Origin of the sequence: Tengunoibacter tsumagoiensis (assembly GCF_003967535.1) — a bacterium.
Taxonomy (GTDB): Bacteria; Chloroflexota; Ktedonobacteria; order Ktedonobacterales; family Ktedonobacteraceae; genus Tengunoibacter; species Tengunoibacter tsumagoiensis.
In genome coordinates, this window is sequence record NZ_BIFR01000002.1 from 1,384,115 (window position 1) to 1,499,457 (window position 115,343).

Below are 115,343 nucleotides of genomic sequence, written 5' to 3' on the forward strand. Positions count from 1 at the left end.
GGCAAAGTACGCTCTCATCAAGTCTCCTATGCTGGCGGGTCCCGCTTCTCTCAGTAGCGCTCGGTAAAGGTGCTGCTGGTGTGCCACATGATGAAACACACGGATGCTGCGGGTACGATAGAGACACGTTTCTTCTTCGTCAGGCTCAACCTCTTGCCGCAACTCGTCAATGAGCGCTTTGATACTGGCTTTCAACAACTCCTCTTTGTCTCGGTAGTGCAGGTAAAACGTGGTCCGTCCGAGATTCGCTTGCTCCGTAATGTCCTGGATCGTGATAGCCTCGTACCCACGTTCAATGATCAGGGCAAATAAGGCGTCACGCAGCAAACGACGCGTGCGCTGGATACGACGATCTAGCGATGGATCTCTGTGTATCTCTCTTCCTTTGTCCAATTCTCAACACTTTCTGCAGTTCTGTTCGAGATCTTGCGCAAAGCCGGTTTTTTCTTGACCGCTTTGTTCTGCTCGTCCTACAATACAGTTCTCACCAGAGTGAACGTGATGTTCAGTAGTGAGGGCTTTGTCGATGAGTATAGCACTTCCACCACTTGTGTGGAAGGAGAGAAGGAGTATTTTGCGAACAATGGGCAACACACTAATTCTTCCCGGTATTTCCCACCAGTCGATCAAAACAGACCGACTCAGGACGGCGTACCTCCAAGCAGGCGAAGGGGAGATTCCTCTCATCCTGCTACATGGCAATTGCGCCTCATCCTTCTTTTTCCAGGATTTCATGCTGGCGCTCGCCAGAACAGGACGCTACCGGATCTATGCTCCCGACTTGCGAGGCTTCGGCTACAGTGAGCGGCTGCCAATCGACGCGACGCGTGGGGCATGTGAGTTCTCCGATGACCTGGCGGCACTGATTCGTTACCTGGAGATTCCCCCTTTCCACCTGTTCGGATGGTCCCTTGGGGGCAATGTGGCGATCCAATATGCTCTCGATTACCCAGGGATGGTGCGTTCCTTGATTCTCCAGGCGACCGGTTCGCCCTTTGGTTTGGGTGGAACACGAGATGAAGATGGAACCCCGATCTGGCCAGATTTCGCCGGGAGTGGCGGCGGCGCGGCAGCCAGTCCTGAGTTTGTGCAGCGGTTAGCCTCAGGAGATCGGGGCCAGGACCGTTTTTCGCCTCGGACCATCCTCAAGATGCTCTACTTCAGCCCTGTATTTGCTCTTGCTGCGGAGCAGGAAGAACGGCTGCTCTCGGCGTTGCTGATGACAGCGGTAGGGCCAGAGTATTTTCCAGGGGCCATCATTCCGTCGAGCTACTGGCCACTGGTCGCACCAGGGGAGTGGGGGATGAATAACGCTTTCTCTCCAAAGTATCTCGACCAACGTGCCTTCATCACATTGCGAGAAAAGCCTCCCGTTTTGTGGGTGCATGGAACGCATGACCAGATCGTCTCTGATACCTCGCTGATTGATTTTGGGGTTCTGGGACAACAGGGGCTGGTGCCAGGCTGGCCTGGGCTGGTGGTCTATCCACCGCAGCCGATGAAAAAGCAGATCCACAGGTTCTTACGTACTTATCAGGAGCATGGTGGGCGCTACCAAGAGGTGGTCTTGCAGGAGTGTGGGCATACCCCACATCTGGAGAAACCAGAGGAGATGCTTCAGGTATTGCTGGCTTTTCTTGAGGAACAGGAAGGTTGAAAACAGTCAGAGAAAAATATGCTTGTTCTATTTCTGAATCTACCAGAGGAGATTTCGCAATAGCCGTGTCGCTCAGAGCTATTGCGAAATCGCAAGCGAGAGTTTTATCAGTCCATTCAAGCCAGATGGCAAAAGTTCTGCCCCGTGACTCTGATTGGATCACAACAGCATGGTTCATCGACGCTGAACTGTCTTGAGAGACGAGAGCTCTCAGCGGTTATGAAGCTCTTTGCTCTGCTCTCCTCTAGACAATGTCACATAGCTGTTTTTGGAAGAAGGCCAGCACCTCACGAACATCTATCCTCCAGTCGTTGTGGAGAGTGTGACCACCGTCAACAGGGACAAATGTCACATTGGCGCCAACTGCTTTGAGCGCCTCATATAACAACACGGCTTGCTGGAAGGGGACAATATCATCTTGCGTGCCATGAATGATCAGAAAAGGTGGGACAGCGCTGGTGATGTAGGAAATAGGATTGGCACAGCGAGCCAGTTCCATCCGCTCCTGTACAGGTCCACCCAGGAGACGCGCTTCTGGCGAATCTGGAGCATCGTGCCACCCTCCCATACGCAACAGGTCAGTAGGACCAGAAAGAGTAGCGACGGCCTGCACCTGGACCGAATACCTTTCAACAACGGGGGTGTCTTCTGGAGTCTGTCGGTCCCCGGAGGTTCCCAACAGGGCAGCAAGATGCCCACCAGCAGAGTGACCACAGGCACCTATGCGTTGTGTGTCGAGGTGGTACTCCTCGGCATGTTCATGCAACCAGCGCACGGCCATCTTGATATCCTCAATCTGAGCGGGAAAGATGGCCTCGCCACTCAAACGATACTCAATACTGATGGTAAAAAAGCCTTGCTCTGCGAAGAAGCGGTTATGTTCAGCTTCCCTACCCCCTTGATACCACCCACCTCCATGAATTTGGACGACCACTGGCATGCGGTTCTCTGGCAGTGGCTCTGGTCGCATGATATCGAGCAATAAAGGCTTTCCATCGTTAGTTATGCCATAACAGATATCGGGAATGATGATGGGGGTAAACGAAGTAGGACTCATGGTCAAGCTCTCCTTACATAAACCTTTCTCGAAAAGGTCAAAAGTTCGATAGTAAATGATGATACTGGAAGAAGGTGAGCAGCCAGAAACATGAACGAAAAAACGCATGTGCCGCTGAGCGTGAGGCAGCTTCAGAAACGAGGTCGAGAAAGGGAGATCAGTGTATCTGAGAGATGCTGACCAGGAGCCAGAAGCTGCTAACCCGTTAACATGCAGAACGAGACAAAACAATATATCGGTTGCATTGCGGCAACAGTATTGCTTTTCAATCACATGCACTGGCAAATGTTAGCGATGGTCAGGCATATGATAGCTCCTCGGAATTTTTTACTTCTTTACGAGAATACATGAGTCCGAACAGAAAATCAAGACGCGAAACTGCGCCAACGTCTCCTCTCCAGACACACTCATCGGTGCTTAGGCACGAGAATATGATTTTAATGGTGCTCACAGAGCTTTCGTTTGTTGATGTAGGGTAGGTATTGAGGGAGTGATGATTTGAATACTTGAGGACTCTGGCAACCTTTCGTACCGAGAGGCCTACTTTCAGTAGCTCTTCGATCCGTTCTTGATCTGCGTCCAACTTGCTTTTCTCCTGACGCTCTGCTACAATCCATCAAAGCAATTTGATGCAAAATATTTTGATGGAAAAGAGAGTAACATGATAGGTACGGTCTCCCCTCCTCCTATTCTCAAGCTGGTTGCTCATGAGATACGGTGGGCTATTATCCGCGAACTGGCGCACTCAGATTATCGCGTCCAGGAATTAGTAGAGCGCCTGGCGTTCCCACAAAATCTGGTATCCTATCACTTGCGAAAACTGCGCGAAGGCCATCTGGTGAGCGAGCGACGCAGCAGCGCAGACGAACGTGAGGTGTATTATCAGCTTGATCTCAATCACGTACAGGAGCGTTACCTGGCCGCAGGTTTCCTCATCCACCCCGCAATCGCCCCCTCAGCAGATCACGAGGGGCGACAAAAGTCTTTCTCATCCGCATCTGGCGCACGAGTTCTGTTTCTGTGTACGGAGAACAGCGCGCGATCCCAGATGGCGGAAGCCCTTCTCCGTCATCTGAGCCAGGGAACCATCGAGGCCGTCAGTGCAGGAAGTCAGCCAGCAGATCGGATTCATCCGCTGGCCCGACAGGTTATGGAACAACAGGGTATTGATATGCGACAAGCCGTTCCCAAACATCTAGACCTCTTTGAGGATCAGCACTTCGATGCCATCATTACCGTCTGTGATCGCGTCGTAGAGTCCTGCCCCGACATGGTGTGTGGACACGAGCCGATCCACTGGAGTCTGGCTGATCCAGCCGCTGTCCAGGGCACCGATGCAGATCGGCTGACGGCGTTCGAGCAGACCGCAGAGCACTTGAGCACGCGTCTTCACTTCTTTCTTCCCGTCCTGGATCTGGCGCAAAGGAGTCGCAATGCACAGTAATGATTCACCCACCGTCGCTCCTGGTCCAGTTCACCTTCGTGCGTATGTGGCAGAAGGACTGGGCACCTTTGGTCTGGTCTTTGCTGGCTGCGGAGCCATTATGATTGATACCCTCTCTCATGGGGCTGTAACTCATGTTGGCGTGGGCCTGGTCTTTGGGCTGATTGTCACTGCTATGATCTATGCCTTCGGGCATATCAGTGGCGCCCACTTCAACCCGGCAGTCACGCTTGCGTTTGTGCTCGCGCGCCATTTCCCTGTCCGGCGGCTCGTTGGCTATTGGCTGGCTCAACTGCTGGGTGCGGTGCTGGCCTCGCTCTGCTTACGGCTGCTCCTGGGCAACGTCGCCATGCTTGGGACGACGCTTCCCGCAGGCACAGGGGGAGCCTGGCAATCGTTTGGACTGGAATTCCTCCTCACCTTTTTTCTGATGATCGTTATTATGGCGATGGCAACAGACACTCGCGCTGTTGGACAGGCTGCAGCCCTGGCGATAGGCGCGACCGTCAGCCTGGAAGCGCTCTTTGCTGGCCCAATCTGTGGAGCGTCCATGAATCCCGCTCGGTCGCTGGGTCCGGCACTGATCAGTTGGACCTGGGATGCCCAGTGGGTCTATGTCCTGGCCCCTCTCGTCGGGGCCGTTGCTGGAGCCCTTGTCTATCAATGGGTCCGGCAGGGGCATCCACGTTCCACCACTGATGACGCTCTCAAACCGGTTGAGATACCATCTACCCAGGAGGAGACCACCTATGTCTGAAGACCACAGTGCTTCATCCTATCCATTGCGAGTGCTCTTTCTCTGTACTCACAACTCATCGCGTTCCCAGATGGCCGAAGGACTGTTGCGTGCTCGTGGGGGAGCCAGTTTTGAGGTCATGAGTGCGGGAACCGAACCGGGTATCGTCCATCCCCTGGCGATCAAAGCGATGCAGGAGAGTGGCATTGATCTTAGTGAGCATCGTTCCAAAAGTCTGGAGGAGTTTCGTGCGCAACCCCCAGTTGATCTGGTGATTACCGTGTGCGATGAGGCTGCCGAAGCGTGTCCCTATTTCCCCAACGCGAAACGGCAAGTCCATTGGGGCTTTGCTGATCCCAGTCGCGTCCAGGGAAGCGACGAGGAGCGCCTCGCCGCCTTTCGCAGGACGCGCGATCTCATCACCACTCGTCTGAACTTCTTCCTGACACATGCACCGTTCTCCTCCCTCGATGAGGCATACGCCGCAGCGATCGCGACGATGGAGCCAGGAGTATGAGCCTGATCGCCAGGGCACAACCAGAAGATGTTCAAGCGGTGCTCACACTCCTCACGCGTTGTGGTCTTCCTCAAGCGGGCCTCTCAAATGCTCTGGAGAGCCTGCTCATTGCCCGCGAAGGCCATCAGATCGTGGGATGCGCAGCGCTGGAACTGTATGGATCGGTGGCGTTGCTGCGATCGGTCGCCGTTGATCCTCTCTCCCGCTCATCGGGGCTCGGACACCAGATGGTCGAAGCGCAACTGGCCTATGCACGCACTCATGGTATTGGGCAGATCTACCTGCTCACCGAAACAGCTATAGAGTACTTTCCCCGCTTTGGTTTTCAATTGATCGAGCGGTCAGCCGTCGCGCCAGCGATTCGCACATCGGTGGAATGGGAAGTCGCCTGTCCACAGAGCGCACATGTCATGGTGGTGCAACTGGGAACCGGGCACGTGTAGAGGATGCGTCCTTTTGGCGCGTGCTCCGTCTCTGGTGATAAGAACACAACCAACGAGAGGAACACCGCAATGGACACACTGACTGAGCAGGCGTGGGAAGCCTTTCACACGCCGCTCCATTCTTTTATTCGCCGCCGCGTGGCTGATGACGCAGTAGCCGAGGATCTCTTGCAAGACGTCTTTCTCAAAATTCATCAGCATGGGAGCCACCTGAGAGATGCGCGACGGCTAGAAAGCTGGATCTACCAGACTACCCGCAACCTGATTGTGGATCATTATCGCAGCCGTCAAAGAGCGCTGACGTCCCTGGATGCAGCATTGGACCTGGAATTGCCAGAGGACCTCCCTGATGATGATGTCGTGAGCGAACTGCTCCCGTGCGTGCGTGCGATGGTCCTGGCTTTGCCGGAACAAGATCGTCAGGCATTAATCCTTACGGAGTACCGGGGCCTCACCCAGAAGGAACTGGGCGAGCGCCTGGGGATTTCTTTGTCTGGGGCAAAGTCACGGGTTCAACGGGCGCGTGAGAAACTCAAGCAAGAACTGCTGGCGTGTTGCCACTTTGAGCTGGATCGTCGCGGCCACATCCTCGACTATCAGCCTCGCTGCGACTGCTGCGAGCAATCGGCCTGTTGCAGCGACACCAACGCAGATGGGGACCCTGTGGTGCGTCCTTTTTTGCCATCCTCCGTCTCTTCAAGTACAAATAAAAGCGAAGGGCGTGGTGCTCTTCTGCCCGTGAGAAATGGAAAGGAAACGAGCAAATGAACACAGTTCCCCAGAGTGATGAACAATTACGACAAGAGGTAAGTGCCAGGTATGCGCGAACCGCCTTACAGGTGCTTGGTACCACAGAAACCAACACTGCTTCTTGTTGCGGTCCAAGCTGTTGTGGGCCATCAGAAAAGGCAGAGACACCACCGCCAACAGAGGCATCCTCTTGTTGTGCATCAACCTGCTGCTCTTCTGATGTGAGCCAGGGCAACCCGATTACCTCTCACTTGTACACCCAGATGGAGTTGGGCGAGATCCCGGTTGCGGCTGCCCTGGCCTCGCTGGGATGTGGCAATCCGACGGCGCTGGCCGAACTGATCCCCGGCGAAAAGGTCCTGGATCTGGGCAGTGGTGGCGGCATCGACGTGCTGCTCTCAGCAAAACGCGTGGGACTAACAGGCTTCGCCTACGGTCTTGATATGACCGATGCCATGCTCGCGTTGGCGGAGCGCAACCGAAAAGAGGCAGGGATTGAGAACGTCCAGTTTCTCAAGGGCATCATTGAAGCCATCCCACTCCCGGCAAACAGCGTGGATGTTGTCATCTCGAACTGTGTGATTAACCTCTCAGCTGACAAAGGGCAGGTCCTGCGCGAAGCCTATCGAGTCCTGACTCCGGGCGGTCGTTTTGCGGTCTCTGATATCGTCGTGCAGGGGGAACTGCCACCCATCCTGCGCCGCGATATGGAGTCCTGGGCCGGGTGCGTGGCTGGCGCATTAGAAGAAGAAACCTATCGCGCGCTTTTACAGAAAGCCGGGTTTGTCGAGATCGAGATCGAGATTACACGGCGCTATTCGTTGGATGATATCGCTTCCAGTGGCGCGAGCGCTTCTGTGACAGCCCTCTCGCCAGAGGAACGCACCTCCGTCGATGGCCGGTTTATCAGTGCCTTCGTCCGTGCACGCAAACCCGAAACTCTGAGATAGTTACGTGTTTCCAGAGATTCACAAAAGGGCACCTTCTCTTTTGTGAATCTCTTTTTTCTCAAGATGATGGGATATAATGCACAGAGATGATCCTTTGGCTTGCGGGTTGTCCGCGAGCCTTCATACGTTGTGTGTTTCGAGGACCAGAGGAGATCTCGCATGCGTGATGGACCGACGGGAACGATTACGTTGCTCTTCGCCGATATCGAGGGACCGACGCTCCTGCGGCAAGACGTGGGTGAGCAGTATGCCTGTGTGCTGGCCGAGTGCCGACAGCTGCTGCGCACAGCTTGCCAGCAGGCTCACGGCTACGAAGCCGATGCCCAGAGAGATGCCTTGTTCTTCGCTTTTGCGCGTGCCGCCGACGCCGTCTCGGCTGCCGTGGTCGCCCAACGCGCTCTAGATTCCCATGTCTGGTCCAATCACATGATGGTGCGCATGCGTATGGGGCTACATACAGGGGAGCCACAGCGGATTGATGAAAGGTACGTAGGCCGGGATGTGCATCTGGTGGAGCGCATTCTGCAGGCCGGGCATGGCGGTCAGGTGCTACTCTCGCAGGCCACTCGGCACCTGATGGAGCACAACCTGCCTGAAGGGGTGAGCTTGCGAGACCTGGGAAAGCACCGTCTCAAGGACTTCCAGCAGCAGAATCGGCTTTTCCAGCTCGTCATTGCTGACCTGCCCGCCGATTTTCAGCCTCTCTTGACCCTTGATCCCCATCCTCATCCTCTGCCTATACAGCCTACCCCATTCATTGGGCGCAAGCGGGAAGTCGCCGCTGTGCAGCGACTCCTGCTGCGCGAAGAAGTGCGGTTGCTGACCCTGACCGGACCCGGTGGCAGTGGCAAAACGCGGCTGGCGTTGCAGGTGGCCCCCGAACTCCGCAACTCCTTCCCCGATGGCATCTCGTTTGTGAATCTGGCTTCCATCCGTGATGCCGAACTGGTTGCGCCAACTATCGCCCAGGCGTTGGGTGTGAAAGAGAGCCCCACCCAGGTTCTGGGGGAACAGTTGCACGCTTTCCTACAGGAGAAGCAGTGTCTGTTGCTCCTCGACAACTTTGAGCAGGTGATGAGTGCTGCCAGCATCCTCTCGGATCTGTTGGCGCGCTGTCCACAACTCAAGCTGTTGGTCACCAGCCGTGCGGTGCTCCACCTTTTAGCGGAGTACGAGTTTGCCGTCCCGCCGCTCTCGCTGCCCGATCCCACCCACCTGCCCGAACTCGCGACGTTGTCACAGTATGAGGCGGTGGCGCTCTTCAGCGCACGCGCCCAGGCACTCCAGCCCGAGTTCCAGGTAAATAATACGAATGCCTCGGCGATCGCCGAAATCTGTGCCCGCCTGGATGGCTTGCCTTTGGCGATTGAACTGGCCGCGGCTCGCATGAAACTGCTACCGCCACCCGCACTGCTCGCGCGCCTGGAAAGCCGCCTGACAGTGTTGGCGGGTGGCGCGCGAGACGCACCGGAGCGGCACCAGACGTTGCGCAAAACCATCGAGTGGAGCTACCGCCTCTTAGACGCTGATGAGCAGCGACTCTTCCGGCAACTCTCCGTCTTTGCTGGTGGCTGCACCCTGGAAGCTATTGAGGCGGTTTGCGCGGCTGTTGATCCCCAGACCCCTGCCATCTGGCAGTTGGATGCGATAGCCTCCCTTATTGACAAGAGTTTGCTGCAGCAGACTGAGCACGAGACCGCAGATCCGCGGCTGGTGATGCTGGAGACTATCCAGGAATACGGGCAGGAAACGCTCGCTGCCGCTGGAGAAGCGGAGGTGACGCGAACCGCTCATGCTCACTATTATCTGGCCCTGGCAGAAACAGCGAAACAGGCGTGGAACAGTCCGCAGCAGGCGGCATGGTTTGCGCGGCTGGAGCAGGAGCAGGGCAATCTGCGTGCGGCCACGAATTGGCTGCTTGAGCAAGGAGAAACAGACGGGGTTTTCCGCCTCTTAATCGCTCTCTGGTGGTTCTGGTATGCCCACGAATACCGACGGGAGGGGTGGAACTGGCTTTCGCGGGCGCTGGAGCAATCCGCAGGGGGAGAGGTGTCGCTACGGGCCAGGGTGCTGTGGGCTGCTGGGAGCCTGGCCGGTTCCCTGGGTCACTTTGAGCAGGGAGAAGCGCTGTGTCAAGAGAGTCTGGCATTGTTCCGCAGGCTTGCAGATATGCAGGGGATGGGCGAGGCCTCCTTCCATCTGGCCCATCTCACGTTCGCGCGGTGGGACCTGGCAACTGCGCGAAGGCAGTTCGAGGAGAGCCTGGTATTCTTTGGAGAAGGAGGCGACAAGACCCTCATGGCCTGGGCGCTGGGTGCGCTGGCGCTGGTCGTCCTCTACCAGGGGGAGTACGCCAGGGTCCAACCACTGGCAGTACAAGCAGGTGAGATGTGCCAGGTAGTGGGCGACATGACTGGGATAGCTATGTCGCTCATCACTCAGGCACGTGCGGCGTTGTGGCAAGGGGAACTCGTGCAAGCGCAGACCCTGGTAGAGAAGAGCCTCGCAAGCGTAAGGGAAACGAGCATCATGAGTGCGCAAGCGCTTGCTCTCGCTCTCCAGGGGGAGATTGTTCTCGCTCAAGGGGAGACGGCAACCGCGCGCCTGCTGATGGAACAAAGCCACGCACTTTGGCAGGAACTCGGCAATCAGGGAATGCTCGCCTCGATAGGCTCTCTTCGCGGAAAGATCTTCGCTGCGGAGGCGGACTACACCGCCGCAGGCACCGCGTATGAAGAGAGCCTGCGGAGAGGTCTGGCTGTTGTGGATCTGGTCCCTACAATTGAAGGTCTGGCTGCCGTCGCTGCGATACAGGGTAAGACAAGGTGGGCAGTGCGACTGTGGGCTGCTGCGGCAACCCTGCGCGATTCCTATGGAACACCTCTACCACCCCTCTTCCGGACTGACTACGAGCGCTCCCTGGCTGCTGTCCGTACCCAACTAGGAGAGCAAGCCTTTGCGCTGGCCTGGGCCGAGGGACGTGGCCTGACCTGGGAGCAGGCTCTGGCAGCCCGAGAAATCGTGGCGATTTCGCACGAGACTACACCCCTGGCGAAATGGCCATCTCGCTTTCCTGACGGGCTGACAGCACGTGAAGTGGAGGTGCTGCGCCTGCTGGCTCAGGGACTCACCGATGCGCAGATTGCCACGCAACTCATCATCAGTTCACACACAGTCAACACTCATCTGAAGGCGATCTATGGGAAAATCAAGGTCTCCTCGCGGAGTGCTGCTACCCGCTATGCTCTCGAACAGCACCTGGCCTAACTTGTCTCTCCCCACTTATCGCTTGCCTGCTTCAAGGGAGCCTCCCTTGCCCGCACACGCCTGGAGGAAGCTTGAAGATACCTGAAACCTCGCCATATAATACCTTGTTCAAGGGATGTGTTCTGGTCAGCTCTCACGTATACTCTCACTCAAACGGGAGATGCGTGACCCGCGGGGTCGGTCGGCAGATCATGATGGAAATCGCGCACCAGCACCGTGGAAATACCATCGTATCAAGGAATTGTATCAACAAAGGAAGAAGAATCGCATGAGAAACATCATTGTTTCCGAATTTGTGACGCTGGATGGCGTCATGGAAGCCCCAAACCAGTGGTCTTTCCAATTTGGCAGGAGTGAAGAACAGTTGCAGTTTAAATTCGAAGAGCTGAAAGCCTGCGGCGCGCTTCTGCTGGGACGAGAGACCTATCAAGGGTTTGCCGCTGCCTGGCCCACCATGCAAGGAACCGGGGAGTATGGGGAGCGCATGAATAGCTTACCCAAGTTTGTGACCTCCACCACGCTCTCGGAAGTAGAGTGGAATGCCAGCCTGCTTAAGGGCGATCTCGCCGAGGAAGTCTCCCAGATCAAGCAGCAACCGGGTCAGGATGTGGTGATTTTCGGCAGTGGAGAGTTGGTCCATACCCTGATGCAACAGGACTTGATCGATGAATATCGGTTGATGGTCTTTCCTGTCGTGGTGGGCAGCGGCAAGCGTCTCTTCCGAGAGGGAAGTGAGAGGAAGGTGCTGAAACTGGTCGAGACCAGGACCTTCAGTTCTGGCGTCATCTTGCTCATCTATCAACCGGATAGGTCATAGCCGAAGCTCACGTTGTACATCCTCTCCTGGCACCTGCGTTCCAGAATGACAACACTCTAGAGCTCAGGTGACCTGGATATCCTCTGGGCAAAAACTACTGAAATGGGCAGCATTGAGGAAGATGAGTATGTTGATGGCAAGAATCTCTGCCAGCGGATCTGAGAAAGGATGAAACTGTGGATCATTCCATGCTTGAGCGGCTCCTGCGGGAAGCAGGAGTTCCCGAATTACTTGATGTGCTTGTCGAGCGACTTGGTCCGACAGACCTCCAGTCCCTGCTTCTGGAGGTCTATCGACGGCGTGCGAGCACGATCACCCCCAGTCAACTTCTTGAGCGCTATGAGCGAGATCGCTTTGTGCGTCCATCCCGTGCAACTCTAGAAGCGCTGACTGATTTTGACCGCCTTATCTGGTCGCAGCTTTCGGACGCTTACACTGCCATCGAACTCTCACCGGTTTGTCCACTCGGCACGAATGCTGCTATAGCGACCGTCGACCAGAACAAGGTCCTCACCACGCTTCGCAATACCGAAGTCGTGGCCGACGCAACCAACGTCCTGGCCCTCGAATGTGCTTCACGCCGCCGTCTCCTGCATACGGATCGGCAGAACCGAGAACGGGTCCGGCTCTGCACCTCACATCGCGTGGTACGTGGGCAAGCCTACAAAGTGGAAGGAGCGCTTCCTCACTTTCGTCTCCTCGCCCTCTGTGTTGCTGGCCGCGACGAGGGATCGTTTCGGTTCGAGACCAGCACCCTTCTCGAACAGATTGGCTTTTACTTGCGCGTGTTGCGTGAAGCCTCCCAGTTTGGCTACCCTGCTCATCACTTCCGGGTCGCCATCACTGATCTCGAACAAGGGCGACGGGAACAGGTCCTCACTGAGCAGGTGCTCTCTCCCCTCGCGGCCAACCATTCGGATATTCTCTGCGAGCTTGATCCCAACAGGGAGACAGGACGTGGCTATTATGTTGGTGCCTGCTTCCATATCTATGCAACAAACCTGTTGGGAACCGAGATGGAACTGATCGACGGCGGCTTCACGACGTGGACCCAGCAACTCCTCAGTAATGCCAAAGAACGACTGCTGATTAGTGGTCTCGGCACCGAACGTTTCCTCAATCATTTTGGCACCTCGAAGCCTGGCTTATGATGGAGATCAAGGAGCTTTGTGGATCTGTCCCACTTTTGGTGATGCTGAATACGTATGGATCAAGGTGTGGACAGACGTGAGACGCATTTCCTACAGCTTTCACTGTTTTAGCTGTCGTGGTGGGCCTCGCCTTGTTTGAAGGCACTTTTCATCACCAAAAGTGGGACTGAACCGCTTTGTGGGAGGAAATATGCGAATTCAGTGGGCGGTAAAATAGGTAGTAGCTCTATATTCATTTATCAATCATCTGCTCTCAAGACAATAGGATCGCGCTTCTTCTCGAAACACGCGAAGCCATTCATTGATAGCAACTGGCAATGGAGCAACGGCATGATGCTGGATGAGCAGGCTTTCTCGGTGAAAACTGGGCATGTGTTGCACAGAAAGCTCTACCAATGTTCCTGTTTTCAACTCATGTTCGACCATGGTTCGTGTTAAAAATGCGACTCCCTTCCCTCTCATCAGTAAATCATATGCCGTCTGAGGCGGAACCTCAATGGTAGATGACGGAGAAGTGGCAAGAAGATGGGATTGCCACTGTTTCACCTCAACATTCCAATCAATCAGAAAAAAAGGAGAACCCTGGTTTACAATATCTTGGAGGGTTACCTGTTCTACCTGGGTAAGTGGATGTTGGGGATAGGTTACCAGTGCCAACGGTTCTTTTAAATGGAGAAGAGGGGAAAACTCCGGATGAAAAAATGGTCCAACCACGAAGCCAAGATCAACATAATGTTCATGGAGCATTTCACAGATTTCTCGGGTATGACCGGTATGAATGACCACATCAATGTGAGGATACTGGCGATAAAAATGTGTCAGAGCTGTGGCAAAAAAACCTGTTGCCAGCGAGGGTAAGGTCGCGATTCTGACCTGTCCTCTCTCTCCTTCCCTGGTCCGCCTCGCGGCATCTACTCCTGTCGTCATTGCGCGAAGGGCTGTTTGCGCATAAGGAAGAAAAGTCTGTCCAAGTTCTGTCAAAAAAACACGATTGCCTCTACGCTCAAAGAGAGGTCCTCCAACCTCTTGTTCAAGGGCACGAATCCGTAAACTGATCGTTGGTTGGGACACCTCCAATTTGCGTGCAGCTTTGCTGAAATGGTTGTACAAAACGATGTGATCAAAGGCTTGCAATTGGTGCAGATCCATAGGTGGAACCCCCCCCTTCTCATAAAAAAATCTTATCGAGAGTATAGCAGATATTGGCTTGTTTTATCGCCGGGTCATTGCTATGCTAAGCAGAGTTGATGAGAAAGGAAGACACAATGATCTCGGTAAAACACGTTTTTGATACGGTTCTGAACAAACACTATCCGCGTCCGAAAGGTGTGATAGGGTGGGTCGCTGGAGAAGTAATGGTGCGCCAGCATAGAGCAGAGACGGAGTGGACGGTGCACCTTCTGGACATTCAGCCCACAGATACAATCCTGGAGGTTGGTTGTGGAGCTGGCCAGGCAATCAAGCTCACAGCAGAGCAAGCAAGCAGAGGACGCGTTGTGGGAATCGATCTTTCAGAACAGATGGTGCGATCCGCAACCAGACGAAATGGAGCGGCGGTAAAGGCTGGACAGGTCATGCTCTCGCAGGGTACCATAGCCGCTTTGCCCTGTAAGGATGAGCAATTTGAGAAGATCATGACGATCCACACCCTCTATTTCTGGCTGGAACCACACGTATCTTCGCCTGCTCTGCGCGAACTCTATCGTGTCCTCAAGCCAGGAGGCCGAATAGTGCTGACGCTTTCTACCGGCAAAGTCAATGCGCAAGGAGAGGTCGAGGTGTGGGAATCACTTCAATCGGCACTGGAGGAGCAGATCATACCCGGCATGCAGCGAGAAGGCTTAAAGAATGTACGTATAGAACAAGGTCCCACCTCGCGGGGATATACGAGCATCGCAGTCATTGGCGAAAAGGAATACCGTTAGTAAAATCTTTGATGCGCTCCTGAAAAGTCTTACCTATCTGGCTCTTCCATCATTCGTGATTGATTGAACTGCTTGCTGATTGCTCTCTTCTGTCTTCATTCAAAACTCATGAAAAGCGGGCGTAAACTGTCCGCTTTCCATGGTACTCTACGAGAAAGAAGAGACAAAAAGGAGGCCATACGATGACTGAGGACAACTTTACCCTCATAACGTACTATGCTATCTGGAAAGAATATCAGAAGCACATCAGAGAAGCAATCGCACCACTTACCTCCGAACAGCTTGCATTGCGTGCCGCTCCTCATCTGCGCTCCGTTAGTGAGAATGCGTTACACATCATCGGTGCTCGTACGGGCTGGTTTATGCTGACCCTGGGAGAAGAGGTTGGCGAGGAGCTGAGTGCATACCTGAAGCGTCACAAAGGTTCACTCCAAGAAGGAGCACCCATCCCAACCGCAGCCGAATTGGCTCTGGGCCTCGATCTCACCTGGCAATTCATAGCTGGTTGCCTGGCTCGCTGGAGTCCAGCCGACATGCAACAGACCTTTCCAGATGAAATGGACGGCAAACAGGTGTATCTGTCGCGCGCCTGGATTGTTGGGCATGTACTGGAGCATGATCTGCATCACGGCGGAGAACTCTCACTCATCCTTGGTATGCATGGGGTTACAGCGGATTTCCCTGGCTAGCATCTCTGTCTCTTTAAGGACATACATGGTATTGTGCTTATCTCCTGAAAGAAGAGGAGAGGGAAGGACACACTCTGGTTCAATAGCTTCAATGAGCTGAAAGGAATGCAGAATGGACACTATGCTCAGCAAACCCCAACTCCTTACGGAATTGCACAATGAAAATGCCTCCTGGCAAGCCTTGCTCGACGAGATTGGCGAGGCCAATATGACACAGCCAGAAGTTGCTGGTGGCTGGTCTATCAAGGATATCGTAGCCCACTTAACCGAGTGGCGACGTTGGTCAGTCAGAGGCTTTCAAGTCGAACTGAATTATGAACCAGAATTTACACCGCCCTGGCCGCCAGCTTTGCAGAGCGATGATGACATCAATGCCTGGATGTATGAATCGCAACGAGATCGTCCATTAGCCGATGTGCTCAGCGATTCACGTGAAGTCTTGCAACAATTGGTAGAGGCCCTTGCTGCCTTTTCTGAAGAGGAACTCCAGGACCCTCAACGTTTTTCATGGCTGGCAGGAGAGCCATTAAACGGCAGATTGTTCTTTTCTCACTTTCACGATGACCATGAGCCCGATATGCGGGCCTGGCTCGATAAAGTCAAGAGAGACAGGTAACAGAGAGAGACCTGCCCGGGATATGTGAAAAACTTGAATGGTTTTCAGACGTATCCCGTTTTTCATGCGGTTTCAAAAAACATACATATCTGGTGCATTACCCATTATGAATGTGTTTCCAGAAGCTTGTTTCGCCAGATGGCGGCCTCTTCAAGCGTTCTGAGATCGTTCTGGATATCCCCAGGTTTTCTTCCTTGCCCGATCAGATATCCCATCAGTGGCACGTTTACAAAATCAAAGATATATTGGAATTGCTGAACTAAAGGTAAGGCTTTCCTTTGTGGCTGGTCATCCCCAACAATCACCACAAACGCCCGTTTTTTTGTGATCTCCCCTTTAAAGTTCAGCGATGGATCGCGGAAACTCTGAGACCAACGGTCAATGAAATTCTTCATCAATCCTGACATCCCATACCAGTACACAGGGGTGGTAAAGATAAGAAAATCATGGGAGAGAACTTGTTGGAGAACGAGACTATAGTCATCATCTACCGTATCAAAACCATTGGGGTCATGTCGTTGATCCACAATTGGCTGAATACGATAATCGCTCAAATGAATGGAAGAGGATGAAGTCCCTCGAAGGAGTTCTTTGGTGAGTTGTTCGCTATTTCCATTTTTTCTCGATCCACCATAGATTGCTACAATTTTCATTTGTTCATTGCTCTTTTCATTTCTTACTTGCGTGAGGAAATATTCACAGATTCACTCAGTACCCTTTTACTGTTTGGTCGGTTTACCTAATTACTGTACCTCTTTTTTAACTCTTCTACAAGTCTGATGGAGAGTGGTCGATATTTCTATAGACGACGAACCGGGAGTGGGCCATAATAGCTGCTATAAAACAGTTTTCAAAGGAGAGAAATGATGCGAACCTGGGTTGATCCTTTCATTGGCATCTATAGCGGACAATGTTTATGTGGTCCATATCTGCCTTACAGTCTGGTACGTCTGGGCCCCGATACGATCGTGGGACGACAATCAACCAACGGATATGGGTATGGTGTTGATGGGCGTATTGCTCGCTTTAGCCATACCCATGTCAGCGGCACAGGCGGGCCGAGCCGCTATGGCAATGTAGGCTTTACGCCGTTTATCGGCCCCGTTGATGCCTGGCGTTCCTCGCCGCTTGCCTATCATCCTCAGGATGAGTATGCGGAGCCCGGTTATTATGCCGTGAGCTTACAACCGGAGGCGATTCGGGCCGAGCTAACCGTGACCCCGCATGTCGGCGTCCACCGCTACACGTTCCCTGCTGGAACCGGTGGTGCCCATCTGCTCATTGATGCGGGCGCGGTGATCCAGTGGGAAGAGATGGCTCCCATCCCCGTGCTACCCGGTGACAAACCAGGTGAGTGGACGCAGGAGTATACCGGGGCCTCGGTTGGTGGCTCCATTGAGTGGCTCTCTCCGACCGACCTTGTTGGGCGAGCCGACTGCCAGGGCGGCTGGGGACATAATTATCCCTATTCGGTCTTCTTTGCTCTCCATTTCGATCAACCGGCGCGTGCACAACAGTGCGCGGTAGGGATGGATCGTGTGAGCGGCCCCATCGCTGTCGGCCCTCAGAGCAAAGCCATCGCCACCTTCCGCCTGCCGGACGATCCAGCGGAGCAACCGCTTTGCGTCCAGGCCTGGGTCGGTATTTCCTATGCGAGTCTCGCCCATGCCTGCGCCAGCCTCGCCCGCGAAGTTGGCTCAGACCATGCTCAGGCGACCACCTCACCTCGGCAATCATCCCGACATGAATCTACTGCATCCGCTCAAGCAGAAAGCTTCTCTCCCACACTCTCATTCCTCCCTTTTGATCATGTGCGCACCGCCGCCGCTGCGACCTGGGATCAGGCCCTGACAGCAATCACGGTGAAGGGCGGGAGTGTCGAACAGCGCACACTCTTCGCGACGCTTTTTACACGTCTGGTCTGTATGCCCACCGACCTTGGTATCGACGACGAGCATAGTCTCTGGCATTCGGGAACGCGCCAATTTACCGATTTCTACTGCTTTTGGGATAGCGTGCGCAATGCCAACCAGCTCATCTCTCTGTTTGATCCTGAGCGAGAGGCCGCCTTTCTGCTGGCCGCCCTCGACATCGCGGAGCATCGTGGCTGGTTGCCCGACGCCTGGATTGCCGGTCACTATGGTGTCAGCCAGGGCGGAAGCACGATTGATATTCTCTTCTGTGAGGCGGCGCTCAAGGGGTTGCCGGGTCTCACACGCCAGGACTATCAGCGAGCCCTTGCCTTTATGCGCAAAAATGCGCTGGTGCCGTCGCCCGACCCGGTACACTTTGGGCGCGACCTGCGCGATCAAGACCGGGAGCCTCCCCTTGCGTACATCTCGACGGATGTCCCGCGTTTCAGCGCCTCCAAACATCTTGAATACTGCTATCAGGACTGGTGCGCTGGTACGCTGGCGGCCTGGTTGGGAGAGAGCGAGGTGGCCGAGGCCGCGTACGCTCGTGCGTCCAACGTCTGGAAGCTCTGGCGCGACGACCTGCGCTGTTTCGCACCGCGCCAACCCGATGGGTCATGGCTCACTCCATTTGATCCGGACCAGGTCAAACAGCAGCCCCGATTGGTCCCATACTTCTATGAGGCGACAGGCAGACAATGGTCGTTCCAGGTGTTTCATGATTTTGCGGGGCTGGTGCGCCGCCATGGGGGACCAGAAGCTTTTGTGGAGGTCCTCGATGCCTTTTTCGCTCAGGGGCACTATATCCAGAAGGAGACGCTGCTCCATATCCCCTATCTCTATCACTACGCTGGACGGCCCGATAAGAGCGCCGAGCGTGTCCGTGCCCTGCTCGCCCGTGCCTACCACGCGACCCGCAATGGGCTGAGCGACGACGAAGATATGGGATGCCAGAGCGGTTGGTATCTCTGGTCAACAATGGGGCTCTATCCCGTGATGGGTCAGGATCTCTATCTGATCACAGCCCCCACGTTCACCGAGATCCAGATCAAGCTGGGCAACAGTGGGAAGCACCTGCTCATCCAGGCCCCCGAGGCCGGACCAGCGTATGGCTATGTCGCCGAAGTCCGGCTCAACGGGGTGCCACTTCAACGCTCCTGGCTCCATCATGCCGAGATCGCGCAGGGTGCAACACTGACATTTACCCTCAGTCCATCCCCCACGTCATGGGGATATGGCATGACACCACCGATACTCCCCCTTTCTTGATATGTTAGATTCTCAGCCATCATGTGTATAACACTGACGCAATAATGGAGGGTTGGCAGAGTGCCAGAAGCGTGCTTATAAACAGGAATGGATCTGAGCCCGCTTCACCTGCTTTGAGTGGTGTGCCCACGCGCTAGAGAATGGCAAAAAGCCTCAACTTCGTACTTGAGAGTTTTACATGAAGCCTGGCACTATTTTATACACCATTGTCCCTTCCCGGGATTGCTGGCATGAGACGCTCACGAGCAACGTGCAGAAAGTTGTGTAAAATGGGCGAAGCGTTGTCTGGGAGCCAGGCCAGGGCAAGATCATATGCAATGAGTTCATAGAATCTCTCTCATCACTTAAAGCTGTTATCTCGACTCTAGGTGAGATAAGCCCAAAGTATCCAATTATCTCACCTGGAAGGTTCTCGTGAGAGAATTGTGCATCCCGGGCTTATCTCACTTTGATCAAAGTATATCCTTGTGTTCTCAAGCGTCGTGGAGAATTGACTTGATCATTTTGCCACACTGACACTCAATCGGACTTCACTGCACTTTTTCGTCAACTCCTGTTAAACGTTTTGGAGGTTTGAAGCAAACTGTGTATCGGTTGTGGATGGAGAGAGTTGTACGCCATCTGAGACAACTGGTAGAACAGTTCCATTGGCAATTTTGAATCTTCCTGTTGGGCCACCTGAGATGCGAAATTTTCCCGGTTTGTACTCCTTCAGGAAAAGAATGACTTGCTCACCTTTTTGAAACAGAGGATCATCATCGACTTGATACGTAACATTCTTGTACTTTCCACCAGTCTGGACTAGTGAGATTTTTGCCGGGATATCCTCATTTTGAGGTTTTGATATGATTTGAGTGATTGAAACAGTCACAGGTGTATAAACTGGCCCATCAGTAGGTTTGTATGTCGTCCCAATCTCAGCAATGGTTCCTCTAACCACAACATCTGAGTGCTGCTTCAGCTCTTTTAATGATGTATAATACTCTGCCCAACTAGTATGCATCGTCACTGTTTGCGATGATGTTTGTGAAGACGATGCTTCTGAACAAGCACTCATCAAAATCAGGAGACTAAGCATGAGCGCAAGGCTACCAATGATCTTACCGCTTCCCTGTATCTTCCATACGATATGTTGCCAGATCAGCATGATTTTTCCTTTCTCCATTCATAAAGAGGCGCAATACGCTTCTTATTAGAAAGATGATATTGAACGGTACTTTGTTCCCTATTCCTATGAACGTTGATGCTCTGTTTTTACTACCCATGTAACATTATGCAGTCAGCTTGTTAATACAGGGAATTGATTCCATTTACATCATCATTTTGAGGGGTGTTGACTCTACAGCCGTTGCGTGAGGGAGTACCTATCCCAACCGCTACCGAATTGGCTCTGGGCCTCGATCTCAGCTGGCAATTCGTGGCTGATTGCCTGGCTCGCTGGAGTCCAGCTGACATGCAACAGACCTTTCCCGATGAGCTGGACGGCAAACAGGTCTATCTGTCGCGCGCCTGGATTGTTGGGCATGTACTGGAGCATGATCTCCATCACGGCGGCGAACTCTCACTCATCCTTGGTATGCATGGGGTTCCAGCGGATTTCCCTGGCTAGCGTCTCTGTCGAGATAAGGACATACATGGTAGTGTGCTCATCGCCTGAAAGAAAAGGAGAGGGAAGGACACACTCTGGTTCAATAGCTTCAATGAGATGAAAGGAACGCAGAATGGACACTATTCTCAGTAAAACCCAACTCCTTACGGAATTGCACAATGAAAATGCTTATTGGCAAGCCTTGCTCGACGAGATTGGCGAGGTCAATATGACACAGCCAGAAGTCGCTGGTGGCTGGTCTATCAAGGATATCGTAGCCCACTTAACCGGGTGGCGGCGTTGGTCAGTCAAACGCTTTCAATTCGAACTCAATCATGAACCAGACTTTACACCGCCCTGGCCGCCAGCATTGCAGAGTGATGATGACATTAATGCCTGGATTTATGCATCGCAGCGAGATCGTCCATTAGCAGATGTTCTCAGCGATTCACATGAAGTCTGGCAACAATTGGTAGAGGTCCTTGATCACTGTGATGCAACAGCCCCAGAGGGGGGCGACGGCGAGCAAGAGCCTGATCAAGCGCTCGTTCTACGAGTTTCTCATCGCAATGGCCTGACATTGACCATCCTACGACCATGCGTGAATGAAGATCTAAAACAACCGCCAAGTACAACCATCCTTGTATAGTTGGAATGGACGTGATGTCAGTGACCCACTTCTTATTTGGCTCTTCTGCCGTAAATTCCCTATTCAAAAGATTGGACGCAACCGGATGAGAAGGATCTCGCCGTGTGGTGAGCGCTCGCCTCCGTGGCCGTTTCGCATACAATCCGGCCTCGCGCATCAGCCTGGCGACGCGTTTGCGAGCAACACGTCGCCCACGGTCACGTAACTCTGCGTGTAGCCGCGGGCTGCCATATCTGCCCTCATGAGTACGAAAGTCCTCTCGAATCTCTTCTGTGAGCTGGGCATCTTCTCGTTGACGTTGACACAGCGGACGCTTTCGCCAGGCATAAAAGCCGCTTTCCGAAACAGCGAGGACGTGACACATAACAGCAATCGGAAATTCCTGCTTATTCTGTTCAATAAACTGGTATTTTATCTGGATTCCCGCGAAAAGATGCCCACAGCTTTTTTTAAAATATCACGCTCCTGTTGAACCCGTTCGAGTTCGCGCTTGAGACGGCGATTCTCTTCTTCAAGATCACTTTGATGTCCTTTGCCTGGGAAGGCATCTGTGCCGTACTCTGCCAGCTCCTTGCGCCACGCGTGGATCGCCGAATCCGAAATCCCCAGCTCACGGGCAATCTGGGTGACTGGCTTTCCACTGGTTTGAGCCAGCCGCACAGCTTCCTCTTTAAACTCTTTTGTGTAGGTTTTTTGAACCTTTGCCATGATGATCCCTTTCCTGATTTGATCAAGTATATCTCAGCTTCCTGGACTCTATCAAATCGGGGCAGGATCAAGGCCCGCCCGGGATACGTCAAAAACGTGAGTAGTTTTCAGACGTATTCCGGGCCTACTCAGCGTGTCCATTTTGGAAATCCGTGCCTCTGTGGCACTCAAAGGTGCCTTTCAGAAGGATCGAACGGTGTTCTACCATTTCGCACTCAGGCTTCCCAGATCTCCAGGAGATGTCCATCAGGATCGTGGAAGAAGGCTCGCGTCTGGTTGTTGGAATGAGCAGGTGGAGTGATAAATTCGGCTCCGCGAGAGCAAAGGCTTGTATAGGCAGCCAGACAGTCAGGAACCCGTATGCTCAGTTCGCTCATGATCATCTTGTCGTTGAGAAGGAAGTTGGTCTTGTCTTGCATCGAACCACCAGATGCTGACAGAAGAATCTGGCTGCCTGCGAAACTCAGAAAACAGAGGATACCAGGTAGCTCATGCACTACCGTCGCACCCAGAACATCGCAATAGAATGCGAGTGATTGAGCGTAATTGTGGGTTACAAGTACATATCTGAGCTCTACCCCGTCTGTTGGGAAGTCATTAGGGAGTGCGGTTCTTTTTTCCATAGCGTTGTCCTTTCCCGATGCTCTTCAGACCCGTGTGAGTTTTTCCGGATTAGCAATGATGCGGATCACCTGAATCTGCTCATGCTCTATATCCATATCTATGACGTTCCAGGCGAAACCGTTGACGCGGCCAACCAGCGCAACCTGACCGTTGACCTCTCTAATCTCGAAATGAATATTTTCCGGCCAGAAGTGCTTTGATCCCAGGCTGAGACGAGCCACTTTTTCACGTCCATAAATCGGAAGCAAGGTGGCAGTTCTGGCTTTCCCGCCCCCATCTGACCACAGAATGACATTGTCGGAAAGCAGATTAGTCAGGGTGATCATTTCTCCGCTCTGCACTGCCTCCAGAAAGCTGCTAAGCAATTGTCGATGCGTTTCGGGGGCGGGTTTGAAGGGTGTCCGCTGCGCGACCAGGTGTTGCTTCGCCCGGCTGAAGGTGCGGCGACAGGCTGTTTCTGTTTTCTCAAGGATGCCAGCAATCTCACCAAACTCATACTCGAAGACTTCGCGTAGGAGGAAAACAGCTCGCTCGAATGGTTGGAGTTTCTCCAGAAGTATCAGAAAGGCCAGTGAGACCGACTCTTCTGTTTCGACACGCGTTTCGGGATTGGCTGCTTCGGGCCTTTCTTCTGTGAGAATCGGCTCCGGTAACCAGGGGCCGACGTACAGTTCTCGCTTCCTGCGTGCGAGCTGGAGTTGGTCCATGCACAAGCGCACCAGAATCGTGGTCAGATAGGCCTTGAGCGAGTGAATGGTCTGCGGGCGTGCGGTCTGATAACGTATATACGTCTCCTGCACCATATCCTCTGCATCCATCGCACTCCCAAGCATGCGATAGGCGATGGAAAAAAGATAGGGTCGGTACGTTTCGAAAGATTCCACTCTGTTTCCTCCTGGAATTGACTTCTGAGAACAGGTACTGTCTGTCTTTGCCGTATGCTGGATACTTTCTTTCCTGCGGGAGAGAGCAAACATCCAATAATCATTCTGCTTAGCTAATTGTAAGCCGTGGGAAGGACGCAGCGCGCCTAAGCAGGTATGGAATCATCTGCCGATGGATCATGCCGACAGCTGCCCAAAGCGGGCGAGCCAGGCGCTGCGTGTAGAACACGTTGGTGGTCAAAACTACCGTCGAGCTTGCAACTCGCAGGATCAGTTGGGCAGTCATGAACGTCGAGTGCAGTTCGAGGCGGATCGCGTCGGGTTCCCTTGAGGCAATCCGCCAGCCAAAAACGTGATCGGACGATGGCCTTGGCCCGAGCCGGAGGCCCAGCACCCACCGCCATCCCAGCAGCAGGAACCAACGCACCAGGCGTGGGGCATGCTCGAAGAGGGCGCGCGACCACTGCTCCGCTGTACGTGTATCCATACTCGAGGTCTGCACCTCGAACGCATCGCTATAGTCTGACGGGTTATCGGTGGTTCGGATCTCCTGATCTGCTGCAATGCGATGCACGCGTATCAATCTGCTGCTGCTCATAGAGTTCCCCCTGTGTTTGCCATCTCATCACATCTATTCAATGGGCGTCCTTTGAGCTCTTCTTCCGCGTAGGCATACTGCCCTGAGTTCCTTCATTTAGAGAAGGGGCCCGCGCTGATTGAATGGTGCCATTTCTTCGCCTCCTCTCTTTGTGTGTGTTATGAGGCTCTCACCATCTCATTTTTCTCGACAAGCAGGCCCTGTTCCCTAACTGTTGGGATAATCCTCTTAGCCAAACGACCTCATAGGGTGCTTTGGATGAACTGGTGGATAACGCGAGCGAGTTCGACTGGTTGGTCAAGAGGAATGAGCGTAGAGCTATCAGCGATCTCAACCAATTGCCCGTGGGGGAGCATTTCGGCCAGCCTGCGCCCGTACTCCAGAGGCATCACGCGGTCGTCGGTGGCCCAAACCACCAGTGACGGACGGTCAAAGCTACGCAGGAGTTCAGCTCCCGCAAGCATGTCCCCTTTCTTGCTTGCACGCAGATATTTGGTCAGATCACGTCGGATTTCTCGTTGGGTCAGGATTGGATGCAACCAGGTGTCAGTCACTACAGGAGGAATCGGACGTTTTGCCAGCCAGCCGTAAGCTATTGGCAGACGACGCAACGCCCGCAGGCGCATGGGCTGGGCAAGGGCATTCAGTCCACCAGGCAACCGTGCCGTAAACGTCAAGACGTGTCCGGGCAAACCCGACGGGAAATTCTCCAGAGCTTCACACGAGGTGATCACCAATCGTGCCAGGCGCTCAGGATACAAGCCCGCCGTGACCTGGAAAATTCCCAGGTCGTTGCCGATCAGAGTCACCTCGCGCAGATCCAGAGCCTCCAGGAATTCGGCTTGAAGCTTCGCCAAGCCGTTTACGGAGAGATCTGCGTCTGCCCGCATGGGCTGCCGATGACTGCCAACAGGCAGCGTCGGCACCACACAGCGATAGTCGGCGTGCAGTTCACGAACGACATGACGCCACACTGAGCCATCCATCAGCAGCCCATGCAGCAGCACGAGAACGGGACCATTGCCACCCGTATCCTCGTACTCGATGATCCCCGCTGAAAGTTCGATTTCTTGCATATGTTTATCTCCTCCATAGGCATTATTCGCTTTAGTGCCTGATTGTAAGCTGATGCCATCTTCCTTCAAGGAGCCTCCCTCCTTTCATTTGGAGTTGAGTCATCTGTGCTATTTCCTTTCCAGCTCAAACAGTGGATGAGTGAGTACCGCGCGCTCAAACTCCTCAAGGGAGGAGTCTGCTGCTACGCCATAATAGTGAGCGAAGGGGTTGCCGCCTTTGACATCTTCTCGCAATACGAGCGCAGCCTCTTTGGGAGGCAGTTCTCTGACGTTGATTGTTTCAGCACGACGTCCACGGGTGAGGATGGCCTCTCTCGCTGCTCGCAGGTTGCGCACCCAGTCCACGATTCCATACACAGAGCCCACATAGCTCTTCCCATTCTGCTCAATAATCGCGATTGGGACTGTACGCGGTTGCCCACTTTTGCGCCCGCGCACTGTGAGCAGATACATGGGATAGCTTCCGGTTCCTTTGAGTTTGATACCCGCACGTAGCAGAGTTGTTGTCAAAACATTTGCCACACGCACAAACATTGGGGCCTGATTCTTTTTTGCCATCTATTTCTTCCTTTTCATCTTTAGATAAAGCATGTCTTACTCATCACAACGTGTGATTATCACATGTAAAGAGGGTTGAGGTATCCTTTTTGGGACAGCTTTTCTGTCTGGTTTTGGCCAATAGACGCACTCAAAGAAGCTGGCTGTGAGAAATGGTTTGTGGACAAGATGACCGGGTCAAAAGTGGAGCACAAAAGTTTCGATGAGTCCCTCTGTGGTAGAGGGGTATTGCGCTTTAGAATTCTCCATGAAGCTGCTCTGATCTAGTCTTTAAGATATGGCCAACCTTCTGGGCTGTATGCTGTTGTATCCAGGGCTGCGAACCAATCGAAATCGGTGAAGCTCTGGGCGTTGAGTGGTTCTGTATAGCTTCTGTTCTTCTTGCTACCAGAGCGAAGCGGAAGAGATGCAAGGTTCTCTACGGGAAGTGCTTGATGCGTGGGAATAAAGCGCACTGGCCCGGGCACGGATGTGAGCCGCGCCTCAAGCGTCCCGGCTTCTGGCTGACCAATCCCGTGAACAGGTGAGGAGCCTACGGCTGAGCCAATCACAGCATAGCGACGGCCAAAGAGTTCATGCAGATGCGAGCCAACAGGCCACCAGATTACTGTCTCATTCCCCCATTGCCATTGCACTTTTCCACGCTTGAGATGGCTATTGTGGGCAAAAATCAAGATGTTGCCTCGACCCTGTTCACGGGAGGCAATATATGCCAGATTCTCAGCCATCATGGCGGCACGTATGCCGAGCAGAATGGCCTGACGTTTCTCAGATGGTTGCGCTAATGCTGCATGGTAGTTCAGAAGCTGCCGGGCTATCACCGCGTAGTGAACAGCCTCCCGATAGCGACGCCCGTCACTCTTTGCGACCAGTTCGGGTCGACGCACGTGTAGCTCTGAAATCAGTTCCTCTGTCTCGATCCGTAGTGTCGTTGCCTCCTGCGATCGACCTATCGATTGTGTCGGGTCGAACGTGGCCGCCGGATTCTCCCAGGCAGCGTCCTGTCCCAGTAGCGGGTCAATGCGATGGCGATACTCCTGACCGAGGACCTCATCAACTGAACTGAGGTAATCAAGCACAAAGTGGAGTGTCTGGCGAGGACTATCTGTGATCATATCGGTCGGGCTATCAAATCCATAGAAATGAAGCTTCCTCTGATGCGCTGGATCAGCATTGTAGTGTCTCATCCATTCGACCAGTTCTCGATTCGCTTCAAACTTTCCGAAGCCATGGCTAAATCCAGCATCCTGCACCGCCTCATAGGAGGCCGGACCGTGGCCAAGCACATAGTCGTTGACGATGGGTCCTTGAGGAAAACTGCTCTCAATAGCGATAGCGCTGTAGCCATGGGCTTCGACAAGGCGCTGGAAGAGCTGGTTGCGAAGGAGAAGCAGCTCTTTTCCTCCATGAAGAGCCTCTCCAAAGCCCAGCAATGTCACTGAATCGTCAAGTGTACCGATCATGGTATCAACAGCGGCATTGAAATCCAGACGAGAATCGAGCGAGCATGGGATCGCTTCATGGGCAATCCACTCATCGAGGGTTGCATATACTCCTGCTGCGTGCGTCATTGGTCTATCCTCTCTTGTTTTCACGATACAATGAGAAACCTTCTTTGCCTGCCTCAATCTCCCATGCTCTCCTCTACAGTTGAGAGTATGAGAACCTGGATACACAAGAACCTGCTCCAGGTGGTGATAGGTCGTACAGAAGGGTGCATGCATGCATCTTCGATCCAAGCTGGCCGGGCTTTTTCTGGATCATGCCTCTACTGTATAACACTGACGCAATAATGGAGGGTTGGCAGAGAGCCGGAAGCGTGCTTATAATAAACAGCAATGGATCTGAGCCCGCTTCACCTGCTTTGAGTGGTGTGCCCACACGCTAGAGAATGGCAAAAAGCCTCAACTTCGTACTTGAGAGTTTTACATGAAGCCTGGCACTATTTTATACACCATTGTCCCTTCCCGGGATTGCTGGCATGAGACGCTCACGAGCAACGTGCAGAAAGTTGTGTAAAATGGGCGAAGCGTTGTCTGGGAGCCAGGCCAGGGCAAGATCAAAGGTTGAGGTGACGTCCTGAAGTGGACGATAAGCAACCCCCGCATTACGAAGCAATTGAGATGAAGCAGGAACGATAGAAATACCAAAGTTTGCAGCGACCAGACTAATAATAGACTCCCAGCCTGAAGCTTCTTGCCCCAAATGCATATGAAAGCCAGCACTCTGACAAAGACTCGTCATCTGGTCAAAGAGACCGGGATTCCAGGCGCGAGGATACATAACAAACGTTTCTTCGCATAACTGGACCAGCGCGATCTGTTTCTGCAACGCGAGAGCGTGGTCAGTAGGAAGAACTACGACCAGCGGGTCACGGTGAATAACCTCTAGATGGAGCGAAGCGTCAAGAAGAGGCGGATGAAGAATGCCTACCTGAATCCAGCCTTCGTGGAGCGCCTGCACTTGCTCGATAGTCACCAGATTATGCAATGGTGTTTTGACGAACGGGTACTGTTCTCGGAACGCCTTAAGGACGGTTGGTAATACCTCTGTGATTGCAGTGCCAACGAAGCCGACATCCAATTGTCCAAGAATGCCATTGTGGGCCTGGTGTGCGACTGCAATGGCGTGTTCTGCCTGGGCGATGACCTTTTTTGCTTCATCTAGAAAAGCTTTGCCTGCGGGAGTCAGTTGCACGCTTCTTCTGGTGCGAACGAAGAGCGGCACACCCAGTTCGTTCTCCAAACTCTGTATTTGCTGGCTAAGCGGCGGCTGTGCAATATGCAGAATCTCTGCTGCGCGGCTAAAATGGAGGTGTTCTGCAACGGCAATAAAATAGCGTAAGTGTCGTAGCTCCATGTGTTTTTATATCTCCTTCATATCAGTATACTATCTTTTATATATTGGACAGATAACTTCATTTCTCCTATACTATCCCCATCAATGTATTGAGAAAGCGAAGAGCAAACATGAAGCAACGAAAACGTACTATTCTTATCACTGGCGGAAATAGCGGCATGGGGAAAGCCATAGCAGCAAGGTTCGCGAACGAAGATACTTCCATTGTTATTCTTGGGCGCGATCAGGATACGCTACGTGCCACAGCTTCGGAACTTGCCCCACACGTTGTCTGGTATCAGGCGGATGTGAGCCAACGCCAACAGGTCCAAACGACTGTAGCGTCTATCGTTGAACAATGGGGGCAGATTGATGTCCTCATCAACGCGGCTGGCTTTGTGCGTAGCGTCACAACTGATATGACGCTTGACGAAGCCGAACAGGAGTGGGATGCCGTGTTGGATACAAACTTGAAAGGGAGTTTCCTCATGACCGTTGCTGTTGCTCCCTATCTGGTGAGGCCTGGTGGGCGGATTATCTACATCAGCTCGATCGCAGCCTTTAACGGTGGTAGCCGGGCTGGTTCAACTGCCTATGCCGCAGCTAAAGCAGGGCTACATGGTCTGACGTATGGGTTTGCGCGAGAACTGAGCGCTCAGGGGATCACGGTCAATGCAGTTGCTCCGGGTTTCATTGCCAATACCGGGTTTACTGGTGCCTGGTCCGAAGAGCGTATCCATAGCATCGTCGAGCAAACGCCGGTTGGGCGAGCCGGTCAAGTCAACGATGTAGCTGCAGCCGTCCAATATCTGGCCTCGCCAGAAGCATCCTTTGTTACAGGTGAAATCCTCAATGTGAATGGCGGTTGGTTGTTTGGGCATTAGAGAGGCTCTTTATGATGAACCTTTCTCGAATGTATGCCTCAATGTGTAGGCATGCGCGAGAGAGAAAACGTTGGGAAGGTCCTACCCAGGATGAAACCGCCTGGGTAGGACCTTCCCAACGTTTATTGCAGGAGAATGGCGAGCCTCAAACGAATCATTTGCTGGCTACATGCTCATTGAGGACCTGATGGGAAAAGTCTGACGCGTGGTCTGTGGCCCACTGGGCGAGTGTACGTGCCTTTTGAAAGGTCACCTGCTCGACAGTTGGGAGGACAACATCAGGAGCGGTGACCGTGTCCGACCAGTAATCCAGCAGCATCTTGATAACGGGTCGAGGCATGTACTTCTCCATCTCCGTCTGGAAGGCTTCGACTGGAATCTCTTGAAAATGAAGCTTCTTGCCAATGGCAGTTCCGATACAATTCAACTGTTCGAGTCGCGTCAGCGCCTGGGGACCCGTTAGGGAGTACGTCTTTCCCTGATGTCCATCTTGCGTGAGCGCAGCTACTGCAACAGCGGCGATATCTGCTTCATGGATGGGTGCCTGGACTGAGTTGGGGTAAGGTTCATAGACAGCGCCACCTGTCTGAATGGAGTGTACCCAGAACAGCAGATTGTTGGCAAAGCTCCCAGGACGGAGAAACGTATATGGAATGCCGCTGGCAATGACTGCCTTCTCAATGGCAAGATGGTGCAGTGCGCTCCATGAAGTTTTGTCTCGCTCATACTCCATGGCCGCAGCCAGTGAGGAGAGCACAACGATCTGTTCCACCTGAGCGGCCTTCGCCTGCTTCAAGAAGGCATCTACACCCCCCTGTGCAGGAAACAGAAATACGCGATTGACTCCTTCAAAAGCGCTGGCGGGCAGATCCCCTTGTGTGAAATCGCCTTCCAGAGCTTCTACATTAGCAGGGGCTTTGTGCACATCACGTGTGATAATACGAACATCCTGCCCTTTAGAGCGGAGTTGAGCAACGATAGATCTGCCAACAGGGCCTGTGGCACCAGTAATCAGGTAAGGCATACTTTTCTCCTTTATTTCCCGTTCGTTCATCCCTTGATAGACAAAGTTTACCTCTAAAGAAGGTCAGAATCCGCCCTTGTTTCCGGCAGCGTATAATATTTATTGGATATACCTGTCGTTCCCTGATTTCCTAACCTCTGTACGCTGAAGTAAGCTTCTTCTCTATCACGAGCAGGCATAAGATACATGGCACCTGAAGAGAGCAGGATGTTTTCACACTATGAACTGCCAGACTTCCCTTTAGAAAATTGAGCCTCGTACCTTGATGGGAGTGATGCGCAACGCCACCGAGTATTCCGCAGCAAACTGTTCTGGTGAGCCAAACTTGCTGGTCATCCAGTGATGATATTTTGCCAGATAGAACGGGTGTTGATCGGCTGGTGGTTCAGTCGTGCTGATCTGAGCATGCCCAGTAAATACAATGATCCCAGAGCCCGTCCGGTCGCCATTAAAGTGCAGCGCCACCTGGGAATTGCGACGCACAAAGTCCAGCCGTCTGGCATGAGCCAGATTATAGACCAAAAAATTGGATGCCTCCTCATCCCACCAGAACCAGGTGGGTGCTGGTTGAGGCATCCCACGTGTATCCACTGTGGTTAGCCATAGGAGATATTCTTCATGGACGCGCCGTCGTACATTTTTCCCAAAAATGGTGCTCTCTTCTGGAAATTGAAAAGTCATTCTTTGCAGTCCTTCCTTGTCTCTTGCTCTGGCGCAGAGTGGCGCAAGAGCGAACGTCTCGTTGGGAGTAATTCTAATTCTTCTGCTCTTTCTTCGCCTTGCCTCAGGAAGCGGTCATACTTTATGAATTCTCACCCTGTATCGGACGACTCTCCTCTTCCTGGTTCAAAGGCAGATCATCCGTTTCAAGGGAAAGCAACACGATCCCAAGGCTCCGAATTTTCAGCAAGACCCGATAGAGAGCCGCTTGATCGGGTAGCGATCCGTAGAGTACTGTTGTGTTCGATGTTTCAGGGAGAATTTGAAGGTCCTCAAACCATTCTTGCCAGGACAGATCCAACTGCCCTTTAATACAGATGCGATAGTGCATCGATGAAGTGGTCCTCCCTTCGTTCAAGATAGTTGAAGGATACCATGCTAGCGGGTGAGAAGGGATCACCTGAGGGGGTGGTTCCAGGAGGACGAGAAAAGAACGAGAATGATTAAAGTAAAGACAAACGCCGCGCCGCCTCACTGGCTTCGACACGACTATGGACGTTCAGTTTGCTATAGAGGCTCTGAACATGGGTTTTCACAGTATTGAGTGAGATGACCAGGGTGCGTGCAATGGCTGCGTTGGATTGACCGGCAACCAATAGACGCAAGACCCGTTGCTCCTGCGAACTCAGCGGTTCGATGGGCAACGAATTCTTCTCTGCAGACGCTTGTGCGTGCAGGGGATCGGATGTCTGAGCAAAGGCGTGCAAGAGCGTTCGCACAAAGGTGCTCAGGGGGGCCTCGCGGATTTCTGGCAGCAGCGTTTTCAGCAGGCGTTCCATCGATGAGCCCTCATTGAGAAAGAGGCGTTGAATGTTTTCATGATGAGCCAGTCTTACCGCATGAAGAAGAGAAGATCTGGCCTGGTCAGGCTCTTGACAGGTAGCGTGAGCCAGAGCCTCCAGGATCAGGATTTCCAGCACGCTCCACATGCGCCCCTGAACCAGAGCCTGCTCTTTCCAGGGGGCCAACTCTTTCAATGCAGCATCCCCTCGCTTTTGTGCAAGGTATAATCGTACCAGGAGCAGGGCTTCTTCCTGCTGTTGTAAGAGGGGGAGCTCCTGTTCAGATGCCAGGAAACCGAACGAATGTGCCTTTTCCTGTGCCCACTGTTCGACTGCCGAGAGATCACCCTCTGCCAGATGAAGTCGTGCCCGGCACGTGGAGATTGCGCGCAAAGACCAGGGGAAGTGTGTATGTCTCTCCCAGCGCATGAGTATATCCAGCGCTTGCTGTGTCTCTCCAGCCGCAGACAACAGACGAGCCTGAATGAGTCCACCCGATGCCCGAACGTGAACCCCATTCTCCGGCTTTGCTCTCATAGTGAGGGCGCATGCGAGATGATGCTGAGCGTCGGCGAGCTCATTGTGTTCATACGCAAGTTGTGCCAGACAAAGAAAGGCCCAGGAGACGAAGAACGGTTCGGTGCTTCCTGTTTCTAGCAGCAATTGTTGACGTGCCATCTCCAGATCTTCATCTATGTGGGCAAGGGCTTGTTGATAGTACTGCTTTGCCCTGCGCAACTCGCCTTGTTCCAGACAGACTGCCCCCAACCAGAGGGAGATCACAAAGACCGAAGAATGCAAGCCGAGTTTTTTTGACCTTCTATACCCTTCGAGAAGGTGCCGCCAGGCTATCTTCGTCTCACCTGCAAGCAAGGCTTCAAAACCTCGCACCGCAAGGTTATCGGAATACAGAAAACTCTGCTCTCCCAGCAATGATTGAGCCTGTCGTCCCAGGCTCAAGAAACGCTCACTATCGCCTTGAAAAAAGGCCAGCTCTGCATGGAGTTGCAACGCTTCTCCCAACTGTTCCCGCTCATCTGTTGCCTCAAAACCCTGCTCCGCCCAGTGAAGGAGCTGTTCAACCCGTTCCCAGGTCGCGGATGAACGCCGATCAGTGGTAAATGTGAACGCGAGGACAGATAGCACACAAAGGTCTGGCCTGGCTCGCAGGATCGGCTCAGGCAATTGTCTCAACCAGCGCGACAGCGTATGATACGCATTGTGAAAGCTCTGCGGAATGACAAAGCGTTCGATCAGCAACGTAGCCTGAGCAAAATCTTCTCCGGCCAGCGCAGCTTCAATCGCTTCTGGCAAGAGACACTGCTGTTCATACCACTGGCTCGCTCGTCGATGAAGGTCACGTATGGTCGCAGCACCCAGACGACGTCGAGCTTCATGCTGTAATGCCTGTGCCCACAGCGCATGATAGCGATACCACCCATCAAAACTTTGGAGAAAGAGGTTTGCCCGCAAGATCTGTTCTAGCATGTGCTCACTATCGCTTCTGCCTGTCACTGCATCACAAAGCGAAGCATTCAAGCGACCAATCTCACTTGTCTGGAGCAAAAAGTCCTGGAGCGATTGTGGTAAACTGGTCAGAATCTCCTCACGCATATATTCCAGCAGATAACGATGACTTCCTTTGAGCATGTGCACGCCCGCAGAAGGATCAGTCTGTTTTTGCAGCATAAGGGCTGCCAGGTGTAAGCTGGCAATCCAGCCCTCGGTGTGTGCCTCTAACAACGCGCTCTCGGCCTCTGTGAGAGCCAGACCCATGCATTGCGTGAGAAAAAGATAGGTTTCTTCTCGTGTAAAGCGCAGATCGGTGTCACGGATCTCTCCCAGGTGTCCGCGCACACGCAAGCGAGGGAGAGGGAGATCGGGGTCCACACGACTGGCAAGGATCAGATGCAGGTGAGGGGGGAGATGTTCCAACCAGAAGAGCAGAGATGCATGAATGGCAGGCTCCTCAATCACATGATAGTCATCGAGAATCAGGACAAGAGGCGATGTCTCAACAGCCCTGGTCGCTATCTCATTGAGAAGAGCCGTCAAGCTGGTAACAAGTGAGGCAGAGGTGTAGAGCAAGGCGAGGGCATGCTGACCAATATCCGGGAGGCATGTACGAAGTGCAGTAATAAGCGAGCTCCAAAAACGCGTTGGATCATCATCTGATGGCTCCAGTTAGAGCCAGGCAATCGGGTAAGGAGAGCGGTGCACCCAGGCTGCAAGCAGGGTTGTTTTGCCCCAGCCAGCGGAGGCAGAAATCAAGGTAAGCGGACGCGTGAGGGCAGCATCCAGGGCTGCAAGCAGCCGTTCTCGTACGACGAGGGTCGTCGGTAAAGAATGGGGAGCGAGCCTGGTGACGACGGTTGGTAAAAGAGGCACGTTCTCTGGTTGCGTAAGATTTAAGCTCTCTGCTTTGTCCTTCTGAGCCCTTCGTACAGCATGCGATAGTCGCAGCGTAGTGCCGTCTACAGGCCCCTGGAGGGACTGGGCAATCTCTTCCAGATACGCGAGCGTCAGGGCAGCAGCACGTCCAAGATACCGCTTCTTCATGCGACCAGCGTATGATTGGTACCCATACCAGTAACCAGTGCCACGTGCTCGAAGCTCTTTAAAGACATTCAAATGCCCCGATTGCCCCCAAAAGGCAAAGGAAGAATGGGCATGTAGCCAGGCCTGCCATGCTTCTTCATCCCCTGCTTGTATTGGCTGTGGAGGGTGGTCAGGGGTATGCAAAATATAGTAATGATTTTCAGCAGACCACGTGAGCGTGTGAGCAGACGATTTTGGCATGAATTCCTTGTAGATGTAGATAACAAACGTGATTCCCAATACATGGTTGAGTATAGCAGAAACCCTAGAAGCAAGCAAGGAATATGCTATCTGGCGAGGGCGGGGTGGAATGAAGGTTGCTGTGGTTTTCTGCAAAGAAACCTTCCCAAACATCCAATCGCTGTTTTGTCGCAAGATATCATGAGTAAGAAGAGGAAATGGAGGCAGACTCTTCTACGTCTCCTGAGTCTGCCTCCAAGGAGCAGCACATCGTGCTCAACGTTCCGAAAGCGGCTCCAGGTGCTCCCGTGCGATATCGCGCAATAGCAGCCTCGATCTGCGATGGCTGGTGACACGCCGATTCTCCCATCGGATCGAATTATTGATTGTCGATGAGGAGATTGAGTCAGAGCCCAATGATCAGATGTATCACAATCGTTCGTTTGGTAAAATGTCTGATTGTGTTAATAGCTCTCTGAAAGGCCCCCCCAATTTCCACACACAACTCAGGTGCCTGTCTCTTCAAGAAACACGTCTTTACTCACCAAAACTCACTGTTTAGACTTAGAATAATCAGTCAATCCAAGCCGGTTCCCAAAAGGGTCTTCAAACTGGATAGCCAGACCAGTATAGATTTCATACGGCTCAGATAGAAATCTGACCCCTTTTGCTTTCAGTTCCTGGTAAGTTGCGTTCACATCGTCAACGACAAAGAGAATTGCTGGTTTCGTATCAGGATGTTTGGTAATGTCTTGAAGAATAATGGCAGCTTCCTGATCTCCAACTTTGAAGGCCGTTAACCCAGCCTTCTCAAAGTCAAATTTAACTGGGAGGCCAAGCACTTCATGGTAAAACCTCTTTGCTTCTTCGGGGTTATTTGTTGGGACGAAAAAGTTGTCATAGTTTTTGATCGTGTGTTCCATAAGGTTGTTACATGTTCTTTCTTTAGGCAAGGTTCAAACGAATGTGACAACTTTGAACAATTGAGCCAACTCAAAATAAATCCTGAAGCCCCTCAGCAAGCCATCTCAGATTTATTTTCACGGTTTGGATTGTTCAAAATGGTCACATTGATCTAAGCTTACTCTGAACCATGCCCTACAAAAACTTACACGCCAACTTATACGTAAAGCTGATCTTTGGGTCATTTACGTTCCAGGTAGTTACTTCCTGCTGCACTAAGGCTTTTTCGGTACGAGAGATATCTCGAAGGGCGTTTCCAACGGACTTGCGCAGGTACTCGCTCTCGTGATCCTTCCATTCACTCAGCAATGAAATAGCCACTGCGGGGTATTGCTTGAAATAATCTCGTCGATTCCAGATACGCAACCCTTCGGTGACTGCTCGTTTGACATTCGGATTACTATCTGTGAGCCAATCCTTAATGTCTGACAGTGCCTGTTCGTAGCCAATGTCGTGACAGTACTGGTTGAACGCCTGAGCTAAGATTTCCTGCACTTGCCAAGAACTATCAATGCTGACCGTGTGTCGCAAGAATGTCAGTACGTCGTTGCTCTGGTGGGCAACATATCCCATGACGAATACACCCACCATTCGTACTTGATGTTTCTCTGAGGCAAAGAGTTCTTTCGCAAAGGAGAAACTGTCCTGCGGATCATATTGAGCAATGATCCCCTGAGCGGATTGCTGCATCTCTTTGAAGCCATGCTGTACGTTGGCAACCTGGGCTTCAATGGACTGTTGGTCAAGTGTATACATAGATACATCATTATAACACAAAATCTCAGCAGTAAGAAGGTCCTAAATGTGTCTCGAAATTGTCCGCAGCCTGTTGAAAAAGTGCTCAACAAGCCCATCAGGAAAGATGGGTAACATAGCTCTCACCTCTGAAAACCTCAACCAATTGGTAGGTGGGGGAGAGGCTTCGTGAAGGGAGGGATTAAACACGTATGTTTGGAACTCATTTTCTTCTTGGAAAAGCTCCTCCAAAATCAGGAAGTATCATTTGTCCTTTGCCAGTTCTACTCTCCGTTCACCTTTTTCATAGTACTCTTCATACTATCAGCAAGCATGGCGCGAAGAGGTGCTCTGTTTCAAACAGCTGGCGTAAACAGTTGACCAGGGGCCAACTGCTACACGTCGACAACGAATTGCATAATATCCGGGATCGATCCAGCAATGGTCAGTTCCACAGGAGGATGCGATGATGGTCGTACCGGTGGACCTAAACTGGCACCCTCACTGGTCCAGGCAGAGGTGACCCATGCTGCATAGGGAACGAAGGTTGCCGCTCCCCGTCTGGCCGGACGACGGCGAGCATTCCCGGTATTGATCGGGGTAACAGTCATCTTCTCAGCAGAGGCCGCTATGAGTTTGTTCGCATCTACGGTCAAGACCACTTGAGGGCGGGGATTGCAGGCGGAGCGCTGTCGATTGAGTCGCTCTGGATCAAGCCAGAAGAAGACGCGAGCATTAATAAGGGCGTACCATTCAGATGGGGCAATGCCAATCAAACAGGTTGATAAGGCTGCTGATGGCAGAGGGCGCTGATCCCGCAACTGAACCCCGTTTGGTAGTTCGGTATGCATCAATCGCTGTTTATGTTACTTTAGCACTAAAGGTAATAAAAAGCACGCTAAGAGATTGGATGGCGATAAAGAATGTTATTGCCATCCAATCTCAAAAATCCTTACTGCACATTTTTACCAGGATCTTAGTCCCCCCTCTTGATCAGGTAGGGTAAACAGTTGCCAGGCCAGATTCTGCTCTGCTTGATCACTGGTGTCACCGCACTGAAAAGGGGCACAGCAAAGCCGAATCGAGCAGTTTCGTTTTTCTACAAGACAAAGCTCTTTGAATGAGTCATACTATCTCCATCTAGCCGGATGCGGGTCTCCTCATCCAAGAGACAACGGACGGAGACATCAATGGGGAAACTCCAAACCTTCCTGTGGAGGTGGAAAAGAGGGCAAGATGAGAGAAATTTGTCGTATGATAACCAGTTACAGTAATGGTCATATGAAGCGTATATTCTGGGGAAGATAGGTACGAGAGAAAGAGAAGTGCTATGAGTAATAACTTGGATATTCAAATGGTAGCGGAGGACGCGAGGAAGCGGGATCGGAGAGTTGTGGTGATAACGGTGGTATTGTGGGTGATGCAGGTGGCGGCGACGGCTATGTTTTTGATGGCGGGGAGCCTCAAGCTGCTTGGAACCAATGAGCAGTTGACGCAATTTTATCCTGGAATGTTAAACGTGTTTATGCGTTTTATTGCGGTTTTCGAAGTTTTGGGGGCACTAGGGCTGATTTTGCCGGGAATTGTGCGAAGATGGCGGTGGTTGACGCCGCTGGCGGCGAGTGGGTTATTGATGATCATGATTGGTGCGGTGGTGTATACAGTAGTGGTTTTTGGGTGGGGCTCAGTGGTGTCACCGTTGATATTGGCGATTTTGTGTGCGGTAATAGTGTATGGGCGGCGGGTGTGGGGGTTGGATGTGCTCAGGCATGGCAAGGGGTAGTGTGATATCAGCATAAGTAGCTAACCAGCATGAGCAAAACACTGTAAAAGAAGCGACTTACGATGGCGAAGACGCTCTTTGGCATGACTGAGTTCATCTTCGACCTGCCAGAGGTCTTGACAGCAGACATTCTTGAGCTCAGGCCGCTTCAGGAGGTTCCACTCGTCTCCGAGTAAGTCCAGGAGAAAGAAGTACCACTCACTTTCCAGAAAAGTCGGCGTTTTGCGCGTCTCTTGGTGGTCACTGTCCCTTCCTTGTGGCTGGTGACAGTGACCCTACCTCTTCCTTCTCCTTTAAAGCGCCAACAACATCCCAGTCTCCCTTCCCCTTGTTGGCTCATCGCTGTCCGGTGTTGGGTGTCGTTGTTTTGTGTCTGTCGTGGGACTTGAACCGCAGGACTCCACCATGCGGAGAATGCGTGCGCATACAGGCACAATCAGGACATTCCACGAGTGCCACACAGCTCTCCACGAAGCGCACGAGATCAATGGGCACTCCTCCGGAAAAGGTGCATTTGGCAGGTTGGGTGGCCTGCGCCATTACCTCTCGTCTCGCGTGAGTCCGATCTATATGTTCTCGTTCAGCAGGTGGATTAGGCTGCTCTTCAGGGAAGGGTGAGGTCTGTTCTGCTTGGGTCCCGCTTGCCTGTTCAGGAGGCTTCGATGAAGGAACGTTGAGACATGGCCCTGCGCCATCAATGATCGCTAGCGTATCTCGACGGAGTACCAGTAGCTCTGCAGCTTGCTCCAACATCTTTGGTTGTACATCGGGCTCCCCAGCTTGATAGCTCCACTCCAGTGCCGTGGTGACGAGCTTGATCAGGTAATCCATCGTCACCCGGCCAGAGTTGGTTGGGTCGAGGATCGGGTGCGTGAGCCAGGTGTAGATAGAACCAGGCCACTGCCGTAAGTTCAACAGCGGAAACAGTACTCCATAGATCTGTTCCAGAGACCCCAGAATGTCGCGCACTTCTTCGCTAGTGTGGCTAGCAATGCGGCAGAACGGCTCCAGCTTGTCGAGACAGCGGCGAAATTGGAGCCAGGTGGAGGGAGGACTAAGATCCTGGCAATTTTGTGCAACAGGATTTTTTGAGCTTGGATAATGATAACGACCGTTTTTACATAGACAGAATGGGACGCGATACGTTGTGTAAGACCTCCACAAACTGTTATCTCTTACGCTCAATAGCTGGTTAAGAGAAGAAGGCCAGTCCTTAGCGTGCTTTTTCGTACGGTTCATGCTCGGAGGCCGTGCTTCTCTAATCGTTCCCGATCCTCTCCAGTGAGGCCTGCGAGATCGAGAAGGGTGCTCGCACTATGCAGGCCGTCCCACTGGATCGCAGGCCAATTGGCGGCTTTAGCCAGATGATAGAGAGTGGTAAGCTGAATCATTCCTTCCGTCCAGGAGTGTGAATGGCGAGAATATCTGGCAGCTGCCCGATTTCTTCTGCCTCACCCTGTCAGTGTATCAAGGGCAAGAGCTTGAGGGCGAAGTAGCACAGTTTGCGATATCATCGTTGAAAAGAAATGGTTGGTTCGGGATGTTTCTCTTCCTGGAGTTGAGCCGGGATGACGAGTTGCACGGTTGTGCCAATGCCGAAGGCACTATAAATTGAAACGCCATAGGCATCGCCAAACTGTAGTTGAATACGCTGGTCAACATTTTGTATCCCGTAGTGTCCGGCCTCTGTTTTGAGACGTGTCAGCATATCATCATCCATACCAATACCATCATCAATAACCTGGAATACAATGTTTGTCCCCTGTTTCTCAACCACGATACGAATATGGATCGTATGTATGAAGCGGGCATGGGTTATGGCATTCTCTACAAAGGGTTGCAGCGTGAGCTTCAGCGTGATATAAGGGAGAGCCTGCGGGTCAACATCGAAGCGGACCTCGATGTCATTGCTATGTTTGATCTTCTGGATATCCAGGTATGTTTGTACCTGTTGTAGTTCTTCTTCAACTGTCACAATGGTACGTCCGTTATTGAGGCTGAGCCGATAGAAGCGAGCTAGGCTGAGCAACATTTTTTGCAGTTTATCGCTCTCGCCCATTTTGGCAAGGCGACTGATGGCTGAGAGTGTATTGTAGAGAAAATGTGGATTGATTTGCGCTTGGAGCATATTGAGCTGCGCCTCTTTTTGCTTGATTTTGTTAATATAGACTTCCTGTACTAGAGTACCAAGATTATTGGCCATCTCATTAAATGCATTTTCAATTTCGCACAATTCGTCTCCCTGTTTATCAGGGATGCGCCTGCGGAAGTCGCCAATCTGCAAGGCTCTAAAGGCCACGATAATGCGGTTGATGCGCCTGGAGATATGCTGAGAAATACCCCAACCCAAGAGGAGGAGGCAAAAGAACACGAGAGCGCAGATAAGAAACGTAATGTTGCGTATATTATCCGATTCACCCCGTATTGTGGAGAGGGGCACATAAGTATTTACATGCCACTTCAGGTTTGGGACAGTTGCGGTGACTGTGAGAGTGTCCGATCCGCGTAGTTTCCAATCGGCTATCGATATCTGTGTGCCAGCCAGCAATTGGACTTTATTGCTGATATCGGAAACCACGATCTCGCTTCCCTCTCCGACATGAGCATCTTCGATGGCGGCAAACACATCCTGAACGCTGGCCGTTACCTGTAGTACGCCAAGCCTGGTGCCAGTCTGAAAATACAACAATTCTCTGAAGTAGCTGATATTGCCGTACTTCTTATCAACGGGCGTTTGCATCCAGACACCGCGTATCAGGGTCTCTTCTGACACTGTATTGAGCCATTGTTCGTCTGAAAAGCGATCAATCAGCGAAATTTCTGCTCGTTTTCCTCTACTGAGAGGATTTCCGGAGACCGGGTAGCGCACCTCGGGAAAACTGGGGTCGTTGATATAGGTGACAAGGTTGACGTCATACGAAGCCAGCGCCAGGGCAGATGAGAGTCGAGGAAGGACGTTCTGTGTAATAGTAAGGTAGCCCTCCCAGCCGTTCGTATAGTTATAGATGGCAGCCTGAAACCCCTGGTCATAATAGAGTTGCTCGACTGTGCGTTCCATTTCGTTCTGTTTATAAGCAATATTGTTTTGTATTTGTTGTAACGTTCCCTGGAGGCGGAGCGTGGTCTCGTTTTGCAGTGCATTGACCGAAGTCGTATAAGAGTAGTAGCCGATACTATATGTGGGAATGATGGCCAGCACGATATAGGATAGCAAGAGCTGGTAGCCCAACTTCATATTCATTGTGTTCCATCACTTTCAGCACTGGCGGCGAAAATCACCAGGAGTTTGTCCATATGCTTCTTTAAACTGGCGCCCAAAATAGGTCAGGCTACTATAGCCCAGTCGTTGAGCAATCTCGTACAATTTGAGCCGTGAATTGCAGAGCAAGTGCGCGGCCTCCTCTAATTTTTTACGTATGACATAATCGGTGAAGGACGCGCCTATCTCTTCTTTAAAGAGGCGCCCGAAGTAGTTGGGTGAGAAGCCGAAGTGGAAAGCCACTTCGTGAAGAAGAATGTTTTCCCCAAGATGTGTTTGAATGTACTGATCAATCTCCTTGATTAGTTTCTGATTACGTTTCAGCCCAGGTTGATCCAACAAAGAGGTACGAGATGGTGTCTGAGATCTCTGCTCTGTGGCTGTGGGATGTGAGGGGCGAGGGGATTGCAGACGGGTGCGCTTCAGTTCCTCTTGCAACTGGATTGAAACGTTGCTGATCTCTTGAAAAAGCTCATCGTCATCAATGGGTTTGAGAACATAACCATTGGCATGCAGGGTTATGGCCTGCCGTGCATATTGAAAATCTTGGTATCCGCTTACAAAAATAATCTTGAGGGAAGGTTGAAGCGTTCTGATCTGGCGAGCCAGTTCCAGCCCACTCATCCCAGGCATGCGAATATCGGTTACCAGAAGATCTATGTGGTGCTGCTTAATGACCTGGAGTGCCTCGTAGCCAGATTTTACAGCAGCCAGTACTTCCATACGATAGCAGCTCCACGGTACAAATTGCTCCATCCCGTGCAGATCTAGATCTTCATCGTCGACAAGCAAGACTTTAAACACGAGTCAATACTCCCTTGTATCAACAAGAATCTGGTTGCATGTATTGTAGCATATCATTTGAGCATATAAGATGCAGGCAATGGAAATTGTTCTCTCCAATGCTCAATAGTAAAGCATGGTCAGTTCTATAGCAAGATAACCGATCAACGATTTTTCGCACTTTTCAATGGCGTTTGTGTATCCGGATTATCAGAGATAAGTGTTAGAGAAAGGGATATCGTAGGACGTTGAAGAGATCGTTGAAAAGTTTGAAGAATCGTTGATTTGAACAGTGGTGCAACGCTCAAAAATATTCTACCATCTATTGCTAGAAAGTATATTCTCAGCGATGGGATGGAGAAGATATGAAATTACAGTCGCTGCCATCAGTTGAAATTGTCTCGTTGCCAAAGCCCTCGGCTCGCAAAGAAACCTTCTGGCGACGCCTGGGCCGTCAATGGGATTTACAGGTTATGGTCCTGCCAGGCATCATTCTATTGCTCATATTTAGCTATCTGCCGATGTGGGGAGTGCTGACAGCCTTTCAAGACTATGATCTCTCGAGCGGTTTTTTTGCCAGTCCCTGGGTCGGCTTGAAGCACTTCCAGATATTGCTGACCGATCCTCTCTTTTTACCGGTCTTAAAAAATACGATAGTGATCAGCATATTGCGGCTAGTCTTTGCTTTTCCTGCTCCTATTATACTTGCATTAATACTCAATGAGGTACGTCTGCCAGTTTTCAAACGGATTGTACAGACCATCAGTTACCTACCACATTTTATGTCATGGGTAATTGTGGCGGGCCTGGTTATTTCCGCTCTGTCTGTGGACAATGGATCAGTGAATATGGCATTGCTGCAGTTGCGCATCATTCATGAACCAGTAAATTGGCTCTCGATACCGGAGTGCTTCTGGACTATCCTCATTACTACCGGCATCTGGAAAGAGATTGGCTTCAGTTCTATCATCTATCTGGCTGCAATTGCTGGTGTAGACCCCAATCTGTACGAAGCGGCGGACATCGATGGTGCAGGGCGGTTGCGGCGCTTATGGCATGTGACTTTGCCCTGTATTGTCCCAGTGATCACTATTTTTCTGATCTTGTCTGTGGGGCAGATCCTCAACGCGGGTTTTGAAGATATTCTCTTGTTGACCAATCGGGGAGATAACGCGATCCTGCGTGAGGTATCCGATGTCATCGATACATATGTGTATCGCGTTGGTTTGACTGATTTCCGCTACTCCTATGGCGTGGCTGTGGGATTGTTTAAATCGATTGTCAACGTCATCATGTTGGTGGTCGCTAACTTTCTAGCGCGTCGCCTGGGGGAGACAAGTTTATGGTAGCACAAAAATGGCAGCAGGACATTATAACGAAAAAGGGCCAAAGACCAGAAAAAAAAGCCCCAAAGCTGAAAAAACGAAGATTTGACGATATCGTCATCAGCCTGTTTGTCTATGCTACTCTGATCTTTGTCGCCTTCACGACGCTCTACCCGTTCTGGAATGCGTTGGTGATCTCGTTCAACGACGGTTTTGATGCCGCTAACGGTGGCATCACGGTCTGGCCGCGTGTCTTTACACTGGACAACTATCGCCTGGTGTTTGCTGATAGCCGCCTGCTCAACTCGCTGGGTATCTCCATTGCACGAACGGCAGTGGGAACGCTCATTTCGATGGTTGTAACGGGCATGATGGGCTATGCGCTGTCCAAGAAGTATCTAATCGGGCGTAAATTGTATATGACGCTCTGTATCATCACGCTCTATTTCGGAGGGGGATTGATCCCGACGTATCTGCTGATTCGTAATCTGGGTATGATCAATACGTTCTGGGTTCTGGTCCTTCCGAGTGCCGTCAACATCTGGAACATGATCATCTTTCGCACCTTTTTCCAAAACTTGCCAACAAGCCTGGAGGAATCGGCGCGGGTTGATGGATGCAATCACATCACGATGTTTCTACGCATCGTTTTCCCTCTCTCAAGTCCTGTGTTTGCCACTCTGGGGCTCTTCACCGCCGTTACTTACTGGAACTCGTGGTTTGACGCTAGTATTTATATCACCAGAGACAACCTGCTCCCAATGCAGAATTTATTGATTAACATCATCAATTCGGCCATCCCGCCGGATCAAATGAGGCAGATAGGAGGTGCTGCCGGCAATGTGCATATGGCGGGCGTGACCCAACGTTCACTGATGATGGCCACCATGATGATCGCCGTTCTTCCCATTGTGCTTGCCTATCCCTTCATTCAGAAGTACTTTGTGAAGGGCGTCCTGGTTGGCTCTTTGAAAGAATAATTTTATCCCAGTATGTTGCACCACCATCACGTTCACGATCAAGGAGGAAACACTTGAAACACGCCTGTTTTAACCGTCGCATGACCAGTTTTGGTTTCTTGCTGGTCCTCCTCACGCTCTTCAGCAGCGCGTGCGGACCCAGCAACAACACGACCTCGTCAACCAAAGCTGGCACTAATCAACCATTTTCGTTTAGCTTTTATGCCAACTACGATTGGCTTAGCTACTCGAAGAAATGGGGTCAAGATGATGTATCGAAGTGGATACAACAGAACAAAAAAGTTACGATAGACTTTATCAACTCCAATGGGGCAGCGAAACAAAGGTTAAGTCAAATGATCGCAGCCGATGACCTGCCGGATGCGATGATGCTGGATCGCGGTCCAGATGTTGATCGCCTGGTGCAGGCCAACAAGCTAGTTCCCCTCGATCAGTACCTGGATAAATATCCTAATATCAAGAAGTACATCGGCACAGAGACGCTGAACCTATTGCGCGCCAAAGATGGCCATATTTACCAGATTCCGAACTGGTATATTCAGAAGGGTGGGACCAACGGCCAGTACTGGACGGCGATCAATACGAAGATCTACAAAGAACTGGGTTCGCCCAGGCTGGAAACCTATAGTGATCTGGAGAGCTATTTGCAGCAGGTCAAGGCACGTTATCCCGGCGTCACGCCCCTGGAGATGTCGGCTGGCGGCTATGTCTATCTGTATCCGACATTCACCGAAAATCGCTCGCTACAGAATATGTACATGTTTGGCTATCCCCAGAACAACAAGCTTGTCTCGATGTACGATGATCCTGCCTATCTGGAGAGCATGCAGTACACCAGCCGCCTCTTCCGCGAGAAACTGATCTCGCAGGACCTGTTCACGCAGACGCAGGACCAGGTAAAGGAGAAGGCCAATACAGGCAAGATCGCGGTCTATATTGGTTGGGATGGTGGCGATGTGCTACAGGCGGCTAATAGCAACCTGAAAGGCACCGTTGATAATCCCGCGTACAAAGTGGTCTGGCCATTCTACAAAGCTGGCTTAAACAAGGACAACATCAAGCCGGGAACCTTCTCGCGCGTGGGCTGGAACGTCAACGTGATTACCAAACAGGCAAAAGATCCCGAAGCGATCTTTGCCTACCTGGATTGGGCGACCGGACCCGAGGGGCAGCGTGTCTTCACCTTTGGCCCTCAAGGACTGTTCTGGGATAAAACCGATAGCGATGGCGTTCCCATGTTGAACAGCAAATATGCCCAGGCCGATAAGAGCAAGCTGGATACCTATGGTCTTGGCCTTTACAACACGGTAGGTAACACAACCTTTGTCGATCATTGTAAGATTGTGACAGATAACCAATTGCCCGCCGATCAGCGGAGCTGGGCTACCAATGCACAGGCAACTATTGTCTATAAGGCAACGACGGATGACACCCAGTTCGGATATACGCAGAACGATCCCAATGGGGATATCACCGTGCTTATTCAGCGCATCAAAGATATCGATAAGCTCGCAATGGCCAAGATGGTCTTTGCTAAAAGCGATAGCGATGTCGCCTCGATCCTGGAGAAAGAGAAGCAGGATCTGCAAAACGCCGGGCTCGATAAGGTGCTGAACTTTGAGACACAGGCCTGGCAGAACAGCCTGAAATCCCTCAAAGGATAGTTTCCCACTTTTGTTGGAAAAGGAAGAAGATTGATATGTCTGAATATATATCTTCTTCCTTTTCCTCAATTTTTTGAAGAGTTTAAGGTGCGGAGTATGACAGGACCAATCACAACGGTAAAAGCTTCTATTCCTCTGCTTCAGCCACCGCCCTGGGCACTATTGGAGCGGAAACTCATTGAAGTGATGGAACAGTCTGTGTATCCCTATCTCGCCAGATATACCCGCAGTGATGGCATGCTTATCTGGAGGGACGATCAACCGTATGAAACGCGTGATGGAGCCGATGATTTTTATGAAAGTTTTTATAACTGGGCGTTGCTGTATCTGCTGGGAGGTGCTGACCATCTGATAGAACTGGCCGAGCGTCAATGGGATGCAGTCACGCAGCAGTTGAGTCGGTTGGGGCTTGTCCACAAAGAGTACGAGCGAGGCTACGACCAGTTTCACCAGGGCGAGAGCTCCATCTATTTTTATTTTCTCTGCATGGCCGATCCCACGAATTCTCGTCTCATTGAGCGTGCAAAACGCTTTGCAGGCTTTTATGTGAACGAAGATCCCGATGCACAGAACTATGATCCCATGCGCAGGTTGATCAGGGCACCTCATACTGGGAGCACAGGACCACGTTGGGGCTATTTCTATGACAAGGTAGCATATTCTTGGACGGCTGATATGGAGCCATACGGCCTGCCTTACCTGGATGTGGAGGGAGTTGGTAGTTATGAGGATTTGCGCGACTCTGTGCTAGCAGCACGTATGGGTGAGGTGATGCAGGAGCGTATGGGCAAGGGAGATGTCGCCACGAACCTGATTGTGACTAGCCTGGTGGCAAACGCCTATCTGCTGACTGGCGAGGAGAAGTACCGCCGCTGGATTGTGGAATATGTTGCTGCCTGGCAGGAACGAGCTCGGCAAAATGGCGGGTTACTCCCCGATAACGTTGGTCTCTCAGGACGAGTTGGCGAATATATCGACGGCAAATGGTATGGCGGACTCTACGGGTGGAGTTGGCCTCACGGCTACTATAACATCTGTATGGCAGCTATCGTCGGCGCTACAAGCGCGTTTCTGGTCACCGGAGAGAAAAAGTATCTCGATCTCCCACGAGCACAGATCGATTGCATACATAAACTTGGTCAGACCTACACTATTGGCGAACTGGCCTCCAGTGTGGGGCGCTTCTGGATCGAGATGCAACAGCAGTATGGTCCTGAGCGAACAATCTTTCTTGTTCCCTACCGCTACAACGATAACGGCTGGTTTGAATATCTCTCTCCGTCATCTGTCTATCCCGTATCCCTCTGGAACATGACTCAGGATAGTGAGGACTGGGCCCGTGTAGAGCAGGCGCGGCGAGCCAGCCTGGTGGACTGGTGCGAGGTCGTGCCGTTTCGCAACAAAGAGGATGCGGGACATGAACTGCCCTGGCTCTGTTTCTTGAAGGGCAAGAATCCTGCGTATCCCGAGCAGATCTTGAGCGAGAGTTACGGGCAGGTGGCGCGGCGTATGGAGATGATACGCTGCGACGACAGCGACCTGCGCCAGGTCAGCATCCACCACTGGCAGGAACTGAACCCTGTGCTCACAGAGGCGCTGGTGCAGTTGACTCTGGGCGCGCCTCAGATTATCTACAACGGTGGGCTGCTCATGTGCCAGATCAGGTACTTTGATGTACAGCGCAGGAGGCCTGGCCTGCCACCAGACGTGGCCGCACTGGTAGAAAAGATCGAGGAGGACCATATCGTCGTGCGCCTGCTCAATCTGAGCGTCTTTGACGAGCGAGACCTGCTGCTACAAGCGGGCGCATTCGGTGAACATGAGTTTCGCAATGTTCAGTATGCGGAGCGGTTGAGCCAATATCCTGGTCCCCACGGCCCGGCAGGATATGCCGCGCCCGAACTGAAGACCGAGAATCGAACGCTGAGTATGGCAGATCAACTGCTACGCGTCGTCTTGCCTCCAGCCAGCGAGATTACTCTCACCCTGGGAATAGCTCGTTTTGTGAACATTCCATCATATCGACAACCATGGGAGCGTTTATGCTGAACAATCATTTGCAACAGATGGTGGAGGTTGGACAACGTGGCTTGAGGCTTCCTCGGCTGGCATTCGGAACCGCACCTCTGGCTAGTGCGCCCTCGTGGGGACCTGGGAACGTTATTCCAGAGGAGCAGGCCAGTCGCGCGCTCTCCTACGCCTTCGAACAGGGATTCACCTGGTTTGATACTGCTCCCAGCTATGGAGCAGGTATGGCCGAGATGCGCATGGGACAGTTTCTACAGCAGGTGCCTCGACACCAGGTCCAGATTGCCACCAAAGTAGGATGGATTGCTGAAGGGAACACTGTGCACCGGGATTACAGCCGTGAGGGCGTACTGCGCAGCTTGGAGAAGAGCCTGAAGCGTCTCAGGGTTGACAGCGTGGACCTGCTCTATGTGCATGATCCTGACGAATACCAGCAACAGGTGTTGGATGAAACCTTTCCTGCCCTTGCGGATCTACGCGCGCAGGGTGTGATCAAAGCCATCGGCGCGGGAATGAACCAGTGGCAGGTGCCGCTGGAATTTGCGAAACATGCTGATTTTGATTGTTTTCTGATCGCCGGGCGTTGGACCCTGCTGGAACAAAGTGCCCTGCCGTTGCTTGACCTCTGCTCTTCACGTGGAATAGCTATTTTCGCAGCAAGTATATATAACAGCGGTATCCTGGCAACAGGCTCGAGTAGCCAGGGGGCAAGCTATAATCATGCTCCAGCATCTCCCGCCATTAGAGCACATGTACGTGCGATAGAAGAAATGTGTCATGCAAACGGTGTATTGCTGCAAAGCGCGGCCACGCAATATCCATTTGCGCATCCTGCAGTAAAAGCGTTAGTGGTTGGTTTCCAGTCCGATGTCCAGGTGAGGATGTGCCTAGATGCTCTGTGTGACCCTATCCCAACGGAGTTATGGGAGTGTTTACGATCCGAGGGATTGATAGCGCAGGAAGCGCCCCTGCCTGGAGGGCGCAAAGCGATGTCCTGATTGCCGACGATGATGCCGTTGTGATCCTTCGGCTGATCATATCCCAGACCGCGCAACAGACGCGTAGGTGCGAAGACTGGAAAGCCTTCAGTTCCCTGCGTATCCAGTGGGCTGAGACGTTAAACACTTCTTATCCACCAACGAAGAAGCCCAGCGCGAGTACGAAGCCTGGCGACAGCAGCAGAGCGAGAAGTTGTCAAGCGCGGATCTTTGAAAGCGAGAAAGCAAGGAGACAGGCTCAGATCGTTGAAATGTTTGAGAAATCATTGATTTTATTGATGAGAGAGGGTTGAAATGTTTGAGAAATCGTTGATTTGAGCACTAGCAGAAAACAAAAAAATCATTTACTCTCCTGACAGAGTGACCTGCTGGCAAGGAAAATGATTGGGCCATGGGAGTTCTGCCAGTACCAGCAGCGGAAGGAGGCCAGGCACCAGACAACCCAAATGTATTCCAGGATTGATCCCATTTCATCATCCCGTGTAAGGGATATTGCGCATTCTCATCCTGCTGACCAGTACAGCATACCTCACGTTGTACACGCATCCTATCGAAGATGAAAAGGAGTATTTGAGGTGATTAGTACCAGCATACAAGCGAAAAAACGATTTTTCGTGGCGTTTCTGATCAGCATAATGTTCTGCCTTGTGCTTCAAGCTTTCATAGGCACGAAAAGCGCCTATGCAGCTTATGGACCCCCAACCAGGTATGAGGCTGAGACAGCCAATCTTGCCAATGCTACTGTTGCGTCAACTTCTAGTGGCTATTCAGGTTCCGGGTATGTCACCGGGCTGACAAGCGAATGGTCGAAGATCAGTTTTGATAAAGGCATGGACCAGACACGCACAGCACTCATGAATATCCGGTATGCCAACGCGACGGGCGCATCTGTCACCAATCTCGCGTTATACGTCGGGAGTGACAAGAGCCAGGACCTTGTTTTCCCTACCACTAGTTCCTGGAGCGACTGGGCTACGCTTACCGTAACTTTTACAATCCCGGCAGGGTATCAGAACATCATTATCAAAAGTACCGCCAACGTCTCTGCATCGGCCAACATCGATTACATGGATCTCTCTATTGATGACGGCCTGACCCCTGTCCCTCCCGGTTCCTTCAGTCAGAATACGCCGTCCGACGGAGCGACTGGTGTGAGCACTACACCCGCGTTTAGCTGGGCAACTTCTAATGGGGCAAGTGGCTATGCACTGGTGGTCTCGCCCAATAGCGACTATAGTAGTCCCACCATCAATGTCAGCAACCTGACTGGTACCAGCTACACGCCCACGGCGGCTCTGGCCAGCAGCACAAAGTACTACTGGAAAGTGACGGCCAGCAATGCAGCAGGCTCGACCGTTGCCAGTAACGCTGGCATCTCCTTCACCACCGCCGTGCCACCACCACCACCTGGAACTTTCAATCAGACCGCCCCGACCAGCAACGCAACCAACGTCAGTGTGACCCCCGCGTTTACGTGGAGCGCATCGGCCAATGCAAGCAGGTATGCGCTGGTGGTCTCGCCCAATAGCGACTATAGCAGCCCGGCCATCAACGTCAATAACCTGACCGATACCAGTTACACGCCCTCTACAGCCCTGGCGACAAGCACGAAGTACTACTGGAAGGTGACAGCCAGCAACGCAGTTGGTTCAAACGGTGCCAGCAATGCAGGCATCTCTTTCACCACTGCCGCCCCCACGCCTCCCGGAACCTTCACCCTGGTCGCCCCGGTCAACGGTGCAACCAATGTCAGTGTTACACCTGGCTTCACCTGGAACGCCTCCAGTGGGGCAAGCAGCTATACGCTGGTAGTCTCGACCAGCAGCAACTACAGCAGCCCGGCCATCAATGTCAGCAACCTGACGAGCACCAGTTACACACCGGCCACGGCTCTGACCAGTAACACAAAGTACTACTGGAAAGTGACGGCAACAAGCACAGTCGGTTCGACCGTTGCCAGTAATGCAGGTATCTCCTTTACCACCGCCACAGCACCCGCTCCTGGCACAGACTACTACGTGTCGACGACTGGCAGCGACACCTCTGGTGATGGCAGTACAGCACATCCCTGGAAGACGTTGGCCTACGCCGCCACACAGGTGCCTGAGGGGCTCAACAATACCATCAACCTGGCGGCAGGGACCTACTACGAAACCGTAGCCACCATGCTTCCGCTGGGCGTCAATATTAAGGGCGCCGGTGAGAGCAGCACTACCATCACATCCAATGGCCCCATCCCAGCCCCTGGTGTTGACCAGAGTTCCGCAGACTGGAAGTTGTGGCATGAAGGCAGCCTGATCCAGCTTTTCTCTCCTGGCTATTCGGGCAGCAATCCCAAGTATGGCTCACCTGACCAGATGATTCCATCGGTTGATGGCAACCAGACCTTGAGCGGCTTTACCGTTGACGGCAACAACAAGCAGATCAAGGCGGGCGTCTGGGTGGAGAACCGCAACAACGTGACCATGCACCATGTGACGTTCAAGAACCTCCAGATGCGCGGCGCGGTCTTCGGGCGCAGCGATATGTGGTGGTATATTCCTCTGCCCGATGGCAAATGGATGTATAACACGACGATTCACGACTGCACTTTTATCAACTCTGGTACGGATCTTGGTGGCGAATCGGTAGGGAACCTGAACATTTCCGGACTGGATGGAGCTAACATTTATAACATCACCATTAACGACAATCAGGGCGGCTTTGGCCTCAAGTTCATCTTCGTTGGCCACTACCGCAATGTGAAGATCCATGATACATACATTCGCGTGAGCGAATCCGATACACAGTGGGGAGAGAAGGCATCCATTGAAATGTGGAACCTGAGTTACGGCAACGAAATCTACAACATTGATTGCAATACCTGGTTCTCGTTCGTCAACCACTCACAATTGACCGCCTATGATCCAGTAGGCAACGCGACCAATAACCTCAAACTCCACGACGTCAAAATGATTGATCAGGATGGTTCGAATGGGAATGAGGCAATTGAAGCGTCCGTCAGTGGGATGGAGATCTATAACAACTACATCCAGGATAAGGGCTACGGCATCGCCATCTGGCGTGGCGGCGGTTACACGATGAAGAACATGTTCGTCCACAACAACATCATTGCCAATGTAAACCGCACGCCGGGCTTTGGTTTTGGCAACAGCTCCGGGGTCTTTATTCCCGACGCAGCAACCAATATTCGCATCGACAACAACGTCTTTGACCACATGGGCAACGGGGTCCAGCTTGATAATGCCAACGGTGTGGAAGTGAATAACAACGTCTTCCTCAACACGGAGGGCGCAGATGCTCAGGGTGGCTCCAATGTGACCTTTAACAACAACCTCAAGTATCACACGGACCCTCAGAAGGCAGGCTGGAATCTGACAGGTGGTCCGACCCTGGGTTCGGGCAATCTGCTGGGTGATCCCGGCTTCAAGAAGACGGGCAACCGCTGGAATACCTACTATCAGCCAGCATCGGCCAGCAGTCTGGTGGTTGATAAGGGCGTAGATGTCGGGCTTCCCTACAATGGTTCGGCACCCGATATCGGTCGCTGGGAGTATTAATCTACCTGTATAAGGGAATACACTTCTCTGGTTGCTGTCTCCCTCAACTGTTGTGGGGAGGCAGCTGCTTGTATGGAAAAGGAAAAGGCAATGAGTGACACACAAGATATCAAGATAGGAACGCTTGTTGAAGGCTGGGGAAAAGACCCTGCGGGCTATATCAAGCAAATCCTGCCCTACGGTTTTGAAAGTTTCTCTATCTCATTCTGGCAAACCATCGGTACGATTGATCTTGAGCACCTGGCGCATTCCATCCGAGAAGTTGTGGATAGTGCCGGGGTGAGTATTATCGCCCTGGGAATCTACGGCAATCCACTGGAGGAAACCTTGATGGACCTGGAGACATTGTCCAGCTGGGAGCGCCTGATCGACAATGCCCATCTCTTTGGAGCAGACATTGTCAGCGGTTTTACCGGTCGGCTACGTGGGCGGCCCATTGATGCCTCCATTCCGCGCTTTAAAACAATCTTTGAGCCACTGGTGAAGCGAGCCGCCGACCGGGGAGTACGCCTGGCGTTTGAGAATTGCAGTATGGGTGGTACTTGGCAGAGCGGAGACTGGAATATTGCGCACAGTCCTGCCGCCTGGGAACGCATGTTTGATGCTCTCCCTGCTGAAAATCTTGGCCTGGAGTGGGAGCCATGCCATCAACTGGTCACGCTGGTTGATCCCTTTCCGCAACTGCGACAATGGGTGAAGAAAATTTTTCATGTACATGGGAAAGACTGTACTATCAAATGGGATGTTATCAAACAATATGGTATTCATGGTCCTGTCGAGTATGCCTTTCACCGCACGCCGGGCTTTGGGGATAGCAACTGGACCGATATCATCAGTGAATTGCGCCAGGGCGGGTTTGTGGGGGCAATCGATATTGAGGGTTGGCACGATCCGATTTACAGGGACGCTCTTGAGATGACCGGCCAGGTGCATGCGCTCAACTATCTCAAACGCTGCCGCGGCGGTGATTTTGTGCCTAACCCCACTATTTGAAGGAGAGAGGAAGGGGGTCTGGCAATGACCGCCAATATTGGCAGTAAAACGATTCGTGTGGGCGTGATTGGCCTGGGCTATGGTGGCGAGACGGCTATACGCTGTTTTCAGCAGGTGCCTGGTGTTGAGGTGGTGGCACTGGCAGGCCTGGAGGAAGTGCAACTGGCCGCACTTGGCGGCATGTATTCGATTTCTCACCTGTATCGCTCATATCATGATCTGCTGGCCCATGAGAACTTGGATGCAATCAGTATCGCAGTCCCCAATTATTTGCACGCGCCCGTGGCAATTGCGGCCCTGGAACGCGGACTGCATGTGCTATGTGAGAAACCAGTTGCTCGTACAGGGCTGGAGGCGGAACAGATGGTGCAGGCGGCCACCAGGGCCAACCGTGTCCTGCAGGTGGTCTTCAATCACCGCGAGCGTGGTGATGTGCAGGTGCTCAAGAGCTATATAGACAAAGGGGAACTGGGCACGATCTACTACACGAAGCTCTACTGGCTGCGCCGGCGCGGTATTCCGGGCGTAGGTTCCTGGTTTTCCAGCAAGGAGAAGGCCGGCGGCGGTCCGCTCATCGACCTGGGGGTGCATGTGCTCGATATCGGTCTCTACCTGCTGGGTGAGCCTGAAGTGGTGAGCGTGAGTGCATCTACCTATCATGAACTGGGTGCACGTGGTGTAGGTTTTGATACAAACGAGAGCAAGTCGGGGGCAGGCCATGACTTCGAGGTTGAGGATCTAGCAACAGCTTTTATGCGCCTCTCGACGGGTGTGACCCTGCTACTGGAAGCTTGCTGGGCCTCGCATGGACGGGCGGCCAATGATTTCGGGATAGTGTTGTATGGTACGAAGGGCGGCGCGGAAATTTATGCAAAAGATAACAGGACAACCGATGCATTGCGCATTTACACAGATGTGGCCGATGTACCCGCCGAAATCACTCCCCAATCCCCGCCGGGAGGGTTTCATCAAGCGGTCATCCATACCTTTATTCAACGCATTCGTGATGGGCACTGGTCCCTGTATAACGGAAGCGATGGCTTACGGCGTGCTCGTATCATCGACGCCTGTTATGCCTCCGCCGCTGAAGGGCGTGAAGTGATTCTATCACCTTTATGAAGAGGCAGTATATCTTGAATGCTGCGAGTTATATAGCTCCCTTTCGGTATTACAAGGTCCACATTAGTTATTAATGGTGGATGGGCTGCAAAGTAGTTGTTTGGATGAATGGAGCACAGATGTTTGCCTGGATACAGGTGGAGACAAGCCAGAATAGACATCTCGATGCGGATGAGATATGATTATCAGAAGTAAGGAATTATGATGCAAGAACGGAAAGTGCGTACTGTGCTGGTAGGATGTGGAAGTATGAGTAGTGCATGGCTCGAAGCCATCCGCAAATTGCCCGAAGTTGAAATAGTAAGCCTGGTAGATATTTTTGAAGAAGCCGCCAGGAAGAAAGCTTCAGATTTCCACCTAACCGAAGCTATAATCGCCAGAGACCTTGCCAGTGTTTTGGAGCAGACTGAAGTTGATGCTGTATTTAACTGTACCATTCCTGATGCACATTACGAGGTCACCATGATGGCGCTGCAGCATGGATGCCATGTATTGAGTGAGAAGCCACTGGCTGACTCAATGGAACATGCAAAGGAAATGTTAGTAGCGGCTCAACGAGCAGGAAAGATTTTTTCAGTTATTCAGAACAGGCGCTATGAACCCGCAACTCGCCAGGTCAAACATTTTCTAGAGCAGAAAACCATTGGTAACATTACGATGGTAAACAGTGATTTCTATATTGGAGCTCACTTTGGTGGATTTCGAGATCACATGAAGCATGTGCTGCTTCTGGATATGGCTATTCACACTTTTGATATCGCACGCTTCTTGATTGGAGCCGATCCTGTATCCGTTTATTGTAAAGAATGGAATCCCCAAGGTTCCTGGTATGATCAGGATGCATCAGCTATTGCCATTTTTACAATGGTTGATGGCACTATCTACACGTATCGTGGCAGTTGGTGTGCCGAAGGACTACCAACGACTTGGGAATGCGACTGGCGCATAGTTGGAGAGAAAGGAACCTTAACCTGGGATGGTGGAAAAAATCTGCAGGCTCAGGTTATCAAGGAAACGGGGAATTTTATTTCAGCTTATCAGGATATTGAAATACCAGTGTACGAAGCTACCAATGTTGGAGGGCATGCAGGATTAATTCGGGAGTTTTTTGAATGTATTCAAAATGGGACGCAACCCGAAACAAAAGCTGCCGACAACATCAAAAGCTTAGCTATGGTTTTTGGAGCTATTGAGAGCGCTGAAACAGGACAAACTGCCAGAATTAGCTGGTAAGTGCATAGATGAATTACGAGTAGCATCAAACTCTTGATTGTTCCATGAGTCATCCCGGAGGTTTGGAACGTGAATTCCAACCTCCGGGTGATGATTTCCCATGAGCAAAAGAGAAGAGTGGAGGGAAACCTCTCCAAACGCGACTTAAGGCCCAGCAAATTCGGTAAAGGGGTGCCTTTGTCTTTTGGTACTGCTTTCCCGTTCGATGACAGTAGTGACGTAAGAGCCAGTCTTTCTTTTGGTGACAGCTTACACGTGCTCTACCCCTACTACTGGCGTAAACAGTTGACCAGGGGCCAACTGCTGCACTCTGACAACGAATTGCATAATATCCGGGATCGATCCAGCAATGGTCAGTTCCACAGGAGGGTGCGATGATGGTCGTACCGGTGGACCTAAACTGGCACCCTCACTGGCCCAGGCGGAGGTGACCCATGCTGCATAGGGAACGAAGGTTGCTGCTCCCCGTCTGGCCGGACGACGGCGAGCATTCCCGGTATTGATCGGGGTAACAGTAATCTTCTCAGCATAGGCCGCTATGAGTTTGTTCGCATCTACGGTCAAGACCACTTGAGGGCGGGGATTGCAGGCGGATCGCTGTCGATTGAGTCGCTCTGGATCAAGCCAGAAGAAGACGCGAGCATTAATAAGGGCGTACCATTCAGATGGGGCAATGCCAATCAAACAGGTTGATAAGGCTGCTGATGGCAGAGGGCGCTGATCCCGCAACTGAACCCCGTTTGGTAGTTCGGTATGCGTTAATCGCTGGTGCTTCTCTAATCGTTCCCGATCCTCTCCGGTGAGGCCTGCGAGATCGAGAAGAGTGCTCGCACTATGCAGGCCGTCCCGCTGGATCGCAGGCCAATTGGCGGCTTCAGCCAGATGATAGAGAGTGGTAAGCTGAATCATTCCTTCCGTCCAGGCTTTCTCATCTTAGAAAGGTGTCCTCTTCTTTTTTATACATTCAGGTCTTAAAGATAATTCAATGGCATGGCTGTGTCAAGCTCGCTGCTAGCTTGATCATCAACTTTGTTTATGTGACGCCTCCTCAAGAATAGGCAACTAAATAGTTGCCTATTCTTGATTTTTCTGGTATACTGTCTTCAGGCAACCCAGAGGTTGCCTGAAGACAGTATACGCATGTTGCGTTAGCAAAGAGGAGATCACATGACCTTTTCTGATCGTATCGAGCGAACCATCCATTTGCCCATCCCACGTGAGCGCGTCTGGGAAGCTGTTACAAAAACAGAGCAGCTTGCACGTTGGTTTGGGATTGTGAGTAGTATGGATTTTCGTGTCGGTGGTGCCATCCAATTTAGCTGGGAGAATAAACCTTGTCCTTATCTCGGCTCAATTGAGGTTATCGAGCCAATCCAGCGCTTTGCCTTTCGCTGGCCTTCTTATGCGGTCAGTCATCCAGAGATCACGTTTGACATCGTACCCAATACATTGGTAGAGATTACGCTGGCAGAGCAGGCTGAGGGGACCCTTTTGACGTTGGTCGAGTCAGGTTTTGCATCCCTGCCCAAATTGGTTCCGGCTGAGCAATCCTTTCACGATAACTCCGATGGCTGGCAAGAATGCCTGAATGGGTTGCGCGACTTTCTCCAGAGTCAGGAAGTCGTGTAGTGCCTGCACAGTCCCGGCCCGCTTATGAGAGATCGCTTACAAGAGCAGTGCCCTGTGGTGAGAGGAGAAACAAAGAAAGATGACAGATTCACAGGAGCAGCGAATCTTTCTGGCTCTTGCTGATCCCACACGTCGTCTCTTGCTGCAACAATTGTGCGAAGAAGGCTCAGGGACAGCAGCGGTCTTCGCTACCCGTTTGCCCATCACGCGTCAAGCTATTATCAAACATCTGGTGACCTTAGAGCAGGCTGGTCTCGTGATGGCTCAAGAAATAGGTCGTGAGCGGCGCTACGTGCCTCAACCCGAGGCTTTGCGGTCCGTCACGACCTGGATTGATGAACTTTCAGTTCAGTGGGATCATCGTCTCGCTGCTCTACAAGATTTTCTGCTTGAGGAGACGAATTCCCCATCCACGCAGGAGCAAGAAACTGACCATCAGGAAAAAGCAGATTTTAGAGATATTCAAGAATAATAGAAAAAGGAAGAAATACGCATGCAAACACTTGATCAGCGCCATTTTACCACGACCATGCTGGTCGATCAGACGCCAGAAGAAGTCTTCAATGCGGTCACCAATGTCCGCGGATGGTGGTCGGAAGACATTGAAGGCTCCACTTCCCAACTTCATGATGAATTTGCCTATCACTACAAAGACCTTCATTCTTGCACAATGAAAATCATCGAAGTTATTCCTGACAAGTCAGTTGTCTGGCTTGTCACATACAATCATTTTAGTTTTGTGAAAGACCAGAACGAATGGATAGGCACAAAAGTGCATTTTGACATCTCTCAAGTAGGGAACAAAACGCAGCTCCTCTTCACTCACGAGGGGTTAGTTCCCACATTTGAGTGTTATGATGTCTGTTCACCTGCATGGACCGACTATGTGCAGGGAAGTTTACTGCCTTTGATTACCACAGGGAAAGGGCGTCCCAACAAAGGGGAGCATCTGGCCTTTGATAACCAGGCAGAAAAGGCATCTCAATCCAACAGAGAAAGTGTGAACTGACAAGATAGAAGATTGTATCATCAAAACTGATGAACGTTTTTACATACCTGTAATGGCGGTTTCTGTTCGCATCATGCAAGGGAGAAAAGCTGCATCACTCAGCGGTACGACTAAGAGACCACAATAAGACACTCAACTTCCCAGAACCTCAAACGGTTCTGGGAAGAGGAACGCGACTGTGATGATATGCTCACACAGGATATCGGCGGTGCGGGCTTCCCTTGATCAGGTTGGCAAGGTCATTCTTGAACATCACATTGAACATTGTGTGACGGAAGCGGTTGGGCATGGAAAGGCAAAAGAAGCTATAAATAGTATTATAATTAATCATTGTACTTTTCGATCTATCTATACTAAAATATCACTAATAGACAAAGGAAAACAGTCTTCACTTTTTCAAGGAGAACCCTATGCAGGATGAATCAAGCACTGCTCTTCCTCGGTTTGTTATCATCCCCGAACCTGCTCGTGTTGATGAAACCGTGAACATTCGCCTTATTTACCTTTTGCCAGAGCAACTGGTAACGCTACGTATGACCATCTGTGATGAGATGGGGCGGATATGGGACTCATGGGCCATGTTTCGTGCTAATACACATGGAGTGGTAGATGTGAGTGAACAACCTCCGCTAGCGGGAAGCTATACCGAATGTGATGCCATGGGCCTCTTCTGGTCGTTACAGCCACTCAACGCAACACCATCGTCTGCGTTTTCTCCTTTCAAAAGCATTTCCATCGCTCCTTTGAGCTATGAGCTTTCTGCCGAGGTAGCAAACCAACGTATAGCAGTAGCTCGCCATGAACGTTTCTTTTGGAATGAGCAACAGGTACGACGCCAGCCTTTGTCTGAACATGGTCTGATTGGCACCATGTTTACTCCCAGAAAGTTTGGTTCCTTTCCTTGTCTCTTGCTTTTGAGTGGCTCCAGTGGAGCTCTTCGTGAACAAGAGGCGGCATTATTAGCTACCTATGGCTATGTTGTTGTGGCATTAGCCTATTTCGGCGTCAACTCGCTTCCCAGCCATCTGCAAGAAATCCCCCTAGAATATTTCATTAAGGCGGTACAGTGGCTACGCCATATAGATGTGGTTGCTCATCAAAAAATTGCCGTCATAGGCATCTCAAAAGGGGCAGAGGGGGCTTTGCTTTTGGGCGCAACTGTTTCTGAGATTGCTGCTGTGGTGGCCTATGCCCCTAGCGCGTATGTCTATCAAGGATTAGGTGAGAAAGTCACTTCATCCTGGTCCTACCATGATCAGCCTCTGCCTTTTGTTACTTACAAGCCTGCTCCCATTTTTGAAGCCTATGAGAAACGACAGTTGGCTGAGGGAGCTCCTATCGCTTACCGTACATTGTACTTAGAAACCCTTCAGCATACAGACGAACTTGCTCGTGCTGCAATCCTCGTTGAGCGAATCCAGGGACCCATCTTGCTTATTTCAGGTGAGGATGATCAGATGTGGCCTGGAACACTTTTTGCGGAGGAGATTGAGCAACGTTTGCGACACCACCATCATCCCTACTGGCATCAACATGTAAGCTATGCTCATGCTGGACATAAAATTGGTATGCCAAACGTTTCAACAACCCTGACGCAATTACGTCACCAATTTTCTGGAAGTATCAATGATTATGGTGGCACCCCTCAAGGGAATGCACGTGCTTCGGCGCACTCCTGGCAAATGCTTCTCACCTTTTTGAAGCACCATATGCACTAGCACATTTTTCCGCTAAGCGGCAAGACGGACCACACGTAGCGTGATGTCACGGAGGCTATAGGGATAGTAACTATTCAGAAGGACCACTTAAAAGAGGCGAATCAGGCCTATGTTTACACATTTGAACTCGGCACTACCAGGAATACAACGACAATTGCAGACAATGAACCTTTTACGCCACCCTTCTGAACAGTTACTGTTTTTACAGTGATCCTAGCCCTACCTCTCTTTGGCAAGGATCTTAGCCTCCCCTCTTACTGACTGACCGCTTTCTTTATCAGCGCAATGATTTTCTCTTCTCCTTCAGTGTTCAGTTCTTTTAGCGCGAAGGAGACAGGCCACATCATACCTTCGTCAAGGTTTGCGCTATCGTTAAAACCGATCGTTGCGTACCTGGTCTGGAACTTTTGCGCCGGCTGGAAGAAGCAGACAATCTTCCCATCCCTGGCATATGCAGGCATGCCATACCAGGTTTTGGGCGAGAGGTCTGGCGTGTTCGCTTTGACGATCTCATGGAATCGGGTGGCTATCGCACGATCCGATTCCGACATCTCAGCGATCTTTGTGAGCACATCTTTTTCTCCTTCTGCCCTGTCTTTGCTGGCACGTTCCTCTTTAGCACGCTCCTTCATCGCGGCTCGTTCCTGCTGCGAGAATCCTTTAGACTTCTTGTTGATCGCTTCCGTGCTGCTGGCGGGTTGCTGAGAAACGTTCAGATCTGACTGGCTCATACTAATCTCCTTATTTTTATTCAAACGACAATTTTACGACAGTTCGACTGCGGACTTCTCTTGCTCGCTCTTCCATCTTTTCCGTATGGGCTGACCAGTATCAGCGTAGATCGTTGAAAACGCGCTTTCTACCGTCAACTCGAAGACAATGTAATGATCCTGCGGCTGATACCCATAGGTCGTCGCCAGCGCTCGCATGGCTGGACTAGCAGTGAGAAGAGCATGTCCCACCAGCCAGAACTCTCCTTCTCCACCGTTCGTATCACTGACCCAACAATGTAACGCATAGCCAGAACCACGCTGTAAATCATGTCCTTTTGGAGAGGTGGGCTCCATAAACAACAACAGATGCCCCTCGCCGATAATTGGCGTCACAGGATGAACGCGAGGCAGTCCATCAGCACGAACGGTTGCCAGATAGGCTGGACCACTTTTCAAGCGAGCCTCGCCAAAGGCAGCAAGTTCTGGTTCAACGAGCGCAAAATCTTGCCAGGACTGTTTCATATATTCCCCCCCGATGTTTTCTCTTTCTATGAAAGTCATTGGGCGCGAAATCTCATCTCGTTTCACGCCAATGGGTCCAGCAGCACAGGTCTGAGCAGTTCTGTGGGAGCGGCTGCCAGCTCCCACGATTACTTACCACGCTCATAGCCAGGACGATTGCTCGAAAAGGACTAAGACTGAACTACCTGCCATACATTGCCATCGGGGTCACGGAGGTCAAACCATTTGACGCCAGAGCCCGGGCCGTACAGATCATCTTTTATGTCGTTGACACTGACACCCTTTGCTTTGAGCTCGTTGTATGCTACTTCAATATCTGAAGTCGAGAGGTAAAGTCGCATCGTCCCCGGTTTCATATGTTCATGCATCGTCGACAGCGTCAGAGTGGTGCCTCCTCCTGGGAGAGAAAGCGAGACCCAATGATAATCGCCCGCGCCGACATCTTTGGTGACCTCAAATCCGAATTGTTCTGCGTAGAAGGCTTTGGCCTTTGCCATATCGGTAACTGCCATCATCACCATTAAGATTTGTTCATTAGCCATTATTAAAATTACCCTTTCAAGGAGTGTAAAACAGTCATTTATTCATGAGAATAATGTGAATTGAGCCATGGCTCACGTATCCAGTTTCTTGCTCTCGTTCGTTTCAAGTGAGAGCAGCGTCAGACCAAGCCGGACAATCTGGAGGAGCACTCCATGCAGCGCAGCCTGATCTGGCAAGTTCCCCGAGAGGAGCGTTGTCCCGGTCGCCTGTTGCTCGATGCAGAGCCCGCCAAAGCGATCTTCCCAGGACTGGTCCAGGTGTCCCTGGACACGTATCGTGTAGAACATCTGCCTCCTCCGCATTCTGCGCGTTTCACGATCTTCGCGCTGTGCTCGGGAAAGTGAATCACCAGGATCACCTCTCCCTGCGTCTGAACAAAGCATACCAGAACGCGAGTACTTCCACAGTCGCCAAAAGGATACCAAAGGGAGTAGTTGCCTGCGAAGAAAGACCACCTGTTGGGAGGAATCTTGTTAGAGCAGGGAGCGCGCTCGCGCCAGAGCAACCGCCTGGGTTCGGCTGGTGGCTCCTAATTTGCCGAGCAGATTGCTGACGTGTTTTTTGACGGTGGGGAGCTCGATCACCAGGGCCTGGGCGATATCCTGGTTTGAGGCTCCTGTGTTCAGCAGGCGCAAGACATCCTGCTCGCGTTGCGTCAGAAGCGCGGGTGGACTGACGGACGCTTGCCCGGCTGAGACCGGTCCAGACGGAAGAGCAGGCTCCAACGCTCTGTTTGCACCAGACTGCTCCTGGGCGATTGCTGATAGCAGCTGTGAGATGTAGGCGATTGTTGAAGCAGAAGCGGTCAGATCATGCTGATGGGAATGTGAGGTCTGGAACTGCTCAAGTGCCTGGCGCATTGGTTCGCCTTCATCCAGGTACACACGCAGGTAGCCCTCGGGTTCAGTTAAGGCAAACAGTCTCATTGTAACTTCGTAGGCTCGCTCATTCTGACCTGTGTGATGGAGCGCTACTATGTACTGGGCAAGATAAGTAAGGGTGATTCTGCTATTTGCCGAACGACTCAGGTCCTCACCAAAGCGCTCTAGCAACTGCAGCGCCTCCGTCCAACGAAACGTTGCAAAATATATCCGTATCATGACCGGGAACACATCATACAAGCTACGCTCCCATGCCCCCTCGGGCAAGACAATGTTCTGTGCCCAGTTCGTTGCTTCCTGTAGCTGTCCCGTAGCCAGCCACCATTGTGCTCGCATGATGGGCAGCCAGTTCCGGTGGCCTTCTAATTGCTCAAACGAGTGCAGCGTTTGTTGGACCGCAGACAGATCTCCTCTCGCCAACTCGATCTGCATCAAGCGGATATATCCTGACAGAAGGAGATTACTCTGCTGCCAGGTAACAGCCTCCTGAATGGCCGTTCGCATCCAGTCACGCGCCTCTTCCAATCGATTCCACTGGTACAATATCAGCGCCAGGATATCTTTAAAGTATCCTTTCAGCAGAGCATAGCTCCCTGTCTGCTCAATCAGGTCGAGGGCAGCCAGACTCTCCTCATAGGCCAGGCGCAACTGTCCCGCCTCTACGGCGGAGAGTGCCAGCCACTGTCTGACCCTGGTCACAGCAAATTGGCTTCCCGACCGACGCACTTGTTGTTTGGCGTCCAGGAGCTGTGGCAAAAGCTTCGCCCTCTCTTGTCGAGCCGTGTAGTAAACAACGTTGCAGAAGAGTGGAAGCATATGCCAGATAACCTCCTCATCCTTATCAAGCTCCAGCATCTCCTGATGAAGGACCGGAAGGCGCTTAAAATCCGAGGCTTCTATCGCCTCATACAAGGCCATCCCTGCCTGTAACAGGTGCAGGCGTCGATGCAGGACTTCTGGATCGATGGAGGGCACGCTCGATCCTGCTGGTGCTGCCAGCGTTGCCTGATGAGTCGCCTTCGTGTGATGAGAGAAGGCAGTGTTAACCCGTTTGATGAGCTGCCTTACGTGCTGATAGCGACTTTCGCGTTGCTCGCGGGTTGAAGAGGAGACGGGATGGAGCAGGTAGAGCGCTGTGGTGAGCGCCAGACGTGCGTGTTCGGGCACCAGCGGATCTGGCAATGACAGTACCCAGCGCGACATCATGGCCATCTCTCCACGTACCCAGAACTGCTCAACAGTCTGCTCCATCAGACGCGCTGCCATGGAGAAGGATGCTCCAGCAAGTGCATGAAGAATAGCCTCTGCCCATTGCCCTTCGGCCTCATAAAAGTCGGCGGCCCGGCGATGTAAGAGCAAGGCCATCTCTGGCTGGCTGCTGTGGAGCGCCGAGAGCAGGGCTTCTCTAAAGAGATCATGCAGTCGATAGATGCGCCGTTCCTCATCCAGGGGGACCAGAAAAAGGTTTGCTCGCTCCAGCAATGTGAGCATCTGCTGGCTGGTCGCTCTTGTTGGCGCGGCAGTGACGGCCTGGCATACCGCAGCATCCAGGCGAGAGAGGATGGCGATCTGCAGCAAAAAAGTGCGGGTCTCGGGGGAGAGACGTGCTAGAATATCCTCTTGCACGTAGTCCAGAAGGTATCGCTGGCTACCAGTCAATGTCTCAAGGTAGGCTGTGCGATCCTCACGTTTCTGCAGCGTGAGCCCAACCAGATGCAGACCAGCGATCCAACCCTCCGTTCGGCTCATCAGCCGCTGCAGCTCTTCTGCCGAGAGCGGAGGGAAGAGCATTTTATGTAAAAACTGGCTCGCTTCATCCTCCTGGAAGCGCAGTTCATCCGCGCGAATCTCGGTCAACTGCCCGTGGGCTCGCAGACGAGCAAGAGGCAGATCCGGGTCGACGCGGCTGGAGAGGATCAGATGCAGATGGGGGGGCAGATGCTCCAGGAAGAAGGCTATACCCTGGTGAATGACCGACGTCTCTATCAGCTGATAATCATCCACAATAAGGACGATGGGGGCAGGATACACCTGCTGGCTTTCCAGCTCATGGAGAAGCACCGACAGACAGGAGGAAAGCGGCGGTGGCTGGGGCGATTGCAACTCTGCCACCACGTTTTCCCCAAAATTCGCTGCCAGGCTGGGGCAGCGGCGCAGCGCCATAATCAGCGCACTCCAGAAGCGTGCCGGGCTATTGTCCAGTTCGTCCAGCGAGAGCCAGGCGACCTGCGTCTTTTTTTGCCGGTGTGCCCAGATCGAGAGCAGTGTGGTTTTACCCCAGCCCGCGGATGCAGAGAGCAGTGTGAGCGGCGTCGAAAGTGACGCATCGAGTGCAGTCAGCAGGCGCTCGCGCTCCACCAGGGTATTCGGCTGCCGTGGCGGGGTAAGTCGGCTGGAGAGTAGCAGCATCCCCTGTTCGGTAGTGGTTGTGGGCTGCTGCACGTGAGCCAGCGCCTGTGCGGTCTCCTCCAGTCGCGAGAGCGTGAGAGTCTCCATCCGTCCGAGATACTGCTTACGCGTATGGCCGTCTCTGGTCTGGTAGGCATACCAATATGCTCCTCCGCGTGGCCTCTGCTCCTGATAGACATTGAGGGAGCCTCTGGCACCGTGGAAGGCAAAGGAGGAGACCCCCTGGAGCCAGACGAACCAGGCGGCATCTTCCGCAGGTTGAAAATGGTGTTGAAGCTGACCCCGGGTATATTGCTCGTAGAGGTGCCGCTCTTTGGACCAGATCAGGGCATGAAGAGGAGTTCTAGACATTGAATCTTCCTTGTGGCTCTATTGTTCCTGGCAACCATCCCATTCCTCCCAACACATCAGGAAGTATACCAAAGAGGGGGCACATCGGCAAGGAGCTTCCCTTCTGGCCAGGGCATTCCCGTTCCGGGTTGGTCCCCCAGCGTTCGAAAGGGATTCTCATGTCAGGAAACAACGGCTAGAAGAGTTGAATAAGGCATTGATCTCGTTTTCGGGTAAGGATACGGTCTGGCCCATGTCGTCAGCCTCAATTATTATCCCCCGGGACACGGACACCCCTCTGAGCGTGCTCACCCGCCTCTCTCCCACTTCCAGGCTCACGCCTTTAGTAACGATCACCCAGGACCGTGATGATGGAAAGAGCGCTAAAGATGGAAAGAATCACATGTTGATTTGTCATCACCATAAGATACTGTAAGTATCCCATTCTTCACTTTGTATCAGAACCTATTCTGTTTTCGTGGCTTCATTGCTTCCATTCCCACTTTTCTTAAGCCTTCTTGATAAATTATTACTTGCTGTTGAGTATTCGCCATAAAAAAGAGCTCTACTATGTTTATAAGCAGAACAATAAAAGTTCAAACAGTATAGCGTATCTAGCTTTTCATTGATAGAGGCCACAATGCGCTATCTTAAAGCAAAAAATAGCACGAGGAGACAGAGAGAAGGATAGTAGTAAAAGCCAAAGAGCATAGATTTAGACGGGCTCTCCCTTATATATAACTATATCTACTTTTAAAAAAGTAGAAAGAATATGGTATCTGAACACAAAAAAGAAGCGCTGTAGGGCAGAAGGGCAGGGAAGCAGTCAGTCAGGAACAGCACCAGAAGGCTGGTCGCGCCGCTCATGAAAGTGGCAATGCGCATGAATTCACGAGTGAAGAGGCCCGCAAAGCTGGCAGTGAAGGTGGTCAGGCCAGTTATAAGGACTAGATCCTGTTCCAACGATTACCATAACCTCTATCATACGAGTCATCCCAGATTGGCAGAGGATGGCGTCCAACTTCCAATGGATGCGAGCGCTTACATAGTGCGAAGATTTGGTGGAAAGAGGCGTCCAGGAAAAGGATGATCGTTGTTCCAGAATCGGCTGATGGCCTATCAAAGGCGATAAAGTGGTGCAAGAACACTCTTGCACCGCTTTTCTGTGCAGTGGCATTGCAGCATATAACCGGTTTGGGAAGATAAAAAAGATCTTTCTCAACCTGGATTTAACCTCAATACTATGCTTTTTCTTCTCGCTCTTCATACGCCTGAAAGGCCTGTTCAACTTCCTCCATATGTTCTTCCGCCCACTGTCGCAAGGCCGCCATTAGCGGGATGAGAGTGGTTCCCAGTGAAGAGAGTGAATATTCCACGGCAGGCGGAATAGTCGGTATGATCTTGCGTTCGACAATCCCCCTGCGTTCCAAATTGCGTAGCGTTTGCGTGAGCATCTTGTGGGAGATTCCCTCAATCGCGCGCTGTAACTCATTGAAGCGCGTAGGGTGTTTTTCAAGCAGAGCAAAGATGAGGGCTATCCATTTGTCGGCAATCAGATCGAGGACATCCCGCGAATAGCAGCGAGCGATCAATACGCTATGCGCTGAAGATTGTAGCAGTGTCTTTTCCATGCTCCAAGTATAGCACACATCCCATCCAGACGCTTCTCGGTTACTTCAAAGTGCGTACTTGTGAGACTCCCCATAAGTGCTTATAGTAAGAGCACACAAACAATATTAGTCATAGAATTATAAAAGGAGCTTCCATGGTTATGTCACAATATGCACTTACTAGCAGAGAAAATGAACAAAAACGGAAGGTAGCCCTGGTTGTTGGAGCACAAGGAGTCATTGGTCGTAATCTCATCGATTATCTGACAACACTCGACGATTGGGATGTCATTGGTGTAGCACGACGCGGTGGAACGTCTACGGACCGGGTTCGGTATGTAATGGTTGATTTGCTTGATCGAGACGACTGTCACGAGAAGTTGGGCAGCCTCACTCAGGTGACACACATTTTCTATGCTGCATATCAGGATCGGCCAACCTGGGCCGAACTGGTTCCGCCCAATCTGGCTATGCTCGTTCATGTGATCGAGGCAGTCGAGCCAATTGCAGCCGATTTGCAGCATGTGAGCCTGATGCAAGGATACAAGGTTTATGGTGCGCATCTGGGCCCGTTCAAGACGCCCGCTCGTGAGAGCGACCCTCCTCATATGCCGCCAGAATTCAACGTCGATCAGCAAGCTTTCCTCGAACAGCGGCAACGAGGTAAAACCTGGAACTGGTCAGCGATCCGCCCGTCTGTGGTTGGCGGGTTTGCGCTGGGCAATCCGATGAACCTGGCTTCGGTAATCGCGGTCTATGCTGCTATCTCGAAGGAACTGGGATTACCACTGCGCTTCCCAGGCAAGCCGGGCGCGTACGATAAGCTCCTGGAAATGACCGACGCGGGCCTGCTGGCGCGGGCAACCGTCTGGGCGGCCACTGACGAACGGTGCGCCAACCAGGCATTCAACATCAACAATGGAGACCTATTCCGCTGGAGCGAGATGTGGCCAAAGATCGCGCGCTTCTTTGAGCTTGAGGTAGCGCCCCCGTTGCCGATGTCACTCACTGTCGTCATGGCCGACAAGGAGCCGCTCTGGAATGCCATGATCGAGAAGTATGGACTTGCTCCTCACCCCTATCAAAAGGTCACGTCCTGGGGCTTTGGTGATTTCGTCTTCTCCTGGGACTATGACATGTTCGCTGATGGTTCAAAAGCCCGCCGCTTTGGTTTCCACGAGTATGTTGATACGGAAGCGATGTTCTTGAGCATTTTCGAGAATTTTCGTCACCGCAAGGTCATTCCCTAAATTGGTCACATCGTTTTAGCTTCTCTCTACCACCGATCCCGATGCAAAACCTCTTCTAACGGTTTACGAGCAGCAGGTTTGAATGCGGTTCCCAGTGTATAAGTGACAGGGATAAGCGCAACTTGCCTCACTTGCTCATATGGGATTCCTGGTACCTCCACCGCTTCCTGCTCAAAATCGAGATGGAGCGTGGTCAAGACTGTGCCCAGACCATGTGAACGGGCAGAGCCGGCATAAAAACTCCAGGTCGCTGGCCAGATCCCGCTCCAATAGCCAGCTAGCGCAGATCCAGAGAGCTTTTCACCACGCCCCTCAAGGCAGAGTATGACGTGGAGAGGTACTTCGTGGAGGGGTAGTATTCAGATACCGGGCAGGAACAAACGCTACCTCTATAAGAGGATCAAGAAACCAAAAAGATTGCAGCCAGAAAGAGAAGCCCCTGCCAGCACGGACCCTAGAACAAAGGGTCTGTGTTGGCAGGGGCTTTATCTGCAAAGCATTGCGTGCCTATGTATCTGACTGCGCATTGCCTGTGGCAACAGCGTAACCGGGGACGCCAATGGCATAGCTCCAGGTGATGTGCTTCATAGAGCAGGCGGGCCGGTTGACTGTGGTGCTCTTGAGAGGTTGCCAGCCATAGTTGCCTGAGCCATAGTTGTCTGTATTTTCAGAACCAGAGCCGGGTCCGTTGGTACAGGTAAAGCCAAAGAGGTATTGTAGATGTGCGGAGGGCGAGGCATCTACCGTGATAGACTTGTCCGTGACGTGAGCTGTAAGCAGGCGATCCGGCGGGACTTGAGAGGCGACATGAAGGTGCAGGGTAGGCCAGTGTCCCTCCAGAGGGCTTTTTACGGGCTGGTACCACTGATCATTGTTCTGCTCAAGAAAATCTATTGTACTTGTTAAAGTAATGGAACCACTCCACTGCAAGACAAAGTATTTCTGTGTGCTTAGCGTATGCCCGGGTAAAATCTGCAAATGCCCTGCAGCCCCGGACGGGCAACGATGATCTGTAGGTGGAAGTTCAAAGGCGGGCTTTACATTTTCTTGCATCTCAATACTATCTGTGTAACCACAGGCGCTCTTGCTAAAAGGCGAGGCTACCCATTGTACTTTTGAAGTGTGATTGGTAAGCTTGATATTGACCTCAAGCATTTCGCCTAGAAAGTAAGGCCCCTGCGTGATACCGAGCGTCATCTCAAATCCGCCAGCCTGGACATGGGTGGTGCCAGGTGATTGGACGGGGCCAGCAGGTGGGCCGGTCATAATGGTCCTTTGTGGGATGAAGAGCGAGAGCGCAGATGTTATAATCACGCCGACTACCAGGATTGCGACGAGGCTGCTTACCAGGCTGGTGAGGCGCTGGCGGCGCGTGGCTGGTGGTCGCGAAATAGGAGTCATGAGGAACTGACCCGGGTCATATTCTTGTTCAGGAAGGGCGTCCAGCGATGTTTGTAGCAGGCGCTCGCGTATCCGTTGGATGATCTGTTCTTGCTCGGCGGGCTTGAGTTCAAGTAGTTGGCGGGGCTCTTCCTGGAGCAGGTCTACAAGGTAGTTCCCCTCTTCTTCTGGTAGGATGTCCTCAAATGGCTTCATGATTGCCTCCTTTCTCCTGACGTTCGTAGAGTGTTCGTAGCTGTTTGAGAGTGCGTGCTAGCATCTTACGTACCGTCCCATCTGGTTTCTGAAAGCAGGCCGCAATATCGACCAGGCGCATGTTCTCTTGATAGCGTAGATGGATGAGCTGTTGCTGGAGGGGAGAGAGTTGGGCGATTGCCTCGTGCAGGAAGGCATGGCATTCCTGGCGCAGGAAGCGTTGTTCGGGCGTCGGCTCCTCGTCCTGGTTGTCCCATGTCTCCTCCATGGGAACAATTGTCAGGGCGGTGTGGTGGCGATAGTGATCGATAGCTTTGTTGCGCGCGACGCGGTAGAGCCAGGCCCTTTGCTGCTCATCCGTGAGGTGCGCAAAGGTCTGGCTTGTCAAGGCCGCGGCAAAGACGTCAAAAAGTACATCCTCGACATCCTGGCGGCTCGTCATAAGCCGGGTCAGGTAGGGCAGGAGAGCGGAGATATGCCGATCATAGAGCGCTATATGTACATCGCTCTGTTCTTCAGTGGCTTTGCCCTGATGCATGGTGTGTCCCTCTCGTTTGTTTAAGATCTCATAGAACTTATCGGATGAGGCACCAAAACGTGGCACGGGAAATGCCATTTTCAGGATACGAACGCTAGAAGAGATTTTGTTAGTAGGGGTGTAAATTATTTTCCATGCAGAGTGTGAGGGAGCCAGGAATACAATACTAAGCGCTTAGTGTTGCATTTCTGGATATTAATGCTTAATACCACATTTATGCGTTTTTTTTCTGTTTTTTTGCCCACCACCTTGCATCTGGTGACAGCTTACAGAGCGCTACCTCACGAAGCAGTGCCAGCGTAACTATTTCGCTTGATAGGGGTAGTGTTGAGAGTGGTCGCCTTCCCAATTCTCGCGCAGGCCGGGAGCCGAGAGATCCCAGTCTGCGCGGATTTTTCGCGTCACCTCGCGCAGATCGACGCGAAGCTCGTCGGGAGAGGGACGCCCCCAAAACCAGTAGCCATTGTAGATCTTATAGATGCGCAAGCCCGGCTCGAGCACGAGTGTATGAGGGATCATGGGATTATGATGGGGATCGGTATATTCCTGAATGTCAAGATCTTGCTGGATCTTGCGACCAGAGTCAGAGAGGAAGGTCCACTGCGCACCGACGGAGGCACGGAATTCGTTGGTCTCCAGGATATTGTCTGTGGAAATAGTCACAATCTGAGTATAGGCAACGGCGATTTTGGGATAGAAGGCGGCTAGTTCCAGATGCTGTTGATGGTCTTTGGGACAATAGTGCCCGCGCGAAAGGATCAGGATCATGGGATCGTTCCCCTGAAGCTCACTGAGCTTGCGTCTGGTTTTTGTGTGGTCGGTGAGCTCGTAATCGGGAAAGAGGCCACCAGGGACAATATCTGCGCGCATATATCTTGCTCCTTATAAAGGTTGGGCAGGAGAACTCCTCCTCCATTTAGCATAACGGGAAGGAGGAGCCTGCTTATTCCAGGGGGCGATTGTTCTCATGCGAGCGCTTCCAGGGAGCGCAAGAAATGCTTGCCGATAAACTGGAAGTAGTCTGGAATGAAATCGTTGTGATGGTAGGCTAGCAGTTCGAGTCCCAGTTCTAAGCGCCAGAGCGCGATCCGCAGGTCAAAGGTGGGATCTATCGTTGGCAGAGCCTGCCAGTAGCCTTCGAGGAGCCAGGAGGTGGGAAGAAGTGGACCCTGGAAGGTATCGACGCCAGTGAAGTAGTCCCAATAGGCAAAATCCCAGGCGGGATCGCCGCTGCGCGAGAACTCAAAATCGATGCAACCAGTGACCTGATCGCCCTCCGCGAGAATATGTTGAGCGCTGAAATCACCGTGAAGGAGGCACGGGGCCATCTTCTCAAAAAGCGCCGTATGGGAACGAAGCAGAGCGATCGCGTCGGTGATTGACTGTTCGGAGAGCTGAAGCTTGGGAGCGGCCGCGTACGCGTTTTCAATCAGGGAAGGCGTTAAATGGTCAGACCAGGAGGGGGCAGGACCGATCCCCTCAGCATTGATCCGTCCCCAGCCCCGCGCCGGGATCGCATGAATCTGAGCCAAGAGAGCGCCAGCGGCTTTTACCAGAGGATGTGCCTCAGCAGGAGAGAGGCTCTTGCTTCCGATGAGGGAATACAGCGTGCGGCCAGGCAGGAGGGTCTCCACACAGATCGAGCGGGCATCATCACCGGAGCCTATATACTCCAGAAGCAGGAAGCGAGGCGTAGGAATAGCGTGGGCGGCGCATTGCTTGAGCGCCCATTGCTCCTCTTTAAAATAGGCGTTCGACCACCAGTGGATACGGACAATCACTCCCTCCCCGCCGCTGGTGGTGGCGCGATAGACCTCGTTGGAGAAGCCATCAGTGATGCGGGTGAGCGTTTGAAGTGGTGAGCCACATGCTTTCAGCACCGCCGACTCGATCAATGATAGTGGGCTGGTCATCATCCTGATCCGTTCGAGCCTTTGCGGCGTGCGGTTCTGTTCTTCCTCATACAAAGGATCAAGCATATTTCCCTCCTATAGAATGAAATATACAATAAAAGAAGCGTAGCATTTAAAATGCTCTGTGTCAATAAATGTGGGTAGTCGGCATATAGATGAAAGGGTTGTGCCCCAAACTCGGGCTCCTGTGCCACGTTCCTGAAAGCGCACCAATGCCACAGCAATGGTGGCGCTCCGCGCTGATTGGCTCAACGACGATTGCCAACAGCCAGCCAACAGCAGGACATATCACTAATTCGAGCTCGACCCCGAGTTTGAGGCACAACCTGGATATATAGGGTAGATTCTGACCGCTTTTGGTGGTAGGCTGAGAGAAAAGAAGGAGCGATGAATATCTGGACACGCTTGCGAGCTGGAATCAGACGAATCAACCTGCCCGTAACGTGGCCTCACTGGTCAAGGGATTGCAAGTCATCTGGCAAGTCATTCAGGATGCTCTCTCCCACTGGACCATTGCCGATCCCTATGTACTTGTCTACGATACCGATGAGAACAGTAAAAAGCAAACGTATACGCGTCAGTGGGTAATCTGGCATCTCATTGAGCACGATCTGCATCATGGCGGGGAACTCTCCTTCACACTGGGCATGCACGGACTGACCGGGATCGATATCTAAGAGGAGGACACATGGAAACCATCTATCGCAGCGCTCTGTGGCAGCAATTCGGTGCCGCCATCGATATGCTTGACAATGCCCTGCTGGCCTGCCCCACCTCGCTGTGGGAAGAGCGGCTCTGGAACGACCCCTCGGATCACTCACCCTGGCTGCCACCTGAGTCCGCTCAGTTCTGGTACATCACCTATCATACGCTCTTCTGGCTCGACTTCTATCTCTCCGGGAAGTCGGAGGAGGAATTTGCTCCCCCAGCTCCCTTTATCTGGACTGAGGTTGAACCGCCGATCTCACCCCAACGGCCCTATACGAAGGAGGAACTGCACGTCTATCTCGTGGAGACGCGTCGCAAGTACCACGCCCTCCTTTCCACGCTAACGGATGAACAGGCATGCCAGACCTTCGCGTACCCCTGGGCTGAGGGGCAGGCCGTCAGCTTCGTAGAGGTTGCGCTCTACATCATGCGCCACACGCAGGAGCACGCGGCCCAGCTCAGCTACTTTCTCGGACGGCGCGGCATCCCGGACGAGGTGCTCAACTGGGTCGGGCGAGCGAAAGGGGAAGTGGGCCTCTGAGGAATGAGTGTGCTGCCCGCCGGGTCACCTTCACATTCCCAAAGATGATCCGACGTGGCATCCCAACTTCCGCTTTGGAGGAATAGGAAACGCGAGCAAATGACGGGCTTCACCTTGTAGCTTCAGCCCGCTTCTGAGTTCCTTTAAGAGCTTAGCATTGTAAATTTCTCCGGCTGGCCTAATAGGCCATTTGGCCTGGGATGTTGTCGGTAGTGAAATATGAAGGAACGCCTGCTCACTCCATTGAGGTTGAAATCGTATACTGAGAAAACCTCTCACATGGACAGAAACAGGTTTTTCCCGGCTCGAAAGAAAGGATTGGATTAGATATGGTGTATTCACCTGAGGAATTAGATGCCTCTCTCGCTTTAAAAGCTATCGCACGGAATACCCCGCTCAAATCTGCACTCTTGCAGACGCCCGCAGTCTATGCAGCACTTTGGCCTGCGGCTCGTCGCTTTATCACTGGCGAGACCCGAAAGGCTGGGATTGAGACGGCCAAAACCTTGACGAGCCTGGGCTATGGCATTTTCCTGGCATATGCTGGAGAAAACACAGGCACTGAGCAGGCCTGCCAGGCTGCAATGGAGGAATTGCTTGCTCTCAGTCAGGCCGTAGAAACTGCTTCCCTTCCCAAAGAAACCACGATTTCATTCGACCTTTCTCATATTGGTCTCTCGGTGAGCCAAAGACTGGCACGTGATCATTTCTTTCGTCTGGTTCAGGAGACCAAAGAGCGTGGCATCTGTCTTATGGTGGATATGGAGGAATCGGACAAACTGGAAGCGATCCTTGAAGTCTATCAGCAGGGAGCAGCGCACTATCCGCATGTAGGAATTACGTTGGCAGCACATTTGTATCGGACAGAGCAAGATCTTGAGGCACTCATGCACTTGCCAGGGAAAATACGGCTGGTCAAAGGAGCATATCAAGAGCCTGAGGAACGCGCTATGAAGCGTGGAGAAGCGCTGGATGAACGGTTTCTCTCCCTCATTGAGAGGGCAGTCTCGGCGCAACACCCCCTCTCTATTGCGACACATGATCAGCATCTTTTACAAGAACTCGAGCGGCGGAAGTGGCTTGCCGCTCCTCAGGTGGAAGTGGAAATGCTTTATGGCGTTCGTCCAGATCTGTTGAAACAGATGAAACAGGCAGGGTACCAAACCCGTCTGTATCTTCCGTATGGAACGGAATGGTACCTGTATCTCTGTCATCGACTGGCGGAGTATCCTCCCAATATTTATCAGGCGCTCGCCGATTGTGTCCAGCCTTCTCGAACACAACAGCCGACGAGCAACTACTTCTAGGGTGTCTGTTTTAAACATTCATAAATATCGCTGAGACTCGACAGTGGTTCATGTGAGCCGCTGTCGACAACATCTCTTGTGGATTCTCAGAGCTATTTTCTGAGAATCGTCATCTCTGCAGCAAGAGAAAACAGGCGAGAGTGTACCTGCTCGCTTGTTTCTCGTCACATCATCGCCAGATGAAGAGAGTGGGTCATCTGTCATCGAAGCTTTCTGGAGAGTTTTTTAGCATGAGGCCAATCTCACAGAACGGCTTCGCTTATCTCTCTGGCTTCGCTTCAATAGAGTGGTTGATCTCCCAGAGGTTGCCTTCGGGATCGGCAAAGTACGCTGTGCGTAGCCCCCAGGGCTGGTCTGTTGGAGGGCGGAGAAACCGGACGCCCCTGGTGGTCAGTATCTGGTAGGCAGCATCGACATCCTCCACTCCAGCGGCCAGCAGCACGCGAGGGCTTCCTTCCAACGAGAGGTCAAGCGGCTCCGAACTGACCATCTGTGCGGCTCCTCCAGCCTCCAGGAGAAAAAAGTACACGTTATCTATTTGAAAAGAGACCGAATTGGGCGTGCTCTCGCTCTCCCGCACCACCAGGCCGAGCGTGTCCCGATAGAACGCGGTACAGGCCGCCAGATCTCGGACGATCAACTCCGTTGCCATAAGTTTGCGAAACATGGTTTCCACCTCTTTTTTCTGTATCGAACCATCTGTTTTATCTTCGTTATCATCAGTTACAGGTCGCCATAGATCCCCATCAGGCCGCGCTGACTGAGGGCTAAGGACAGTTCGCCGCCGTGATGGATCTCATGTTCGAACGTATGCCAGATAATCCACTGTCGCGAGAACGGGGGGACATTTGCTCGCTCTTCTTCGCTCAAGGCTGCTGGGGGCTGGAAGATGTGTCCAAGGTCGGCATGCGTCCAGTGTGAAAGGGTTTCCTCGATCATGCCCCAGGTGGACTCCGACCCGGAAATCAAGGTGGCAGCGTCAGACACGGGCTGATACGCGACATCTGAAGGGTCCCAGTGGGCGATGGGAGCCAGATCAGCACTGCCCTCGCCCATCCAGACCTGGAACCACCAGACCCGGTTAGCGATCAGATGTTGGACCACCATCCCGATGGTTCGCTGGTCCGAGGCGATGGGGAGAGCCAGGTGTTCCGGGGAAAGTGGCGCAAGCATCTCAACGAGCATCCGTTGGTAGGTTTTCCAGCCTTGATAGAAGGTAAACAGTGAGGGCGCTTGTTCTATCATAGATTGTGTTCCTTTCTTCTCATGCCATAAAATACTTTTTCTTCTGCTCAGGCAGAATGATGTCTGTCCCGTTCCTGTTCCAGACGGTTTCTGGTGCCTTGCACCCTTGCCGTCCCGTCTCCACGGAACGGCGGTCTCTGGCACAGGGGAATATAGTTTCGCATGGCCATGCGCCAGTGTTCAAGGGACTGTATACCTCTTCTTTGTGAGGAGATCAAAAGTGGAATCGTGAGATAACTCTCGTGTGGCTTCGGAACGTGCGGCGAAGTCTTATTCCGTGATAGATCACCAACAGACGGTACTGTTGGTGACAAGATCTGCTACCCCAAGGTCCTTTCTGTCTGGTTTGTCTATGCTCTTCATTATACGCCTTTTTGAGCAACGGTGTTGCCAGGCGCTTCCTCGGGACCTCAGTTGTGCTCCTCTCATTGCAACGAGGATCGGAATCGCTCCATAAAGGCAAGATACTCTGCGACATGTGCTTCGAGCTTCGCAGAGGATGACCTGAACCTGGGCGGCGTCATTGAAGTGCGCCTGATATGCACTGAATGCCTGAACGGCTGGAGACATGGCGGGTAATGACTTCAAATCATCGAAACCAGGATGATCATGGTTTGGAGAAGCCGTCAGTGATGCGGGTGAGCGTTTGAAGTGGTGAGCCACATGCTTTCAGCACCGCTGACTCGATCAATGATGGTGGACTGGTCATCATCCTGATCCGTTCGAGCCTTTGCGGCGTGAGGTTCTCCTCATACAAAGGATCAAGCATATTTTCCTCCTATAGAATGAAATATACAATAAAAGAATCTTAACATTCAACATGCTCTGTGTCAAAAAATTTGGGTAGTCGGCATATAGATAAAAGAGGTCTCTATCTGACCGCATTTGAGAGTATACTCTGCTTGTGCATAAAAAAATAGATCTGTTAAAGGACAATGATGATGACTGAGATATATCTGGAAGTGGGCGAAAAAAAGGTATTTGCGTGCGCAGTGAAGTGGCTAGGATGGTGTCGGGCAGGAAAGAATGAAGGGGAGGCCCAGCACGCGCTACTGGAGATGGCGGAGCGGTACCGGGTGATTGCCGAGCGTGCAGGCCAGGAGTTCGAGGTGGGTGATCTATTGGCGGTGGAGCGCGTAAAAGGGGATACGACGACGGATTGGGGTGCACCTTCAAGCATCGCCAGATTTGATAGGGAGCCCAGCGACGCACAGGCGGCAGCTCTGCGTGTCTCCTTGCTGCGGGCCGCCTGGGAGATTATGGATGAGGTCGTTGCCGTTTCACCGGCTGAGTTGCGCAAGGGGCCACGCGGAGGGGGAAGGGAGAGAGATGAGGTATTCAGACATGTTGTGGAGGCCGAGCGGGCGTATGGACGGAAGATCGGCGTGAAACAGAAACCATTTGCGGCGAGGGATCGGGCCGCACGAGAAGCGATGCGCGAAGAGATTGCCTCGGTACTGAGCAGGCCGTCTGATGGGCGCGAACTGGTGGAGAATGGCTGGCCCGTAGCGTACGCGGCACGGCGCATCGCCTGGCACGTCATTGATCATATCTGGGAGATCGAGGATCGACGGATCTAAAGCTCGTAAAAACCACAAAACTCCCAGCGAGATAGTGTTGTATTTCCTATATTCTAGCGCGAAAAATTGTAAGAGGGAGCGACGGTGGCGGCAAACGCAAGCCAGGTTGGCGTTGTCCTGGGTCTTGATCGGGCCCATTGATCAAGCCGCCTCCGGTACTTGCTCGGACAAATGACGTAAAATCGGCTGGGACTTGATAGAAGATCAACGTGTTTCGGCATGGAGGCGGTTAAGGATACAGCAGCAACAACAAAATTCTGCGTGGACGTGTGCTTGCACACGTTTGCATACGAACATCGGAGCAGAAGGCGTTGAAAGTTCTGAGAAGAGGTTGCGCGTTATGGGGCGGCAAAGGTGGTAGTATATCTCAAGAGATAACGTGATCGTGTTTCATACAGGTGATAAGGATAGATTATGCCAACCGCCGAACGACAACCAGTTTCACAGAACGGACTGTTGCATAGTAACGGGCAAAAAGCCCTGGTCGCACCCGTCTTATATCTCTCGAGCGAGCAGGCTGGCTGGGAGGGGGTGAGGGCCGAGGCTTTTCACGAGCCAGATGAGTTTGAGGGATGGAATGCGGAGCCGAGGGCTAATGCTGATATCGCTTTGATCCTGTTTCGTGGGGGAGGGATGCGCTTAGAACAGCGCTGCAGCGATGGTCCATGGAGAGGCGGGAAGGTGCAGCAAGGGGATCTACTGTTGAGGGCGGAGGGTGAAGAGCCGTACGAAGTACGCTGGAAGAGTTTTTCCGAGCAGCCGACCAGGACCTTGCATGTGCATTTGAAGCAGGAGCTGCTGAGGCGGGTGAGCGAAGAGGTGGCCGACTATGATGGGGCGAAGGTCAGCTTGAGGAGCCGGCCGGGCTTTCAAGATCCGTTGCTGTCACAGATCGGGTTTGCCTTGTGGCAAGAGCTGGAAGAGCCTTCCTCAGCGGGCAAGTTGTATGCGCAGACGGCGGCCCAGATGCTGGCAGTGCATCTGTTGAGGCGGTATGCGGCGGTAGGGAAGGGCTGGGAAGAGAGCGGGCGGGGCTTGACGCGGCCGCAGATGCAGCGGGTGGCGGACTTTGTGCAGGCCCATCTGGAGCAGGAGATCTCCCTGGAGGAACTGGCGGGCCAGGCTGGTTTTAGCATCTATCATTTCGCGCGCTTGTTTCGCGAGACAACCGGAGAGAGCCCGCATCAGTTTGTCGTGCGGCAGCGGATCGAGCGAGCGCAAACGTTGTTGAAAAAGGGGGAGATGGCGCTGGCACAGGTTGCTTTGGAAGTGGGCTTCGCCAATCAGAGCCATTTGACACGTGTCTTTAAGCGGCAGGTTGGCGTGACGCCACGGGCATATCGGCAGGAGTGGAGAGATTGAGCAGGATTGTACCAAAATCGCACAGATCGGCAAGATCAGAGCCCCCCTTTCAGCCTACTATAAAGGCATCAGTGAGCTGGTGAAAGAGAGCGGCAGACGCTTTCGGCCAGCGTCTGAAAAGAAAGGGAGTAGATCAAGATGGCACTCGAACTGTTTATGGTAGGACTGATCGTCAAAGATATGGGCAGAGCGATCGAATTTTATCGGCGGCTGGGTCTGGCTGTGCCGGAGGGGAGCGAAGAGCAATCGCATGTAGAGATCAAGATGGGCAGAGACGGCTTCACCTTCTTTCTCGATTCCCGGCCGGATCGCTGGGATGCGCAATTTGCTTGGGAAGAGCAGGGAGAACAGAGCAAGGGATATCGCTCGGTTCTCGAGTTTTATCTCAAAGGGCAGGAAGCGGTAGAGGCAAAATATGCTGAACTGGTTGGATTTGGGTATCAGGGCGTGCGCGAGCCGTATCAGACGGTTTTTGGCATGTGTTTCGCGATCATAAATGATCCTGACGGCAATGCGCTCTTACTTTCAGGAGATACGGGAAAATAGGGAAAGTGAAGAAAAAGTGTGGGGAGGAAAAACTGGCGATGACGAAAAGGTGGGGTTTTCGCTTCACCTTTTCGTCATCGCCTGGAAGATGCGATGGATGGGTCTGGCTGACGAGCGGATGTTGCCGCCGTTCAGGCGAGCCCCTCCATATATGCCCCAGGCCATGCCAACTGATGGTCATTGAGGGAATTGGTGAGGTACGAATACATATATCCTTTCTCCGCAACCAGATTCTGTTATCATTACAAAAAAGTCAGAAAATTGCGTTATCTTTTCCTGCCTTTTGTAGACATACTAGCAAAACAAGACGTGTACCACTCTATGCGCTCTTTAGTGCCAGTATCATATCGAATGTGGGCAATATGCTGACCCTTCTGGCGATTCCCTGGTTTGTGCTCTCAGCTCGGCAATGTCGCTCCCATCGGCATCCTCCATCCAGGTGAAGAAGAATATAAACCTGTCCCGCCTTCTGTTCGTACTCTCTTTAAGAGTGCATGATTATAACACTCAAGAGAAAGGATCTCCCTCCATGGACAAAAAGCAACCAGTTGGAAAAACCATTGCCGTCGCATATGGGGCTGTGCTCGCCTTTGCCGCCGCGTATCTCGTCGGTGGCATTCTCTTAGAGAAAGCCAGTCGAAAACAACGCGATAAGTAAGATCTTAAAGCAAGACGTTCGGCTCTCACTTTGAGAGCCGAATTATTTTTGTGCACACAAGCAATCAGCTAAAAAGGTGAAGCCTCTGCGTTTATAGAGAGAACCGATGAGAGTGTCGGTCAATTTAAACTATAATTAGGAGAGAATAGCATGCCTATTGCATATGGGAAAGACGAAGTCTTTATCGCCTGGGAAGCGAAAGATGAATTTCTGCATATTTTATCTTCCAAGGATGGCGAGAACTTCACCAATGAGCATACGCTTCATGAACGCATCCTTAAAAGCACTCGGCCAGCGATTGCATTTGGCAAAGGATTAATTTTCCTGGCCTGGGTTGATCATGATGAGAAAGTCAATGTCATCTCTTCTCCCGATGGCCTCTACTGGAGCGACAAGGTGACGATTGCCGAGACCTCTCATCGTAAATGTGCACCTGCGCTTACCTTTGGCAATGATAAGCTCTTCCTGGCGTGGACTGGCCGTGATCACAAGCATCATCTCAATATTACTGCGTTCAATGTCGCTGAGGATGGGGAACTGGCCGAATTTAGCAAGTTGGTTCTTGACGAAGAGACGACTGGGGAGTCGGGGCCAGCATTGGCAGCAGGCAACGGGAAGATTTACCTGGCCTGGCAGGGAACTGATCACCATATCAATATTATTTCATCTATCAATGGCAAAAGCTTCCAGAATAAGAAGGTGCTGAAAGAGGATAGCCCCCATACGGCAACTCCTGGACTAACCTTCGGAAATGGCTATCTGTACCTATCATGGATTGGTCATGATGAGCATCTGAATCTTCTCTCTTCCACAGACGGCGAAAACTGGGGGAGCAAGGTCGTGGTTCACGAGAAATCGACGACCAACGGAGTTGCTGGCCTGGCCTTCAGTGAAAGCACCAAAACACTCTACCTCGACTGGTCTGGCCGTGACCATGAGCACCATCTAAATCTGATTGCCTTTAAGTTTGAGACAGATGGTACTATTCCTGCTGAGGGGAAGAAGACGGTGCTTGAGGCAGAAGCCGAGAAGTAGTCTTTTACAGGTTCTCTCAGAACAGCTCACACGAACGTTTGGGGTGTAGGGTAACTACCTTGCACCCTGTCTTTTTACACAAATGTGCTACGCTACTCCTTTCAGACTAAAAACAGAAAATAGGTATCTAATCATCACAGGAAATTTCGTGCTTCACAAATGGCAACATCACGGTAAAGGTTGAACCTTTGCCAACCTGACTTTCTACCGAAATAGAACCTGCGTGCGCTCGCACCACCCACTCTACGATGGAGAGTCCCAAACCACTATGGCTCTCCTTTGATTGAACGCGAGCAGGATCGATGCGGTAAAAACGTTCAAAAATATGTGGAAGATGCTCACTGGCCATGCCAATCCCCGTGTCTTGCACAATCAAGCAGGCTTGTCCCTCTCTGTTCGTCACGGTGAGACAAACCCTTCCACCAGGATGAGTATACGAGAGTGCATTCTCACTCAAGTTTAACAGAACCTGGATGAGTCGCGCCTCATCCCCTGCGAGTAGGGTAGGCTCTGATGCTTGCACCTCCAATGTAATCTGGCGTTCATCAGCTATGGGTTGCAGGTGAGTTGCCACGGCACACGCCAGCAAATCCAGTCGAACCCTCTCTCGTTCTAGTCGGGTCTGTCTTTCATCCACCCGTGCCAGAGCTAACAGATCATTGACCAGATGCCCAAGCCGTTGTGACTCTGTAATAATCGTTTGCAAGGTTGCAGCACACTCATCCCTACTAGCTGCATTCAGCAACGCCATCTCAGCCATATTCGAAATAACCGTTGTTGGTGTGCGTAGCTCGTGCGAGGCATCAGCCACGAAACGACGCTGACGCACAAATGCAGTTTCTAGTCGTTCAAGCATCCTGTTAAAGGTATCCGCTAACCGATATACTTCATCACGGGTAGAGGGAAGAGGAACGCGTCGATGGAGATCACCAGCTTCAATCTCCTGAGCGGTGCAGGTAAGAACTTCAATAGGATGGAAAGCACGTTTGACAAGAAAGTAGCTTCCAAGAGATCCCAGAACAAAAAGAAGAGGAACCAGAAGGAGAAGTTGCATCAGCAAGCTACGCAACGCCACTTCCGTCTGCTCTAATGACGTTCCCACCTGCAAAACGGCAAAGACGACTCCATTATTGGTCAGTGGCATACTATAGAGCCGAACCTCCTGTCCTCTCACATTACTTACTGTGCCTTGCCAACCTGCGCCACTCAGTGATCTTGTCACACTCTCCCATGGAACGGCGAGGGAATGAAAAGCGGGAGTCGTGCGTAGAAGGTGCCCATGCCTATCGAGCAAGCGAATCAGTACTCTAAATGCAATATTTTGCGATCGAGAAGAAGATACAATTGCTGGAGTATCGATCTCCGGTGACTCCGTATCCAGTTGAACTGTGCCATTTTTATTACTAATACCATTGGCAAGCTGTTGTGCCTGGGCCTGAAGCGTTGCATCCATATTTACTTCAAGTGAATGTTTCAAACCGAGGTACAGCACGAGATCAGAGCTGAGAAGGAGGACAAGAAAAACAGCAATGCTCCAGAGCATGACTTGAATGCGTATACCTGGAGACCATACACGCCACACAGACCACTTCATCCTTCTGGCTCCTTCAATTGATAGCCCACACCACGAATAGCGTGAATAATATTCGGTTCGCCCCGTGCGCATAACTTCGTACGTAGATAGCCAATATATACATCAATAATATTAGAGAGATGATCAGCATCGTTATCCCAGACGTGATCAGCAATCATCCTTCGGCTCAACACATGACGCGGATGATACATAAGAAATTCCAATAGCGCATATTCTTTACTGGAGAGAGGGATAGAGCATGTACCACGAGTAACCTCATGAGTTCTTGTATCAAGTTGAAGATCAAAAAATTGGAGTACCGCTGTTTTCCCCTCATTTCTGCGACGCAAAAGAGCCCGCACACGTGCTTCCAGTTCTCCAAACAGAAACGGCTTGGTAAGATAATCATCCGCACCGAGATCAAGACCTGAGATGCGCTGCTCAACCCCACCTAAAGCTGTTAAAAAAAGGAGAGGCATACGTCGCTGATTATCACGCAGGCTTTTGCAGATCTCAAAGCCGTTGAGCTCCGGAAGCATCACATCCAGAATAATTAAGTCATAAGGAATTGTCATGCCAAAGGCCAAAGCATCCTGACCATTGGTCACCAGATCCGCCGCATAGTGGCACTGCTCCAGCCCTTGTTTGACGTTTGGCCCCAAAATAGGATGATCCTCCGCGATTAAGATGCGCATAACACATCTCTCCTCTCATTATACTCCGCTATTCTGTCTTCTCTACAAGACTCTAACATACTTTCATGAGCCAATAATGAGAGGACTTCTTGAGCAAAAAACCGCCCCAAAAGAAAGTGTCTCTCTCATTGTCTTCTCATCAATCATCAGTATGGTTACTAAAGATGTGGAGGATAGGTAAAGTCTGCTGTCCTTCTGCTTCGTGGAACATTTTATTAACGAAGATCTCTTTTATCAAGGAGCATGTAATGTGTACACTCCTTGATTGTACAGTGAACTTGTATGAAGGAGGTTCCTATTCATGAAAGTTTCTGCAAATCGGCACACTCTTCCTCCCTTGAGTCGACAGATAGTGAATAAGGTGCCAGAGGTGACCATATACTTCTGGCTTATCAAAATTCTGTGCACAACCGTTGGCGAAACGGCAGCTGACTTTATCAACACCAACCTGAACCTGGGTTTGACCGGTACGACCCTGGTGATGGGGAGCCTGTTGATTCTTCTACTCATTTTCCAGTTCGTCTCAAACAAATATCGACCTGGCATCTACTGGTCAGTTGTAGTATTGATCAGTATTGTGGGTACCTTGATCACTGACAACCTGACAGACAACTTTGGCGTCTCCCTAGAAACGACAACTATTCTCTTCAGTGCCACGTTAGCAGCTGTTTTTATTGCCTGGTATGCTGTGGAAAAAACACTCTCGGTTCATACCATTTACACCTGGAGGCGAGAGACCTTTTACTGGCTCACAATCCTGTCCACCTTTGCGTTGGGAACAGCAGCAGGCGACCTACTCGCCGAGAAACTGGCACTGGGCTACCTTGTATCAGCACTCCTCTTTGCAGGGACGATTGCTTTGATTGCAGTTGCCCACTGGCGTTTCAAACTCAATGCGGTCCTGGCTTTCTGGATGGCCTACATTCTCACCCGCCCTCTGGGTGCCTCCTTAGGTGATTACCTCTCTCAATCGCACGACGATGGTGGTCTGGGCCTGGGGACGGTGATAACAAGCAGCATCTTCCTTACAGCTATTCTGGCTACCATCATCTACATCTCTATCACGCACAAAGATGTCATTGCCAGTCACAACTTGCTCATGTCAGAAAGCGAACCTCAACAACAGCATGAGGATGACCTGGCATCTTTGTCCCCTCATAAGTAAAAAAACCAGAAAGAGTTTGGGTGAAGGAAACGCCCCATCGTGCTTTATGGGGTCGCTTCAAAAGTTTTGCCTGTGTTATGAAAACGAATGGCGATGCCATGAACCTCTGCGATAAGGTCTGGTGTATGGCTGTCGCCAACGAAGTCCAGGGTCACTGGAGCCAGATCTGCGCCTGGTCCGTTCAAGTGAGGGCCCATCAGCAGATGTGACGAGCCAGAGTTCCCTCCAGGGATCTCCAGGATACTGATCTGACCATTGATATTCATTGCCACAAAATGACTGGGGGCGCTGCCCGTCTCATGTCCAACAAAATGATCCATGTGGACGGTGCGAGGGCGTCCATATCGTAGATCATCCAGGGTTGTGGTTCCAAGCGCCCAACAGTTCTGTGCGATCCAGATCAGGAGGATGGTCGTAATCATGCTCAAGGCTATAACCAGGAGCCAGAAATGAGAAGGATGCGTGGCTGGCGACTGGAGAACAGGAACGGCCTTCTCATTTCTGGGTTGTGCTTTGAGCGTACGAACACGAATAGGAACGCTTTGCTCTTTTGTTCGCGATGCACGTGGAGTACGAGCAACGACAAATTCATCGACCTCTAAGCCAATGGGACGGTGTCGTAATGCACTACGCGGAGTAATTTCCGATTGCTTCGACATCGTTACAGACATAGGGCTCTTCTCCTGTCACTTTGACCAATGTAGGTGGTGTTGGTGCATCATTCTTCATTGCTCAAAGTGTACCAGCCTGAACCTCTTCCACACAACCCACTTCTCCACAACTTTGCGTTCAACCTTGTGTATATCTTGTGCAAAACAGAACAAGGCGGTGGATAAGCTGGGGATAACTTTCAGACGGGGGATGACAAGGCTTCCTTTGCCGATGGTACCAGGTGGGAAATGTACGAGCAAAACGTATTAGCAGATTACCACATACGTTAGGGGGGAATAGGATATTATCATGTATCAGATACATTATATAAGTATTATTTAGCTGCTTCATTCTGTGCGGGGTCTGGGAAGGATCGTCCATTCTCGATATGTTCGAGAATGGAGATGCACACACATTAGGAGGGGAAAGGGGGTGAATGAGTTACTTTAATCGTACGTACGTTAGTGCCAGATCCTTCTCCCAGGCCGCTCCCTCGCGTGACATTTCACCCTGACTTTCCATCTTGTTGCCGTTGTCTTCTATGGTCATAGTGACTCGCTGAGAAAAACTGGGCTCATCACGCCACCACTTGAACTGATTTCCTGTCATGGTTATGTTGTATTTTCTAGAGATGCCACGTTCATCAAAGTAAAGCTGAAAATAGGTTTTCGCCACATCATCGCTGCCAAAAATCGCAACCCCGTCAGGAAAACTGGGGTGGTCAATCTCTGTGTGCATGATCAAGAACGCGCCGCCAGCATGCCAATCAAAAGTTGTACGGCCATGCAAGGTTATCCCGGGAAGGTAGGGATGAGATCCAGTGGTTTGCCATTGGCCCACGAAAACCTTAAAGGATTCAAGCGCTGGGTTTGGTTGTAATGCTTCACTTCCGATTTTTTTATCCATGTTCTTGATTGTAGCCCTAATGACCCAAAAAATCAAGACCGTTTTTGGTCCAAACCAGGTATGTAGCACTTTCAATCGCAATTACATAATCCTGACACGCAGATATTCTTTAAAGCATGCTTTAGTACAGGCAGAAGCCAGGAAAGAAGAAAATTGCCGCCAGATGAAGCTTTTCTAGGGAGCTTCGTTGCATACTACCAAATTCTACAAGGATTTAAGACTTTTGCTACCCACATGGCTGTCCTAAGAAGGACCCCCGGGCCTGCTACTGGTTAGAGCTCTGGGGTGGTTGTGCGGTTGCAAATTGAATCATCTTTTCGCCGATCCGTTGTAAAGCTGTTCGCAATTCGGGGGGATAATGAACGACAAAGGGAAGATTTATGGCCATGAGATAGCGGGCCATGGCTTCCATATCATCAAAGTCTTCCTGGAAAAGGACCCCAGTAGGAGTGGGCGTTAATGTGCCATACTGCGAAGTCATATGTTGTTGAAGCGTTGCAAGATCTGTTTGAAATTCTACCTCAACCAGCATGCCAGGACTTTGATAGCGGTCTTTGACAAATTGTTCATAATCAAATCCTTCATCCTTCCTAAATGTTTCGGAGAGCACCTCTACCTGCTGAATGCGATCGAGACGAAAGATCCGATATTCCAGCCGCAGGCAGCAATATCCCACGAGGTACCAGTTCCCCTTCCATCCAACCATTCCATAGGGTTCTACCTTTCGTTGAGTGCTCTCTTTGCGCTGTGCGTTATAGACAATCTCAATGCGCTGAGATGCTTGAATCGCACAACTGAGCTCGATTAAGAGCGAGGCATCAGGGCGCTTTTGTTGATGATGAGGAAGAAGCACCAGACTTGCCATCATCGCCTCCAGGCGAATTTTGGCCTTTAATGGCAGGACGCGCGAGACTTTGGCTAAAGCGCCCTCAATTGAGGTCGAAGGTTGTTTTATCTCCAGCCATGAACTTGCCAGCAGTCCAATCATAATCGAGGTTGCTTCATCTTCGGTAAAGATTAATGGCGGGAGCTTAAAACCGGGACGAAGCCGATATCCACCGTAGCGACCAATGTTGGCTTCAATGGGGATCCCAACATCTTGCAAATGTGTGATATAGCGGCGCACCGTTCGGACATCCATTTCAAGACGCGTAGCCAACTCGGGCCCAGTAATAGATGGTCGAGATTGCAAGAGCTCAAGAACAGTGAGCACGCGGCTCGTTGGATGGTACATACCAACATGTCCCTTTCTACCTGTACATTCGATCTTCTCTTCTCCCAAGAGTAGTGCAGCGAAAGCGAGATGTCAAGCGCATTCACGAAAATGAAATAGAAGATGAAGGCCTCAGGTTATTGAGGTCCCGACATAATTTCCCGATAGCTTCTGCTAAGCTTGTCAGGGGCATGAGGATAGAGGAAGAAAGACGTATTCTTGCTGAGAGATCCTGACCAGCTGGATTTCTCCAGCTGGCTTCAAAAGCTATCGAGGGATCATTTCAAAAGTTTCTCGGCCCATTCTTGTAAGAAGCGTTCCCAGGTGATGCGAGCAACGGCGCGATCAGGGATGAGTTTCTCATCCGAACGGAACGCATCATAGTATTCCCCTGACAACACCTCTGGCCCCTCGGCCCTGATCACACCTTTTTTGTGCAACACTCGTTGATAGGTTTCTATCATGTCTTCGATAGTTAAGATCTCTGGTCCACCGATATCAGGGATATGACCAGCAGCTTCTTGTTCAACGAGTTGGACCAGAGCAGCAGCAACTTCGCGAGTATCGATGGGCTGAAACCGTGTTCCTGCTGGGACGGTGATGGTTGATGTCTGCTCATCTTCCCAGTCTTTGATCAGGCTCAAGATGTAGGGATGAAATTGGGTTACGCGCAAAATGCTCCAGGGGAGGGTGGATTGCTCGATGAGGTGTTCAACCCCCAGTTTCGCCTGAAAGTAGGAAAACGGACTATGATCAATTCCTGCAATGGAAACATAGATCAGATGAGGCGCACCATGGGCTTGCGCAGCCTTGATCAGGTGGCTGGTTCCGTCAAGATCGGTCGCTTTGACCTCGCCAAAGAACGTTGCGCAGTGAATAATCGCATCCACTCCTTTCGTTGCTTTCTCCAGACCACTCCCATCGCGAATATCCCCCTGAAACACTGCTACGCCCGTGGGGACGGCTGGCTGTGCTTGTCGCGTATACGCGCGAACATGATGCCCACGTGTATGCAATTGCTGCACGACTTCATTCCCTAACGTTCCTGTCGCTCCGGTAACAAGTATGGTTGACATCTTCATTTTTCTCTTTCTGTATCTTACTATATCTCAAAATGCGTTTTGTAGATGTGCTGATCAAGCCTGCGTTTTGACAGCAAGCTTGCTATTATCGTTCTGGTTGAAGATATTCTGCCTTTCTGACTATTGAGTATGTTTCGTTCTTTCCTTCTCTGGCTCCCAGTCGACCTCATATGTTTCCAAAAAAAGCAAAACAAGGCCAAGACTCCGTATTTTGAGCAGCACCCGATAGAGAGCCGCTTGATCGACCAGTGGTCCAGAGAGCACTGTTTTCGTAGGGCCGTCAGGAGCAATCCGAAGATCCTCAAACCATTCGTGCCAGGATGGGTCCAGGGGTCCTTTGATCGCGATACGGCATTGCATCGAGGAGATGCCCCCCCCTTTCGTTCAGAGTGATTGAAGTATAAAACGGTAGGGGGTGAGTTGCCCATCACCTGATGGGATGGTTTACGTAGGTGAGAGAAACAGGGAGAGGATCAGGAAGAGGAGAGCAGCGACCAGCGCCGTACAACCTCACTGGCTTCAATACGATTGTGGACGTTCATTTTGCGGTAGATGCTCTGGATATGGGTTTTTACAGTATTGACCGAGATCACCAGGTCACGCGCAATTTCCGGGTTAGAGCGTCCCACGACAAGCAGACGTAGGACTCGTTGCTCCTGATCGCTGAGCGGTTCCAGGGGCATCGACTCTTCTGGAGAAAGCGTGGCCTCTTTGGCTGACCGGGCCCCTGGCTCCTCGGCAAACGCGCGCAAGAGAGTTCGCACAAAGGAGATCAGAGAGATCTCGTGTAGTTCTGGCAGCAGCGTTTTCAGCAGATGCTCCATCGTTGGCCCTTCATCCAGAAAGAGGCGTTGAACATTTTCTGGTTGCGCCAGTTGTACCGCCTCCAGCAGGGAGGTTCTGGCCTGAGGAGCTTCTTGAGAGACAGCGTGAGCCAGGGCCTTCAGGATCAGAGTTTCCAGCACGCTGCGTTTGCGCCCCTGAGCCTGGGCCAGCTCTTTCCAGGGAACCAACTCATCCAACGCAGCCTCCCCTTTCTTTTGCGCGAGGTGCAAACGCACCAGGAGGAGCGCTTCTTCCTGCTGGTATAAAAGAGGAAATGCCTCCTGTTCGGGCACATGAGACTGATCGGCTTGTTGCTTTTCCCATGCCCATTGCTCGACTGCAGAGAGATCGCCCCTGGCCAGTTGTAGCCGCGCCCGGCAGGTACGAATCGCTCTCGAAGCCCAGGAGAAGCGCGTACGCCGCTCCCAGTGCGAGAGCAGATCGAGAGCTGGTGTGGTCTCTCCATACGCATGTAACAGGCGAACCTCAACGAATGCGCCCAATGCCAACAGATGGACCCCTTCCTCTGGGTGTGCTCTTACTGCCTGTGCCTGGGAAAGATACCTCTGTGCGCTGGTGAGGTCATTACGCTCATACGAAAGCTGCGCCAGGCAATGATAGGCCCACGAGGTAAAAAACGGCTCAAGGTCTCCTGTTTCGAGCAACAGCTGTTGGCGAGCAAACTCCGAATCTTTATCCATGAGTGCATGAGCTTGCCAACTATAGTGCTCTGCCCTGGGGAGTTCGCCTTGTTCCAGGCAAACCTCCCCCAACCAGAGGGACGCGATGAAGGTCGAGGAATGATTCTCAAGGTTTTTTGTTCTCCTATACCCTTCGAGAAACTGTCGCCAGGCCTCTTGTATATTGCCTGCCAGCAGAGAGGCAAGCCCCCTGAGCAAGAGATTATCAGCATACAGCAGACTTTCCTCTCGCAATAGGGGTTGTGCTTGCCTGGCCAGGGCAAACATCTGTGTGAAATCTCCTTGAAAGAAGGCAAGACCAGCATGCAGTTGGGAGGCTTCCCCAAGCTTTTCCCTCTGCTTGATAGCCTCAAAGCCCTGCTCAGCCCACTGCAACAAAGGCTCTATTCGTACCCACAGAGCAGGCGAACGCCGATCCATCGTAAATAACAGGGCAAGTGCATACTGAAAACAGAGATCCGGCTGGGTATGCAACTCCTCCTCCGGCAGGCGTTTGAGCCAGGAACAGAGCAGATGATAGGCATTGTGAAAGCTATCGGGAACGAGAAATCGTCCGATCAGCGTAGCCGCGCGGGGAAACTGTTCACACGCCAGCGCAGCTTCAATCGCTTCGGGAAGCATCCGCTGTTGCTCATACCAGAGACTCGCTTTCTCACTAAACGCATGCAGAGCGGATGCACCCAGGCGCAGCCTGGCCTCATACTGCATAGCCTGTGCCCACAAGGCATGATAGCGGTACCACTGCCGACTCTCAGAAAGGGGGTGGAGAAACAGATTCGCGCGTTCCACCTGTTCGAGCAGGTATGCACTATCCTCTCTGCCTCTGACGGCATCGCAGAGTGAGGCGCTCAAAGGATTGAGCCAACTCGTCTCTAGCAAGAAGTCTTGTATGTCTTGCGACAGGCTGGCGAGAATCTCTTCGCGCAGATAGTCAAGGAGGAAGCGCTGGTTGCCCCTGAGCATCCGCACCCCCGCAGAGAGATCAGACTGTTTCTGGAGGAAGAGTGCTGCCAGGTGCAAGCTGGCAATCCAACCCTCAGTGCGCGCTTCCAGGAGGGCAACCTCGCGATCTTCGAGGGCGAGTCCCATCTGCTCGATGAGAAAGCGCTGAGCCTCTTCCCGTGTAAAGCGCAGGTCTGTGTCGCGGACCTCGACCAGTTGCCCGCGCACCCGCAAGCGAGAGAGAGGAAGATCCGGGTCTACGCGACTGGAGATGATCAGATGGAGATAGGAAGGGAGATGCTTCAAGAAGATGCTCAAGGAGGCATGGATGCTTGGCTCATCGATCACATGATAGTCATCAAGGATCAGCACGATGGACGCGGGCTGTTCATTTCTGTCAACCAGCTCGTTGAGGAGCATGATCACACCAGTAGAAAGAGATCTTCCTGCCAGTAGGGGAAGCGAACGCTCACCGATCTCTGGCTGCCATCTGCGCAGTGCAGTGATCAGCGAGGCCCAAAACCGCGTCGGGTCATTGTCCAATTCCTCCAGAGACAGCCAGGCAACGGGTTGGGGATGCCGATGCACCCATGCCGAGAGTAGCGTAGTCTTGCCCCAACCAGCGGAAGCGGAGACCAGGGTCAGCGGACAAGAGAGTGCAGTATCCATGACCGAGAGAAGCCGCTCGCGTATGATCAGAGTGGCAGGCAGGCCTGGAGGAGAGAGTCTGGTCATGATCATACCGGAGTCATTGATCCTATCGCCTTGTCTCACTGTGCTGGAAACGGTCTCGTTGTCAGCCTGAGAGGTTGGCACGGAGATAGGGAGCAAGCGTTGCTGTAAAGGCTCCTGCTTGCTGTCCTGTAGCGCCTGTGCCATCTCCTCTAAGCGTGCGAGAGTCAGGGCTCCATCTGGTCCAAGATAGCGCTTTCTCCTCTGACCAGAACTGGTGTGGTACCCATACCAGTAACCTGTCCCCCGAGGCCGGTCCTCTTTGAGCACGTTCAGGCGGCCTTGTTGGCCCTGAAAGGAAAAGGAGGAATGAGTGGCCAACCAGACGTGCCATCGTTCTTCGTTTCCAGAGATGATCGGCACTGGAGGGTGTTCAGACGTGTGCAGTAAGTAACATCGCTTCCTGGCAGACCAGATGAGTGCATGAGCCGGTAGTTTTGGCATGGGTTCCTTTCTTGTCCACAACAGACCTCGCCCCAACTCCCCAACACGCTTGAGTATAGCAGAAGCGAGGGAAAGCCTGCAAGCAAGTTGTATACACTCAAACTGGATCTGCTAAAAGTGATCAGGTTTCGGCGCGATGTAGCCATAATCCGATCGATTGATTGGGCTACCACTCCAGTTCAGATATGAATAGAAAAAGAATGGATATTGTATGACTCAAAAACTTCCTACCAGACCCGTTCTTACACTAGCGGCGGCCAAAGTGATGGCAGCCGCCGCTGAAGATGTTGCACTCAAAAATGAATGGTCGGTAGCCATCGCTATTGTAGATGATAGCGGCAGCCTGCTCTATTTCCAGCGCATGGATCAGAATGCCAATTCGAGCGTTGACGTAGCGATCGCCAAGGCCATACATGCGGTCAATTTTCGCCGACCTACTAGCTTCCATGAGGACCTCCTGGACAAAGGGAATATGGTCGTCCTTGGCATGCCAGGGATGCTCCCACTCGAAGGTGGAATCCCATTGCGCGTCGGTGAACATGTGGTTGGAGCCATCGGCGTGAGCGGTGTGCGCTCCAGCCAGGATAGCATCATCGCGCAGGCTGGCGAGCAGGCTCTGACAACCTACCTTTCTGATAGCGGCATAATAGAAAACGACTTTTAACCAATGCAGGCCAGGGCGTGCGCCCGAAAGGTGCCGTCGCCCTTGAATTTGAGCGGCAGCGCGCTGAAGCGAAATCCTTCGTCTGGTAGCTGATCCGGGTTACAGAGGGGCTCGACGATCAGAGCTACCGCGCCCAGCAGGGTGATGTGAATAGGACGCTCGTTGCCCTTGGTCGCTTCAATGTTGACGGCATAGATGCGGATCATGGGGACGCACTCCAGATCTCTCAGCAAGCATTTGAGACTTCGAGCAAGTTCCCATCGGGATCACGAAAGTAGATAGACATGAGAGACGTTGTTGCACCAGTTCGCTCCACCGGCCCGAGCAGGACAGGGATATTCTGGGATTGAAGATGAGTAATCACCTCTTCGAGTGGCAGAGATGTCAAAAAGCAGAGATCGGCAGAGCCCGGAGTCGGTGACTCCGCCTTTGGGTCAATTTCTTTGCCTTTCTGATGAAGGTTGATTTTCTGCTTGCCGAAGCACAGTGCCTTTCGCCCTTCTGCAAAGGTGACGACTTGCATGCCTAAAATACGTGAATAGAACTCGCAGGTTACATGAATATCCTGCACGGTTAGCACCAGATGGTCCAAATGGTCGATCTGCATAACCACTTCCTCTTCTCTTTATTGTACACCTTTTTCGATCAGCGAGGTAATGATTTGTTAATTCCCATGATGATAAAGGTAATTTACAGCTTTTGAATCAAGTATACCTGACGAAGGAGGGTCCAGGAATTTTTGTCCCTGGGTTCCGCGATTGAGAGCCAGATCGTCTCACTTCGTAGGACATTTATCTGCAGCAGTTCGCTGACGATTGAGCGAGAAAAAAATATGGCGGTGATGATGTCATACCTGATACTTTTTCAGAAAACGGAGCGCTTGATCGTCATTCTGGATAGATAACAAACGGTTTCATACAAAAAATCTGATAGTGCCATTTCACACTTTTGGTGGATGTATTTCTGCTTCCTCTTGACTATACTCCTCGACGAGACCTTTTCTTGCAAGCTTTTAACCATGTATGCTTCAGTACCAACGGAGAAATTATATGTCTACAATCCTTCCATCCTCAACGCGTCGTGCGTTTTGCAAGGGCATTACAGTAGCCGCTGCGACAACAGCTTATATGAGTTGCGCTTTTACCACCATTCAGGCAGCACATCAGAGGCAAGAAAGCCCGCAGGTAGATGCACATAGTCTCAATGTGTTGCTTGTACATGGAGCTTATGCTGATGCCTCTAGCTGGCTTGGGGTCATTCCCCTATTGCGAGCGCGAGGATATAACCCTCTTGCGATCCAGATCCCCCTCAGTTCTTTAGAAGAGGATATCCTCATAACGCGCCAGGCACTCAAAACGCTCTCGGGCCCAACAATCCTCGTTGGTCATTCCTATGCCGGGGCGGTTATTACCAACGCGGCTACAAATGCCGATAATGCAAGTGCGCTGGTATTTGCTGACGCATTCGCACCAGATGAAGGTGAAAGTATCCTTGATATCGCTTCTCGGTTCCCCACACCACCTATCAATGCATTTATTGTCCCATCTTATACCCCAAATTTTGTCTGGGTCCAACCATCAGCCTTTCCAGAGAATTTTATTCAAGATGTTCCTGTTGAGCAAGGACAAAATCTTGCGGTTGTACAAAAACCCATCAATCCAAAGGCTTTTGGTACGCGCTCAGGTGCCCCTGCCTGGAAACAGCTTCCATCCTGGGCACTGATTGGAATGAATGATCGCGCTATCAGCCCGGACGCCCTTCGTTTTATGGCCAAAAGGATGGGGGCCGTAACGCGTGAGGTGGCATCGAGCCATGCCTCCCCTGTTTCACATCCCAATGATGTTGTTGACCTTATCGTTGCCGCGGCTCAACACATACCTGTAACTATCGGACGAGGATAAACGTGCAAAGTTCAAAGTCAGAGCATCTTCTCTCTTCAACGAGAAACTTTTTTTCCTGATCTATGCCATGAGACAGGCATGGAATAGTCCTGCTTGTCTCACAACGCGCGGTGAGGAGATAGAACAATGGCACGTTTCAACGGTGCAGAGATAACATGGCTAGGCCACTCTACGTTTCTGGTGAAGACACCTCAAAACAAGGTGCTGATATTTGATCCCTGGATTGAACAGAATCCAAGTAGCCCACCAGAGGCAAAGCACCTCACACAGATTGATATTATCCTGGTCTCACATGGACATTATGACCATGTAAGTGATGTGGAGCCGCTGGCAAAAAAATTTCAACCACAGGTCGTCACGATTATTGATCTGGGGTGGTGGTTAGAGAAGCGAGGTGTGGCCAATATTGTGAATATGGATATCGGTGGGAGCGTCACGCTCGATGGGATTACTATCTCGATGACACCGGCTATTCATTCCTCTGGTTTTGATCTGCTCACGCAATCTGTCTATGGTGGCAATCCTGTTGGTTTTATTGTTGAACTGGAAAACGGTTTCAAGCTCTACCATGCAGGCGATACCTGCCTCTTTGGGGATATGCAGCTCATTCGTGATCTCTATCAACCTGATGTTGCGCTCCTGCCTATCGGAGATCGATTAACAATGGGGCCAAAGGGGGCTGCTCTTGCGACAAAGCTTCTGGGTGTGAAGCAGGTAATTCCAATGCACTTTGCGACATTCCCTATTTTCACAGGTACTCCGGCTATGCTCCGTGAAGAATTGCAAAAACTACAACTCAATGATGTCGAAGTAATCGATCTGGTGCCGGGAAAACCCAGCGTGTGAACAGAGTAGCTGACACCAACAAAAAAGCAGAGAGCGGGCAAGAGCGCTATCTCCTGAAAAGGACGCTATGGAAGCCCAGAGTCGTGTGTTCCGATCATTGTTTCTTTCTGCCTGCTACAAACGTGATGGATATCTGATCTCATTTATACCATCCAGATAGCGCATGAGATGCTTGGATGCTTTCTAAGGAGAAACGGTTGTGACAAAGTTAGCAAACAAAATAGCAGTGATCACAGGTGGGAATAGCGGCATTGGTCTTGCCACGGCCAAACGCTTCGTTACTGAAGGTGCGTATGTCTACATTACTGGTCGCCGTCAGGCTGAATTAGATGAAGCCGTCAAAGCTATCGAGAAGAATGTCACTGGTATTCAGAGTGATGTTTCACAACTGGCAGATTTAGATCGCTTATATGCAACCGTCAAACAGAAACACGGTCATATCGATATTCTTTTCGCCAATGCGGGCCTTGGTGAATTTGCTTCATTGGACAAGGTCACCGAGGCCCATTTTGATAAAACCTTTGATGTGAACGTGAAAGGGATTGTCTTCACCGTACAAAAGGCATTACCATTCATGGGTGAGGGTGGCTCAATCATCCTGACGGCATCCAGTACAGTCCATCAAGGCATAGGTGGTTTTAGTGTGTATAGTGCGAGTAACGCAGCGATCCGCTCATTTGCGCGAAGTTGGACTCTTGATCTGAAAGGTCGTGGTATCCGTGTCAATGCCATTAGCCCTGGCCCCACCGATACCCCCGGATGGCGCGCTCTAGTCAAAACTGAAGAGGAGCTCAAGCAGATGATAGCAGCCTCTGAGGCGAGTGTCCCTCTTGGTCGTATGGCACAACCCGATGAGATTGCGAAAGCGGTTGTCTTCCTGGCCTCAGACGATAGTAGTTATGTTAATGGAAGTGAACTGGCGGTTGATGGCGGAGAGGCACAGGTGTAAAGAAGACGGCCTCTGACCAAAAGAACGCTTCTGCTGCTCATTGAACAGGTGCCAAAGCAACGCACCCCCGGGCCATACATATGTTAATCTGGCATGTCTTAGCGAGATTTCAACTGCTCATCGTAGTATTGGGAATAGAGACCACCTTGCTGGAGCAGTTCCGCATGCGTTCCACGCTCGACAATGCGTCCAGCGTTCATTACCAGGATCTGGTCGGCAGAGAGAATCGTTGAGAGACGGTGAGCAATCGCCAGAGTTGTGCGCCCCATCTGAAGTTCTGCGAGAGCTGCTTGAAGCAGGCGCTCAGAGCGCGTATCGAGGGCACTGGTCGCCTCATCCAGAATCAAGATGCGCGGATTTTTGAGCAAGACACGGGCGATTGCTACGCGCTGCTTCTCCCCGCCTGAGAGCACGTAGCCACGTGGGCCAACCACTGTCTCGTAGCCGTTTGGGAGTTGCAGAATGCGTTCGTGGATCTGAGCGGCCTGCGCAGCGGCAATCACCTCCTCATCAGCAGCGCCGGGCCGCCCGTAGGCGATATTCTCGCGAATCGTCGTGTGAAGCAGGTAGGTTTCCTGTGTCACTATCCCGATATGCTGGAGCAGGCTCTCTTGCGTCACAGAGCGTACATCATGACCATCGATCTCTACTGCGCCTTGCCCTACATCGTAAAACCTGGGCAATAGGCAGGCTGTCGTGGACTTGCCTGCGCCACTCGGACCAACCAGAGCGACAAGTTGTCCAGGCTGAACCGCGAAGTCGATATCAATGAGAGCTGGCTGCTCCGGTTGATAACAAAAACTCACATGATGGAAGCGAATATGCCCGGCGACATGATCAAGCGCCCTGGCATTGGAACAGTCGGCAATCTCGATTGGCAGATCAAGGTATGCAAAAAGGCGCTCGAAGAGGGAAAGCGCTGATTGGATATCAAGAGGAATGCTGAGCAACTGACGCAGTGTGGGAAAGAACTGGCTTTGTAGAGCGATAAAGGCAATCAACGAACCAGGGCTGAGTCGACCACCCATAACCTGAAGTCCTCCGAAATAGTAGACCAGGGCCGGGACAATGTTGAAAAAGAGATGGAAGCTCAACAGGAACCAACGCCCAACCATCGTCTGGCGGACCTGTATAGTCACAAGTCGTTCACTTAGAGCTTTGAAACGTGTCGTCTCGGCTCGTTGCCTCCCGAAACTCTTCACAAGAAGTGCTCCACTGACATTGAGTGTCTCCTCAAGTACAGACAAGACGTCGGCCAATGTCTGCTGCTTCTCTTTGCTTGCCCCTCGTAAAACAGCCCCCACGCGCACAGCGAGAGAGACAAAAATTGGCGTCAGGCCGAGGGAAAGAAGGGTCAGCGGCACATTTAAACTCAACATCACAAGCAGCGTTGTTAGCATCCCGATAGAGTGAGAGAGCGTCCCGCTCAGACCATTGCTAAGTACATCACTCACTCCATTGATATCGTTGGTCAGGCGCGAGATGATCTCACCGGTGCGCTCCGAACTGTAGAATCTCAGGGCAACTGCTTGAAGACGGGCATATAGACCAATCCGCAGATCGTGCATGACATACTGAGCCAGTGTTATCCCCACGTAATCGAGCGCAATGCTGACCACACCGGTAAACATCGGCAGAACGATCAGCGCAAGGACCAGCCAGGCCAGTAAGGTAACATCTTTGCGCAGGAAAGCCTGATCAATGATCATTTTTGTGACTTCAGGGACAACAGCAGTGCCAAGGGTAGAGTTTATCAGGATCATGACGATAATCAGAAGCACACGCCACCAGTATGGACGAAAGGTCTGGATAATACGCCCTGTTGTGGGAAATCTGTTTGATTGAGTGGTACGCAGCACACGTTTCCTCCTGAAAGCAGAGAGACAAACAGAGAGTGCCACACCAGCCAGGCCCGTAATGGTATATAAAACTTGTCAGGCTTTGTAAGGCATCTATTGATGAGTTAAAAAGCAGACGATGAGGCTACATTGAGCGTATGGGTGGGAAATACCATGTGGGGTTGGAGATTGGGTGGCGAGGCATCTATTATACACCCAAAACTGGAGAAATCCTGATTTTTGCAGAGGGGAGAGATTCCAATTCCTTTTCGTTCGCAGAAGCATTTTGTTTCGAGCTATACATTCCTTTTGCATGATTCCTATAAATGGCAGTGAAGGGCGCTCTGCGGACGCCACAATCACTGCAGTTCTGTATACCGTTCGCCAGGGGTCTCAGCCGATATGCCCTCTTCTCTGAGATCGAACTGAACCCAAAAGGAGGAGCGCTACGTTAGCTGTCACCAGGGGCAGAGTAGCGGTTAATACAGGTAATAGTTTGTTTAACGCCTCTTATTGAATAAAGACTTGGTACAAAAATACGTACCTATCCTCCTTGCAAAAAATGATCCAGTTGAGAGCCTCATGTCAATATGTGCGGCAAGGTTTTTTGCGCCGAACTCAAAGAGTGGATATGAGAGGCAAAGAAATATGAAACCTCGCCACGACCTCTTTGAGATATTACTCATTGGACTAAAATCCTTGTCAGGATAACCGAGAGACTCAGCAAAACAAGCAGAACCCAATTAGAATGGAGGACCGAAATTTTCCTAAATCGGTGGTAGACTCAAAGAGGTTTATAATGAACAGTTCTGACAAAGAGTCACTACTGATAAAGGGAAAGAGAAAACCGTTATGAGTATCCACACGAAATCCGACTTTAAGATTAGCTCTTGGGATCAACGTCCTTACGACGAGCCGAAGGATGGTGCTACGCTCTTGCAAATAGACGTGAAAAGGAGTTTTCAGGGTGACATTGAAGCTGAGAGTACAGCTGTCCTCCTCATGTGCCAAGCTGGTGACGGCTCAGCTGGTTACGTTGCCACAGAGAAAGTCGTAGGGCGCATCGGAAGCCGCTTTGGGAGTTTCGTCATTCAACATGGTGGGGCGGTAGCGAGTGGCAACGTTACAGATTCCTTCGGATACGTTGTCCCCGGTTCAGGCACAGACGAATTGCAAGGGTTGCGCGGGCACTGTGTATGGCATCACGATGAGCACGAGGCGACGTTCACCCTCGACTACGACATCGAATAGCGCGTCTCATGCTTATATCTCCGTTTGGGCATAGCTCTCCTTCCAAGACAACATACCAGATTTCGATGCAAGAGGAAGAGCTTGCTACATGTATGCAAGGAATGCGCACGTTGATAAGCGCTGTGGGAAGCGATGTTCCACCTCAGCCTTCTCCTTCATCCGTGACCAAACGAATCGACGAGGAATCGACGCTTTCCCAGAAGGAGATACTGCACATATATGAAAGCAAAGCAGAACAGAGCCAGGAGCGAGATCGACGTTCTTGAGGCGATGAGACGAGAGCGTCAAACGAAAAAGCTGCAAAATCTATAGAAAAGAGAGGAGAATTACATGACAAAAGAGGACACCAAGAATCTCATCCTTCGTATGTACGACGCATTTAACACCAGAAATCTGGCTGCTGTAGACGAGATTTTCGCCTCAGACTTTTATAGTCACCCTCTGAAAACAGGAATTGAGGGTGTCAAAAAATCCTATGCAGCAAGATTTCAAGCATTTCCAGACATCCGGGTCGCTGTTGAGGAGTTGTTGATTGATGGAGAGAAGGTTGCCAGTCGTACCAGTCTGCATGGAATTCCAGCCATGGCTGACGGTAATCAGCCGATGATCCTAGAAATTATTCGGGTCCAGAATCAACGGATTGCTGAAGTCTGGGCATTGACAAACATGAGGGCCACGCGGGCCGAGCCTTCTTGAACAGGAGAAAGAGCAGAAATGCTAACGCTGGTATGCTACTGGATCGGGAATCGCTCCATTGCTTGATTGTAAGAGGGTTGGGCGTCAGCCAGAGAAAGCCTAGAGTAGATCTCTAACGATTGGCGCGTTGCATGTCCAGAATAGGGCTGGATAAGAGCATCATCGATGCCCTCTTTTTTGAGCCAGGTGAAGAGGAAATGCCGCCATTTGTGGGAAGACATCGAACGTGTAATGCCTGCTTAGGCCGCGTAGCGCGCCAGCATTTTGCGCACCCCTCGATCTGTATACCGACGCTTGCGCACTGACTCGAACAAATACACTGCTCTATGGACTTTCATCTGCTCCATGTGCAGCGCGAGCAATTCGCGGAAGGCATAGGGGAAGGGAACCTTCCGGTCCTTGCTCCCCTTGCCCTGGGTAATGCGAATCTGGCACCGCTCGACATCGACCTCGGTGAGACGGATCGCCATCAGTTCGCTGACGCGGATGCCTGTGTAGAAGAGCGTTTTGATCAGCACCATATCCCCGAAGTTCTGGCAGTTCCACACCGCCTGGTAGAAGCGGTGAATCTCCTCCTCCGTGGGAACCTCTGGAAGCCTGGCCTCTTTCCGAGGAACTTCAATTTCCAGCGCTTCGCGCAGCGCTCGAAAGACGCTTTTGAGGTAGGAATAATCAGGCCGCTCCGCGCGAAGCAGCTTTGCTAATTCTTTTGCCTTTTTCTTTGGGGGTGTCCGAGTCATTGGTCTGGCCTTTCTGTGTAAGAACCATGAGTATCTACATAGTTTTTCTCGATCTCGGCATCGGTGCAATGGCGTAGCAGCCCTTCGATCATCGCCGCCACCTCTGAGGAGGAGGAGCAGCTCTTGAACTGTGAGTAGATACAGGTAGACTTGCGTTCGACATGCCAATAAATCATAATGCCAGGACCACGATAGCGAATATGCCACTCTGTGAGCAGGTTCTGGTTCCACGCCCCAAATTTCTTGGAGTCGGACGCACATGCCGTCGTTCCTTCTCCCCAAATGTCAGCGCGCCGGATCTCAAAGATCGTATTGGCGACATGCGCGATGGCATTGCGCAGTTGCTCTTTGTGAATATAGCGGGAACGCACATAGCGCAAATCAGATTCGGTCGTGCCAGGATCGGCGCTGGGAAGACGTTTGAATCCGGTGTTGGTCCCCAGTCCATCCCCTTTCAATTCATGAGCCTGTCAGTTCCTCAAATGGAGAGTGTCGGAACTGGCTGCTTCTTCATGAATACAACGGACGAATACCTCTGAGCACAACACATGATGCTCTTGATAGGGCAAATGGGGTCAGGTTCTTTTCCAGAAAAAAAGACGGAAATTACCTGTAAGAAAGATGGATGCTCGTATTGCCCGCTACTCTGCCCCTGGTGACAGCTTACGTAGCGCTACCCCCAAAAGGAGGATGTATCGGCGCAGGCGCTATCCTCCGCAAAACTGCGCCGATAAGACAACTGGAACGATCGCTAAAATGCTTGTGTCCGGGCTTCCCGGATCCAGCTATTGCTTCCTGTCCTGTACATGCCAGCAGCCCAGGCCGTTGTCCAGTCAGGATCGTCTACCATGCCAGAATAACACGAGGTCTGGCCAGGATAGACAATCTTATCGCCGGTCGTGCAGTCATACTGCCGATTATCAGAAGTCCGCGTAATGATGGCATTTCCATAATGACCGGATGGCACACGATCGCTAAAGATGACCAGCGCCCACGCAGAACCGCACGTTGGGCTATAGCGAAGGATAATGTCTTCCGTCAACCCACCTAAATCCGAACTCGTGGCGTCATATTTATCTATTGCATCAAGATAACAGTTCCATTGGATTGGATCTTTCCCATCGCAACTGACACCTGTGCCGCCACCACAGTAAACAAGGGCTGCGGACCGCGTTGGAACAGTGGCGTGCGCGGAGGCAGCCCCTGTATTGAGAGCCAGTGCGGTGCAGAGTACCAGAGCCATGAGTCCGAACAGAACCAGGCGTTTGACGTTGAACATGTTCCGTCCTTTATGCATAGAAGATATCCCTTTCTCTCCAGAAGAAGCAGAAAGGATGAAGATCGAACCTTTCTGCTCTCTGGTGCTTGCTTGTTGGAAAAGGCTGCTGTGCCTGAAAAGCATGGCAGTTCTTCATAAAAAGCAAACAACTGGTCGAAACAACGTGCTAGCCGCAGTGGCCAACAAACGGACTATCGCCGCCGCCATCGATGATACTTTGCCATTCGATATCGGCCCACACAGCGATACAATGTCCTTTGCCATAGACCCCAACTGGGCCAGCATAGTAGTGATAGGTATAAGGACCATCCTCGTCGTGCTGTATCCACGTACAGCCGTCTGAACCATACCCCTCTTGACAGGTCGCAATATTTATATCGAGAGATTGCGCCTGACCATAGGCTGGCCCCACAGCATAAAGATAGGCACAATTATAGCCGGTTGTACTGTTATAGTAGACATCCACTTCTGCAATCGTCGTATTCGTGAAACGAGCCTTGATCGGCTCGGACTCAATCAAATTTCCCAATGAGCTACAATGGGCCGTATTGATCTGAGGAATGGCCGCCTGAGTTTTCAAGCTCTGCCCTGCATTGGCCGCGTGCGCCTGAGGCGCGATAAAGCCTATCCCTCCAAGCGTAAACAACAAAGCGAGGGCGAAGAGTACCAGTCTGACACGATGACGGAAATGAGACACCATGAGTAATCCTTTCTTCACGAAACTCAGAGAACATCCAGGAACTAAGAGATGCTGTAGGTGGTGGAAGGGGTTTGTCAGAACAACGTGCCTGACAAACCCCTTCCACCACGTTCATGCGAAGGTTGATTTTGTTTAGTAAAGGTGCACAATATGCGCGGAGTACCCGTTCCATGCCTGGTAGTTATTATAGGGAATTTGGTAATCTGCATCATTATGTGCGTCGACCAGGGTATCACTCCCATCACGCGTGGTTCCTACTTGCACAAGCAATGCAGCATGTTCTAATGTCCCACTGCCATTTCTGTAGAACGCAATATCACCTGGCGCGGCTTGCGCAGGATTATCTCCAACATCTACCCCAAGGTGATTGTTGATCAGATAGCTGTAGAGGTCAGGAACATACGCAAGACTATACCCCTGGTAACTGGCATACTGGTTAGATGTCGAGGTATTGGCATCCAGCCCTGGAAAGTAGCCATTGGCCGCTAAGGAACGGGCCACAAATTCAGCACATTCGAAGTTTGGCTGCGATGCGCCGGTGCTGACGGTATAGTACGAGGTACTGGAGGTGTTATACCATTCCCAGGTCCAGTGGGTCTGGGCATAAGCCACCGAGTTGCCACAGGCATCGACATCAGCAAAGGTTGACCAGTCACCAGACCAGCCGCTCCCAATCGCGTTGCCACTTCCCGAAGCCCAGGATGAAGAGCCATTCAAGTAGCCGAGGTGATCATACCAGTACAGGTGGCCCGTACTATTAATCGCATAGATGATGCCTCCGCCAGCAGAGAAATGGGAGAGGATGCCGTTACCTCTGCCCCAACCGTTACTAACAACGTTGCCACTTCCCGAAGCCCAGGACGAGGAGCCAGTCAGGTAGCCCAGATGGCGGTACCAGTGCAAGGAGCCGGAACCATCCACCGTATAGATGATGCCATTTCCGCCCGAAAAAGCCTGAAGATTACTCCAACTCGTACCAACAACGTTGCCACTTCCCGTAGCCCAACCCGAGGAACCAGTAAGGTAGCCCAGATGGCGATACCAGTGCAAATTGCCAGCGGTGTCGATGCCGTAAATCACCCCATCTCCACCAGAGAATACGGATGTGAAGCCTCCCCAACTGCTCCCAATCGCGTTGCCACTTCCCGAAGCCCAGGACGAGGTACCATTAAGATAGCCGAGGTGACGATACCAGCGCAAATTGCCAGCAGAGTCGATGCCATAGATGATGCCATTTCCACCGGAGAAGGCCTGGAGACCCGCCCAGTTGGAGCCAACCGTGTTGCCGGTACCTGAAGCCCAGGCTGCGGAACCACCGGTCGGGTCAGCATGCCCATACCAAAGCAGATTCCCAGGAATATAATAGACTGGCGCAGTACTGATGCAGGATGGTCTCGATGTGGCTGCGGCTGCAGGTTTTGATCCCACAACGAACAGGCTCGCTGCTAAAATGGCTAAAGCCACGAAAAGAACAGCCTTGCGTAGCGCAGCGTAGTTGTAGATAGACAATAGCACATACCTTTCTCATAAAAAACAGGAACATTACCAAAAAAGTTTAAAGATCCACATACCTCTTTTTAAAGATCCATCATCTCTGTTGAGAAAGCAGGAGTGTGAAAACCCTTGTAGAGATTCCCGAAACACAACAGCTTTTACAGCATACTTCTGGTTCCTTTCGGTGAAACCCGCATAGACAATAAAGCTTCATAAGATATGGAGAAACAATGACAAGGAATACTCCTTTTTTTTCTTCATACCCATTGAAGCCACTGGCTTCACTAGAAAGCATAAAATAGAAGTTACACAATATAGCTGTGCAATTGTGTGCAAAGGTAGGCCTTAGAAAAGGCCTACCGATCGCTGACGGTTTTGATGCACAAGATGTTCTCAAATTCGCCAGTAGTGGCGTTCGGAGTAGACTGTAGGAGGCGGAAGAAGTATTGACGTTGATCGAGCACAATAGACGATCTTTTTGTAAACTTTTTCCTCTTTTTTGTTGAAAAAGAAAAAAAACATCGAAAGGCGCTTTTTATCCTATGTATTGCAACGCATTTTTTCCTCCAACTGAGCGGCAAGTGTGCGTGAGACAATCGTTTTGGGATGGGTGTTTCCCAGGGACCGCAAGCGGATCTGGAGAGCACGTTCGGCTAAAGAAGAGGCCTTGCCCAGTTGGCCCTGAAGCTGGTGGAACAGCGCCTGGTCGTAGAGCGTCTGGGCGGTCTCTGGATGATCTTGCCCCAGACGCTGTTCACGAATCTGTAAGGTGCGTTGGAACAGGGCCTCTGCGTGCTCATAGTCGCCTTGCTCACGGCAGAGAAGCGCCAGACCATGAAGGTGATATGCGAGTGCAGGATGCTCCGGGTCAAGCGCTTGCTCTGTAATAGAGAGTGCTCGCTGATACAATTCCTCAGCCTGTGGATATCTGCCCCACTCGCGGTAGAGATCAGCCAGGCTCCCTAGCATCACGGCCAGATCAGGATGGCCCGCGCCTAAGGTCTGTTCTGCTACGCGCACAGCACGCAGGCAGAACACCTCAGCCCGTTCGTACTTGCCCTGCTCCCGGTAGAGGTTGCCCAGATTATTGAGCGAGCTCGCTATCCGAAAATGCTCTGGTCCCACCGTCTGCTCCCGGATCTGTAGCGCTCGTTGATAGACCCGTTCGGTCAGTTCGTATTTACCCTGCTCATAATAGATATTTCCCAGCCGGTTGAGTGCCAGGGCTACTTCCGGATGCTCCGAGCCCCGCTCCTGTTCCCGGATCTGTAGCGCTCGTTGCTGCAATGGCTCTGCCAGTTCATACTTGCCCTGCTCGTAGTAGACCATCGCGAGCCCTTCGAGGGGGTAAGCTACTTCTAGATGCTTCGGACCGAACCGCTGTTCCAGCACGTGCACCGCGGACTGGAACAGCGGTTCGGCCTGCGCATAATTGCCTAGCACCCGATAGAGATGGGCAAGCTGGCTCTTCAGAGAAGCGACCGCAGGATGCTCCAGACCTGATGCTCGTTCCCGGATCTGCAACGCTTGCTGATACAGAGACAGCGCCTGTTTGTATCTAGACCGCTCGTGGAGGTAGTCTGCTGCTTTCAGGAGCAGTTCGGCCAATTCCTGATCCTGGCAGCTATCCGGGACAGCGGCGGCACTGATTATCACGTGGGGAAGCAGTCGCTCGCACGGCTCCCAGAGTTCTGTCCCGGTGTGACTCGCAACGGCAGGAAAGGCCATATTGAGCAGGTGGATCACACGTTGCTGCCAGGTAGCACGCTCTGGCTCGTTCATCTCTTCTTGCAGAACCACCTGCACCAGTCGATGAAGCGAGAACGTCTGTGTATCCGACTGGCGTTGGACCAGCGAAAAGGTACGCAACGTAACAATCATCTGGTCCAGTTGGTACCGATTAGCCACAAGAGCCGGACGAGCATGATCTGGATCGGAGACAAAGAGTTCCTCAGGAATCCTTTCCGCGTAGAGCCAGGCACAGAGGCAGAGCAGATCAGCAGCAAGGGGATTGTGCTGCTTGACCTGTGTGTAGGCCAGGGAGAACGTTGCAGTGACAGTATGAGGATGATCTTTCCCAAACGTTCCTCTTCGATCCAGCAGTTGGGTGCGCTGATCGATATAGTGGTGCAGATAATCTGCAATACTGCATCCGGATTCTTCGATGTAGGCGCTGGCCTGATCGAGGGCTAATGGTAACCCTCCCATCACCTGCACGAGGGCCTTCGCCTCTTCCTCCCACAAAGAGACCTGAGAGTGTGGTTCTCGGCTGGAGTTTTCCTGGAGAAGTCTGGCTCGTCGCAAGACAAACGCCATTGCTTCCTCTAGCATCATTGGGGGCAGTTCCATGCTCTGAGCCAGGGTTCCCAGGACAGGATTGCGGGTCGTGATGAGAAACGCCCCCTGATAGGCGGGAGGCAGAAAGCGTTGAAGGAGGTCCAAATCTTCTACATTATCCCAGATCAGCAGCCACGCACTATTGGTTGTCAACCAGCGCTGAACTGCGGCGACCATCCGCTGCTGATCTACATCTCCTCGCTCTGGAAGCTGTAAGTGCATAGCGATGTGGCTCATACTCGCCAGGGTACTCTCGATAGTTTCCGCCTCGATCCAGAAGACCGCGCTATATTCCAGTGCGTAACGGTAGGCATACTCCAGAGCAATCTGGGTTTTACCAATCCCCCCCAGTCCATGTAACGCATACGACTGGGGGAGAGCCATAGCATGATCGGTGCGCAGCTTGTGATGCAGGGTATCGAGAAACGTTTCCCGTCCAGTAAAGAAGGCATTGCGTTGATATGGCACAGACCAGTGAGGAGAAAGCACAGTCAGACTGGCTTCGAGGAGTTGGCGCAACTCCACGTCACTGAGTTTTAACTGGCGCGCCAGTTCCAGTACCATGCTTTTACTGTCGGGCAGATAGTTTCCTTGTTCCCAGGATCCAATGGTATTACGATGTACTCCCAGTTTTTCGGCGAGGATCCGTTGGCTGATATGTTTGCTTGTGCGAAAGTCCCGCAAAATGTCTCCAAAAGAAGCGATTGACATAAAATGGCGCCCACTTTCTTTCTGCAAAATAACGGCTATTCAGATGCACAGGTAGGCATAGCTATTCTGTGCTCATTTTCTAGTACCATAGAAGAAGTACCGGGTTTATGATTCCTGAACTTGTGATACTGAAAGGAAATTTCAATCATGCATCGCCTTAGCAGTCGTTTCAAATGGTATTTGCTAACCCCTATCGTGCTTCTCATGCTCTGTTCGATGAGCCTGATTGCTCCCTCGGCCCATGCCCAGTCTCTGGAAAACACGACCGTTCATACTGCAACCTTGAGTGGCTATGGCTACGACAACCAGGACCCCTATAAAACTGGATGCGCATCGGATTCGTACACTGCTCCGGGTACAGTCGGGATGGATTTTGCCGGAGGCTACGGGCATGTCTGGCTGAAATGGAGTCCAACCTGTCACACGGCCTGGGCCTATGTACAATTTAACTATGGCGTACCAAATAACGCATACGGAGACGCCTATGTTGGGCGTACGAATACGAATGGCTCGATTACCTGGGCAAGCTGCGCCACGGGAGATCAATATGTTTCCCCCGGCCAAACAAGCTGCTATTCTGGTATGCTCTATGATGGACCCGGCTTAACTGCCTACGCCAGGGGTTCTTATTGGGATCCTAACGGCACGTACTACGAAGTAGATACAGCACGCTGGTAGTGGCTCAATGAAGAATGAGAGTCTCACCAGTATTGGAAAACAGAGCCTGAGAGGTATTGAGAGAGAGCCCTCCTTTTTTGGCGGCTACGGCTACGTCCTTTGGTTTCCCGAGGAAGGAAGCACAGCTCGGGTCAGGATGCCATGCCAAGAGTATACGGGCGAAAGATCCTTGTCACAAGGGTCACTTTAAGCTATACTGATGGGGTCATTTTGTGAACGTATATAATTGAAGGGCATTTTGTGCGAAACCTGCGCCGGATGAGGGTCTTCTAGTGATACCTTGAGCCTGAGCAACCTTCTTTGCGGCCTCATCCCAGGCGTACCAGGTAAATAGCGCGAAAGTTCGACGATTCTTGAGGCGAATGGTGGAGGAAATCTGCGCGAAACATGGGAAGCGACCTTCATAAAAGGGCTTGAGAAGTGGTCTGGTATGCGCAAATGGTGTGCATTCGTAGGCGAGAGACTTCCATCAGCACCCATGCGAGGCTTTCGTCAAGGAAAGCATAGGCGCGCCGGCTGATCTTTCCCAGGCAAGAGTCAGGCCGAGGATTTGAGCAAGATCGGAGAAGTTCCTTTCATATACTCATGCTATGCTCGCTTTTGCGAGCAACATTCATCATGTGAAGCCAAGTAGAGAAGAAACGTTGTGTCCGCGACAAAGCGGACACATAAACACGAGATCCAAAAGGAGCAACCTGGCGTATGGACAAAATCACTGCTCAAAACTATGGTTCAGTCGAAGACTACATTGCTTCACTCGACGAGCAAACGGGAAAAGAGAGCCAGGTGCTGATGGAAATGATGCAACAAATAAGTGGACATGAGCCAAAACTGTTGAATGTAGGTACGATTGGGTTTGATACCTACCATTACAAATACGACAGTGGGCGTGAAGGCGACAGTCATGTGATTGGCTTTTATCCAAGAAAAGGGAAGATCACCGTTTATCTTATGGATGGTACGGCACGCTACTCTGACTTGCTGGCCAGGTTAGGGAAACATACAACTACTGGATATTGTGTGTACATCAAGCGGCTCAGCGATGTAGAGCTACCAATTCTTGAGCAAATCGTGCAACAGTCTTATCATTACATCAAGTCAAAGTCCCAAGATGGGCCTATAGACCGAATATTATGGCAAACGGAAAAATAGGCGTTTCAGCTTTGTCTCAAGAAATTCAAGGACGATCCGATTAAACTCGTCAGGCTGTTCCATATTAAGCATATGACGCACACCAGGTACGACAACTTTTCTGCTTGTCGCAATTTCTGCTGAGAGAAGTTCTGCAACAGTAGAGACTTCCTCTTCATCCCGGTCCCCAACGATGATGAGTGTTGGAACTTGAACTGCTGCCAGCCGCTCTCTTGCGCCAGGTACAAGAGGCTGTTGCAAACCTCGTGAGAAGTAGTGGGAAAAAGAGTACGCTTTTAGCAGGTGACGATACTGCTGGTATGCTGCAGGATATTCTTGAGCGTGAGGCATCATAGGGTCATCTGCCCACAGGTGAAAGAGGCGCGTCCGATCATTCGCTTCCACTGCCGATGACAGCGCTTGCCATCGCTGTCTCATCGCTACAGTTGGTACCATGTAACCATTTATCGTAGGGGCTGCGAGCAGAAGAGTTTCCACCATTTCGGGGTAGTGCAACGTAAAGTCCAGAGCGATTGCGCTTCCTAACGAGAGACCAAGCACAGCAGCCTTCTGGATACCCAGAAAACGAAGCAGTTCAAACAGATCCTGCACATCTGAGTAGGGAACCTGTGGCATCTGGGACTGCCCATAGCCGCGGACATCGTAACGAATCACCTGAGCGAATGTGGCAAACTCCAACACCTGAGCATCCCACATTCGCCTATCTAGCAGGCCACCATGAATCAAGATCAGAGGAAATCCCTGGCCCATTACGTCGTAAGCGAGTTGCGTACCATTCACAGGTGCAAAGCCCGTCTTTTTTTGTAATTCTTCCGTTCTATCCATACTTCTGCTCTCTGCCAGATAAGAAACCTGGCCATTTTATCTCTTTTCGTGCAAGATATTGTGCCAACGACGATGACTCAAGATCGAATCGCCTGTGAGGTGTGCCCAGCATGGAAACAAGGCCGAAAATGTACTGTATCTTCACAAAGAAGGGAATATACACATATACTCAGTATTTGTTAGAATACGAACGTAGCACATCTCCCTTGATTTTTCAAACATTCTACTCTGCCTCTATAGACAAACATCTTTACTTTTTCCTTAATTTTCTTTATACTTAGAGAGTCAAAACACATGTTAATAATGAATGGATTTTGGTGTAATCTGAATCGGCACCTGAGCATGCATCATACTGGATCACTGCCTCCTTCTCTCGCAAGAGATCGCGTATTGTCTTTTGGAGGAAAGGCCAGTACATCCACCTTTGAAAACGGACGTGGAGGTGGAGATGCCCTGGCCTCAGATTCGCCTCTCCAGGTTCTAGACCTTTACTCGCTTCCAGGCGCTCATCCTCGCAAGCATGGGGGGGAGCATGTGTGAAGATGAGCATATTTCACGTTTCTCTCCCAATGCTCGCAGAGAAAGAACCAGGCACTACTCATAGCGCAACATCTCGCCGATCGGCAGACGTGCGGCGCTCAAGGCGGGACCAACGCTTGAGATAATTGAAACAGCCACGACAAACAACAGTGTGACCACAACGACGCCGGGATTGAAAATCGTATCAAATGGTCCGGCAAAGGTATTCAGCATTTCGACAAGGACTGCTCCCCCTGGCAGCCCTATCGCCACCCCGATACACCAGGCAATCAGCGCCAGCACAAGACTTTCTATCCAGAAGACGAGGCCGATGCGGCGGCCAGTTGCCCCAAGTGACCGCAAAATACCGATTTCAGTCCGCCGTTCGAGGACCGAGGCCGCGAGTGTATTGGAGAGACTCAAGATCCCGACCAGGGCCACCAGAATCGCAACGGTGTCGAGCAGGGCATAGACCGTGACAGTTGGATCGAGTTGCGCGGCCTGATCTAAGACCGGCGTATCGAGATTGACCTGTACGTGTGCCTGCTCGAAAATGGTGACCACTTGCTTTCGCAACTGCTGAAGTGCTTGAGGCCCATGATCATGGGCAAAAATCCAGATGTTTGGCGGCCCGTCTGCTGGAAGGTTGGCGAGGGTCTGGAAGGTATCAAGCGTCGTAAAAGCCATCCCAAGCCGGACCGTGCTACTCGCATTACTCGACGCATATGCCAGTTCATGCACGATCCCCACAATCTTCCAACGGATCGACTGTGCTTGCGGGATCTCCAGACGAAACGTGACGTCCTCACCCAACTGGAGATGCAGTCGCTGTGCCGCGGTATCGCTGAGAACGAGCGAGGGTTGTCCTTGATTGGTCAACCAATGGCCGCTAAGTACGTGAGGTTGATAGACCTGACGCGTGGTTGGTAACGCATCAATCAGCAGTTCGCCACCGCTTGTCATGACAAATGTGCGGGTATCCGACGGGGTGATCTGCGCCACATCTGGCAAAGCCTGGATTTGGGAGCGGAGTTGCCTCGAAACGACCAGGTTGGATGCTAAACCGACGCGCATATCATAGATGTAAAGATTCCGCTCATGAAAGAGCGTCGTCCCGATGGATTCATTGGCTACCTGCACAGCGAGAAACATCGCTCCAGAGATAGTCAGGGCAAACAGCGTCAACGTCGCCCGCCCAGGTCGGCGGAAAATCTCACGCACGCCTAACCACACCGTTTGCGGCACCCAATGCACCCGGCGTCCCCAGGCGCTAGCATGTTGACGCTTCCCAGGACTCACGCCATAGGCTGCCATCGCCTGGCAGACAGGAATACTGGTACCCATCCACAACGGCCCCAGAGCTGAAAACACTGGCACCAATAGCCCAACTGTGATGCTTACCAGAATCACCCATGGGGCAATTTGAAAGGGAGGCAGATCCAGTTGTGCCTGATTCGCGACAATTGTTGTTACCTGTGAACAGAGGAGGAGACCCAGACCAAGACCCGGCGCAGTGCCAACCAGCGCATACAGTCCAATAGATACCAGGTATCCCTGGATGATTCTCCATCTGGTTCCACCAAGAGCTTTCATTGTCCCAATGGCTTTCATTTGCTCAGTGAGGAGCATATTCACCGTATTGAGAATCATGACACAGACCAGGAGTAGCGCGATGCTTGCCAATACGAGCAGAACCGTGAGAAAACCGGTAATACCAAGCTGTGTCTCTTGCTGGCCAGCCGTTGAGAACCGGTGAGATCCAGAGACCGTGACATGGGCCGCTTTGAGGAGTGATGTCAGAATAGCGTAGGTGACTTCAACGCCATTGAAACTCTGGTCATGCATCTTGATCAGGATCTCTGAAGTCAAAGACGGCGACAACTTATTGTCCGGTGTTGAGCCTGCAACGAGCTGGCGCAAACCCTCAGCGCTCATATACGCGACGGCCTGCGCGGGCGATTGCTCAACGGTATAGGCCAGACCGACAACACGCAGAACAACGATCTGACCAGTGGGCCTGACGATGCTCACACGATCGCCAGGCGTGACCGATTGAACAAAGCGGTCACGCGAAGCCATAACAACCTCTCCAGGCCCTGGCCAGCGTCCGCTTGTCAGGTGAAAGGTATTGAGTTGGGTCGTTTGCCAGCGTTGATAGCCATTGAGTTCAAGACTAGCGCTACGGCCATCTGCCAGACGCCAATTCGCATCTATCTGCGTTCGCACTTCCACTGTCTCTACATTCGCTACGTGGGGCAGGTCCGTGAGAACTGAAGAAGGAAGGTTGGCGACCGTAAAGGTGGCGTTGGGGACGTCAGTGGGAGCAACAATGGAGAGGAACTGTCGCCCAAACGTATCGTTCGCCACATTCACAGCAGTCAACCCCAGAACACCAAGGAAGATGCCCAGGATGACGAGCATGCTACGGCCCTTGCGCCGAGTGACATCCGCAAGCGATTTGCGCAGTAAAACGCTTCCTCTTTTCATTGCATAGTTCTTTCCGTGTGTGATTTGCTGCCAGAAATCTGCGCCAGATTGCTCTTCACTAGCTGGCCATCGCACAGGTCGATCCGCTCGTGTGCTTGCTCCGCCAGTTCTCGATCATGCGTGACATAGATCACTGTTTTGCCATGTTGAGTGAGACTCGCTAGCGTCTCGAAGATCTGGTGAGCGGTCCTTGAATCGAGATTGCCCGTTGGTTCGTCTGCGACGATCACCGGAGGGTCATTCGCGATGGCCCGAGCAATCGCGACGCGCTGCTGCTCGCCGCCGGAGAGTTCACTGGGCAGGCGATGGGCAAGATCATTGATCTGTGCGAGCTCTAAACAGGTCATAGCGCGTTCTCGCCATTGTCGGCGCTTCAGGCCACCACCGCCACCGAGTTCCAGAGCGAGCAGGACATTTTCCAGGGCCGTTAAGGTGGGAATGAGCTGGAAAAATTGGAAAACAATTCCCACATGTCTGCCTCGCCAGCGCGCCAGCGCGTTCTCACTCATCGCTCGCAATTCCTGGCCGCAAAAAAGAATATGTCCACTACTCGGACGATCAATCCCTGTCAGCATATTTAACAGCGTTGATTTTCCACTTCCAGAAGGTCCATTAATCGCAAAGAGACAGTGAGCGGGGATGGTAAAGGTAATATTCTCTAAAATGGGGATCGTTCTATTGCGTGAACGAATGGTTCGTGAAAGACACTCAACCTCGACCAGCGAGGGTGAGGTGGCATGCAGATTGCGCTCGCTTTTTCCATCGGGTGCTTGCATGGTGTTCTCCTTTTTCGGCTTCCTCTCCTTTGCGTCACTGCAGAGGGGCAGTTTGTCTCCGGCCATAGGTGGAGTGTACCTGCTTTCAAACTCGTTTGGTACGTCTCTTTCGCCACTGGCAGCCCCTGACCTGACTACTGGACACACACTGTCGTTTTCGCCACTGTCGCTTTGGCCATGAGTAAGAAAGCAAAGACATGTTATAATGAAAAACGTCTACAATGGCTCAGTTCATGAGAAGCCCATCCTGGTGTTGGATATGCAAAGACGAGAAGAATATGAAGGAAATGGTGATGAAACAGTTCATAAGGAGTATCCATCCACTCTGCTGGTATTTGCTGACCGGGTTGATCAGTGGATGGGTTTGGAATCTGCTGATACCTGGCAGGCAGGATCACTATCAGGTGGGAGCAACGCTCTTGATCTTGCTGTTCATCCTCCCAAGCACTGCGCTCTATTGGCTGGGCCTGGCAAAAAACCTGCGCAGGAGCTTCCAGTGGCTCATCCTGACAGGGCAAACAGGCATCGTGCTGATCTTGACGCACATAGCACAAGATGGGATGGTGGCATTTTTCCTTTCTCTCGTATTCTGT

The 115,343-nt window shown here is 51.8% G+C and carries 108 protein-coding genes and 6 pseudogenes (2 of these 114 running past the window's edge); 55 read left to right on the top strand and 59 right to left on the bottom strand.

All coding sequences use genetic code 11. From position 1 onward, the window contains the following. Window positions 1-393, bottom strand: partial view of a TetR/AcrR family transcriptional regulator gene (locus EL628_RS31155; protein WP_161975775.1) — the 5' portion only. 207 nt of this gene lie to the left of the window's left edge; only the first 393 of its 600 coding nucleotides appear in the window; its start codon is at window positions 391-393; its stop codon lies off the left edge, out of view. A gap of 190 nt (window positions 394-583) precedes the next feature. On the opposite strand from EL628_RS31155, the gene EL628_RS26000 reads away from it, so the two are divergent. After that, window positions 584-1,657: an alpha/beta fold hydrolase gene (locus EL628_RS26000; RefSeq protein WP_126582903.1), complete on the top strand. Its 1,074-nt coding sequence runs from the start codon at window positions 584-586 to the stop codon at window positions 1,655-1,657. A 244-nt stretch (window positions 1,658-1,901) separates the two neighbouring features. Here EL628_RS26000 and EL628_RS26005 read toward each other — a convergent pair whose 3' ends face one another. Beyond that, window positions 1,902-2,714 (bottom strand): alpha/beta hydrolase, encoded by an 813-nt coding sequence (locus tag EL628_RS26005; protein WP_161975776.1) that lies wholly within the window; start codon window positions 2,712-2,714, stop codon window positions 1,902-1,904. A 661-nt stretch (window positions 2,715-3,375) separates the two neighbouring features. Between EL628_RS26005 and EL628_RS26015 the strand changes: the two genes are divergently transcribed. From EL628_RS26015 to EL628_RS26055, 9 genes are all read left to right on the top strand, one after another. After that, entirely contained in the window at window positions 3,376-4,158 is a 783-nt protein-coding gene (locus EL628_RS26015) for a metalloregulator ArsR/SmtB family transcription factor (RefSeq protein ID WP_126582905.1), read from the top strand. Next, entirely contained in the window at window positions 4,148-4,915 is a 768-nt protein-coding gene (locus EL628_RS26020) for an MIP/aquaporin family protein (protein ID WP_126582906.1), read from the top strand. Before EL628_RS26015 ends, EL628_RS26020 begins: the two co-directional genes overlap by 11 nt. Further along, window positions 4,908-5,411 carry an arsenate reductase ArsC gene (locus EL628_RS26025; protein WP_126582907.1) on the top strand — a complete coding sequence of 168 codons (504 nt, stop codon included), beginning with the start codon at window positions 4,908-4,910 and terminating at the stop codon, window positions 5,409-5,411. Before EL628_RS26020 ends, EL628_RS26025 begins: the two co-directional genes overlap by 8 nt. Next, window positions 5,408-5,854 (top strand): arsenic resistance N-acetyltransferase ArsN2, encoded by a 447-nt coding sequence (gene arsN2 / locus EL628_RS26030; protein WP_126582908.1) that lies wholly within the window; start codon window positions 5,408-5,410, stop codon window positions 5,852-5,854. The genes EL628_RS26025 and arsN2 overlap by 4 nt, the downstream gene beginning before the upstream one ends. A 69-nt stretch (window positions 5,855-5,923) precedes the next feature. After that, window positions 5,924-6,622: an RNA polymerase sigma factor SigZ gene (gene sigZ, locus EL628_RS26035; protein ID WP_126582909.1), complete on the top strand. Its 699-nt coding sequence runs from the start codon at window positions 5,924-5,926 to the stop codon at window positions 6,620-6,622. Next, window positions 6,619-7,554, top strand: coding sequence for an arsenite methyltransferase (arsM, locus tag EL628_RS26040; RefSeq protein WP_218028997.1), 936 nt, complete (start codon window positions 6,619-6,621; stop codon window positions 7,552-7,554). The genes sigZ and arsM overlap by 4 nt, the downstream gene beginning before the upstream one ends. A 159-nt stretch (window positions 7,555-7,713) precedes the next feature. After that, on the top strand, window positions 7,714-10,821 hold the full coding sequence (locus EL628_RS26045) for a LuxR C-terminal-related transcriptional regulator (protein WP_126582910.1): 3,108 nt from the start codon (window positions 7,714-7,716) through the stop codon (window positions 10,819-10,821). 268 nt (window positions 10,822-11,089) lie between these two features. Further along, a complete protein-coding gene (locus EL628_RS26050) occupies window positions 11,090-11,638 on the top strand; it encodes a dihydrofolate reductase family protein (protein ID WP_126582911.1) in 549 nt (182 codons plus the stop codon). 176 nt (window positions 11,639-11,814) lie between these two features. Next, entirely contained in the window at window positions 11,815-12,789 is a 975-nt protein-coding gene (locus EL628_RS26055) for a hypothetical protein (protein ID WP_126582912.1), read from the top strand. 243 nt (window positions 12,790-13,032) lie between these two features. Here the strand turns inward: EL628_RS26055 and EL628_RS26060 are convergent, their stop codons facing one another. Then, complete coding sequence (locus EL628_RS26060; protein WP_126582913.1) at window positions 13,033-13,938, bottom strand: LysR family transcriptional regulator; 906 nt, start codon at window positions 13,936-13,938, stop codon at window positions 13,033-13,035. 116 nt (window positions 13,939-14,054) lie between these two features. Here EL628_RS26060 and EL628_RS26065 point away from each other — a divergent pair, with 116 nt between their 5' ends. From EL628_RS26065 to EL628_RS26075, 3 genes are all read left to right on the top strand, one after another. Next, window positions 14,055-14,714, top strand: coding sequence for a class I SAM-dependent methyltransferase (locus EL628_RS26065; protein WP_161975777.1), 660 nt, complete (start codon window positions 14,055-14,057; stop codon window positions 14,712-14,714). A gap of 182 nt (window positions 14,715-14,896) precedes the next feature. Next, complete coding sequence (locus EL628_RS26070) at window positions 14,897-15,403, top strand: DinB family protein (protein ID WP_126582915.1); 507 nt, start codon at window positions 14,897-14,899, stop codon at window positions 15,401-15,403. Window positions 15,404-15,515: 112 nt separating this feature from the next. Further along, the gene (locus EL628_RS26075; RefSeq protein ID WP_126582916.1) at window positions 15,516-16,019 is read left to right on the top strand and encodes a ClbS/DfsB family four-helix bundle protein; all 504 of its coding nucleotides are present in this window, start codon (window positions 15,516-15,518) and stop codon (window positions 16,017-16,019) included. A 104-nt stretch (window positions 16,020-16,123) separates the two neighbouring features. Here EL628_RS26075 and EL628_RS26080 read toward each other — a convergent pair whose 3' ends face one another. Beyond that, window positions 16,124-16,672, bottom strand: a complete 549-nt coding sequence (locus EL628_RS26080; RefSeq protein ID WP_126582917.1) for a flavodoxin family protein — start codon at window positions 16,670-16,672, stop codon at window positions 16,124-16,126. 210 nt (window positions 16,673-16,882) lie between these two features. On the opposite strand from EL628_RS26080, the gene EL628_RS26085 reads away from it, so the two are divergent. After that, window positions 16,883-19,201: a GH92 family glycosyl hydrolase gene (locus EL628_RS26085; RefSeq protein WP_126582918.1), complete on the top strand. Its 2,319-nt coding sequence runs from the start codon at window positions 16,883-16,885 to the stop codon at window positions 19,199-19,201. 556 nt (window positions 19,202-19,757) lie between these two features. On the opposite strand, the gene EL628_RS26090 is transcribed toward EL628_RS26085, so the two are convergent. Further along, window positions 19,758-20,348: a hypothetical protein gene (locus tag EL628_RS26090; protein WP_126582919.1), complete on the bottom strand. Its 591-nt coding sequence runs from the start codon at window positions 20,346-20,348 to the stop codon at window positions 19,758-19,760. 186 nt (window positions 20,349-20,534) lie between these two features. Between EL628_RS26090 and EL628_RS26095 the strand changes: the two genes are divergently transcribed. Together EL628_RS26095 and EL628_RS31230 are read left to right on the top strand one after the other, a co-directional pair. After that, a complete protein-coding gene (locus EL628_RS26095) occupies window positions 20,535-20,810 on the top strand; it encodes a DinB family protein (protein ID WP_161975778.1) in 276 nt (91 codons plus the stop codon). Between the two features lie 112 nt (window positions 20,811-20,922). Further along, window positions 20,923-21,243, top strand: a pseudogene (locus EL628_RS31230) (ClbS/DfsB family four-helix bundle protein); the annotation flags it as partial. Window positions 21,244-21,268: 25 nt separating this feature from the next. Here EL628_RS31230 and EL628_RS31235 read toward each other — a convergent pair. The 8 genes and pseudogenes from EL628_RS31235 to EL628_RS26150 all read right to left on the bottom strand — a co-directional run. After that, window positions 21,269-22,146: pseudogene (locus tag EL628_RS31235) on the bottom strand (IS3 family transposase); the annotation flags it as partial. Window positions 22,147-22,361: 215 nt separating this feature from the next. Continuing rightward, window positions 22,362-22,769 carry a VOC family protein gene (locus tag EL628_RS26115; RefSeq protein ID WP_126582923.1) on the bottom strand — a complete coding sequence of 136 codons (408 nt, stop codon included), beginning with the start codon at window positions 22,767-22,769 and terminating at the stop codon, window positions 22,362-22,364. Between the two features lie 24 nt (window positions 22,770-22,793). Further along, window positions 22,794-23,654: an RNA polymerase sigma-70 factor gene (locus tag EL628_RS26120; protein ID WP_245994463.1), complete on the bottom strand. Its 861-nt coding sequence runs from the start codon at window positions 23,652-23,654 to the stop codon at window positions 22,794-22,796. Window positions 23,655-23,763: 109 nt separating this feature from the next. After that, window positions 23,764-24,252 (bottom strand): DUF2867 domain-containing protein, encoded by a 489-nt coding sequence (locus EL628_RS26125; RefSeq protein ID WP_126582925.1) that lies wholly within the window; start codon window positions 24,250-24,252, stop codon window positions 23,764-23,766. A gap of 242 nt (window positions 24,253-24,494) precedes the next feature. Next, entirely contained in the window at window positions 24,495-25,328 is an 834-nt protein-coding gene (locus EL628_RS26130) for an alpha/beta fold hydrolase (protein ID WP_126583625.1), read from the bottom strand. Window positions 25,329-25,436: 108 nt separating this feature from the next. After that, window positions 25,437-25,886, bottom strand: coding sequence for a nitroreductase family deazaflavin-dependent oxidoreductase (locus tag EL628_RS26135; protein ID WP_126582926.1), 450 nt, complete (start codon window positions 25,884-25,886; stop codon window positions 25,437-25,439). Between the two features lie 263 nt (window positions 25,887-26,149). Further along, the gene (locus EL628_RS26145) at window positions 26,150-27,457 is read right to left on the bottom strand and encodes an erythromycin esterase family protein (RefSeq protein ID WP_126582928.1); all 1,308 of its coding nucleotides are present in this window, start codon (window positions 27,455-27,457) and stop codon (window positions 26,150-26,152) included. Between the two features lie 376 nt (window positions 27,458-27,833). Next, window positions 27,834-28,745 carry a LysR family transcriptional regulator gene (locus EL628_RS26150; protein WP_126582929.1) on the bottom strand — a complete coding sequence of 304 codons (912 nt, stop codon included), beginning with the start codon at window positions 28,743-28,745 and terminating at the stop codon, window positions 27,834-27,836. A gap of 110 nt (window positions 28,746-28,855) precedes the next feature. Here EL628_RS26150 and EL628_RS26155 point away from each other — a divergent pair, with 110 nt between their 5' ends. Continuing rightward, a complete protein-coding gene (locus EL628_RS26155; protein ID WP_126582930.1) occupies window positions 28,856-29,608 on the top strand; it encodes an SDR family NAD(P)-dependent oxidoreductase in 753 nt (250 codons plus the stop codon). 154 nt (window positions 29,609-29,762) lie between these two features. Here EL628_RS26155 and EL628_RS26160 read toward each other — a convergent pair whose 3' ends face one another. The 8 genes from EL628_RS26160 to EL628_RS26190 all read right to left on the bottom strand — a co-directional run bounded on the left by EL628_RS26160 (window position 29,763) and on the right by EL628_RS26190 (window position 37,461). Continuing rightward, window positions 29,763-30,632 (bottom strand): NAD(P)H-binding protein, encoded by an 870-nt coding sequence (locus EL628_RS26160; protein ID WP_126582931.1) that lies wholly within the window; start codon window positions 30,630-30,632, stop codon window positions 29,763-29,765. A gap of 240 nt (window positions 30,633-30,872) precedes the next feature. Beyond that, window positions 30,873-31,313 (bottom strand): TIGR03667 family PPOX class F420-dependent oxidoreductase, encoded by a 441-nt coding sequence (locus EL628_RS26165; RefSeq protein WP_126582932.1) that lies wholly within the window; start codon window positions 31,311-31,313, stop codon window positions 30,873-30,875. 121 nt (window positions 31,314-31,434) lie between these two features. Next, entirely contained in the window at window positions 31,435-31,683 is a 249-nt protein-coding gene (locus EL628_RS26170; protein WP_126582933.1) for a DUF8691 family protein, read from the bottom strand. 112 nt (window positions 31,684-31,795) lie between these two features. Then, window positions 31,796-34,222: a winged helix-turn-helix domain-containing protein gene (locus EL628_RS26175; protein ID WP_245994466.1), complete on the bottom strand. Its 2,427-nt coding sequence runs from the start codon at window positions 34,220-34,222 to the stop codon at window positions 31,796-31,798. 96 nt (window positions 34,223-34,318) lie between these two features. Beyond that, a complete protein-coding gene (locus EL628_RS30675; RefSeq protein ID WP_245994468.1) occupies window positions 34,319-34,933 on the bottom strand; it encodes a hypothetical protein in 615 nt (204 codons plus the stop codon). A 530-nt stretch (window positions 34,934-35,463) separates the two neighbouring features. Continuing rightward, window positions 35,464-35,823, bottom strand: coding sequence for a VOC family protein (locus EL628_RS26180; RefSeq protein ID WP_126583626.1), 360 nt, complete (start codon window positions 35,821-35,823; stop codon window positions 35,464-35,466). Between the two features lie 187 nt (window positions 35,824-36,010). Continuing rightward, window positions 36,011-36,631, bottom strand: coding sequence for a DNA alkylation repair protein (locus EL628_RS26185; RefSeq protein ID WP_126582934.1), 621 nt, complete (start codon window positions 36,629-36,631; stop codon window positions 36,011-36,013). Between the two features lie 374 nt (window positions 36,632-37,005). Then, window positions 37,006-37,461 (bottom strand): DUF7002 family protein, encoded by a 456-nt coding sequence (locus tag EL628_RS26190; protein ID WP_126582935.1) that lies wholly within the window; start codon window positions 37,459-37,461, stop codon window positions 37,006-37,008. 479 nt (window positions 37,462-37,940) lie between these two features. Between EL628_RS26190 and EL628_RS26195 the strand changes: the two genes are divergently transcribed. After that, entirely contained in the window at window positions 37,941-38,393 is a 453-nt protein-coding gene (locus EL628_RS26195) for a DoxX family protein (protein WP_126582936.1), read from the top strand. 336 nt (window positions 38,394-38,729) lie between these two features. Here EL628_RS26195 and EL628_RS26205 read toward each other — a convergent pair whose 3' ends face one another. The 4 genes from EL628_RS26205 to EL628_RS26215 form a co-directional block, all read right to left on the bottom strand. Further along, entirely contained in the window at window positions 38,730-39,557 is an 828-nt protein-coding gene (locus tag EL628_RS26205) for a hypothetical protein (RefSeq protein WP_126582937.1), read from the bottom strand. Between the two features lie 71 nt (window positions 39,558-39,628). Next, window positions 39,629-39,784: a DUF7002 family protein gene (locus EL628_RS29995; RefSeq protein ID WP_161975779.1), complete on the bottom strand. Its 156-nt coding sequence runs from the start codon at window positions 39,782-39,784 to the stop codon at window positions 39,629-39,631. Window positions 39,785-39,903: 119 nt separating this feature from the next. Continuing rightward, window positions 39,904-41,634: a cache domain-containing sensor histidine kinase gene (locus EL628_RS26210; protein ID WP_126582938.1), complete on the bottom strand. Its 1,731-nt coding sequence runs from the start codon at window positions 41,632-41,634 to the stop codon at window positions 39,904-39,906. Between the two features lie 15 nt (window positions 41,635-41,649). Then, entirely contained in the window at window positions 41,650-42,456 is an 807-nt protein-coding gene (locus EL628_RS26215; RefSeq protein ID WP_126582939.1) for a response regulator transcription factor, read from the bottom strand. A 344-nt stretch (window positions 42,457-42,800) separates the two neighbouring features. On the opposite strand from EL628_RS26215, the gene EL628_RS26220 reads away from it, so the two are divergent. The 9 genes from EL628_RS26220 to EL628_RS26260 all read left to right on the top strand — a co-directional run bounded on the left by EL628_RS26220 (window position 42,801) and on the right by EL628_RS26260 (window position 56,335). Beyond that, the gene (locus tag EL628_RS26220) at window positions 42,801-43,784 is read left to right on the top strand and encodes an ABC transporter permease (RefSeq protein WP_126582940.1); all 984 of its coding nucleotides are present in this window, start codon (window positions 42,801-42,803) and stop codon (window positions 43,782-43,784) included. Window positions 43,785-43,849: 65 nt separating this feature from the next. Continuing rightward, window positions 43,850-44,740: a carbohydrate ABC transporter permease gene (locus EL628_RS26225; protein WP_371859708.1), complete on the top strand. Its 891-nt coding sequence runs from the start codon at window positions 43,850-43,852 to the stop codon at window positions 44,738-44,740. 53 nt (window positions 44,741-44,793) lie between these two features. Further along, window positions 44,794-46,404, top strand: a complete 1,611-nt coding sequence (locus tag EL628_RS26230) for an extracellular solute-binding protein (RefSeq protein WP_126582942.1) — start codon at window positions 44,794-44,796, stop codon at window positions 46,402-46,404. 96 nt (window positions 46,405-46,500) lie between these two features. Next, the gene (locus EL628_RS26235; protein WP_218028999.1) at window positions 46,501-48,453 is read left to right on the top strand and encodes a DUF8034 domain-containing protein; all 1,953 of its coding nucleotides are present in this window, start codon (window positions 46,501-46,503) and stop codon (window positions 48,451-48,453) included. Further along, window positions 48,447-49,430 carry an aldo/keto reductase gene (locus tag EL628_RS26240; RefSeq protein WP_161975780.1) on the top strand — a complete coding sequence of 328 codons (984 nt, stop codon included), beginning with the start codon at window positions 48,447-48,449 and terminating at the stop codon, window positions 49,428-49,430. Before EL628_RS26235 ends, EL628_RS26240 begins: the two co-directional genes overlap by 7 nt. A 575-nt stretch (window positions 49,431-50,005) precedes the next feature. Next, entirely contained in the window at window positions 50,006-52,990 is a 2,985-nt protein-coding gene (locus tag EL628_RS26245) for a right-handed parallel beta-helix repeat-containing protein (RefSeq protein WP_126582944.1), read from the top strand. Window positions 52,991-53,080: 90 nt separating this feature from the next. Next, entirely contained in the window at window positions 53,081-53,983 is a 903-nt protein-coding gene (locus EL628_RS26250; RefSeq protein ID WP_126582945.1) for a sugar phosphate isomerase/epimerase family protein, read from the top strand. Between the two features lie 24 nt (window positions 53,984-54,007). Beyond that, on the top strand, window positions 54,008-55,102 hold the full coding sequence (locus tag EL628_RS26255; protein WP_126582946.1) for a Gfo/Idh/MocA family protein: 1,095 nt from the start codon (window positions 54,008-54,010) through the stop codon (window positions 55,100-55,102). A gap of 201 nt (window positions 55,103-55,303) precedes the next feature. After that, the gene (locus tag EL628_RS26260; RefSeq protein ID WP_126582947.1) at window positions 55,304-56,335 is read left to right on the top strand and encodes a Gfo/Idh/MocA family protein; all 1,032 of its coding nucleotides are present in this window, start codon (window positions 55,304-55,306) and stop codon (window positions 56,333-56,335) included. A gap of 249 nt (window positions 56,336-56,584) precedes the next feature. Here the strand turns inward: EL628_RS26260 and EL628_RS26265 are convergent, their stop codons facing one another. Further along, on the bottom strand, window positions 56,585-57,244 hold the full coding sequence (locus EL628_RS26265; protein ID WP_126582948.1) for a DUF7002 family protein: 660 nt from the start codon (window positions 57,242-57,244) through the stop codon (window positions 56,585-56,587). 258 nt (window positions 57,245-57,502) lie between these two features. Between EL628_RS26265 and EL628_RS26270 the strand changes: the two genes are divergently transcribed. From EL628_RS26270 to EL628_RS26290, 5 genes are all read left to right on the top strand, one after another. After that, window positions 57,503-57,964, top strand: coding sequence for an SRPBCC domain-containing protein (locus tag EL628_RS26270; protein WP_126582949.1), 462 nt, complete (start codon window positions 57,503-57,505; stop codon window positions 57,962-57,964). A gap of 79 nt (window positions 57,965-58,043) precedes the next feature. Beyond that, entirely contained in the window at window positions 58,044-58,436 is a 393-nt protein-coding gene (locus EL628_RS26275; RefSeq protein ID WP_126582950.1) for an ArsR/SmtB family transcription factor, read from the top strand. Window positions 58,437-58,457: 21 nt separating this feature from the next. Beyond that, the gene (locus EL628_RS26280; RefSeq protein WP_218029000.1) at window positions 58,458-58,973 is read left to right on the top strand and encodes an SRPBCC family protein; all 516 of its coding nucleotides are present in this window, start codon (window positions 58,458-58,460) and stop codon (window positions 58,971-58,973) included. A gap of 181 nt (window positions 58,974-59,154) precedes the next feature. Then, entirely contained in the window at window positions 59,155-59,394 is a 240-nt protein-coding gene (locus EL628_RS31165) for a metal-sensitive transcriptional regulator (RefSeq protein WP_126582951.1), read from the top strand. Then, a complete protein-coding gene (locus EL628_RS26290) occupies window positions 59,384-60,691 on the top strand; it encodes an acyl-CoA thioesterase/bile acid-CoA:amino acid N-acyltransferase family protein (protein WP_126582952.1) in 1,308 nt (435 codons plus the stop codon). Before EL628_RS31165 ends, EL628_RS26290 begins: the two co-directional genes overlap by 11 nt. A 254-nt stretch (window positions 60,692-60,945) precedes the next feature. On the opposite strand, the gene EL628_RS26295 is transcribed toward EL628_RS26290, so the two are convergent. The 5 genes from EL628_RS26295 to EL628_RS26315 form a co-directional block, all read right to left on the bottom strand. Continuing rightward, entirely contained in the window at window positions 60,946-61,422 is a 477-nt protein-coding gene (locus tag EL628_RS26295) for an iron chaperone (protein WP_126582953.1), read from the bottom strand. A gap of 33 nt (window positions 61,423-61,455) precedes the next feature. Next, window positions 61,456-61,926 carry a pyridoxamine 5'-phosphate oxidase family protein gene (locus EL628_RS26300; protein ID WP_126582954.1) on the bottom strand — a complete coding sequence of 157 codons (471 nt, stop codon included), beginning with the start codon at window positions 61,924-61,926 and terminating at the stop codon, window positions 61,456-61,458. Window positions 61,927-62,096: 170 nt separating this feature from the next. Beyond that, window positions 62,097-62,468: a glyoxalase superfamily protein gene (locus EL628_RS26305; RefSeq protein ID WP_126582955.1), complete on the bottom strand. Its 372-nt coding sequence runs from the start codon at window positions 62,466-62,468 to the stop codon at window positions 62,097-62,099. Between the two features lie 72 nt (window positions 62,469-62,540). Further along, window positions 62,541-62,756 carry a DUF8691 family protein gene (locus EL628_RS26310; RefSeq protein ID WP_126582956.1) on the bottom strand — a complete coding sequence of 72 codons (216 nt, stop codon included), beginning with the start codon at window positions 62,754-62,756 and terminating at the stop codon, window positions 62,541-62,543. Between the two features lie 186 nt (window positions 62,757-62,942). Beyond that, the gene (locus EL628_RS26315; protein ID WP_126582957.1) at window positions 62,943-66,110 is read right to left on the bottom strand and encodes a winged helix-turn-helix domain-containing protein; all 3,168 of its coding nucleotides are present in this window, start codon (window positions 66,108-66,110) and stop codon (window positions 62,943-62,945) included. Between the two features lie 825 nt (window positions 66,111-66,935). On the opposite strand from EL628_RS26315, the pseudogene EL628_RS31170 reads away from it, so the two are divergent. Next, window positions 66,936-67,040, top strand: a pseudogene (locus EL628_RS31170) (KGG domain-containing protein); the annotation flags it as partial. 290 nt (window positions 67,041-67,330) lie between these two features. On the opposite strand, the gene EL628_RS26320 reads toward EL628_RS31170, so the two are convergent. Next, window positions 67,331-67,720 (bottom strand): winged helix-turn-helix transcriptional regulator, encoded by a 390-nt coding sequence (locus EL628_RS26320; RefSeq protein WP_126582958.1) that lies wholly within the window; start codon window positions 67,718-67,720, stop codon window positions 67,331-67,333. 134 nt (window positions 67,721-67,854) lie between these two features. Between EL628_RS26320 and EL628_RS26325 the strand changes: the two genes are divergently transcribed. Beyond that, the gene (locus EL628_RS26325; RefSeq protein ID WP_245994474.1) at window positions 67,855-68,949 is read left to right on the top strand and encodes an SDR family oxidoreductase; all 1,095 of its coding nucleotides are present in this window, start codon (window positions 67,855-67,857) and stop codon (window positions 68,947-68,949) included. A 507-nt stretch (window positions 68,950-69,456) separates the two neighbouring features. On the opposite strand, the gene EL628_RS26335 is transcribed toward EL628_RS26325, so the two are convergent. From EL628_RS26335 to EL628_RS26350, 4 genes are all read right to left on the bottom strand, one after another. Beyond that, on the bottom strand, window positions 69,457-70,545 hold the full coding sequence (locus EL628_RS26335) for a hypothetical protein (protein WP_126582959.1): 1,089 nt from the start codon (window positions 70,543-70,545) through the stop codon (window positions 69,457-69,459). After that, the gene (locus EL628_RS26340) at window positions 70,532-71,083 is read right to left on the bottom strand and encodes an RNA polymerase sigma factor (protein ID WP_161975782.1); all 552 of its coding nucleotides are present in this window, start codon (window positions 71,081-71,083) and stop codon (window positions 70,532-70,534) included. The genes EL628_RS26335 and EL628_RS26340 overlap by 14 nt, the downstream gene beginning before the upstream one ends. 303 nt (window positions 71,084-71,386) lie before the next feature. Then, window positions 71,387-71,953, bottom strand: a complete 567-nt coding sequence (locus tag EL628_RS26345) for a redoxin domain-containing protein (protein ID WP_126582961.1) — start codon at window positions 71,951-71,953, stop codon at window positions 71,387-71,389. A gap of 95 nt (window positions 71,954-72,048) precedes the next feature. After that, a complete protein-coding gene (locus tag EL628_RS26350; RefSeq protein ID WP_126582962.1) occupies window positions 72,049-73,062 on the bottom strand; it encodes a phosphotransferase family protein in 1,014 nt (337 codons plus the stop codon). A 146-nt stretch (window positions 73,063-73,208) separates the two neighbouring features. On the opposite strand from EL628_RS26350, the gene EL628_RS30900 reads away from it, so the two are divergent. The 4 genes from EL628_RS30900 to EL628_RS26365 all read left to right on the top strand — a co-directional run bounded on the left by EL628_RS30900 (window position 73,209) and on the right by EL628_RS26365 (window position 75,552). After that, on the top strand, window positions 73,209-73,334 hold the full coding sequence (locus tag EL628_RS30900) for a hypothetical protein (protein ID WP_281276572.1): 126 nt from the start codon (window positions 73,209-73,211) through the stop codon (window positions 73,332-73,334). A 57-nt stretch (window positions 73,335-73,391) separates the two neighbouring features. Further along, complete coding sequence (locus EL628_RS26355; RefSeq protein WP_126582963.1) at window positions 73,392-73,673, top strand: DinB family protein; 282 nt, start codon at window positions 73,392-73,394, stop codon at window positions 73,671-73,673. A gap of 11 nt (window positions 73,674-73,684) precedes the next feature. Further along, window positions 73,685-74,245, top strand: coding sequence for a DinB family protein (locus EL628_RS26360; RefSeq protein ID WP_126582964.1), 561 nt, complete (start codon window positions 73,685-73,687; stop codon window positions 74,243-74,245). A 329-nt stretch (window positions 74,246-74,574) separates the two neighbouring features. Beyond that, a complete protein-coding gene (locus EL628_RS26365) occupies window positions 74,575-75,552 on the top strand; it encodes a proline dehydrogenase family protein (RefSeq protein ID WP_126582965.1) in 978 nt (325 codons plus the stop codon). A gap of 259 nt (window positions 75,553-75,811) precedes the next feature. Here EL628_RS26365 and EL628_RS26370 read toward each other — a convergent pair whose 3' ends face one another. The 3 genes from EL628_RS26370 to EL628_RS30005 form a co-directional block, all read right to left on the bottom strand. Next, complete coding sequence (locus EL628_RS26370; protein WP_126582966.1) at window positions 75,812-76,219, bottom strand: VOC family protein; 408 nt, start codon at window positions 76,217-76,219, stop codon at window positions 75,812-75,814. Window positions 76,220-76,275: 56 nt separating this feature from the next. Then, window positions 76,276-76,797, bottom strand: coding sequence for a DinB family protein (locus tag EL628_RS26375; RefSeq protein WP_126582967.1), 522 nt, complete (start codon window positions 76,795-76,797; stop codon window positions 76,276-76,278). 607 nt (window positions 76,798-77,404) lie between these two features. Continuing rightward, window positions 77,405-77,566 (bottom strand): hypothetical protein, encoded by a 162-nt coding sequence (locus EL628_RS30005; protein ID WP_161975784.1) that lies wholly within the window; start codon window positions 77,564-77,566, stop codon window positions 77,405-77,407. A 172-nt stretch (window positions 77,567-77,738) separates the two neighbouring features. Here EL628_RS30005 and EL628_RS26380 point away from each other — a divergent pair, with 172 nt between their 5' ends. The 6 genes from EL628_RS26380 to EL628_RS26395 all read left to right on the top strand — a co-directional run bounded on the left by EL628_RS26380 (window position 77,739) and on the right by EL628_RS26395 (window position 81,978). After that, window positions 77,739-78,377 carry a hypothetical protein gene (locus EL628_RS26380; protein WP_126582968.1) on the top strand — a complete coding sequence of 213 codons (639 nt, stop codon included), beginning with the start codon at window positions 77,739-77,741 and terminating at the stop codon, window positions 78,375-78,377. Window positions 78,378-78,791: 414 nt separating this feature from the next. Beyond that, window positions 78,792-79,739: an AraC family transcriptional regulator gene (locus tag EL628_RS26385; protein WP_126582969.1), complete on the top strand. Its 948-nt coding sequence runs from the start codon at window positions 78,792-78,794 to the stop codon at window positions 79,737-79,739. Between the two features lie 138 nt (window positions 79,740-79,877). Beyond that, on the top strand, window positions 79,878-80,285 hold the full coding sequence (locus EL628_RS26390) for a VOC family protein (RefSeq protein WP_126582970.1): 408 nt from the start codon (window positions 79,878-79,880) through the stop codon (window positions 80,283-80,285). A gap of 16 nt (window positions 80,286-80,301) precedes the next feature. Continuing rightward, window positions 80,302-80,469, top strand: a complete 168-nt coding sequence (locus EL628_RS30010; protein WP_161975785.1) for a hypothetical protein — start codon at window positions 80,302-80,304, stop codon at window positions 80,467-80,469. A gap of 345 nt (window positions 80,470-80,814) precedes the next feature. Further along, complete coding sequence (locus tag EL628_RS30905; protein WP_281276573.1) at window positions 80,815-80,943, top strand: hypothetical protein; 129 nt, start codon at window positions 80,815-80,817, stop codon at window positions 80,941-80,943. A gap of 150 nt (window positions 80,944-81,093) precedes the next feature. After that, window positions 81,094-81,978 carry a hypothetical protein gene (locus tag EL628_RS26395; RefSeq protein ID WP_126582971.1) on the top strand — a complete coding sequence of 295 codons (885 nt, stop codon included), beginning with the start codon at window positions 81,094-81,096 and terminating at the stop codon, window positions 81,976-81,978. Between the two features lie 127 nt (window positions 81,979-82,105). Here EL628_RS26395 and EL628_RS26400 read toward each other — a convergent pair whose 3' ends face one another. Both EL628_RS26400 and EL628_RS26405 read right to left on the bottom strand, forming a co-directional pair. Further along, window positions 82,106-83,572 (bottom strand): sensor histidine kinase, encoded by a 1,467-nt coding sequence (locus EL628_RS26400; protein ID WP_161975786.1) that lies wholly within the window; start codon window positions 83,570-83,572, stop codon window positions 82,106-82,108. Beyond that, the gene (locus EL628_RS26405) at window positions 83,569-84,246 is read right to left on the bottom strand and encodes a response regulator transcription factor (protein WP_126582973.1); all 678 of its coding nucleotides are present in this window, start codon (window positions 84,244-84,246) and stop codon (window positions 83,569-83,571) included. The genes EL628_RS26400 and EL628_RS26405 overlap by 4 nt, the downstream gene beginning before the upstream one ends. A gap of 301 nt (window positions 84,247-84,547) precedes the next feature. On the opposite strand from EL628_RS26405, the gene EL628_RS26410 reads away from it, so the two are divergent. After that, window positions 84,548-85,411, top strand: coding sequence for a COG4705 family protein (locus EL628_RS26410; RefSeq protein ID WP_126582974.1), 864 nt, complete (start codon window positions 84,548-84,550; stop codon window positions 85,409-85,411). A gap of 44 nt (window positions 85,412-85,455) precedes the next feature. On the opposite strand, the gene EL628_RS26415 is transcribed toward EL628_RS26410, so the two are convergent. After that, window positions 85,456-86,082, bottom strand: a complete 627-nt coding sequence (locus tag EL628_RS26415) for a hypothetical protein (protein ID WP_126582975.1) — start codon at window positions 86,080-86,082, stop codon at window positions 85,456-85,458. 186 nt (window positions 86,083-86,268) lie between these two features. Between EL628_RS26415 and EL628_RS30685 the strand changes: the two are divergent. Continuing rightward, a pseudogene (locus EL628_RS30685) lies at window positions 86,269-86,450 on the top strand (Tn3 family transposase); the annotation flags it as partial. Between the two features lie 53 nt (window positions 86,451-86,503). Here EL628_RS30685 and EL628_RS26420 read toward each other — a convergent pair. From EL628_RS26420 to EL628_RS26440, 5 genes are all read right to left on the bottom strand, one after another. Beyond that, window positions 86,504-87,049: a hypothetical protein gene (locus EL628_RS26420; RefSeq protein ID WP_245994480.1), complete on the bottom strand. Its 546-nt coding sequence runs from the start codon at window positions 87,047-87,049 to the stop codon at window positions 86,504-86,506. A 184-nt stretch (window positions 87,050-87,233) separates the two neighbouring features. Continuing rightward, window positions 87,234-88,202, bottom strand: a complete 969-nt coding sequence (locus tag EL628_RS26425; RefSeq protein WP_126582976.1) for a helix-turn-helix transcriptional regulator — start codon at window positions 88,200-88,202, stop codon at window positions 87,234-87,236. A gap of 257 nt (window positions 88,203-88,459) precedes the next feature. After that, window positions 88,460-89,257: an SDR family oxidoreductase gene (locus EL628_RS26430; protein WP_161975787.1), complete on the bottom strand. Its 798-nt coding sequence runs from the start codon at window positions 89,255-89,257 to the stop codon at window positions 88,460-88,462. Window positions 89,258-89,383: 126 nt separating this feature from the next. After that, entirely contained in the window at window positions 89,384-89,623 is a 240-nt protein-coding gene (locus EL628_RS26435; RefSeq protein WP_126582978.1) for a DUF8691 family protein, read from the bottom strand. A gap of 113 nt (window positions 89,624-89,736) precedes the next feature. Then, a complete protein-coding gene (locus tag EL628_RS26440) occupies window positions 89,737-92,907 on the bottom strand; it encodes a winged helix-turn-helix domain-containing protein (protein ID WP_126582979.1) in 3,171 nt (1,056 codons plus the stop codon). A 211-nt stretch (window positions 92,908-93,118) separates the two neighbouring features. Here EL628_RS26440 and EL628_RS26445 point away from each other — a divergent pair, with 211 nt between their 5' ends. Beyond that, a complete protein-coding gene (locus EL628_RS26445; RefSeq protein WP_126582980.1) occupies window positions 93,119-93,571 on the top strand; it encodes a GlcG/HbpS family heme-binding protein in 453 nt (150 codons plus the stop codon). Here the strand turns inward: EL628_RS26445 and EL628_RS26450 are convergent. After that, on the bottom strand, window positions 93,568-93,777 hold the full coding sequence (locus EL628_RS26450; protein ID WP_126582981.1) for a cyclase family protein: 210 nt from the start codon (window positions 93,775-93,777) through the stop codon (window positions 93,568-93,570). The genes EL628_RS26445 and EL628_RS26450 overlap by 4 nt on opposite strands. Before the next feature lie 20 nt (window positions 93,778-93,797). Beyond that, complete coding sequence (locus EL628_RS26455; protein ID WP_126582982.1) at window positions 93,798-94,178, bottom strand: VOC family protein; 381 nt, start codon at window positions 94,176-94,178, stop codon at window positions 93,798-93,800. A 442-nt stretch (window positions 94,179-94,620) separates the two neighbouring features. Between EL628_RS26455 and EL628_RS26460 the strand changes: the two genes are divergently transcribed. The 3 genes from EL628_RS26460 to EL628_RS26470 all read left to right on the top strand — a co-directional run bounded on the left by EL628_RS26460 (window position 94,621) and on the right by EL628_RS26470 (window position 97,267). Next, window positions 94,621-95,472: an alpha/beta hydrolase gene (locus tag EL628_RS26460; RefSeq protein ID WP_161975788.1), complete on the top strand. Its 852-nt coding sequence runs from the start codon at window positions 94,621-94,623 to the stop codon at window positions 95,470-95,472. A gap of 126 nt (window positions 95,473-95,598) precedes the next feature. After that, window positions 95,599-96,318 (top strand): metal-dependent hydrolase, encoded by a 720-nt coding sequence (locus tag EL628_RS26465; RefSeq protein ID WP_126582984.1) that lies wholly within the window; start codon window positions 95,599-95,601, stop codon window positions 96,316-96,318. Between the two features lie 199 nt (window positions 96,319-96,517). Beyond that, window positions 96,518-97,267, top strand: a complete 750-nt coding sequence (locus EL628_RS26470; protein ID WP_126582985.1) for an SDR family NAD(P)-dependent oxidoreductase — start codon at window positions 96,518-96,520, stop codon at window positions 97,265-97,267. A 98-nt stretch (window positions 97,268-97,365) separates the two neighbouring features. Here the strand turns inward: EL628_RS26470 and EL628_RS26475 are convergent, their stop codons facing one another. Beyond that, complete coding sequence (locus tag EL628_RS26475; RefSeq protein ID WP_126582986.1) at window positions 97,366-99,126, bottom strand: ABC transporter ATP-binding protein; 1,761 nt, start codon at window positions 99,124-99,126, stop codon at window positions 97,366-97,368. Window positions 99,127-99,957: 831 nt separating this feature from the next. On the opposite strand from EL628_RS26475, the gene EL628_RS26480 reads away from it, so the two are divergent. Next, a complete protein-coding gene (locus EL628_RS26480; RefSeq protein ID WP_126582987.1) occupies window positions 99,958-100,356 on the top strand; it encodes a DUF3224 domain-containing protein in 399 nt (132 codons plus the stop codon). Between the two features lie 330 nt (window positions 100,357-100,686). Next, a complete protein-coding gene (locus EL628_RS26485) occupies window positions 100,687-101,052 on the top strand; it encodes an ester cyclase (protein WP_126582988.1) in 366 nt (121 codons plus the stop codon). Window positions 101,053-101,087: 35 nt separating this feature from the next. Here EL628_RS26485 and EL628_RS30690 read toward each other — a convergent pair. The 6 genes and pseudogenes from EL628_RS30690 to fxsT all read right to left on the bottom strand — a co-directional run bounded on the left by EL628_RS30690 (window position 101,088) and on the right by fxsT (window position 108,313). Then, window positions 101,088-101,792, bottom strand: a pseudogene (locus EL628_RS30690) (tyrosine-type recombinase/integrase). Window positions 101,793-101,815: 23 nt separating this feature from the next. Beyond that, window positions 101,816-102,238 (bottom strand): annotated as a pseudogene (locus EL628_RS26495) (Tn3 family transposase); the annotation flags it as partial. 305 nt (window positions 102,239-102,543) lie between these two features. Beyond that, on the bottom strand, window positions 102,544-103,089 hold the full coding sequence (locus EL628_RS26500) for a DUF2690 domain-containing protein (RefSeq protein WP_161975789.1): 546 nt from the start codon (window positions 103,087-103,089) through the stop codon (window positions 102,544-102,546). A 148-nt stretch (window positions 103,090-103,237) separates the two neighbouring features. Next, window positions 103,238-103,771 (bottom strand): hypothetical protein, encoded by a 534-nt coding sequence (locus EL628_RS26505; protein WP_126582990.1) that lies wholly within the window; start codon window positions 103,769-103,771, stop codon window positions 103,238-103,240. Between the two features lie 132 nt (window positions 103,772-103,903). Further along, window positions 103,904-105,280, bottom strand: coding sequence for a tachylectin-related carbohydrate-binding protein (locus tag EL628_RS26510; RefSeq protein ID WP_161975790.1), 1,377 nt, complete (start codon window positions 105,278-105,280; stop codon window positions 103,904-103,906). A 525-nt stretch (window positions 105,281-105,805) separates the two neighbouring features. Beyond that, entirely contained in the window at window positions 105,806-108,313 is a 2,508-nt protein-coding gene (gene fxsT / locus EL628_RS26515) for an FxSxx-COOH system tetratricopeptide repeat protein (protein WP_126582992.1), read from the bottom strand. 147 nt (window positions 108,314-108,460) lie between these two features. Here fxsT and EL628_RS26520 point away from each other — a divergent pair, with 147 nt between their 5' ends. Together EL628_RS26520 and EL628_RS26525 are read left to right on the top strand one after the other, a co-directional pair. Continuing rightward, window positions 108,461-108,991, top strand: coding sequence for a DUF2690 domain-containing protein (locus tag EL628_RS26520; protein WP_126582993.1), 531 nt, complete (start codon window positions 108,461-108,463; stop codon window positions 108,989-108,991). A gap of 702 nt (window positions 108,992-109,693) precedes the next feature. Then, entirely contained in the window at window positions 109,694-110,143 is a 450-nt protein-coding gene (locus tag EL628_RS26525; RefSeq protein ID WP_126582994.1) for a DUF1801 domain-containing protein, read from the top strand. On the opposite strand, the gene EL628_RS26530 is transcribed toward EL628_RS26525, so the two are convergent. The 3 genes from EL628_RS26530 to EL628_RS26540 all read right to left on the bottom strand — a co-directional run bounded on the left by EL628_RS26530 (window position 110,123) and on the right by EL628_RS26540 (window position 114,750). Continuing rightward, entirely contained in the window at window positions 110,123-110,968 is an 846-nt protein-coding gene (locus EL628_RS26530) for an alpha/beta fold hydrolase (protein ID WP_126582995.1), read from the bottom strand. The genes EL628_RS26525 and EL628_RS26530 overlap by 21 nt on opposite strands. Before the next feature lie 594 nt (window positions 110,969-111,562). Continuing rightward, window positions 111,563-113,974 carry an ABC transporter permease gene (locus EL628_RS26535; RefSeq protein WP_126582996.1) on the bottom strand — a complete coding sequence of 804 codons (2,412 nt, stop codon included), beginning with the start codon at window positions 113,972-113,974 and terminating at the stop codon, window positions 111,563-111,565. Continuing rightward, complete coding sequence (locus tag EL628_RS26540; protein ID WP_126582997.1) at window positions 113,971-114,750, bottom strand: ABC transporter ATP-binding protein; 780 nt, start codon at window positions 114,748-114,750, stop codon at window positions 113,971-113,973. Before EL628_RS26540 ends, EL628_RS26535 begins: the two co-directional genes overlap by 4 nt. A 293-nt stretch (window positions 114,751-115,043) precedes the next feature. On the opposite strand from EL628_RS26540, the gene EL628_RS26545 reads away from it, so the two are divergent. Next, on the top strand, window positions 115,044-115,343 hold the start of the coding sequence (locus EL628_RS26545) for a sensor histidine kinase (RefSeq protein ID WP_161975791.1). The gene runs 921 nt beyond the window's last position; 300 of the gene's 1,221 nt are visible here — the first part of the coding sequence; it begins with the start codon at window positions 115,044-115,046; its stop codon lies beyond the right edge, outside the window.

Bases quoted from the DNA above. Each gene is read 5' to 3' on its own strand.
- EL628_RS26065 (WP_161975777.1), top strand. From the start codon at position 14,055: ATGATCTCGGTAAAACACGTTTTTGATACGGTTCTGAACAAACACTAT.
- EL628_RS26020 (WP_126582906.1), top strand. From the start codon at position 4,148: ATGCACAGTAATGATTCACCCACCGTCGCTCCTGGTCCAGTTCACCTT.
- EL628_RS26235 (WP_218028999.1), top strand. From the start codon at position 46,501: ATGACAGGACCAATCACAACGGTAAAAGCTTCTATTCCTCTGCTTCAG.
- EL628_RS26340 (WP_161975782.1), bottom strand. From the start codon at position 71,083: ATGCATCAGGGCAAAGCCACTGAAGAACAGAGCGATGTACATATAGCG.
- EL628_RS26220 (WP_126582940.1), top strand. From the start codon at position 42,801: ATGAAATTACAGTCGCTGCCATCAGTTGAAATTGTCTCGTTGCCAAAG.
- EL628_RS26390 (WP_126582970.1), top strand. From the start codon at position 79,878: ATGGCACTCGAACTGTTTATGGTAGGACTGATCGTCAAAGATATGGGC.
- EL628_RS26335 (WP_126582959.1), bottom strand. From the start codon at position 70,545: ATGAAGCCATTTGAGGACATCCTACCAGAAGAAGAGGGGAACTACCTT.
- EL628_RS26075 (WP_126582916.1), top strand. From the start codon at position 15,516: ATGGACACTATGCTCAGCAAACCCCAACTCCTTACGGAATTGCACAAT.
- EL628_RS26505 (WP_126582990.1), bottom strand. From the start codon at position 103,771: ATGGTGTCTCATTTCCGTCATCGTGTCAGACTGGTACTCTTCGCCCTC.
- EL628_RS26455 (WP_126582982.1), bottom strand. From the start codon at position 94,178: ATGCAGATCGACCATTTGGACCATCTGGTGCTAACCGTGCAGGATATT.
- EL628_RS26255 (WP_126582946.1), top strand. From the start codon at position 54,008: ATGACCGCCAATATTGGCAGTAAAACGATTCGTGTGGGCGTGATTGGC.
- EL628_RS26080 (WP_126582917.1), bottom strand. From the start codon at position 16,672: ATGAAAATTGTAGCAATCTATGGTGGATCGAGAAAAAATGGAAATAGC.
- EL628_RS30675 (WP_245994468.1), bottom strand. From the start codon at position 34,933: ATGCCAAAATCGTCTGCTCACACGCTCACGTGGTCTGCTGAAAATCAT.
- EL628_RS26415 (WP_126582975.1), bottom strand. From the start codon at position 86,082: ATGTCTGTAACGATGTCGAAGCAATCGGAAATTACTCCGCGTAGTGCA.
- EL628_RS26060 (WP_126582913.1), bottom strand. From the start codon at position 13,938: ATGGATCTGCACCAATTGCAAGCCTTTGATCACATCGTTTTGTACAAC.
- EL628_RS26115 (WP_126582923.1), bottom strand. From the start codon at position 22,769: ATGGAAAAAAGAACCGCACTCCCTAATGACTTCCCAACAGACGGGGTA.
- EL628_RS26070 (WP_126582915.1), top strand. From the start codon at position 14,897: ATGACTGAGGACAACTTTACCCTCATAACGTACTATGCTATCTGGAAA.
- EL628_RS26525 (WP_126582994.1), top strand. From the start codon at position 109,694: ATGGACAAAATCACTGCTCAAAACTATGGTTCAGTCGAAGACTACATT.
- EL628_RS26500 (WP_161975789.1), bottom strand. From the start codon at position 103,089: ATGCATAAAGGACGGAACATGTTCAACGTCAAACGCCTGGTTCTGTTC.
- EL628_RS26210 (WP_126582938.1), bottom strand. From the start codon at position 41,634: ATGAATATGAAGTTGGGCTACCAGCTCTTGCTATCCTATATCGTGCTG.
- arsM (WP_218028997.1), top strand. From the start codon at position 6,619: ATGAACACAGTTCCCCAGAGTGATGAACAATTACGACAAGAGGTAAGT.
- EL628_RS30900 (WP_281276572.1), top strand. From the start codon at position 73,209: ATGCCACAGCAATGGTGGCGCTCCGCGCTGATTGGCTCAACGACGATT.
- EL628_RS26480 (WP_126582987.1), top strand. From the start codon at position 99,958: ATGAGTATCCACACGAAATCCGACTTTAAGATTAGCTCTTGGGATCAA.
- EL628_RS29995 (WP_161975779.1), bottom strand. From the start codon at position 39,784: ATGATTCAGCTTACCACTCTCTATCATCTGGCTAAAGCCGCCAATTGG.
- EL628_RS26300 (WP_126582954.1), bottom strand. From the start codon at position 61,926: ATGAAACAGTCCTGGCAAGATTTTGCGCTCGTTGAACCAGAACTTGCT.
- EL628_RS26260 (WP_126582947.1), top strand. From the start codon at position 55,304: ATGATGCAAGAACGGAAAGTGCGTACTGTGCTGGTAGGATGTGGAAGT.
- EL628_RS26315 (WP_126582957.1), bottom strand. From the start codon at position 66,110: ATGTCTAGAACTCCTCTTCATGCCCTGATCTGGTCCAAAGAGCGGCAC.
- EL628_RS26015 (WP_126582905.1), top strand. From the start codon at position 3,376: ATGATAGGTACGGTCTCCCCTCCTCCTATTCTCAAGCTGGTTGCTCAT.
- EL628_RS26275 (WP_126582950.1), top strand. From the start codon at position 58,044: ATGACAGATTCACAGGAGCAGCGAATCTTTCTGGCTCTTGCTGATCCC.
- EL628_RS26150 (WP_126582929.1), bottom strand. From the start codon at position 28,745: ATGGAGCTACGACACTTACGCTATTTTATTGCCGTTGCAGAACACCTC.
- EL628_RS26430 (WP_161975787.1), bottom strand. From the start codon at position 89,257: ATGTCAACCATACTTGTTACCGGAGCGACAGGAACGTTAGGGAATGAA.
- EL628_RS26395 (WP_126582971.1), top strand. From the start codon at position 81,094: ATGCCTATTGCATATGGGAAAGACGAAGTCTTTATCGCCTGGGAAGCG.
- EL628_RS26290 (WP_126582952.1), top strand. From the start codon at position 59,384: ATGCAGGATGAATCAAGCACTGCTCTTCCTCGGTTTGTTATCATCCCC.
- fxsT (WP_126582992.1), bottom strand. From the start codon at position 108,313: ATGTCAATCGCTTCTTTTGGAGACATTTTGCGGGACTTTCGCACAAGC.
- EL628_RS26305 (WP_126582955.1), bottom strand. From the start codon at position 62,468: ATGGCTAATGAACAAATCTTAATGGTGATGATGGCAGTTACCGATATG.
- EL628_RS26270 (WP_126582949.1), top strand. From the start codon at position 57,503: ATGACCTTTTCTGATCGTATCGAGCGAACCATCCATTTGCCCATCCCA.
- EL628_RS26520 (WP_126582993.1), top strand. From the start codon at position 108,461: ATGCATCGCCTTAGCAGTCGTTTCAAATGGTATTTGCTAACCCCTATC.
- EL628_RS30905 (WP_281276573.1), top strand. From the start codon at position 80,815: ATGGACAAAAAGCAACCAGTTGGAAAAACCATTGCCGTCGCATATGGG.
- EL628_RS26370 (WP_126582966.1), bottom strand. From the start codon at position 76,219: ATGTTTCGCAAACTTATGGCAACGGAGTTGATCGTCCGAGATCTGGCG.
- EL628_RS26310 (WP_126582956.1), bottom strand. From the start codon at position 62,756: ATGTTCTACACGATACGTGTCCAGGGACACCTGGACCAGTCCTGGGAA.
- EL628_RS26240 (WP_161975780.1), top strand. From the start codon at position 48,447: ATGCTGAACAATCATTTGCAACAGATGGTGGAGGTTGGACAACGTGGC.
- EL628_RS26485 (WP_126582988.1), top strand. From the start codon at position 100,687: ATGACAAAAGAGGACACCAAGAATCTCATCCTTCGTATGTACGACGCA.
- EL628_RS26295 (WP_126582953.1), bottom strand. From the start codon at position 61,422: ATGAGCCAGTCAGATCTGAACGTTTCTCAGCAACCCGCCAGCAGCACG.
- EL628_RS26530 (WP_126582995.1), bottom strand. From the start codon at position 110,968: ATGGATAGAACGGAAGAATTACAAAAAAAGACGGGCTTTGCACCTGTG.
- EL628_RS26405 (WP_126582973.1), bottom strand. From the start codon at position 84,246: ATGCGCATCTTAATCGCGGAGGATCATCCTATTTTGGGGCCAAACGTC.
- EL628_RS26425 (WP_126582976.1), bottom strand. From the start codon at position 88,202: ATGTACCATCCAACGAGCCGCGTGCTCACTGTTCTTGAGCTCTTGCAA.
- EL628_RS26165 (WP_126582932.1), bottom strand. From the start codon at position 31,313: ATGACTTTTCAATTTCCAGAAGAGAGCACCATTTTTGGGAAAAATGTA.
- EL628_RS26160 (WP_126582931.1), bottom strand. From the start codon at position 30,632: ATGCCTTACCTGATTACTGGTGCCACAGGCCCTGTTGGCAGATCTATC.
- EL628_RS26450 (WP_126582981.1), bottom strand. From the start codon at position 93,777: ATGATCCGCATCTATGCCGTCAACATTGAAGCGACCAAGGGCAACGAG.
- EL628_RS26345 (WP_126582961.1), bottom strand. From the start codon at position 71,953: ATGCGCGCAGATATTGTCCCTGGTGGCCTCTTTCCCGATTACGAGCTC.
- EL628_RS26190 (WP_126582935.1), bottom strand. From the start codon at position 37,461: ATGCATACCGAACTACCAAACGGGGTTCAGTTGCGGGATCAGCGCCCT.
- EL628_RS26465 (WP_126582984.1), top strand. From the start codon at position 95,599: ATGGCACGTTTCAACGGTGCAGAGATAACATGGCTAGGCCACTCTACG.
- EL628_RS26400 (WP_161975786.1), bottom strand. From the start codon at position 83,572: ATGAAGTGGTCTGTGTGGCGTGTATGGTCTCCAGGTATACGCATTCAA.
- sigZ (WP_126582909.1), top strand. From the start codon at position 5,924: ATGGACACACTGACTGAGCAGGCGTGGGAAGCCTTTCACACGCCGCTC.
- EL628_RS26125 (WP_126582925.1), bottom strand. From the start codon at position 24,252: ATGAGCAGCAGCAGATTGATACGCGTGCATCGCATTGCAGCAGATCAG.
- EL628_RS26130 (WP_126583625.1), bottom strand. From the start codon at position 25,328: ATGCAAGAAATCGAACTTTCAGCGGGGATCATCGAGTACGAGGATACG.
- EL628_RS26005 (WP_161975776.1), bottom strand. From the start codon at position 2,714: ATGAGTCCTACTTCGTTTACCCCCATCATCATTCCCGATATCTGTTAT.
- EL628_RS26050 (WP_126582911.1), top strand. From the start codon at position 11,090: ATGAGAAACATCATTGTTTCCGAATTTGTGACGCTGGATGGCGTCATG.
- EL628_RS26320 (WP_126582958.1), bottom strand. From the start codon at position 67,720: ATGGAAAAGACACTGCTACAATCTTCAGCGCATAGCGTATTGATCGCT.
- EL628_RS26360 (WP_126582964.1), top strand. From the start codon at position 73,685: ATGGAAACCATCTATCGCAGCGCTCTGTGGCAGCAATTCGGTGCCGCC.
- EL628_RS26460 (WP_161975788.1), top strand. From the start codon at position 94,621: ATGTCTACAATCCTTCCATCCTCAACGCGTCGTGCGTTTTGCAAGGGC.
- EL628_RS26085 (WP_126582918.1), top strand. From the start codon at position 16,883: ATGATGCGAACCTGGGTTGATCCTTTCATTGGCATCTATAGCGGACAA.
- arsN2 (WP_126582908.1), top strand. From the start codon at position 5,408: ATGAGCCTGATCGCCAGGGCACAACCAGAAGATGTTCAAGCGGTGCTC.
- EL628_RS26090 (WP_126582919.1), bottom strand. From the start codon at position 20,348: ATGCTGATCTGGCAACATATCGTATGGAAGATACAGGGAAGCGGTAAG.
- EL628_RS26540 (WP_126582997.1), bottom strand. From the start codon at position 114,750: ATGCAAGCACCCGATGGAAAAAGCGAGCGCAATCTGCATGCCACCTCA.
- EL628_RS26135 (WP_126582926.1), bottom strand. From the start codon at position 25,886: ATGGCAAAAAAGAATCAGGCCCCAATGTTTGTGCGTGTGGCAAATGTT.
- EL628_RS26435 (WP_126582978.1), bottom strand. From the start codon at position 89,623: ATGCAATGCCGTATCGCGATCAAAGGACCCCTGGACCCATCCTGGCAC.
- EL628_RS26445 (WP_126582980.1), top strand. From the start codon at position 93,119: ATGACTCAAAAACTTCCTACCAGACCCGTTCTTACACTAGCGGCGGCC.
- EL628_RS26380 (WP_126582968.1), top strand. From the start codon at position 77,739: ATGACTGAGATATATCTGGAAGTGGGCGAAAAAAAGGTATTTGCGTGC.
- EL628_RS26195 (WP_126582936.1), top strand. From the start codon at position 37,941: ATGAGTAATAACTTGGATATTCAAATGGTAGCGGAGGACGCGAGGAAG.
- EL628_RS30005 (WP_161975784.1), bottom strand. From the start codon at position 77,566: ATGCTTGATCCTTTGTATGAGGAGAACCTCACGCCGCAAAGGCTCGAA.
- EL628_RS26325 (WP_245994474.1), top strand. From the start codon at position 67,855: ATGGTTATGTCACAATATGCACTTACTAGCAGAGAAAATGAACAAAAA.
- EL628_RS31165 (WP_126582951.1), top strand. From the start codon at position 59,155: ATGATATGCTCACACAGGATATCGGCGGTGCGGGCTTCCCTTGATCAG.
- EL628_RS26145 (WP_126582928.1), bottom strand. From the start codon at position 27,457: ATGACGCACGCAGCAGGAGTATATGCAACCCTCGATGAGTGGATTGCC.
- EL628_RS26185 (WP_126582934.1), bottom strand. From the start codon at position 36,631: ATGTATACACTTGACCAACAGTCCATTGAAGCCCAGGTTGCCAACGTA.
- EL628_RS26250 (WP_126582945.1), top strand. From the start codon at position 53,081: ATGAGTGACACACAAGATATCAAGATAGGAACGCTTGTTGAAGGCTGG.
- EL628_RS26410 (WP_126582974.1), top strand. From the start codon at position 84,548: ATGAAAGTTTCTGCAAATCGGCACACTCTTCCTCCCTTGAGTCGACAG.
- EL628_RS26535 (WP_126582996.1), bottom strand. From the start codon at position 113,974: ATGAAAAGAGGAAGCGTTTTACTGCGCAAATCGCTTGCGGATGTCACT.
- EL628_RS26375 (WP_126582967.1), bottom strand. From the start codon at position 76,797: ATGATAGAACAAGCGCCCTCACTGTTTACCTTCTATCAAGGCTGGAAA.
- EL628_RS26440 (WP_126582979.1), bottom strand. From the start codon at position 92,907: ATGCCAAAACTACCGGCTCATGCACTCATCTGGTCTGCCAGGAAGCGA.
- EL628_RS26280 (WP_218029000.1), top strand. From the start codon at position 58,458: ATGCAAACACTTGATCAGCGCCATTTTACCACGACCATGCTGGTCGAT.
- EL628_RS26350 (WP_126582962.1), bottom strand. From the start codon at position 73,062: ATGCTTGATCCTTTGTATGAGGAAGAACAGAACCGCACGCCGCAAAGG.
- EL628_RS26385 (WP_126582969.1), top strand. From the start codon at position 78,792: ATGCCAACCGCCGAACGACAACCAGTTTCACAGAACGGACTGTTGCAT.
- EL628_RS26000 (WP_126582903.1), top strand. From the start codon at position 584: ATGGGCAACACACTAATTCTTCCCGGTATTTCCCACCAGTCGATCAAA.
- EL628_RS26045 (WP_126582910.1), top strand. From the start codon at position 7,714: ATGCGTGATGGACCGACGGGAACGATTACGTTGCTCTTCGCCGATATC.
- EL628_RS26170 (WP_126582933.1), bottom strand. From the start codon at position 31,683: ATGCACTATCGCATCTGTATTAAAGGGCAGTTGGATCTGTCCTGGCAA.
- EL628_RS26155 (WP_126582930.1), top strand. From the start codon at position 28,856: ATGAAGCAACGAAAACGTACTATTCTTATCACTGGCGGAAATAGCGGC.
- EL628_RS26265 (WP_126582948.1), bottom strand. From the start codon at position 57,244: ATGATTCAGCTTACCACTCTCTATCATCTGGCTGAAGCCGCCAATTGG.
- EL628_RS26365 (WP_126582965.1), top strand. From the start codon at position 74,575: ATGGTGTATTCACCTGAGGAATTAGATGCCTCTCTCGCTTTAAAAGCT.
- EL628_RS26025 (WP_126582907.1), top strand. From the start codon at position 4,908: ATGTCTGAAGACCACAGTGCTTCATCCTATCCATTGCGAGTGCTCTTT.